We start from the raw sequence: 115,343 nt of genomic DNA, 5'->3' as shown, positions 1-115,343 counted from the left end.
GCACCCGGCTCGAAGACCTGACCCGGCACCTCCGCGCCCTGGCGGCCGCTGGACACGTCCCGTCCCCGCTAGGACACCCGGATCCGGGCCGTTGAGCGGGGACGTACCCGCTCCACCCCAGCCCCGGCGTACGCCCCGGCGCCACGGTCCGGACTGGACGACGCTGCACGGGTCCGGCGCGCCCACTGGACACGTCCCGTCCCCGCTAGGACACCCGGATCCGGGCCGTTGAGCGGGGACGTACCCGCTCAACCCAGCCCCGGCCTACGCCCCGGCGCCACGGTCCGACTGGACGACGCTGCACGGGTCCGGCGCGCCCACTGGACACGTCCCGTCCCCGCTAGGACACCCGGATCCGGGCCGTTGAGCGGGGACGTACCCGCTCAACCCAGCCCGCGCGTACGCACCGACGGGCCGCCGAGGGAGACCGCCACCCGGGTCGAGCTCAGCCCCGGAGGCCGCGTACGGCGGGAAGGACCTGCTCGCCGAGGTCGGCGAGGAAGCGCTGCTGGTCGTGGCCCGGGCCGTGGAAGACGAGGTGGTCGAAGCCGGCCTCGACGTAGGGGCGGACGGCGTCGACGACCTCGTCGGGGGTCGTGGCGACGATCCAGCGCGAGGCGACCTGGTCGAGGGGCAGCCGGTCGGCGGCGGCGGCCATCTCGACCGGGTCGTGGAGGCGGTGCTTGTCCTCCGCGCTCAGCGACAGCGGAGCCCAGAAGCGGGTGTTGTCGAGCGCCTCCTCGCGGGTGGCCGCGTAGGACAGCTTGATCTCGATGAGCCGGGCGAGGTCGCCCGGCGAGCGCCCGGACGCGGCGAGGCCCTCGTCGACGGCCGGGAGCAGCTTGTCGGTGTAGAGGTCCATGCCCTTGCCGCTGGTGCAGATGAAGCCGTCGCCGACGCGGCCGGCGTACTTGGCCATCTGCGGCCCGCCGGCCGCGACGTAGATCGGGACGCCGCCCTCGGGGCGGTCGTAGACGGTGGCGTCGACGGTGCGGTAGTGATCGCCCTCGAAGGTGACCCGCTCACCGGCCCACAGCGCGCGCATGAGTCGTACGGCCTCGCGCAGCCGGGCCCAGCGCTCGCGGAAGTCGGGCCAGTCCTGCAGCCCGACGGAGATCTCGTTGAGCGCCTCGCCCGTGCCCACCCCGAGCACCACGCGCCCCGGGCTCAGCAGCGCGAGGGTGGCGAGCTGCTGGGCGAGCACGGCGGGGTTGTAGCGGAACGTCGGGGTCAGCACGCTCGTGCCCAGCACCACGCGCTCCGTACGCTCGCCCATGGCCGCGAGAGCGACGAGTGCGTTCGGCGCGTGGCCGCCGTCGTGGCGCCACGGCTGGAAGTGGTCGCTGACCCAGACGCTGTCGAGGCCGACCTCCTCGGCCCGCACGCCGAGCTCGACGAGCTCGCGCGGGCCGAACTGCTCAGCGGATGCCTTGTAGCCGACGGAGAGGGGGGTCACCGCGCCATGGTGGCACGGTGACCCCGATCCCGGAGTGACTCGCGGGAGGTCAGGCTGCCGGTGAGTAGTCGACCAGGCCGGCGCGCAGGTCGGCCAGGATCCGCGTGAGCACGCGGGAGACCTGGGCCTGGGTCAGGCCGACGGCGTCGGCGATCTCCTGCTGGGTCTGCTCCTGGAAGTAGCGCAGGCGCACGATCCGGCGATCGCGTGCGGTGAGCACGCCCATGAGCGGCTCCAGCATGAGCCGGGCCTCGGCACGCGCGATCGCACGGTCCTCCGCACCCAGCAGGTCGCCGAGCGTCGAGGACCCGTCGGACACCGGTGCGTCCAGCGAGGTGGGGGTGAAGCAGCCGTCGGCCGCCAGCGCCTCCACGACGCTGTCCGGGTGCTCGCCGAGGTGCTCGGCGATCTCGCTGGGGCGAGGCGAGCGGCCGTGCATGGACTCCAGCTCCTCCTTCGCGCCCGCGATGCGGGTCTGCAGGTCCTGGACCCGGCGCGGGGGCCGGACCATCCACCCGGAGTCGCGGAAGTGGCGGCGGAGCTCGCCCCGGATCGTCGGCACCGCGAACGACAGGAAGTCGTGCCCGGCGCCGGGATCGAAGCGCTGCGCGGCCTTGGTCAGCCCCAGCAGGGCGACCTGCTCGAGGTCGTCGAGGTCGATGCCGCGGTTGCGGTAGCGGGAGGCCATGCTGCGGGCGACCGCGGCGTTGGTCTCGATGAGCTGACGGATCAGCTCGTGGGCGTCCGCGTCGCCGAGGGCGCCTCGGAGGTCGTTGACGATGGCGTCGGTGCGGCGTGCGCGGGCCTTGCCCTCGAGGGGCTGGACGGGACGGGACTCGACGAGGGCGGGTCCAGCGGGGCGTTCAGTAGCGATCGACATGATGACCACGTGCTCGCTTTCGTGCGTGGATGGTGCTTGCCGTGGTCTCCAGCAAGGACGATCACCTCCACGGTCGCATGGTCTGGACCAGCGCGACAGCCGGAAAGCGAACTCACCCGTCAGGACGAGTGGCGCAGCAAGGTCTGTCCAGGGTTCTCGCCGAACACCTGGCGGTACTCCGCGGCGAAGCGGCCGGGGTTGAAGAAGCCGAAGCGGGCCGCGGCGTCGCCGACGTTGGACACCGATCCGTCGCGCAGCGCCTGGTGGACCAGGTCGAGGCGGACCCGGCGCAGGTAGGCGTGCGGGGTGCAGTCGAGGTGGCGACGGAACGCGTACTGCAGCGACCGCGGCGTCACCGAGCAGGCGCGCGCGATGTCGGAGAGGGTGAGGTCGCCGCCGGCGCGCTCGTCGATGAGGCGCTGCGCGCGGCGCACCGTGGCCTGCGTGGCGTCGCCGACGTCACGGGCTGCCATCGCGTCGGTCACCAGGTTGTTGTCGAACGTGTGCAGCAGGCTGTTGGCCAGCAGCCGGGACGACTCGACCCGGGCCAGCGAGTCGACCGGCGCGGACAGCGGGGCACTGAGCCGGTCGACGACGGCGCGCCACTGGGCCGCCGCGGCGGGCGAGCGGGGCACGTAGCGGGCGAAGGTGAGGTCGGCCGCCGTCTTGTCGAGGTCGATGTCGGCGATCGCGGAGTCGAGCGCCTCGGCCGACACGCTGATGTTGCGCACGTCGTAGCCGTTGCCCCTGCCGCTGAAGGGCATGTCCCAGCCGGCCGCCAGCACGGTGTCGCCCTCCCGGCCCTGGTCGGTGACCGAGTCGCGGGTGTACTCGAGCTCCCCGGCGAACACGTCGACCACGACCAGCGTCGGCATGGCCTCGGCGTCGAAGCGGACGGGGGCGTCGATCTGGAGCCGGTCGAACGACACCGAGCCCCGGGTGCGCCGCTGGTGGTGCACGGTGCCCATCTGGCCGCCCAGCCCCAGCGAGGCGCCGTAGGCCGTGTCGAGCCACTCGCGCGCCTGCTCGCCGTCACCCTCGAAGTCGAAGGACTCGGCGACTCCTCGTCGGATGCCTTGACCCGGCACGGGCACCTCCAGCGTAGGACGTGCGGACGACCCGTGGCTTGAGTCCACCGTGAGAATAGCCCACGATCCCCTCGCCTGCCCAGCGAGGGCACGAACCCACCGGTCTGTAGAGTGGCCTCGCTCGAACCGTCGAGCTCCGCCCTGTGTCCGCGGACCTACGTCATGTGAAGGTGACGATGTCTGGGACACCCCTACCCGAGGGCGGGTCGACGCCTCCCGCCGACCCCCTGCGCGACGAGGTCGCGCAGCTGCACGAGGCCGTGAAGTCGCAGCGCGACATCGGCATGGCCATCGGCCTGCTGTCGGCGCGGTACGCCTGCAGCACCGAGCAGGCGTGGCGCACGATCGTGCGCGTCTCGCAGGACAGCAACACCAAGGTGCGCGCGGTGGCGCGGGTCCTGGTGTCCACCCACGACGGCACCGCATCCGAGGCGGACCGCGAGACGCTGGCGCGGTTCGTGGCGCACCTGCCCGCGTCGGGGTGGCCGGAGGGGCAGCCGGCCGGGGAATAATCCGGTCCATGAACATCGACGACGCCGCGCTGGCAGACAGCCTGCGGCGACTCTCCCAGCCGCGCGAGGACGACGGGAGCATCGTCTCGGCGCTGCAGGTCGTCGTCGCGGCGTGCGTGGACCTCTTCGGCGTGGACGGCGCCGGGATCCTGATCGCCGACGAGCAGGACATCCTCGTCTACGCCGCCGCCAGCGACGGTCCCGGCCGGATGCTCGAGCAGACCGAGGCCGAGGCCGGCGAGGGGCCGTGCACGGAGGCGTTCGTGCAGGGGACCGTGGTGGGCAGCCGCGACGTGACCGGCGAGGTCGAGCGGTGGCCCGTGCTGGCCCGGGCGATGGCCGCCCAGCCGGTGCGCGCGGTGCTCGGCACGCCGGTGCTGATCGGCGGGGTGCCGGTCGGCACGCTCGACGTCTACCGCAGCCGCCCCCACGACTGGGACGACAGCGAGGCGGCTGCGCTGGGGCGCTACGCCGAGATCGTCTCGACCACCCTCGCTGCCGCCCTCCAGGCCCACACCGCCGGCGAGCTCGCCCGGCAGCTGCAGTACGCCCTCGACTACCGCGTGCTGATCGAGCGGGCCGTGGGCTACCTGATGGCCAAGCTGTCGCTCGATGCCGTCGGCGCCTTCAACGCCCTGCGCCACGCCGCCCGCAGCAGCCGCACCAAGATCGGCGTCGTGTCGCAGCACGTCCTGGACACCGGCTCGCTCCCCGACTGAGACCCCGGGCCGGACGGCCCGGGCCCCTGGCCCCTCCCTGGGGATGGACCCGGGCCAGATCGCACCGGCGATCGTGCATGACCCCTCCGCGCGCGGGTACGGCTCCGCGTGACCACCTCCGACCTGACGACGGACGCGCCCGCGCCCGCCGCCGCACCCGTGCCGCGTCCCCGCACCGGGCGCCTCGTCGTCGCCTCGGTGCCCGCCAACCACGTCTACGTCCGCCACCTCGCGCCGGAGGACGGCTCGGGGCCGGTGCGCCTGCCCGACCCGCGTCCCGCCGGTGCGGCGGCGACGCAGCAGTGGTGGCCGCCGGTCATGCTCGACCCCGCATGGGTCGCGGACCACGACTTCGACGTCTTCCACCTCCACTTCGGCTTCGACGCCCGCAGCCCTGCCGACCTCGAGGAGCTCGTCGCCGCGCTGCGCAGACGCGGCAAGCCTCTGGTGTTCACCGTCCACGACCTGCGCAACCCCCACCACCTCGACCGCGAGGCCCACGACCGCCACCTCGACGTCCTGGTGCCCGCCGCCGACGCCCTCGTCACCCTGACCGCCGGAGCGGCCGCCGAGATCCGCGAGCGCTGGGGCCGCGACGCGGTCGTGGTGCCGCACCCGCACGTCGTTCCGTTCGAGACGATGCGGCGCGCCGCCGCGATGCGCGAGGTACGCCGCCGCGGACCCCGCACCCGAGAGTTCCGCGTCGGTATGCACATCAAGAGCCTGCGCGCCGGGATGAACCCCCACGCGCTGCTGCCCGTGCTCGTCGAGACCGTCCGCGACCTCCCCGGCGGGGTGCTGCAGGTCAACGGCCACCGCGACGTGCTGCTCCCCGGCGGGGCGCGGTACGACGCCGCGCTGGCGGAGGCGCTGCACGACCACGCCGCGCGGGGCGAGGTCGACCTGCGGGTCCACGACTTCCTCGACGACGACGCGCTCTGGGCCTACCTGGCCTCGCTCGACGTCTCGGTGCTGCCCTACCGGTTCGGCACCCACAGCGGGTGGCTCGAGGCGTGCCGCGACCTCGGCACCGCCGTCGTGGCGCCCTCGTGCGGCTACTTCGCCGACCAGGGCCCGGTGCTGACCTACGGCCACGACGATGCGCACTTCGACGCCGCCAGCCTCACCGCCGCGCTGCGGGACGCCCACGCCGGGCGCGCCCACGCCCCGGTCGAGGTGGACGAGCGCCGTCGCCAGCGCGCGGCGATCGCCGTCGCGCACGCGGCGGTCTACGACGAGGTGGTGGGTCAGCGGTGAGGATCTGCCTCATCGCCTCGAGCCGCTACCCCATCCGCGAGCCCTTCGCCGGGGGTCTGGAGTCGATGACCTGGACGACCGCACGGGGCCTGGCCGAGCGCGGCCACGAGGTCACGCTCTTCGCCGGCCCCGGCTCCGACACCTCCCTGCCGGTGCGCCTCCTGCCGCTGGCGTCGGTCGAGGTGAGCGCGGCCGCGATGGCCGACAAGTTCGCCCCCGGGCACGGCTGGCTGGCCGAGCACCACGCCTACCTCGCCCTGATGCTGACCCTCGCGCGCACCGGCGCCGAGGACTACGACGTGGTGCACAACAACAGCCTCCACCACCTGCCCATCGCGATGGCGCCGGCCGTCGACGTGCCGATGCTCACCACGCTCCACACGCCGCCGCTTCCGATGATCGAGTCGGCCCTTGCGCTGTGCACCCGCCCGCCGCGCTTCGTCTCGGTGAGCGAGTGGACCGCCACCTCCTGGCGGCACGCGGTCGACAGCGACGTCGTGCTCAACGGGCTCGACCTGCGCGACTGGCCGGCCGGCCCGGGCGGTGGCCCGGCCGTGTGGTCGGGTCGCATCGTGCCCGAGAAGGCGCCGCACCTGGCGATCGCGGCCTGCCGGCTGGCCGGCGTCCCCCTGGTGGTGGCCGGGCCCGTGCAGGACCGGGCCTACTTCGATCGCGCCGTCGCCCCCCTGCTCGGCGACGACGCCCGCTACGCCGGGCACCTCGCGCAGCGCGAGCTCTCCGAGCTGCTGCGGCAGGCATCGGTGGCGCTGGTGACGCCCATGTGGGACGAGCCCTACGGGCTGGTCGCCGCGGAGGCGATGGCCAGCGGCACGCCGGTCGCGACCTTCGCCCGCGGCGGGCTCAGCCAGGTCGTGTCGCCGCAGGGCGGCGTCCTGGCCGCCCCCGGCGATGTCACCGCCCTCGCCGAGGCCGTCGTCGCGGCGACGAGGCTCGACCGGCGCGCGGTCCGTGCCCACGCCGAGTCGACGTGCAGCGCGGACGCGATGGTGGAGGGTTACCTCGACCTCTACGCCGAGCTCGCCCGGCGGGACGACGCGGCGTGAGCGCCCCCACGCCCATGCCCATGCCCGCGCCCGCGCCCGGGGGAACGATCGGCTACTACGTCCACCACGTCGGCAGCGGGCACCGCCACCGCGCGCAGGTCCTCGCTGCGCGGCTGCGCCGTGAGGGCGTCGCGGTCACCGGCCTGTCCTCGCTCGAGCGCCCGGCCTCGTGGGTCGGCGACTGGGTCCGCCTGCCGCACGACGACGACGCCAACCCCCGCGACGTCACGGCCAACGGCCACCTCCACTGGGCGCCGCTGCTGCACGACGGCACCCGCTCGCGCGCCGCCGCCGTCTCCGCCTGGCTCGAGGAGGCGCGTCCCGACCTGCTGGTCGTCGACGTCTCCGTCGAGGTGCTGCTGCTCGCCCGGCTGCACGGGATCCCTGCCGTCGGCGTGGTGCTGCCCGGGCGCCGCGACGACCCGGCCCACCTGCTCGGTCTCGGCGTCGCCGAGGTGCTCGTGGGCTTCTGGCCGCGGGCCGCCCGCGACATGACCCCCGGCCTGCCCGACGACCTGCGCGAGCGGCTGGTGCCCGTCGGCGCGCTGTCGCGCCACCCGGTGCGCCCGGCGCTGCCCAACCTGCCGCACTCCGGCGAGCGCACCGTCGCGCTGATGCTGGGCTCGGGCGGCCACGACGTGAGCCCCGACGACGTACGCTCCGCCCGGCGCGCCACACCCCGCTGGCGCTGGCACGTGCTGGGCGCCGACCGCGACACGTGGGTCGACGACCCCTCGGCCGCGCTGGCGGGCGCCGACGTCGTGGTCACCCACGCGGGCCAGAACGCGCTCGCCGAGACGGCGGCGGCCCGCCGTCCGGCCGTCGTGCTGCCGCAGCAGCGTCCCCACGACGAGCAGCGCACCACCGGCGCCGTGCTCACCCAGGGCTGGCCGGTCGTGGTGCGCACGGCCTGGCCGCAGGCCGAGGACTGGACGGCCGTCCTCGACCGCGCGGCCGCACTCGACCCGCGGCGCTGGACGCAGTGGGTCGACGGCTGGGCGGCCGACCGGTTCGCCGACGTCGTGCTCGCCACCCGCGACGACGTCCGCGCGAGGACCTCGTCGTGACCCGCGTCGCCGTCGTCACCATCGCCCACCACCGGCACGAGCACCTCGCGGCGCAGCACCGCTCCCTCGCCCGCGGCAGCGTGCGACCCGACACCTACCTCGTCGTCGCCATGGCCGACCACGGGATCGTCGACGAGCGGGTGGACGGCCTGGCCCGCGACGTCGTCCGGATCGACCGGGGGCCCGGTGGCCGCCTGCCGTTGGCCGCCGCGCGCAACCTCGGGGTCCGCACCGCGATCGACGACGGCACCGACGTCGTGGTGCTGCTCGACGTCGACTGCCTCGCCGGGCCCGGCCTCGTGGCGTCGTACGCCGACGTGGTGACGACTCGGCCGGGCTCGATCTGGTCCGGGCCGGTGACCTACCTCCCTCCCCCGCCGCCCGGCGGCTACCCCGCCGACCCGGCCGGCCTCGCGGCCTGGGACGACCCGCACCCGGCCCGGCCCCGCCCGGCGCCGGGAGAGCTGGTCGAGCAGCTCGAGCCCGACCTGTTCTGGTCGCTGTCGTTCGCCGTGGCCGCGCCGACGTGGGAGCGGCTCGGCGGGTTCTGCGAGGACTACACCGGCTACGGCGGCGAGGACACCGACCTGGCCCGCTCGGCGCGCGCCCGCGGCATCGGCCTCGGCTGCGTCGGCGGTGCCCGCGCCTACCACCAGCACCACCCGGTGAGCAGCCCGCCGGTCGAGCACCTCGACGACATCCTGCGCAACGGCCGGCTCTTCCACGAGCGGTGGGGCGAGTGGCCGATGACGGGGTGGTTGGAGGAGTTCGAGCGGCGGGGACTGGTGCGCCGCGAGGATGGGCACTGGACCCGGCACACCCCCGATCAGACCCCCGATCAGACCCCCGAGCAGCACGCAGCGAAGGAGACCGCATGAGCACGACGACCCGGACCGTGGCCGCGACCCCCGAGCAGGTGTGGGAGGTGCTGTGCGACGGCTGGCTCTACCCCCTCTTCGTCGTCGGCGCCTCACGGATGCGCGACGTCGACGAGACGTGGCCCGCGGTGGGCTCCCGGCTGCACCACAGCGTCGGCACCTGGCCGCTGCTCATCGACGACACCACCGAGGTGCTCGAGGTCGAGGAGGCCGAGCGGCTGCTGCTGGTGGCCCGCGGCTGGCCTGCGGGACAGGCGCAGGTCGAGTTCGTGCTGCGCCCCGACGGCGACTCGACGGTCGTCACCATCAACGAGGACGCCACGGCCGGACCCGCCCTCCTGATGCCCAAGCCGCTGCGCGACGTCCAGCTGCACTGGCGCAACGTCGAGACCCTGCGGCGACTCGCGTTCGTGGTGGAGGGCCGGACGCAGTGAGCCCCGGCTCGTCCGGCACCTGGGACGCCGTCGTCGTCGGCGCCGGGCCCAACGGGCTCGTCGCGGCCAACCTGCTCGTGGACGCCGGCTGGCGGGTGCTGGTGCTCGAGGCCCAGCCCACCCCGGGCGGCGCGGTGCGCAGCGACCGCGAGGTCCACCCCGACTTCGTCCACGACACGTTCAGCGCCTTCTACCCGCTGGCCGTGGCGTCGCGCGCGATCGCCGACCTGCGGCTCGAGGAGCACGGCCTGGCGTGGGAGCACGCTCCCGCCGTGCTGGGCCACCCCTTCGGCGAGGAGAGCTGGGCGGTCCTGCACCGCGACCGCCACCTCACCGCGGCCGGGCTCGACGAGCTCCGCGCCGGGGACGGCGACGCATGGCTGGACCTCTGCGGCACGTGGGACCGCATCGGCCCCGCGCTGGTCGACGGACTCACCTCGCCGTTCCCGCCGGTGCGCGCCGGGGCCCGGCTCCTCCCCGCCATCGCCCGCGCCGGCGGCCTCGACACCGTGCGCCGCCTGGCCACCCCGGTCTCCTCGCTGGGGCGCGAGCTCTTCGCCGGCCCCGCTGCGGCGCTGCTCCTCGCGGGCAACGCCGGGCACGCCGACTTCCCGCTCGCCTCGCCCGGGTCGGGGGTCTTCGGGGTGCTGATGACGATGCTGGGTCAGACCGTCGGCTTCCCCGTCCCGCGCGGCGGCGCGCAACAGCTCACCGACGCGCTCGTCGCCCGCTGCACCAGCCGCGGCGCCGAGCTGGTCACCGCCGCCGAGGTGACCGCCGTCGACGTCCGCGGCGGCCGCGTGGCCGGCGTACGCGCCCGCGACGGCCAGTCCTACGCGACCCCCGTCGTGCTCGCCGACGTCTCCGCCACCCGCCTCTTCGGCGGGCTCGTCGCCGAGGAGCACCTGCCCGACCGGCTGGTGCGCGGCATGCGTGACTTCGAGCTCGACCCCGGCACCGTGAAGGTCGACTGGGCGCTCTCCGGGCCGGTGCCGTGGCGCAACCCGCCGGCGCACGCACCGGGGACGGTCCACGTCGCCGACTCGGTGGAGGAGATGACGCAGACGCTCGCCCAGGTCTCCTCGGGGGTCGTGCCCGACCGCCCGTTCCTGCTCACCGGCCAGATGACCACCAGCGACCCCACCCGCTCCCCCGCCGGCACCGAGTCGTTCTGGGCCTACGCCCACGTCCCCCAGCCCGACCGGACCCGCAGCGACGCGGGCGGCGAGGTCGCCGGCACCTGGGACCACGACGACACGCAGCGCTTCGCCGACCGCATGCAGGCGCGCATCGAGGCGGTCGCGCCCGGCTTCGGCGACGTCGTGCTCGAGCGCCGCGTGCTCGGCCCGCACGAGCTGGAGGCGCGCGACGCCAACCTCGTCGGCGGCGCCGTCAACGGCGGCACCTCGCAGCTGCACCAGGAGCTCGTCTTCCGCCCCGTGCCGGCCATGCGAGGGCGCGCCACCACCGGCCTCCCCGGGCTCTACCTCGCGTCGGCGTCGGCGCACCCCGGCGGCGGCGTGCACGGTGCCGCCGGCGCCAACGCCGCGCGCGCCGCGCTATGGCACCGGCGCACCCGTCGGCTGCCGGGGCGCTCGTCGTCCCCCTCCCCGTCTCCGTCAGAATCGTCGTCGACCTCCCCCTCGTCCGTCTCGACCTCACCCAAGGGCCCGCGTTGACCGACCACATGACCTTCGGGTCGCTGACCATCGCCTTCGACGACCGCGTGCTGCGCCCGCGGGAGTGGACGGCCGCGCAGTCCGACTGGGCGGCCGAGCTCGCGGCCGCCGCCCCCGGTGGCACCGTGCTCGAGCTCTGCGCGGGCGCGGGGCACATCGGCCTGCTGGCGGTGGCGTCGTCCGGACGTCGCCTGCTGTGCGTCGACGCCAACCCGGTCGCGTGCGACTACGCCCGCGCCAACGCCCTCGCGGCCGGCATGGCCGACCGGGTGGAGGTGCGCGAGGGACGCCTGGAGGAGGCCCTGGAGCCCGGGGAGACCTTCCCCCTGATCATCGCCGACCCGCCGTGGGTGCCGCGCGAGCAGACCAGCCGCTACCCCGAGGACCCGCTCACCGCGATCGACGGGGGCGACGACGGCCTCGACGTGGCGCGCGCCTGCCTGACGGTCGTCGACGAGCACCTGGCTCCCGGCGGCTCGGCGGTGCTGCAGGTCGGCACCCGGGCCCAGACCGACGTGCTGCGGCAGGAGCCGTGCTTCACCGAGGGTCGGCTCGCGATGGTCGAGGTGCGACAGCAGGTGCGTGGCGTGCTGGCCCGGGTCGACCGCGCCTGAGCCGAGGATCGGTGCTCAGGGGCGCGGGATGACCTTGTGGGTCCCGTCGCACCACGGCAGCCGGCTCGACTTCTCGCACCGGCACAGCGCCACCACGGGCCGGTCGACGGCGTGGACGGTGCCGTCGAGGTCCTGCACCGACTCCGCGCCGCGCAGCAGCATCGGCCCGTGCGGCACCAGCACCACGTCGGGGTGGTCGAAGTCGCGCGCGGTCACCTGTCCACGCCCCAGGCGGTCAGCATCGCGGTGGCGAAGCGGGCCTCGACGTCGAGGCAGGTGAACGCGCCGAAGAGGATCTCGGTGAGCTGGTCGGGCTCGTCCTCGGCGAGGGTCCCGCAGATGTCGCGGGCCGCGAGGTGCTCGTGGATCGCGTCGGCCTCGACGTGCTCGTCGTAGTAGGCCGACATCGGCCCGTCGAGCTCGAGCCGCTCGAGGCCCTGCACCATCTTGCGCGAGGGCAGCGAGCTGGTCATCTCGAACGCCGCGAGGTGACCCATCGCGGCGCCGCGCAGACGGCGGTGCAGCCCGAAGAGCGAGCCGGCGTTGTTCATCTCGAGGTTCTCGGTGATCGCGTCGTCGACGTAGGCGCCGTACTCCGCACGCAGGCCGACGGCCTCGAGACCGCGGGCGAAGAGGTGGGAGTGCAGCCGGTTGGGGTCGCCGTCGCCGTACTCGTCGAACTGCAGCGCCATCAGCGCCGCCTTCGCCCGCACGGGCAGCCGGGGCACGACGAAGGCCGACGGGTCGGACTCCTTGAGGTGGTAGACCGAGCGCTGCCGCAGCAGCTCGAGCACCTGCTCGCGGTCGGCGTGCCGGCGGACGTGGTCGGCCAGCGACGGCCCGTCGTCCGCCGCGACGAGGTCCTCGAGCGCGGTCGGCACGTCGTCCGGAGCGGGCTCAGAGGAGGCGGAGGCCTCGGCCCACCGCGCCCGCAGCCGGTCCTCGAGAGCGGTCTCGAGGTCGCGGCGCACGGCGAGCAGCTCGGGGTCCCACTCGGCGCGGTCGTCGGCGTCCTCGAAGCCGCGGAACGACAGCTCGTGCAGCGTCCACAGCGAGATCGCCTCGTCGTCGCGGGAGTCGGCCTCGGGGGCCGGGCGCCCGAGGCCCGGCTCGGCGAGCCGGGCGACGAGCCACTCGCTCAGCACGCCTCGCGGCTTGGGCAGCCTCACGGTCGGAACACCACCTTGACCATGCCGTCCTCCTTGTCACGGAACTGCCGGTAGGCCTCGGGTGCGGCGTCGAGGTCGAGGTGGTGGGTGGCGAACGACTCGACGCCGAGGACGTCGTCCTCCTGCTGCAGCAGCGCGAGGATGTCGTCGCTCCAGCGGCGCACGTTGGCCTGACCCATCCGCACCTGGACCTGCTTGTCGAAGAGCTGGAACATCGGCAGCGGATCGGTGGGGGCGCCGTAGACGCCCGAGATGCTGATCGTGCCGCCGCGGCGCACGCTGTCGATGCAGCTCATCAGCGCGGCGAGGCGGTCGACGCCGAAGTTGAGCATGACCTTCTCCTGCACCTTCCTGGGCAGCAGGCCGAGCGCCTTCTGGGCGGTCTCGGCGACCGGCGAGCCGTGCGCCTCCATGCCGACCGCGTCGATGACACCGTCGGCGCCGCGGCCGTCGGTCAGCCCGCGCACCGCGTCGCCCACGCCGTCCACCTCGGTGAAGTCGATGGTCTCGGCGCCGCGACCGTGGACGCGGGCCAGCCGCTCGCGCACGGAGTCGACGACGATGACGCGCAGGCCGCGGTGCAGGCCGATGCGGGCCGCCATGTCACCGATCGGGCCGGCGCCGACGACGAGCAGCGTGCCGCCGGGCTCCACCTCGGCGTACTCCACGGCCTGCCAGGCGGTGGGCAGCACGTCGGAGAGGAAGAGGAAGCGGTCGTCGGGCGGGCCGTGCGGCACCTTGATCGGCAGCGTGTCGCCGAACGGCACCCGCAGGAGCTCGGCCTGGCCGCCGGGGACCTGGCCGTAGAGCTTGCTGTAGCCGAAGAGGCTGGCACCGGTGCCGGTGTCGGTGTTCTGGGTGGTCTCGCACTGGCTCTGGAGGCCGCGGTTGCACATCCAGCACGTGCCGCAGCTGATGTTGAACGGCACCACGACGCGGTCGCCCGGGGTCAGGCTGGTCACGGCCGACCCGACGTCGCGCACGATGCCCATGGGCTCGTGGCCGACGACGTCGCCCGGCGCCATGAAGGGCGAGAGCGGGTCGTAGAGGTGCAGGTCGGATCCGCACAGCGCGGTCGAGGTGATCTCGACGACGACGTCGGTGCGCTCCTCGATCGCTGCGTCGGGGACCTCCTTGACCTGCATGTCCTGCTTGCCCTGCCAGGTGACTGCCTTCATCGAGCAAAGACCTCCTCGGTCGGTCGTGGCCTCGTGCGCGGTCGTCGCGCACCCGGTCGTCCACCCCAGTGCCCCGGATGGCGCCGTCCATGCGTGGCGCTGCTCACCCGCGCATGGGCCCGCGGGCGCCGGGGAATCAGTGGAGCCGACCGCGCAGACCGACCGAACGAGAGGTGACCCGTGCCCGGCGACCGTGAGCCGACCGACCAGCCGACCGACGAGCCGACCGACGCGGACCGCGCCCAGCGGATCGCCGACCTCGCGACCTCCCGGGGGTTGCGGGTCGCCGCCGCGGAGTCGCTCACCGCGGGCCGGATCTCGTCCTTCCTCGGCCGGGGCGAGGCGGCCAGCGAGTGGTACCGCGGCGCGGTCGTCGCCTACGACGAGGAGGTCAAGTTCGAGGTGCTGGGCGTGACCCGCGGGCCCGTCGTGACGGCGCGGTGCGCGCAGGAGATGGCGGCCGGTGCGCGCCGGCTGCTGGGCGCCGACGTCGCGCTGGGCATCACCGGCGTGGGCGGGCCGGGACCGCAGGAGGACCAGCCGGCCGGCACCGTGCACCTCGCGATCGCCACCGGCGAAGGCACCCGCGAGCTCCTCGTCCGGCTCGGCGGCGATCCCTCCGAGGTGGTCGCCGCGGCGACGAGCCTCGCGCTCGACGAGCTCGCCGACGAGCTGTCGCGCGTACCGGCCAGCAGCTCCTGACCCGCCCGTTGGCAGGTGGTGGCGCGGCCGGACTGTCTGTGAACCTCAGGGCATGGACGACACGCCCTCCCCCGAGCACCGACGGCCCGACGGCGTCACCGACGAGACCGTGGAGGCGGTGGGCAAGCTCTCCGCCGCCCTCGACCACGTCGAGGACGCCCGCGGGCACCTCTACGCCTTCCACCGCCTCATGGGCAGCGCCGAGACCACGATGGAGGAGGCCACGGCGCTGGTACGCGAGGCCGGCCACGACGAGCTGGCCGACGCCCTCGACCGCGACGTCCTCGGCCAGAACCCGCTCCCCGGCATGTGGTCGTTCCAGATGGTCGAGGCCTTCGACGACGGCTTCTACGCCCGCACCAAGGGCCTGCACCAGCGCATCCTCGACGAGCTCATGGACGGCCGGCGCCACGTCTTCGAGGCGGAGACGAAGGAGCAGCTCCGCACCCGCGGCAGGGAGGGCCACGAGGCGCGCCCCGCCGACGTCGAGGGGCACCCGGAGTTCGACGACTGAGCGGCCGGGCGGGCGTACGCGCGTGGCGGGCGTACGCCCGACTTGGTGGGGAAGTCTGACACCTGGAGGGGGTTGCAACCCCCTCCAGGTGACGGAGTCCCCGCTCGAGCGGGGACTCCGACGACGCCGACGACGCCGACGACGCCGACGACACCGACGACGCCGACACCGGGAACGCCGACGAAGCGGAGAAGCGAGCCCCGGGCTCAGGCCTGGTCGCGCAGCTGGGGGAGGACGTCGGAGCCGTAGGCGGCGAGCATGTCGGCGTAGTGGGGGCCCATGTTGGCGACGTAGACCTCGGTGAACCCGGCGTCGACGAAGGGGGCGTAGGCCGCCACGTGGTCGGCGACGTCGGGGCCGAAGGCGCCCTGCTCGGCGAACGCCTCGCGGGTGACGAGCTCGCTGGCCTGCTCGAAGTGCTGCGGGCTGGGCAGCACCTGGCTGAGCTCACCGGGGACGCCGGAGTTGGGCCACAGCTCGTAGGCCGCGTCGATCGCGGCGTCGCGGGAGGGGCCCCAGGCCACCTTGAAGCCGGCCTGCGTCGGGGCGTCGGCGCCCTTGGCCGCGCGGAACGCCTCCACCGACTCACCGTCGGGCTGGGTGGTGATGAACCCGTCGGCGATGCGGCACGCGACGTCGAGCGCCTTCGGACCGAAGGCGCTCATGTAGATCGGCGGCGGCTGGTCGGGGAGCGTGTAGATGCGGGCGGTGTCGACCGTGTAGTGCCGGCCCTCGCGGGAGACCACCTCGCCGGTCCACAGCTCGCGGATCACCTCGACCGCCTCCTCGAGCATCCCCAGGCGCTGCTCGGCGTGGGGCCAGCGGTCGCCGAGCACGTGCTCGTTGAGCGCCTCGCCCGTGCCGACGCCGAGGGTGAACCGCCCCTCGCCGAGCAGCACCGCCGACGTCGCCGCCGCCTGGGCGACGATCGCCGGATGCGTCCGCACGGTGGGGCAGGTGACGGCGGTGGTGACCGGCAGGTCGCAGACCTGGGCGATCGCGCCGATCATCGACCAGACGAACGGCGACTGCCCCTGGGCGTTGGTCCACGGGTGGAAGTGGTCGCTGATCCACAGGCTGTCGAAGCCGGCGCGCTCCGCCAGCCGCGCCTGCTCGAGCAGCTCGTCGGGGGCGTACTCCTCACACGAGAGGAAGTAGCCGAAGCGCGTCATCGCGCAGCGTGGGCCGCGAGGCGGGGCCGGGGGCCCTCGGGCTCGGGCGACATCAGCAGCCCGTGCTGGATCGCCCACAGGACGGCCTGCGAGCGTGACGTGACCTCGATCTTGGAGTAGGCGCCGCGGATGTAGGACTTCACCGAGTTGATGCTGAGGTTGGTCTCCTCGGCGATCTCGCGGTTGGCCTTGCCGGCCGCGATCATCGAGAGCACCTCGGTCTCGCGCTGGGTGAGCGGCCACTTCTCGGCCGCCGCCTTCTCGGCCTCGGCCTGGCCGGTCCACGCGTCGACCACGACCCGGCCGTCGGCGATCTGGAGCAGGTTCCACACGAGGCGCCGCGCCGGCAGCCACTTGCTGACGAAGCCCGCGGCACCGCGCGACATCTCGGTGGACACCGCCTCGGGGCTGCAGTCCCAGCCGAACGCGACCATCCGCGTCGGGAAGCGCTGGGGGGCGGGGCGGACGCCGGCGGTGCGGCGGTGGGGTTCGTAGAGGGTCAGGTCGCACAGCGGTGCGGGGCCGTCGACCCGGTGGGACACCACGGTGACCAGTGCGGAGTGGGGCTCGAGCATGGCGCGCAGGCCGTGCACGACGAGCTCGCTCTCCTCCATGATCGCCACCTTGACGTGGCGCGTGACGGGGGCATTGGGTCGTTGCATGAGGGGGTAGTACCCCGAAGGGCGTGGCGCATGCACGGGGCCTTGTGAACGGTCGCGGTCAGGTCAGCAGTGCGCGGGCGACGCTGGCCGCCTCGGTCTCGGTGACGCCGGCATCGGCAGCCGCGGCGACCAGCATCCGCGCCGCCGCGTCGGTGGTCACCGCCATCCGCGCCGCGACCAGCCCGACGGCCACGTCGACCAGCCGCTGCTCGCGCAGCCGCTCGGGGGCCAGCTCGGCCCGACGCAGGCTGTCGAAGCCCAGGTCGGCGTTGGTCACCGCGCCGGCCTGCCACACCCCGAGGGCCTCCACGAGCCCGTCGATGCGGTCGCGGAACGCGTAGGTGGTGGAGGCGTAGAGGTCGATGGTGAGCACGGCCCTGCCGTGCTCGACCACCGGCAGCGACACCGTGCTGGCGATGCCGTCGAACGCGCGCTCGCGGGCCATGTCGGCCCAGTCGAGCTCGTCGAGCGGATGGGACGGTCCCGGCGTCGCAGGCCCGGCGCCGGCACGCTCGCCGTCCCCGTGGTGGGCACCCTCGGTCGCGGCGCGGTCGACGAGGGTGAAGGTGAGGTCCTCGTCGAGCAGGGTGACGCTCAGCGCGACGCAGTCGGGCACGGATCGCACGGCCCAGCCCTCGATGAGCCGCAGCAGGCCCTCCATGTCGTCCACCGTCAAGGTGACATACTCGTCCAACGCCTCCCGGCTTTGCGGCAGCAACTCCACGGCGATCCCCTCGACATCGGTGTTGGCTGAACTTCGATGCTCCCCGTCCGCCCATGGCCTCGCCACACCCGCTCGGGCGATGATGCATGCCCTCTCCCCGACCGGGGTACGACGCGCCTGTGAGCCCTGAGACCCAGCACCCCGTCGTCGTCCTCGACCTGGACGGCACCCTGGTCGACTCGGTCTACCAGCACGTCGTCGCGTGGCACGCGGCGTTCCGCGACGTCGGCCTGCACGTCAGCGCGGTCCGCGTCCATGAGGCCATCGGCATGGGCGGCGACCGGCTCGTCGGACACGTCGCCGGGGATGCCGCCGAGGCCGCCGTCGGCGACGACGTGCGCAAGTTGCACGACGACTACTTCGCGTCCGCCCTCCGCACCGTGCGCGCCCTCGACGGCGCCGCCGACCTCGTCGAGTCGCTCGCCGGCCACGGCCACCGGCTGGTGCTGGCCAGCTCGTCGGAGGCCCCGCTCGTCGACGAGATGCTCGACATCGTCGGCGTCCGCCGCCACCTCGCGGCGATCGTGACCGGGTCGGACGGGGCGGCGACCAAGCCGGCGCCCGACATGGTCGCGCTCTCGGTCGAGCGGGCGGGTGGGGGCACCTCGGCGGTCGTCGTGGGCGACGCCGTGTGGGACGTGCTGTCCGCCGAGGCCGCCGGGCACGCGTCCATCGGGATGCGCAGCGGCGGCATCAGCGGCGAGCGGCTGACGTCCGCCGGCGCGTCGTGGGTCTACGACGGCCCGCGCGACCTGCTGACCCGCCTCGAGGGCGGCCCGCTCCGGTTGCCCTGACGCCCCGCCCGGGGCGTCCGCGGCGAGAGGAACGTACGAAGCCCGCCGGAGTCACCTCGCACGGCGTACGGGAGGTGGAGACCGGCGGGCCTCGCGCCTGACCGCCGCGATCGCGACGACCGTGGCGTGCAGTCGATGTACCCCCTGGGGTAGGAGCTCATGCACCCCCGGCACGGATTCGTCCGCCGGTGCCCGCTCGGATCGGCGCCGGGGGGACTAGCCACCTGCCGGCGGGGTACCGGGACCGCGTGCCCGACCCCACCCCAGGAGGCCAGATGAGTCCGTCCGACGACCGGTCGCACGAGCCGTGGACCGACCCGCAGACCCACCTCGACACCGACCCGGTCAACGCCGAGCCCACCCGCCAGTCCAGCGACGAGCCCGCCCACCCCGCCGAGCCCGACGCCTCCGGGCCGGACTCCCCGCAGCGGGGTGCCGACGAGCCGGTGGAGGACGAGTCGTGACGTCGCTGTGGCTCGACCGCGCGACGCCCGTGGCCGACGACCCGCTGCCCCCGCCGGGCGCCACCCTCGACGCGCTGGTGGTGGGTGCCGGCCTCACCGGCCTCACGACCGCCCTGCTGCTGGCCCGCGCCGGACTGCGGGTGGCGTGCGTCGAGGCCCGCGAGGTCGGTGCCGTCACGACGGGCCGCACCACCGGCAAGGTGTCGCTGCTCCAGGGCACCCATCTCTCCCGCATCCGCCGGCACCGCTCCGACGAGGTGGCGGCGGCCTACGTCGACGCCAACCGCGAGGGCATGGAGTGGCTGCTCCGCTTCTGCGACGACCACGGCGTGGCCTACCAGCGGCGCACCGCGGTGACCTACGCCGCCGACGAGCAGGAGCGCTCGTCGGTGGAGCAGGAGCACCGCGCGGCCGCCGACCTCGGGATCGCCGTCGAGTGGCGCGACTCCCTGGACGTGCCCTTCCCCCACGTCGCCGCGACGGCGCTGCGCGAGCAGGCGCAGCTCGACGCGATGGACGTCCTCGGCGCGCTCGTCGAGCAGTTGCGCGCGCACGGGGGCACGCTGCACCAGGGGCACCGGGTGCGCTCGGTGTCGAAGGGCGGGCGGCCCACCGTCCGCCTGGAGAGCGGCAGGGCCCTGACCGCCGACCACCTCGTGCTCGCCACCGGCACGCCCATCCTCGACCGCGGGCTGCACTTCGCCCGGCTCGAGCCGCAGCGCTCCTACGTGCTCGCGCTCTCCGGGGCCGAGCCGCTGGAGGGCATGTACCTGTCGGCGGGCTCCGACGCCCGGTCGGTGCGCGACGCCCCGGGCGGCACGCTCGTCGTGGGCGGCGCGGGGCACGTCGTCGGGCGTACGGACTCCCACCTGGCCCACCTCGAGGCCCTCCGGTCATGGTCGGCGACGTGGTACCCCGGCACCACCGAGACCCACCACTGGTCGGCGCAGGACTACAGCAGCCCCGACGGCGTGCCCTACGTCGGCCCGCTGCGCCGGGGCGGCGACCTGATCCACGTCGCGACCGGCTACGAGAAGTGGGGCATGACCAACGCCGTGGTCGCCGCCCGCACGATCTCCTCCGACGTCCTGGGCGACCTGCCGCCGTGGGCGCAGGTGCTCGGCGCGAGGTCGTCCTCGGGCAGCAGCGCCGCCGAGGTGGCCCGGATCAACCTCGGGGTCGGCGCGGCCGTGGTCAGCGGGGCCGTGCGCACCGCCCGCGAGCGGATCCCCGGCACCGCCGGTCCGGCGCAGGCCCGCGCGTGCGGCGTCGTCGGCGTCTGCACCCACCTCGGCGGACTGCTGAAGTGGAACGACGCCGAGGACACCTGGGACTGCCCCCTGCACGGCTCGCGCTTCACCCCGGACGGGGAGGTCCTCGAGGGGCCCGCCACCCGGCCGCTGCTCAAGCGCACCGACACCACACCCGACGAGGGAGACCGGGTGGAGTGATGACCGTGACCAGCCGCCTGCCCGGCGGCGGCGCACCGGTCAGTAGTGGGTGAGGCTCGACTCCCGGGGCCGGCGCGTGGTGAGCACCCGCGCGGCGACGAAGCCGCCGACGGCGCCGAAGAGGTGGCCCTGCCACGAGACGCCGGGCTGGCCGGGGAGCACGCCGAGCAGGGCGCCGCTGTAGAGCAGGAAGACGGCGACGCCGATCATGATCTCGGTGGTGCGCCGGTTGAGGAGGCCCCGCACGATCAGGTAGACGATCCAGCCGAAGATCAGCACGGAGGCCCCGGCGTGCACGCTGCCGGGCTGCGCGAAGAGCCACACGCCGAGGCCCCCGATCACCCAGATGATCGCGGTGGCCGCGATGCCGCGGGCCACGCCGGTGGCGAGGGTGAGGAAGCCGAGCACGAGCACCGGGATCGTGTTGCTGACGAGGTGGTCGAAGCCGAAGTGCAGCGTCGGGGCGAGCAGGATGCCGACGAGGCCGTCCTCGCTGCGCGGCTGGACGCCGTAGGAGTCGAGGGGGTGGCCGGTCGCGGTGTCGAGGACCTCCAGCAGCCAGAGCAGCACGACGAACCCGCCGGTCAGCAGCGCGGCGCCCTTCCAGGCGGGCTCACGGGATGGCGGGCGGGCGGGCTGCATGCCCCTCATCGTGACATCCCGGCCGAAACCGGGCCGGATGCGACCGGGTCCCGGATCTGCCGGCCTCGATCAGCGTTCTCGCGACCTGCTGTCCGGCAGCATCTCCGGGCACCGTCCGCCGGGCGTGGTGAGCAGCTCGTAGTGCCAGATCTCGTTGGCGAAGGCCTGGCAGAGCCCGTACGCCGACCCGTGGTCGGCCATCCAGACCGCGCCGTCGGTCGGGCCGATGTCGACCGCGTCCCCTGTGACGTGAGCAGAGAAGTCGGGCGAGGCGACCCAGCGGCGGGCCTCCTCGAGAGAGCCGTACCTGTCCACGGCCTCTTCGAGGAGCAACTCCTGGTGGGCTCTGCTGCGCCACCCGCTGGTGACGTGCAGGTCGACCCCTGTCGTCCGGGCGTCCTCCGCGGCCGCCATCACCGCCTCGAGCAGTGCCGGGTCGAGCCGGCCGAGGGCGGCGTCGTCGTGCAGTCCTTCCCCCAGCTCGCGCGCCGCGGCCTCCGGGGGCGTCGCCCGCGCGGCGGGCCGGAGGATGCCGTTGCCCCCACCCGGTGAGTCACAGGCGAAGACGGCGACGCCGACGGCGGCGAGGGCCAGGGCGAGGAGGAGACGGGTCCCGGTGTCGATCACGCGACGACGCTAGGAAGTCCACCGTCGCCGGGGCCTCCACCCCAGGTGCCGCCCCGGGAGCGGCAGGTCCCGACCGGCTCAGACCCAGGTGTGGGACGCCGGCGCACCGGACGCGGGGCTCAGCAGCAGCGTCCGCCCGCCTGGTGCTCGCGCTCGTGGTCGCGGCGCCGCTCGAACTCGCGCCGCGACATCGGCGGCTCGCCGAAGGCCGCGCACTCCGCGACGTAGTCGTCCCACCGGGCCTCCCCGGTGAGCTCGCGGACGTAGCGCCGCAGCGTGCGCGCCGCCTCCGCCACCCGGGTCACCGGTGGCTCCCCGCCTCGGCGCCGCGGCCGGTGGCCTCCCACTCGCGCACCGCCTCCTTCTCCTCGGCGGTGGCGATGAAGTCGGAGGGCTGGACCAGGTGGGACTCGTGCCACGGCACCTCCGTGGTGGGCAGGCCGCCGGAGCGCACCGCCTTGGCCCAGATGACGAAGGCGTTGAGGACCACCACGATCACCAGGAGCGCGAAGAGCGCCTGCAGCGTGCCGTTGACCGTGGAGTTGAAGACCACCTGCTCCATCTGGTCGACGTCGGTCGCGGGGGCGAGCAGCTCGCCGGCGTCGAGGGCGTCCGCGTAGCGCTCGCGCTGGGTGAAGTAGCCGATGGCCGGGTTGTCGGAGAACACCTTCTGGTAGCTGGCGGTCATCGTCGTGACCAGGTCCCACGCCAGACCGATCCCCGGCACCCAGGCCCACTTCACCTTGCCGTGCTTGATCAGCAACGTCACGCACAGCGTCAGCGCGATGGCCGCCAGCAGCTGGTTGGCGATGCCGAAGAGCGGGAACAGCTGGTTGATGCCGCCGAGCGGGTCGGTCACCCCGACGTAGAGCATGTAGCCCCACAGCCCGACCACCACCGCGCTCGCCGACCACGCGGCGGGCTTCCAGGAGAGGTCGGCGTAGCGCGGCCACAGGTTGCCGACGGTGTCCTGGAGCATGAAGCGCCCGACCCGCGTGCCGGCGTCGACCGCGGTCAGGATGAAGAGCGCCTCGAACATGATCGCGAAGTGGTACCAGAAGGCGGCGAGCCCGCCGCCGAACGCCTCGGTGAAGATCTGCGAGATGCCGAGCGCGAGCGTCGGTGCGCCGCCGGTGCGGGAGATGAGCGTCTGCTCCTCCACCGCCGCGGCAGCCGCGGTGAGCTGGTCGGGGGTGATGCTGAAGCCGAGACCCGAGACGAACTCCGCGGCGGTGGCCGGGTCGGCCCCGGTGGCGCCGGCCGGGCTGTTCATCGCGAAGTAGAGACCGGGGTCGATCACGCAGGCGGCGATGAGGGCGCTGATCGCGACGAACGACTCCATCAGCATCCCGCCGTAGCCGATCATCCGGACCTGGCTCTCCTTGGCCACCATCTTGGGCGTGGTGCCCGACGAGATGAGGGCATGGAAGCCCGACAGGGCGCCGCACGCGATGGTGATGAACACGAACGGGAACAGCTTGCCCGCGAACACCGGCCCGTCGCCGTCGACGGCGAAGTCGGTCACCGCCTCCTGCTGCAGCACCGGCGCGGCGAGCACCAGGCCGATGGCGAGCAGCACGATCACGCCGATCTTCATGAAGGTCGACAGGTAGTCGCGAGGCGTGAGCAGCATCCAGACCGGGAGGATCGAGGCGACGAAGCCGTAGACCACCAGGCCGATCGTCAGCTGCTCCTTCGACAGCGTCAGCGCCTCCTCGAGGCCCATCTGCTCGACGTAGCCGCCGCCGATGATCGCGAGGAGCAGCAGGGCGACCCCGATCGCCGTGACCTCCGAGACCCGTCCCGGGCGCAGCACGCGCAGGTAGTAGCCCATGAACAGCGCGATCGGGATCGTCAGCCCGATCGAGAACACGCCCCACGGCGACTCGGCCAGCGCGTTGACGACCACCAGCGCGAGCACCGCCAGGATGATGATCATGATCGCGAAGACCGCGATCAGCGCGGCGATGCCGCCGACCAGGCCGATCTCCTCGCGCACCATCTGGCCCAGGCTCTTGCCGTCGCGGCGCATCGAGAAGAAGAGGACGACCATGTCCTGCACCGCCCCGGCGAAGATGACCCCGACGATGATCCAGATCGTGCCGGGCAGGTAGCCCATCTGGGCGGCGAGGACCGGGCCGACCAGCGGGCCGGCCCCGGCGATGGCGGCGAAGTGGTGGCCGAACAGCACGTGCCGGTCGGTGACGTCGAAGTCGCGGCCGTTGTCGTGCCGCTCGGCCGGGGTGGCCCGGGTGTCGTCGACGCCCAGCACCCGGTAGGCGATGAAGCGGGAGTAGAAGCGGTAGGCGATCGCGTAGGAGGACAGGGCTGCGAAGAGGATCCAGAGGGCCGAGACCTCCTCGCCGCGGGAGAGCGCCAGGACGCTCCAGCAGACGGCGCCGACGACGGCGACCGCGCCCCACACCACGATGGCCTTCGCGCTCATCCGGGACCGACCGCTCGGCGGTGACGGCGATCGGGGCGTGCTGGTCGACTGCGTGGCCATGCGCGACTCCTCCGTGCTCAGGCGCGCCCCGGCGGGCCGCGAGCCTTCCCCCGAATGACTACCCCGCCGGCCGACCCCACCGCAAGGTGTCCGCCACGGCGAACCCACCCCGCCGATCGGACCACCTCACGACGGATCGGTGCCACGATGGGCGCCATGGAGGTCGAGCTCGCCGAGGTCCGCGACTTCCTCGCGGGCCACGCGCCCTTCGACGGGCTGCCCCCGGGCGACCTGGCCGGTCTCCCCCGCCGGTGCACCGCGCGCTACGCCAGGCGCGGCACCGTCGTCCTCGACGTCGGCGAGCCGGGCGAGGGCCTCTACGTCGTGCGCTCGGGCGCCGTGGAGGTGTGCGACGAGGCCGGCGGGCTGGTCGACCGGATCGGCACCGGCGAGGCGTTCGGGATGAGCTCGCTGCTCGAGCACCGGCCCACGCGCCACCGCTGCACCGCCGTCGAGGACACGCTGCTGCTGGTCCTGGAGCCGGCGGCGTTCGACGAGCTGTGCCGCGCGCACCCCGACGTCGCCGCCTTCTACGCCGCCACCCACCACACGCGGCTCACGCGGGCGATCCGCAACCTCCGGCGGGCGACGTCGGGCAGCACCGCGCTGGGCACCCGCGTCGGCGACCTTGTCACCCGGCCCGCGGTGACCACGGCTCCCGGCACGCAGGTGCGCGACGCCGCGGTCACCATGTCGCGCGCCGGGGTCTCCAGCGTCCTGGTCGTCGAGGACGACGAGCTGCTCGGCATCGTGACCGACCGCGACCTGCGCAACCGCGTGCTCGCCGCCGACGTGCCGCCGCACACGCCGGTGCGCGCGGTGATGACCCCCGACCCGGCCACGCTGTCCCCCGACGCGCCGGCGTTCGAGGCGCTGCTGGAGATGGTCGCCCGCGACATCCACCACCTCCCGCTCACCGACGACGCCGGACGGCCGATCGGCCTGGTGACCACCACCGACCTGGTCCGGCTCGAGAACGCCGACCCCGTCCACCTGGCCGCGGCGATCGGCGGGCAGACGACGCTCGCCGGCGTCGTCGCCGAGGCGCCCGGCATCCGCGCCGTGCTCGGCCGGCTCGTGGAGCGCGACGTCACCGCCGCGGACGTCGGCCGCGTCGCGACCGCCCTCGGCGACGCCGTCCGACGCCGGGTGCTCGCGCTGGTCGAGGACGAGCTGGGGCCGCCGCCGGTGCCCTACAGCTGGGTCGTGCTCGGCTCGGCCGCCCGCGACGAGGAGGGGTTCACCGCCGACCAGGACCACGCGATCGTGCTCGCCCACGAGCCGGACGACGCCGGCGCCGCCTGGTTCGCCGAGCTCGCCGCGCGGGTCACCGCTGCGCTCGAGGAGTGCGGCTGGCCGCGCTGCCCGGGCGAGGTGATGGCCACCAACCCCCAGTGGCGGCTGAGCGTCGCGCAGTGGCAGGACCAGTTCACCCGGTGGTCGCGCGAGCCGCACCCCGACGCCGTGCTGCGCGCGGCGATCTTCCACGACATGCGCCACCTCGCGGGCGAGCGGCGGCTCGCCGAGCAGGTGCACCGCGCGTCGGTGCGGACCGCCTCCCCACGCCTGCTCGGCCACCTGTCGCGGCAGGCGCTGTCGATGCGCCCACCGCTCGGCTTCTTCCGCGGACTCGTGCTGGAGCGCCACGGCGAGCACCGCGACACCCTCGACATCAAGCGCCCCATCGCCGCGGTCGTGCAGCTGGCCCGCATCCATGCCCTCCGCGCGGGGTCGCCCGCCCTCACGACGCGACGCCGGCTCGAGGCCGCGGTCGCGGGGGGCGTCCTCGACCGGGACGCCGCGACCGAGCTCGCCGACGCGCTCGAGCTGATGAGCCACCTGCGCCTGCACCATCAGGCGGCGCAGGTGGCGGCCGGCGAGACGCCCGACAACAACGTGCGCCCCGCCGACCTGACGCAGTGGCAGCGCCGCCACCTGCGCGACGCCTTCGAGATCGTCCGGTCCGCGCAGCAGACCCTGTCCAGCCGCCTGCCGCCGGGGTTCGAGTGAGGGCGCTCCGTCCCCTCCTGACCCGCCGCCCGCGCGGGCCGGATCGCTATCCGCCGGGCCCGGTGCGCGAGCTCGCGGCGGCGCCCGCCCCACCTGCCGCGACGCCGGTGTCGCGGCTCGAGCTCCTCGCGCTGGACGTCGAGACGACCGGCCTCGACCCGCGCACCGACCACCTGCTCTCGCTCGGGTGGGTGCCCCTGGCGGGCGGACGCGTACGGCTCGCCGACGCGCGCGAGCACCGCGTACGTCCTCCCGACGGCGTGGGCGTGGGTGCCTCGGCCACGTGGCACCGCCTGACCGACGACGGGCTCGCCGACGCCCCCGCGGTGGCTGACGTCCTGCCGCAGCTGCTCGCCGACCTGCACGGCCGGGTGCTGCTCGCCCACCACGCGCCGATCGAGGTGGGGTTCGTCGCCGCGGCCACGCTGGCGGCGTACGGCGCCCGGGCACCGCTGACCGTGGTGGACACCCTCGCCCTCGAGCACCGGCTGCGTGCCGACGTGCACGGGGAGGTGCAGGGCTCGTTGCGGCTCGACGCGGCCCGCCGCACCTACGGGCTCCCCCGCTACGCCGCCCACGACGCCCTGACCGACGCGATCGCCGCGGCCGAGCTGCTCCTCGCGCAGGTCGCCGAGCTCGAGCAGCGGCTGGGCCGCGAGGTGCTGCTGCGCGACCTGCAGCCGAAGCGGTCCGGGTAGCGGTCCCGGGCCTCAGCCGGCGACCGACGGCTCCGCGACCGGCACCAGCTCGTCCGCGATCCCGCGCGCTCAGGCGGAGGCGCCGGGCGCGAAGCGCCACTCGAGCGTCGCGCGGTAGGTCTCCCCCGGCCGCAGCACGGCAGACGGCCACTCGGGCCGGTTGGGCGAGTCGGGGAACAGCTGCGGCTCGAGCGCGACGCCGTCGCCCTGGCGGTAGCGGCCGCCGCGGGTCGAGCGGCGGGTGCCGTCGAGGACGTTGCCGGTGTAGACCTGCACGCCGGGCTGGTCGGTCCACACCTCGACGCTCGTGCCGGTCGCCGGGGAGGTGAGCACCGCGGCCCGGCGCAGCCCGGTGCCGCGCACGACGTAGTTGTGGTCGAGGCCGCGGGTCGCGACCATCTGGGGGTGCTCGGCCCGCAGCACCGGCCCGAGCACCGCCGGGCGGCGCAGGTCGAACGGGGTGCCGGCCACCGGGGCGTGGTCGCCGAGCGGGATCCCGCTGTCGTCCACCGGCGTGTAGGCGTCGGCCTCCACCGTCAGCTCGTGGCCGTCGATCGTCCCCGCCCCCTCGCCGTCGAGGTTGACGTAGGCGTGGTTGGTCAGGTTGACGACGGTGGGGGCGTCGGTCGTCGCGTGCATCGCCACCCGCACCGCGTCGCCCTCGACGCGGTAGCGCACCCGCACCGACACCTCCCCGGGGAAGCCCTGGTCGCCGTCGGGGCTCACCAGCGTGAGCACCGCCTCGTGGGTGTCGTGCGACTCGACGTCCCACAGGCGTACGTCGAACCCGTCGGGGCCGCCGTGCAGGCTGTTGCCGCGGTCGTGCGTGCGCACCTCGACCTCGCGGCCGTCGAGCACGAACCTGCCCGCGGCGATCCGGTTGGCGTAGCGACCGATGGTGCCCCCCACGTAGTCGCTGCTCGCGAGCCGCTCCTCGACGTCGGGATGGCCGAGCACGACGTTGCGCCGCTCGCCGTCGCCGCACCCGACCACCAGCCGGTGGACCGTGGCACCCAGGGTGAGCACCTCCACCACGGGCCCCGGCGCGGCCCCGATCGTCAACAGGCGCACCTCGCGCCCGTCGGGCATCCGGCCGAACACCCGGTCGTGCGTGTCGTCGCTCACGCCCCCATCCTCGGGCATCGCGCCCCGGCTCCAGGGGCGCGCCCCGCCGGTCCCGCAGTCCGGAAGTCCCCCCCTGGGGGTGGATTGTGGGCAAAGCCCGGCGGCACGCGCCGTCGCGACGTACGGTCGTGCCCGCATGGGGGGCTGGATCCGGGACCCCGCCGGGCCGGGGGGCTGGCGGGAACCGGGCACGGCAGACCGCGCGCCGCGCCGGAGGATCGCGACAGTTTGCCGGTTCGCCGGACAGCGCGGCGCGCGGCCCCTATGCTCCCCTGCACCGGCCGCCCACCGCGGCGTCCGGCGCGGACCCTGGCCGTCGGTGCCCACCAGCCGACCGAACGGCGAGTCCACCCCCGCTACGACTCGAGGTCGACCAGCCTGCGGGTGCGGGTGATGCCGGCCGCCGGGTCGACGACCTTCTGGTCGGCGGCGACGTCGAGCCGCTCCATCAGGACCCCCAGGGCCTGCCCGATGACGAGCCGGTCGTGCATCCCGAGGCCGAGCTGGTCGATCTGGCGCTCGGCCTCGGTCACCAGCGCCAGGTGGGCGGCGATCGCCTGGCCGACCGCGACGTCGTCGGAGTAGACGGACAGCGACATCATCGACGCCACCTCGAGCTCGGCGTGCACCCGCGAGGCCCACTGCGGCCAGCCCTGGTGCGTCGGAGGGAGCCGGCGCACCGATCAGGACAGCCGGAAGACATGCACGACGTGGGGGGTGTCGACCAGCGTGTGCGGGGCGAACGCGTGGTAGGCCCACAGGTGGACCCACGCGTTGCCGGTGCGCACCGTGAGGTAGGTCTTGAACATCCCGGGCGCCAGGTAGGTGAGCACCACGAAGACCAGGGAGAGCAGGGCGGACCGCGGCGAGTCCAGGACCGCCCAGGCGTCCCACACGTGCAGCGCCGCATAGGTGAGGCCGCCGCACAGCACCGTCGCGGTCACCGACCCGGTGAGGCGGAGGAAACGCGGGACCAGGATCGCGTAGAGGAACACCATCGCCGGCAGCCCGGTGCCGAGCAGGTAGAGCACGAACGTCAGGGCGGCTCCCCGCACCAGGACGCCCGCCGGGAGGTCGAGGCTGTCCGGCCGGAGCACGAGGACCTGGGAGCAGGTCTCGAGGGCGAGGACGACGGCCACCACGAGCAGGTCGTTGCGACGGTCCGACGACCTCAGGCCGAGCGAGGTGGCGCTGTAGCGCCGGCCGAACCAGGCGAGCGGGATGATCGCGTAGACCACGAGGTTGTAGGCCGCCCACGCCAGCGCCTCGAGCGGCTCCACGTGCGCGTGCGTGCCGAACAGGGTCCCCGCGAGGTGCAGCCCGAACGGGCTCCACCCCATCGCGCTCGCCAGGAGGTGGCCCCCCGCCAGCCCGCACGCGCCGTAGCCGAGCAGGCCGAGGGTCTCCCGCCACGCCTGCCTGCGCTCCGGCGCGCGCGCGGCGACCCCGGGGTCGGTGCGACGGCGGGTCAGCCACCTCACCACGAGCATCAGCACCAGCACCTGGAGCAGGCCCACGTTGGTCTCGAGGAGGACGTCGCCGGTGCTCAGCCCGGCGCGCGCGGGCCAGTCGAACGGCAGCGACCCCGGCGCGGCGAGCCAGACGTACGCGTTGGCCGCGAGCCACAGGGCGACCACCGTCGCCAGTGCCCGACGCCCCCGCGGCGCGGCCGTCCTGGTGTCAGGTCTCGTGTCGAGACTCATCGCCGACCCCCGTTCTATTACGACTGTGATAGAACGCACGCTAGCACAGGTGTGATACACAGAGCCGTGCCCCGAGCCGTCGATCGTGAGGAGCGCCGCCGCCAGCTCGCCGCGGCGGTGTGGCGGGTCGTCCGCGACGAGGGGGTGGAGCAGGCCTCGGTCCGCAACGTGGCGCGCGAGGCCGGGCTGTCGACCGGGTCACTGCGCCACTACTTCGCCAGCCAGTCCGACCTCCTGCGGTTCGCGATGCACCTGGTCATCGAGCGGCTGGAGGCCCGCGTCGCCGCGCTCGCCCTGCCCGACGACCGCCTCGCGGCCGCGAAGACCGCGCTGGCCCAGCTGTTGCCGCTCGATCCGGAGCGGGCGGTCGAGAACGAGGTGTGGCTGGCGTTCTCGGTCAGGGCGATGGTCGACGACGACCTGCGGGCGCTGCGCGACGACGCCTTCGACCGGCTGCGGGCGGCGTGCCACCGGTGGGCGGGCGCACTGCTGTCGGACGCCTCGCCGGAGGTCGTCGACCTCGAGGCCGAGAGGCTCTTCGCGCTCGTCGACGGGCTCGCGGTGCACGCCGCGCTGCGACCCGACGCCGCCTCCGTGTCGGGGATGCAGGCGGTGCTGGACCTGCACCTCGAGGCGCTCGCCCAGCGGGCGGTCAGTCCCCCGGGTTGACCCCGCACGCCTCGTCGAGGTGTCCGAAGGCCACGGTGACCCACGCGGGGGCGCCGTCCTCGTTGCCGTGCTCCGCGACGTGGTCGGCGGCGTCGGCAGCGTCGCCGAAGACCCGCTCGACCTCCGCGTCGCCGCGCTCGGCGACGTCGCGGAGCACGCTGGCGGCCCGCCCCACGTCACCCGCGGTCATCGCGTCCTCCACGGGCTCGCGCACCTCCGCGCACGCCTCGGTCATCGACAGCTCGTCGGCGCCGCACCCGGCCACCGCGAGCACGGTGACCAGTGCCAGTCCGAGCCGCACCATCAGCGTCCCCTCACCATCGTCGAGCCGCGTCGCGACCTCGCCACCTCGAACGTACTGGAGATCGGCGTCCGCGGGGATGCCGCGCCTCATCGGCGGACGCGGAACGTCCAGGTCGCGGCCTGCCGGTTGCCGGCGGCGTCCACGACGACGAGTCGCGCGGTGTGCCGGCCGAGGGCGAGCGGGCGGCGCGGCGTCCACCGCACCTGCCCGCGCCGGGCGACGTGGCGCACCGGCGCGACCCGGGCGCCGTCGACCTGCAGCACGACGCGTCGTACGGACGAGTGGGCGTCGCGGACCCTGGCCCGCAGCGTGGGGGTGCGGTCGGTGGTCACCGACGGCCGCACGGCGCGGACGACCGGGGCGGTGCGGTCGACGGCCCACTCGTGCGAGGCCGGGGTGGCGTCGGCGTTGCCGGCCGCGTCGCTCGCCCGCACCAGCAGCCGGTGCCGGCCCTGGTCGAGGCCGGCGAAGCGCGCCGTCGCGGGGCAGGCCTGCCACGCGGCGCCGTCGAGGCTGCACGTGAAGGTGCTGCCGGCCTCGGTGCTGGTCAGCGTGAAGGTCGCCCGCCGGGCACGGACCACGCCCTCGGGCCCGCCGCTCACGGCGGTGTCGGGGGCCGCGGTGTCGACCGGGGTCGGCCCGGGGGGCGCGGCCACGGCCACGGCCACGGTCGCGATGTCGGTGTTGCCGTGACCGTCGGCGACCGTCAGCTTCGCGGTGTGGGTGCCGCTGGCGGCGTAGACGTGGTGCGGGTCGGTGCCGCGGCCGGTGCTGCCGTCGCCGAAGTCCCAGGCGTAGGTGAGTCCGGCGACGCTGGGCGCCAGGTCGACGCAGCCGATGCGGAGCGCGGGGTTGTCGGGGTCGTGGATGACGACCGAGACCGCCTGCTCGTCGGCTCGCTGGGGCTGGACGACCTCGACCAGCCCGCTGCGTCCGTGGGCGTCGGAGGTGAAGGGAAGCCAGATCTCGTTGGCCTCCTCGAACGGCAGCGCCTCGTCGAACCGGAAGTGTGCGCCGGCGTTGTTGGACGAGCAGGCCTCCTCGTGCACGTGCACCATGTGCATGGCGCGGGCCTTGAGTCCGCTCACGTCGAGGGAGGCGTGGGTGGCACCGCGCCGGCGCACCATCGTGGCGGTGCCGGTGAGCTCGGGGTAGGCCGTGAGCCCGTGGGCGAATGCCCGGAACGGCCCGCTGGTGCTCACCTCGGCGGAGAACGCCACCGCGAGAGGCGCCGTCCCCGAGGCCGGCGTCGCCGTCGCGGAGACGTGCGGCAGCTCGTGGTGGGCGTGGGCGTCGGTCACGGTGATGTCGACGGTGTCGGTCCCGGTGACTCCGTCGGCGTCGGTGGCGGCGAGCGTCGCGGTGTAGCGCCCGGGCGAGGCGTAGGAGTGCTGGTGCTCGGCCCCGGCGCCGGTCACGCCGTCCCCGAAGTCCCACACGTAGGTCAGCTCGCCGTCGCCGGCGTGCTGGGCCGAGCCGCTGAAGGCGACGTCGAGCGGCGCCGGCCCGGTCGTCGGGGTCGCGCTCGCGTCGACCGTCGGCGCCTCGCCCCCGGGCTCCCCGGACTCGGTCACCACGACCGTGCCGGTCATCATCGTGCCGTGGATGGAGCAGGTGTAGGAGTAGGTGCCGGGCGCGGTGAACGTGTGCCGGACCGGGCCGTCCGGGTCGTCGGGCGTGCGGTACTCCTGCACCGGGGGCACCCAGGTGCCGGCGGGCGTGTCCACCGACGTGAGGTCGTGCTCCTGGCGGGCCGTCGGCCACTCGAAGCGCCACTCGACCGTGTCGCCGACCGCGATCGTGACCCGCGACGTGCCGGTGTCGCGTGAGCGCCAGCTGTTGCCGTCGGCGTCGTCGACCGCGTCCACGACCCAGGTGCGCGCCGCCTGGCCGGCAGCCGGCGCGGGCGAGCCCGGGAGCGCGCCGGCCGCCACGAGGCCGGAGAGCACGAGAACGGCGGTCACGGCAGTCGTCACAGCGGCCCGCAGGGCCCGACGTGAGGTGAGCATCACACGACGCTAGGGCGACGCGTGGCACACGGTCAAGAACCTCGTCCTACCATGTGAACGGATCCTTGAGTGGGTCCACACTTGTGGACGCCCGGTGACGGAACGGCCCCCGCGGAGTCCCGCGGGGGCCGTTCGCGTCTCGCACCGGGTGCGGCTCAGGTCAGCGGACCCAGAACCACTCCCGGACCTGGCTCCCCGAGGTGCTCGCGTTGCCCCGGTAGGTGACCGACACCCAGTGCCTGCCGACCTTGAGGTTGCGCTCGACCTTGAGGACGTAGCGACCCTTCTTGTCGAGCCTGGCCACCGTGACCAGGCGTCCGTCGATGCGGATCTGCACCTTGCCCCTCGCCGGCACGCCCCGCAGCGACGCGACCTTGGCGACCACCCTGAAGTCGCGCTTCCAGGTGAGCACCTCGGGCTTGATCGTCACGACGGTCCGCGACCTCGCCTTGCGGGTCGGCCCGGGGTCGACGACGACGGTGACGTCCGCGGACGACGCACGGTGGCTGGCGTTGCCGGCGTAGCGCAGCGTCAGCACGTGCTGGCCGACCGGCAGGGACCGCGGCGGCAGCACCACGGTGCCACGACCACCCGCGACCGCAGCGGTCGCGACCAGGGCTCCGTCCTTGCGCAGCTCGACCGTCCCGGACGCGGTCTCCGGAGAGACCGTGACCGACACCGAGCCGCTTGCGCCGTAGGTCACCGGCAGCGCCGCACCCGCGACCGCCGTGGTGGCCGGACCGTCACCGGGCTGGCCCGGTCCGCCGCCCGCCGCCTTCTTCACCGTGATGGTCACCGTCGTCGCCGCCGAGGTGGCGGTGCCGTCGCTGGCCCGGTAGGTGAAGAGGTCGGTGCCGGAGTACGCGGCCCGCGGGGTGTAGGTGAACGACCCGTCGGCACCCAGCACCACCGTGCCGTTGGCCGGCTGGGTGAGACCCGTCGCGCTCAGGCTGTCGCCGTCGGCGTCGGTGTCGTTGCCCAGCACGCCGGGCGCCGGGAGCACCAGCGGTGCGCCCTCGACCGCGTTGAACGCGTCGGGTTGCCCGACCGGAGCCCTGTTGACCGGCGGCACCTCGGCCTTCCGCACCGTGATGGTCACCGTCGTCGCCGCCGACGACGACGCGATCCGGTCACTGACCCGATAGGTGAAGGTGTCGGTGCCCGAGAACCCGGCCCGCGGGGTGTAGGTGAACGACCCGTCGGCGCCCAGCACCACCGTGCCGTCGGTCGGCTGGGTGAGACCCGTCGCGATGAGGCTGTCCTCGTCCGCGTCGGTGTCGTTGCCCAGCACGCCGGGCGCGGCGACGGTGAGGGGGGTGCCCTCGTCGGTGCCGTAGGCGTCCGCGCCACCGACCGGCGCCCGGTTGGGCGGCGGGCAGGTGGCGACCTCGGCGACCTGGTCGGCGTCGAGCTCGTAGCCGTAGATCCGGAAGTCGTCGACCAGCTCGGTCGGCTTCGGGTCGGGATAGCTGGTGTTGCCGATGAAGTTGGCGGTCGTGCCATCCTCCCCGACGTCACCCATGTCCACCGGGATGGTGTTCTGCGCCATCAGCTCGCCGTCGAAGTAGATCCGTCCGACCGTGCCGGGTCCGTCCGCGGAGGGCCCGAGGGTGACCACCACGTGCGTCCACTCGTTGAGGGGAAGATCCCCCTCACCGGGCAGCTGGATGCGGTGGTCGGTCCCGTTGTCGACGCGCAGCGTGGCCGCGAACCCGCGGTCGCCACCGAAGGTCGAGGACTGGATCAGCAGGTACTCCTGGGTGCTCTTGCCGATCTGGACGTGGGTGGTCCAGTCGGGCAGGTCGGTGGGTCGGATCCACGTGGACAACGAGAACTCCGCATCCATGCCGGCCGTGATGTTGTTGGGCAGGTTGACGTGACCGGTGCCGTTGAGCGACACCGCACCGGCGCACTGCCCGGTCCCCCAGCCAGCACCCTGCACGAGCGTCGCCGCTCCGACGGACGCGTCGATCCCGGAGTTGTGCACGGACGTGCCCTGTCCCTCGTCGAACCTGTAGTGGACGGGGATCCCCGCGGACGGCGGCGGCCGGGACACGATGTGGGTGGTGGAGGCCTGCGAGTCGCGCCAGCCCTCCCCGGCCACGAAGCGCACCTCGATCTCGTGCTGTCCCTGCCCCAGCGTGAGGGGCAAGAACGCCACCGCACCGTCGACGACGTCGACCGGCACGCCGATCCGGCCACCGTCGACCCAGAGCTCGGCCTCGCCCTCGGGGTCGCCCGGGACCTCGTCGGTCACCGTCGCGGAGACCGTGAGCGGCTCGTTGAACGGGGAGGGCGACTCGGGCGTGACCGTGAGCGTGGTCGTGGTCTCGAGGGCGGTGCCCTCCTCGTGGAGCGACGTGACGTCGGCCTGGGTCAGCGTGGACTCGTAGAGCCGCACGTCGTCCATCAGCCCGTCGAACGACGGGTCGTCGACGTAGCCGTTGCGCCCCAGCCAGTTGTTGGCCGTGGGCCCGACGTCGCCCATGTCGATGGTGAGGTCGTCCTCCGCGGCGATGACCTCGCCGTTGAGGTAGAGCGTGCCCGTCGCGCCCTTGCGGGTGAAGACGACGTGGTTCCACTGTCCCTGCACCACGTCGACCTCGTCGGGCGCCTGGACGCGCTCCTGGAGGTTCGAGCCCTTGGCCTTGAAGGTGGCCGCCAGGCCACGGTCGCCGCCGCTGGTGCGCATCTGGATCTGGAAGAAGCTGCCGGCGTCGCCGAGCCCGTCACCGATGTGGAACAGGTTGATCCAGTCGCCCATCGTGTCGGGGCGCACCCAGAACGAGGTGGTGAAGTCGTCCGCACCTCGCAGCAGGTTGTCGGGCAGGTCGGCGGTGTTGGCGTTGGGACCGCCCGGCAGGTCGAGGGCGCCACCGATGACGCCGTCGGCCGCCCACCCGGTCTCGCCGGTCAGCTCGGCCGACCCGACGGACCTGTCGGTGCCGGTGTTGGCCGCCGTGCGACCCTCCTGCTCCTCGAACTCGTAGTGGACCGCGACGTCACCGGTGCCGGGGTCGACCGCGGTGATGACGAGGTTGTCGATCATCATCCCGGCGTCGCCGTCACCCGCCTCGAGGCGGAGCGTCTCGTTGCGCCTGCTCGCGGTGAAGCTGCTCACCCAGGTGCCGTAGACGACCTCCTGCCCGTTGCCCTGCGAGGGCAGGTCGGTGCCGGCCGTCAGCGTGTGGTCGAGCGAGCCGATGGCCACCCGCGCGTTGGCGGGACCGGCCGGTGCGGCAGACCTGCTGTCGCGGGCGTAGCGCAGGTGGATGCGGTAGTCGCGGCCCGGGTCGAGACCCGGGACGACCCGCGACAGCGCGCCCGACTGGCCGAGGGCCAGGCTGTAGCCCACCTTGCCGAGCGCGCCCTGGCTGGCGTGCTGGGCGGGAACCAGCTGGACCTGGCTGTCGACGTTCCACGGAGCCATCCGGCCGCTGTCGGGGGCGATGTCGGCGATCGCGCCGGCGTTGCCCGGGAAGCGGGGGTACTCGAACATCTCGACGACCTGCGGGGTGCGCTGGTCCATCGTGACCGTGGGGTCGATGTCGAGGATCGAGGCGACCGACGGGGTGCCGTCCTCGTCGAAGACGAACAGCATGTAGGCGCCCGGAGGGGCGTAGGTGGCGTCCACGGGCGAGGTGACGGTGATCCCGTCGGGGCCCTGGACGAAGTCGAGGTCCTGGAAGTTCTGGTCGTTGTTGAAGCTGTGGGTCACCGACCCGTTGCGGACCAGGGTCACCCGCGAGACCGGCGTGGACGCCTCGATCTGGAACGTGCCGTCGTAGCCGATCTCCTGGGGGGCCTCGGTGATCTCCGGGCGCTCGGCGAGCTCGTCGCCGTCGAACAGGTAGGCCGGGGAGTAGTACTCCACGTCCGTGTAGTTGCGCGGACCCGGGGCGCCACCGCCACCGATCATGACGCGGCCGTCAGGAAGGAGCAGCGCCGCGGAGTGGTAGAGCCGCGCGTGCTCGTAGGGCACCTCGATCGTGGTCCACTTCCCGGTGTCGGGGTTCCAGATCTCGGCGTTGGTGACGTAGCCGCCGTTCTCGGCGTTCTGGCGGCTGCCGCCGGTGACCAGGACGTCGCCGTCGGGCAGGATCGTCGAGTTGGCCCAGTGCCGCTGGTACTTCATCGGCTCGGTCGGCTCGATGACCGGGCTGGCGGTGCCGCCGGGAGTGGTCAGGTCGACGGTGAAGCCGGCACGGGCCCCGTCGGGGCCGCCGCCGTTGGCCCACCAGCCGCCACCGACCTGCAGGATCTTGCCGGGTCGGTACATCGCGGCCGTCGACGTGGCGCCGACGGGGTTGCCCTGGGCGCCCTGGTTGGCGATGTTCGCCGGGAGCTCGCTGATCAGCGTCAGCTCGCCGGTGCCGTCATTGCCGTCGGGGTCGAGCTCGTACATCTGGGTGCCGGTGATGTTGAACAGCGTGCCCTTGCCGGGGGTCACGAAGGCCCGGGGGTACCACCAGCGGTTCTGGTGCCTGCCGTAGGCCGCCTCGCTCTTGGCGCCGGTCAGCAGCCTCCAGCTGGCGCCCTCGTCGGGGGTGTAGACCTCGGGGGTCAGGACACCCGGACCGCCGGGGCCGCCGCTCAGGCTGCCGCCCTGGACGACGACGGAGCCGTCGGGCATGGTCGTGCCGGTGGGGTACCACCGGGCGTAGTGCATCGGGGCCTCGTTCTGCAGGCCGTTGTTGGTGTCGTAGCTGGTGACGCCCATCGACGCGTCGTTGGGCGCGTTCTCGCCGAGGCCGTCGTCGCCCCCGACGGTCAGCACCTTCTTGGTGTGAGGGCTCTGCACCTGCATGGAGCAGAACAGGTCGGTGTAGGTGGCGTTCTCGATGATCCCGGCGCGCAGCTCGGCGCGGGTCATGTCCATGCTCCTCGGCTCGGCCGGGTCCCAGATGTCGATCTCGACCTGGCCCCCCTGGTAGATCGACTCGTCGCCGGTCCAGTCGAACGCGCCCGGGCCGCCCTGGCCGCCCTTGCTGCCGAAGGACTGCACCTTGCCGTCCGTGGTCAGCGCCATGTTGATGGGCATCAGGGGCCACGGCACGACGCCGCTCCACGAGCCCTCCTCGTCCTTGACCGGCGGCGAGCAGTCGGCCTCGAGCAGGCCCGCGGCGTAGGCGAGGCCGTGCTTCATCTGCGTGCGGATGTAGGGCTCGGCGTAGGACGTCTCGGTGTGGCCGAGCCCGGAGTACCACGAGCGGCCGTCGTCGATCTCCTGGCACCAGGTGATCGGGTGGGTGGTGCCCTGGCGACCCATGCCGTAGGAGAACTCGTCGGCCTCGACCAGGGTGCGCACGTGCGGCGCCGGGTTGACCGTCCAGTCGTACCACTCGTCCTGGCGGTTGACCCTGCTCGGCAGGCCCTCGGTGAGCGGGTGCTCCTCGTCCTCGACGACGACGTCACCCGGCCGCACGCCGGGGTCCTCCGGGTGTCCCTCGGACATGGCGCCCACCAGGCGGAGGTAGAACGGGTTGACGTCGTGCTCGCTCTGACCCACCGACCAGCCGGTGTAGTGCATGCCGGTGAAGCCACCGCCGCCGCGGATGTACTCCTCCAGCGCGGCACGCTGCTCCAGGTTGAACAGCACGCCGCCGGTCTGCATGAACGAGACGGTGTCGACGGTGGCGAGGTTGGCGGTGTTGAACGCCGCGGGGTCCTCCGTCGCCTGGATCTGCACCTCCTGGTCGTACTCCTCGCCCAGGTCGGCCGCGAGGTCGCGGATGGCCTGGACGCCCTCGTCCCATGAGGCGTGGTAGCCGGTCTTGTAGAAGAGCAGCACCCGGAGGACGCCGTCGTCCGCGGGCGCGGCGGCAGCGACCGGCGCGGCGGAGACGGGCGGCGCCACGCCGCCGGCGACCGCCAGGGCGGCCGCGAGCGCCACCGCGGGAGCGAACGACGTGGGCATGGACTTCACGCGTGAGGCTCGCGCGCGAAGAGAAGGGCGAAGCTTCATCTCGGGATCCCTCGGCTTGGCTCGGATGACTCGAGGGCGTGGCTGTCGCCGGCACTCGTGGGCCGAACGTATGACCGTCATCACACAGAGTCAAGAAACTGGTCCACGATTCTGGACGATCTGGACCACTTGTCCACGTACGTGGACGACCGCGCCTCGTGGGGCTCGGGCGGGCGTCGGGCGGGCGGGCGGCGCCCGCCCCTCGGAACGACGGTTGTGCCCCCCGTTCCGAGTTCCATATGCTGACATCTGTTCACATTCCCGACCCGCCTGTCCGTCGTCCTGCCCTCGCAGGCGTCCCGATCGAAGGAACCCTCATGCCCAACATCACCGTCGAGCTGCTGCGCGGCCGCACCGTCGAGCAGCGCCGCGCCTTCGCCGAGGCCGTCGCCGACAGCGCGGTGGAGATCCTCGGCGCACGCCGCCAGGACGTCCGCATGGTCTTCAGCGAGATCACCCCCGACACCGTCGCCAACGGCGGCGTGCTGGCGAGCGAGGACCAGTCGCGAGCCGGGGTGGTGGCCGCCCTCGACGACAGGGGCTGAGCCGCACCCGGCCTCCCGCTCGAGGACGCCCACGACGCGACGAGGGGCCCCGCCGGATCACTCCGGCGGGGCCCCTCGCTGCGCGCGGTGTCGGCGCGGGTCAGCGCACGACCCGGATCCGCTGCCGGTCCCTGCTCCACTCGGTGGCGGCGTCACCGCTGTAGGTGACCGCCACCATGTGCCGCCCGACGTTGAGGTTGCGCCGGATCCTCACGACGTAGCGCCCCTCGTCGTCGAGCCGGCCCACCGCCACCCGGCGACCGTCGATGCGCACCTTCACGGTGCCGGTCGGCGGCCCGGCCTCGCCCAGCACCGAGCCGACCTGCACGACGACGCGGAAGTCCTGCTTCCACCTCAGCCGCGTGGGCCGCACCTTCACGAGCGTCCGCGACGCCACCGTGGTGGTCGGCGCCGCCTCCACCAGCACGGTGACCTCTCCCGTGGACGCACGGTGCTTCGCGTCGCCGCCGTAGTGCAGCGTCAGGGCGTGCTGCCCCACCGGGAGGGAGCGCTGCGGCAGCAGCACCATGGCCTGCCCACCCGTGACGGCGCCCGTCGCGAGCACGTGGCCGCCGCGCCGCACCTCGACCAGGCCGGTGGCCGACTGCGGGGAGAGGGTGAGCGACACCGCACCGCTCGCGCCGTAGGTCACCGGCAGCGCCGCCCCCGCGAGGGCCGTGGTGGTCAGCCCGTCGTCGGGCAGGCCCGGTTCGCCGCCGGTCGCAGGCGACACCGTGACGACCACCGTGGCAGGCGCCGACAGGTCCTCGCCGTCGCTGGCCCGGTAGGTGAAGAGGTCGGTGCCGGAGAACCCGGCTCGGGGGGTGTAGACGAGCGAGCCGTCCTCGGCGAGCTCGAGTGTGCCGTGGGCGGGCGGCGTCGCGTCGACGGCCGTCAGCTCCTGCCCGTCCGCGTCGGAGTCGTTGCCCAGCACGCCCGGTGCCGCCAGCACCAACGGCGCACCCTCCACCGCGTCGAACGCGTCGGGCTCCGCGACCGGGGCCGCGTTGACCCTGATGGTCACCGTCGTCGGCTCCGAGCCGGCGACGCCGTCGCTGGCCCGGTAGGTGAAGGTGTCGGTGCCGGCGAACCCGTCGCTCGGGGTGTAGGCGAACGAGCCGTCCCCGGCCAGGTCGACCGTTCCGTGGGCCGGCTGGGTGAGCCCGGTCGCGGTGACGTCGTTCCAGTCGGGATCGGTGTCGTTGCCCAGGACGCCGGGCGCGTCCACGGTGAGGACCTGGTCGGCCCCGGTGGAGTAGGAGTCCGCCACCGCGACCGGCGCCGCGTTGGGCGGCTCGGCGGCGTGGAGGGTGGCGACCTCCTCGGCGCTCAGCTCGTACCCGTAGAGGCGGAAGTCGTCGACCGTCCCGCCCGGACGGGGGTCGTTCCAGCTGGTGTTGCCGATGAAGTTGGCCGTCGTCCCGCCCTCGCCCACGTCACCGATGTCGACGGGGATGTTGTGGCGGGTGGCCGCGTCGACGAGCACGCCGTCGAGGTAGATCCGGCCAGTGGTGCCTCCGCCCGTGGGCGACGGGCCGAGGGTCACCACGACGTGGGTCCACTCGCCGAGCGGCAGGTCGGAGTCGCCGGGCAGCATGATGCGGTACTGCTCGCCGTCGTCGACGCGCAGCGTGGCCGCGAAGCCCCGGTCACCGTTGATGACCGACGACTGCAGGAGGAAGAACTCCTGGGTGCTCTTGCCGAGCTGGACGTGCGTGGTCCAGCTGGGCAGGGTGGTCGGCTTGATCCACGTCGAGACGGTGATCTCCTCGTCCATGCCCGCGGTGATGTCGTCGGGGAGCTCGACGTGGCTCGAGCCGGTCACCGGTCCGGCGGGGCCGCCGGGCAGGGAGACGCCGTCGTCGTACCTGCCCTCGGCCCACGTGGTCGCTCCGACCAGCGTCGCCGGGCCCACGGTGGTGTCGGTGCCGTAGTTGGCCGCCGTCGACCCGCTGCCCTCGTTGAAGGTGTAGTGGATCGGGGCGTCGGGGTCGTCGACCGGCCGCCGCACGACGTGCGTCGTCGTGGCACGGGAGTCGCGCCAGCCCGCGTCGCCGGCGAACCGGACCTGCACCTGGTGGGAGCCGCGGGCCAGGGCCAGCGCGGGGAACGCCACCGCACCCTCCGACACCTCGACGGGGTCGCCGACGAGCGCTCCGTCGACCCACAGCGAGGCCTGCCCCTCGGCCGCGTCGTCGTTCTCGTCGCTCACCGTCGCCGAGACCGTGACCGGCTCGTCGACGACGGAGGGCGAGGCGGGGTCGACCGTCAGGGCGACCTCGGTGCGCAGGGCGGTGCCCTCGGCGTGGATCGCGCTCACCTCGTCGGCGCTCAGCGCCGCCTCGTAGAGCCGCACGTCGTCCATCAGCCCGTCGAACGACGGGTCGTCGACGTAGCCGTTGCGCCCCAGCCAGTTGTTGGCCGTGGGCCCGACGTCGCCCATGTCGATCGTCAGGTCGTTGCTGCTCGCGACCACCTCGCCGTCGAGGTAGAGCGTCCCGCTCGCGCCGGAGCGGGTGAAGACGACGTGGTTCCACCGGCCCGCCACGACGTCGACCTCGTCGGGCGCCTGGACGCGCTCCTGCAGGTTCGAGCCCTTCGCCTTGAAGGTCGCTGCGATGCCGCGGTCGCCGTTCTCGGTGCGCATCTGGATCTGGAAGAAGCTGCCGGCGTTGCCGAGCCCGTCACCGATGTGGAACAGGTTGATCCAGTTGCCCATGGTGTCGGGGCGCACCCAGAACGAGGTGGTGAAGTCGCTGGCCCCCTGCAGGAGGTTGTCGGGCAGGTCGGCGGTGTTGGCGTTGGGACCGCCCGGCAGGTCGAGCGCCCCGCCGTGCACGCCGTCGGGCGCCCACCCGGTGGCGCCGACCAGCGTGGCCGCCCCCACGGACGCATCGGTGCCGGTGTTGGCCGCGGTGCCGCCTGCCTGCTCCTCGAACTCGTAGTGCACCGGCACCTCGGACGTGCTGGCGTCGGGCGCCACGCCGTCCTTGATCTCGATGCCACGGAAGTCGACCGCGTGGGACGCGCCCCGGTTCTCCAGCCCGATGAACCCGTTGGTGGCCAGGGGCTGCGCGCTGGCGTAGGTGTTGACCAGGGTGCCGTTGAGGAAGACGCGGACCTGCGAGCCGGTGAGCTGCACGAGGTAGGAGTTCCACTCGCCAGCCGGACGCTCCGCGGCTGCGACGGCGTCCTGGTCCGGGGTCTGCGCCGTGCCGCCCGTCGGCACGATCGCACCGGTGTCGGTGCCGATGGGGATCCTGACGCCGCCGACCGGGTCGGCGCCGGTCCGGCTCGTGGAGGCGAGGTAGACGCTCGACTCGTCGTCCGCGCCGTCGCGTCGCCAGTCGAGCCTGAGCGTGTAGGGCGCGGACTGCTGGGTGGTGAACCACTCCGCGCCACGACCGCGGATGGTGCGGATCGTGCAGTCGGTCTGGCGCCCGAAGCCGCCGGAGCCGGCCTTGCGCCAGCCGTCGAACGACGCGAAGGTGCCATCGAAGAGCGCGCGGTAGCCGGGACGGACGGGGGTCCCCGCGCAGGGGTCAGGAGTGGTGCCGCCGACCTGGATGGCGTCGAAGTTGAGCCGGCAGAAGTCCACCGACCGGTCGCACTCCAGCGCCAGCGTGTTGGCACCCGCGTCGAGGGTCACCTCGGTCGACACGAAGTCCCAGGCCTCCCAGTCCTGGAGGCTGGTCATCGGGAACGCGAGCTGCTGACGGGTGCCGTTGGTGCGCAGCCCCATCGAGCGCGTGACGTTCTCGGCGGCGCTGAGCGGCCCGGCGGCGTAGCGCACGTGGACGGGGTAGACGCCCGCCTCGGGCACGGTCACCGTCATCGCGGAGGCCATCCCGCTCTCGCGGAACGTGTAGGACCCCTCGCCCGAGAAGTTGCCGTGGTCGCCGGAGTTGTAGGCGGGGCCGCCGCTGATCACGCCGTCCTCGACCTCTACCCAGGCGGCGACGTCGTCACCGGGCGCGGCAGCCGCCGCGGCGGGCGAGGCGGTGACGCTGCCGAGGCCGGCCACCAGGCCCAGCGCGGCGAGGGCGGCGGTCGCCGGGCGGCGGATGGCCCGGAGCGGGCCGGGGTGGGCAGACCTGCGGAGAAGCTTCATCACGGATCCCTCGGGTTGGGCTCGGCGCGAGGGCAGGCGTGCCAGGGAGGCAGGGGGTGCCGGCGCTCGACGTGTGGGCTGACCGTATGACCGTGGTCACACAGAGTCAAGAAGTCGATCCAGACTGGTGAACCAGAAGGACTCTCTGTCCACGTATGTGCACCGCCGTCTAGACCGAGGGTGCGCGGCCGGCCGCCCGGGGGCCGAGCTCGAGCAGCGACCTCACGACGCGGGCCTCGCGGGACCGGTCGAGGCGAGCGAGCGGCACGGCCACGCTGACCGCGTGGACCGGGGCGCCGGCCGGCACCAGCGCCCCGACCGCCACGGCGAAGCACCGGATGCCCGGACACACCTCCTGGCTCTCCACCGCGTAGCCGCGGACGGACGCCTGCTCGATCGCGGCCAGCACGGCCGCGCGGTCGGTGCGGGTGTGCTGGGTCATCCTGGTGATCGCCCCCGGCACCAGTGCCTCGCGCACCGCCACGGGCCGGGTGGCCAGGACCGCCCGGCCGAGCGACGTGGACCAGGCCGGCATCCGCCGCCCGACGGCCGAGGCCATCGGCACCGGGCGGGCCGACTCGCGCTTGTCGAGGAAGACCACGTGGGAGCCGTGCAGCCGGCCGAGGTGCACCGTCTCCCCGGTCGCGGCCGCCAGCCGGTCGAGGATCGGCGCGGCGCGGGCGATCACGGGGTCGTCCTCGACGTGGGCCGCGCTCACCGCCATCGAGCCGAACCCGAGGCGATAGGCGCCCCGGGCGTGGTCGAGCTCGAGCCAGCCGCGCTCGGTCATCGTCCTCAGCACCGCGTGCATGCTGCTCTTGGGGATGCCCATCCGCAGCGACAGCTCCGCCCGGGTGGCCGGGCCGTGCGCCGCGATGTCCTCGAGCAGGTCGAGGACGCGGGCGGCGGACTTGACGGGGACACCGCCCGTCACGCCGGGCCGGTCGTCGTTGCTGGTCATCGCGGCACCGATCACCCGTCGCCGACGCTGAAGGCGAACGTCTGCACGGGGTTGTCGAACTCGCTCACCCGCAACGACATCTGCACCCGCCAGGTGCCCGGCGCCGGCAGCACCACGTCGCCGGCGTACTCCCCCGGTGCGATCGACTCGAGGGCGATCTCACCGAGGTCGATGTCGTCGGACTCGACGCGGATCCTTGGTGCGTCGAAGCCCTCGAAGGGCTCGCCTGCGGCGTCGCGCGTCGACACCGACACGGTGTTGGCCCCTGTGGCGAGCGGGTCGAGGGTGACCTCGACCGCGTGCTCGCCGAGCATGCCGGTCTGCACGCCCGGCTCCGCGGCCCCGGCGGAGTCGGCGCCTCGATCGGCCTCCGGGTTGCGGTCGACCAGCATCCCGGTCACCAGCAGCAGCACGACGAGGAGGACGGCCTCGGTCGCGGCGGCCCGGACCACGAGGCGGGCGCCGGAGCCCAGGTCGTCCGACGGACCCGCGGCGCGCACCCGCGGCAGCACGGCGTACCTGTTCCACCCGGCGATGGCGACCACGAGCAGGGCCACGCCGATCTTGATCGCCAGCAGTCGGCCGTAGCCGGTGTCGAACAGCGCGGTGAGCGACCCCATGATCCGCCAGGCCAGCACCGTGCCGGAGACGACGAGGACGGCCAGCACGCCTGCGGCGACCGTCGAGAACCTGGCGAGCACGTCGGCCGCGACCGGGCCACGCCCGGCGAGCACGGGCAGCACCAGCACCAGGGCGACCAGCCCGCCGAGCCACACGCTGCCGGCGAGCAGGTGCAGCATGTCGACGCCCACCACGAGCGCCTCGGGCGAGGCCGCCCGGGTGTGCCCGGTCAGTGCCGGCGCGCAGGCGGCCACGACGGCGGCCGCCAGCGCGACCCGCCCGCGCGTGCGACCGGGCCCGGCGGTGCCTACCATCAGGGTCGCGAGCAGCACGCCCAGCGCCACGCAGGCCGCGACCACGTACTCGGTGCTCGCCATCGTCGACCACGCCGCGGACTGCATCAGCGAGTCGGCGCCGCCGCCGGACTGGTAGAGGGCGGTGAGCGGGAGCCCGACCAGCCACGCCACCGCCGTGAGCGGCGCGGCGACGCGCAGCACCCGGACCAGTCGTCGGCGTGCCCGCGTGTCGTCGTCGGCGGCAGGCAGCACCGCCGCGACGAACCACGCCAGCCCGACGCACAACAGCAGGCCGACGTAGCCGAGCCACCGCGCGGCCGTGAGGGTCCACGGCACGTCGTCGGTGGGGGTGGCGGCGGCCGGTGGCACCTGCACCGTCTCGCTCGCCGCGCCGATCGAGAAGCTCAGCGACCCGCTGACGGGGTGGCCGTCCTCGGAGATGACCCGCCAGACCACCACGTAGGTGCCGTCGCCGACCTCCTGGTCGAGGCCGACCGTGAGCACCTTGCCCTTGACGGCCGAGGACGAGGGCACCACGCCGCCGACGGCGTCGAAGACCTGGACCCCGTCGGCGACCCCGGCGACCGCCTCGGTGAACGTGAACGCCATCTGCTCGGGGGCGGCGTCGAGCACGGCCCCCTCGGCGGGGTCGGTGCTCACCAGGTCGGCGTGGGCGCTCGCGGGAGCGCCCGTGCCGACCGTGAGGGCGACGACGAGCCCGGTGAGGAGCACGGCGACGAGCCGCACGAGCCGCCGCGCCACCGGCGCGCGATCGCGGCTCACGTCCGACCGCGGTGGAGCAGGAGGCTGGCCGCGCACCGGTGCGTGCGGGTCAGGTGGTGTCTCATCGCCTCACATCCTCGGGGATCGGCTGTCAGCGGGTCCGGCGTTTGCACCACTCAGCGGCGCACGCGGGCGCTGCCACCGCCGGCGAGTGCCCGGACCTCCTCGCGGGTGGCCATGGAGGTGTCACCCGGAGTCGTCATCGCCAGGGCGCCGTGCGCGGCGCCGAGCTCGAGGCACGTCTGGAGGTCCTCGCCCTCGAGGAGCCCGTAGACGAGGCCGGAGGCGAACCCGTCACCGCCTCCCACGCGGTCGAAGATCGCGAGGTGGTCGCGTGCCGTCGACTGCAGGACGCCCGTCTCGGGGGACCAGGCGATGGCCTGCCAGTCGTTGTCGCTGGCGCTGTGGACCCCGCGCATGGTCGTCGCGATGACCTTCAACCACGGCATCTTCTCCGCGACGGTCGCGACCATCGCGGCGAAGCTGTCCATCGGCAGCTCACGCAGGTGCTCGTCGACGTGCTCGACCTCGAAGCCGAGGGCGGCGGTGAAGTCCTCCTCGTTGCCGATCATCACGTCGACGTGGGAGGCGAGCCGGGTGTTGACGTCGCGGGCGAGGTCGGGGCCGCCGATCCCCGCCCACAGGCTGGGCCGGTAGTTGAGGTCGAACGACACGACGGTGCCGTGGCGCTGGGCGGCGGCCATCGCCTCCTCGGCGACCGCTGCCGCGTTCTCCGACAGGGCCGCGAAGATGCCGCCGGTGTGCAGCCAGCGCACGCCGCGGCGCCCGAAGAGGTCGTCCCAGTCGATGGTGCCCGGCGCCATCTGCGCGATCGCCGTGTGCGCCCGGTCGGAGACGCCCACCGCGCCGCGCACGCCGAAGCCGCGCTCGGTGAAGTTGAGCCCGTTGCGCACCGTGCGCCCGATGCCGTCGTAGGGCTCCCACCGGATGAGCGAGGTGTCGACCCCGCCCTGCATGACGAGGTTCTCCACGAGGTGCCCGATCTCGTTGTCGGCCAGGGCGGTGACCACCCCGGCGCGCAGGCCGAAGACCTTGCGCATGCCGCGAGCCACGTTGTACTCGCCGCCGCCCTCCCAGACCTCGAACCGGCGGGCGGTGCGGATGCGGCCCTCGCCGGGGTCGAGGCGCAACATCACCTCGCCGAGCGCGACGATGTCGAGCTCGCACTCGGCTTCCGGACGGGTCTCGATCATGCGTGCGCTCCCTGGGAGTCGTGGTGGGACAGGCGGGACGTGGCGGCGCAGCGCGCCGCGACCTCCGCCCATTGGCCGGAGGCCAGCAGGTCGGGGGCCACCATCCAGCTGCCTCCGACTGCGGCGACCGCGCCGTGGGCCAGGTAGGCCGGCGCGCTCGCCTCGGTGATGCCGCCGGTGGGCACGAAGCGCACCTGCGGGAAGGCGGCCGCGAGCGCCTTGACGGCGGGGAGCCCGCCGTTGGCCTCGGCGGGGAAGAACTTCACGGTGTCGAGACCGAGGTCGAGCGCGTGCATGATCTCGGACGCGGTGCTCACCCCCGGGACGACGGGCAGGCCGAGCTCCTGGCACCGGCGCACGACGCCGTCGCTGAGGCCGGGCGAGACGACGAAGCCCGCGCCGGCCTCGTGGGCGAGGTCGACCTGGGCGGGGGTGAGCACCGTGCCGGCACCCACCACGAGGTCGTCGCGCGCCGCCAGGCGGCGCAGCACCGCGGCCGCGCCGGGCGTGCGGAACGTCGCCTCGGCGACGGGCAGGCCCCCGCTCACCAGCGCGTCACCGAGGGCGTCGGCCCGGTCGGGATCGTCGAGGACCACGACGGGCACGACGCGGTGCCCCCGCAGGACCTCCATGAGGTCCCGCGGGGTGTCGCCAGCGGTCATCGGAGCTCGGCGATGACGGTCTTGAGCTCGGTGTAGTCGTCGAGCCCGAACGACCCGAGCTCGCGGCCCCAGCCCGACTGCTTGTAGCCACCGCGGGGCAGCGTCACGTCGTCGGCGTGCCAGGTGTTGAGCCACACGGTGCCGGCGCGCAGCCGGCCGCCGACGCGGTGGGCGGTGCCGAGGTCACGCGACCAGACGCCCGCGGCCAGGCCGTAGACGGTGTTGTTGGCGGCGGCCACGACCTCGTCCTCGGTGTCGAACGGGATGGCGGTGATGACCGGGCCGAAGATCTCGTCGGTCTGCACGGCCATCTGCTCGGTCACGTCGGTGATGAGCGTCGGGGAGAAGAAGTAGCCGCGCTCCCTCGCCGGGTCGGGGCTGCCGGCGGTGAGGGTGGCGCCGTCCTCGACGGCGCCACGGACGTAGCCCATGACCTTCTCGTGCTGCTCCTGCGAGACCAGCGGGCCCATCGTGGTCGCCGGGTCGAACGCGTCACCGACGGTGATGGCGCGGGCGGCCGCCGCGACGCCCGCGACGACCTCGTCGAAGACGTCGCGCTGGACGTAGAGGCGCGAGCCGTTGACGCAGCACTGGCCCTCGTTGAAGTAGCCGGCGAGCGCGGCACCCGCGACGGCGGCGTCGAGGTCGGCGTCGTTGAAGATGATGTTGGGGGCCTTGCCGCCGAGCTCGAGGGAGACCTTCTTGAGGTTGCCCGAGGCGGACGCCGCGATCTTCTTGCCGACCTCGGTGCTGCCGGTGAAGGCGACCTTGTCGACGCCGGCGTGCGCCACCAGGGCCGCGCCCGCGTCGCCGAAGCCGGGCAGGATGTTGACGACACCGGCGGGCAGGCCGGCCTCGAGCAGCAGCTCGCCGAGGCGCAGGGCGGTCAGCGGGGTCTGCTCGGCGGGCTTGAGGACCACGGTGTTGCCGGCGGTGATCGAGGGGATGATCTTGAAGGCGGCCATCGTCAGCGGGAAGTTCCACGGCACGATGCCCGCGACGACGCCGATCGGCTCGCGGCGCGTGTAGGCGTGGAAGTCACGGCCGGGCACCGACATCGGGATCGTGGTGCCCTCCATCTTCGTGGCCCACCCGGCGAAGTAGCGGAACAGCTCGGCCGCGACCCCGACGTCGCCGCGCGCGGAGGCGAGGCTCTTGCCGTTGTCGAGCGACTCGAGCTGCGCGAACTCCTCGGCGTGCTCGTCGATCAGGTCGCCGATGCGCCACAGCAGGTGCGAGCGGTCGCGGGGGGAGAACCGCGACCAGGGGGAGCCGTGCTCGAAGGCGGTGCGGGCCGCGACGACCGCGCGGTCGGCGTCCACCGCGGAGGCCTGCGCGACCTTGACGAGGACGTCCTCGGTGGCGGGGTTGACGGTGTCGAAGGTCTGCCCGTCCTTGGCGTCGACGAGCTCGCCGTCGATCAGGAGCTTCTTCGGGGAGGAGAGGAACGACTGGACGGCGGGGAGGAGCGAGGTGGTGTCGGACATGGTGGCCTTCCGAGGGTCGGAGCGGAGGTGGGACGTACGTCGGGGAGTCGGGGTCGGGACTACTTGATGATCAGCACCTTCGAGCGGTCGAGGGTCAGGGCGACGGCGGCGACGATGATCGCGCCGTAGAGGATCTGCTCCCACGCGGACGGGACGCCCACGATGGGCAGCCCGACGCGGAGCAGCGTGATGACGAGGGCGCCGACGAGCGAGCGCCACAGGCTGCCGTGACCACCCGTGATGGCGGTGCCCCCCACGACGATCGCGGCGACGGCCGGCAGCAGCAGGTTGTCGGCCATGGTCGGGCTGCCGCTGAAGTTGCGCGACACGAGCATCACGGCGGCCAGGCCCGCGCACGCGCCCGAGACGATGAACGCGCCGACCTTGACGAGGTCGACCGGCGTGCCGGCCAGGCGGGCCGCCGACTCGGAGTAGCCGGTCGCCGTCACCCAGCTCTGCAGGGGCGTCAGCCTGAGGACCAGGGCGATGGCGGCCACCACGACGACGGCCACGAAGAACGACATCGGCACGATCCCGGCGACGTACATCGTGATCCACTTCGTCGCCTCGCGGTCGACGATCCGGATCGGCCCGGCGTCGGAGATCACGAGGGCGACCGCCGAGAAGATGCTCAGCCCGCCCAGGGTGACGATGAACGACGGGATGCGCAGCACGACGTGGGCGATGCCCTGCACCGCCCCCAGGGCGCCGGCCGCCGCGATGACCGCCGGCACGGTGAGACCGCCGAGGTCGGGCAGCCACATCGCGAAGAACACCGTCGACAGCGAGCACAGGGCCGCGATCGACAGGTCGATGCCCCCGCAGAGGACCACCAGGGTGGCGCCCGCGGCGAGGACGACGAGCGGGGCCGACGTGCGGACGACCGCGATCAGGCTCCGCTGGGTGAAGAAGTCGGGGTCGGCGATGGTGAGCGCAGCCAGCAGTGCCAGGAGCGCGATGAGCGGCATGAACGACGTCAGCCGCTGGCCGACGGTGGGCCCGCCGTGGACCACGGGCTGCTCGGCCGCCGGGGTGGCGAGCACGGGGGTCGTCACTCAGACCATCTCCTTGACCAGGTCGAGGGGGGTCGGCTTGGCGCCCGAGGGACAGGCGACCTCCTTGGTGGCGCGACCGTCGTTCATCACGATGATCCGGTCGGACATGCCGATCGCCTCCTCGAGGCTGTCGGCGAGCAGGACGGTGGCGACGCCACTGTTGGCGAGCTCGCGCATCAGCCGGTAGACCTCCGAGCGGGCCCCGATGTCGAGGCCGCGGGTCGGGTGGTCGAGGAGGAGCAGGCGGATGTCGCCGGCGACGAGCCAGCGGGCCAGCACCACCTTCTGCTGGTTGCCGCCGGAGAGCCGCTGGATCGCGGTGCCGCGGTGGGGCGTGCGGATGGAGAGCCGCTCGATCCAGCTGTCGACGAGGGAGGCCTGCTTGCGGGGTGCCACGAGGGGACCGGTGCAGCGGGCCTTCTGCTTGGTGAGGGTCATGTTGTCGGCGACCGACATCGGGCCGACCATGCCCTCGATCTTGCGCTCCGCCGGCACGTAGCCGATGCCGGCGGCGCAGGCCGCCCGCGTGCCGGTGAGCTCCAGCTTCACGCCGTCGAGGGTGACCTCGCCCGAGGTGGTCGGCTCGGCGCCGAAGAGCGCGCGGCAGACGTCCTCGCGCCCCGAGCCGTGCACGCCGACGATCCCGACGATCTCGCCGGCGTGGACGTCGAGGTCGACGTCACGGAACGTGGCGCCCGAGAGGTGGCGCACGCTGAGCCGCGGGCGGGGCGCCTCGTCGGCGCGGCGGGCGGCGGTGTCGTGGTAGTGGTCCTCGGAGCCGGTCGACCCGATCATCATCCGGTGCAGGTCACCGGGGGCGGCGCCCTCGGTGGGCACCTCCCCCACCGACTGGCCGCCGCGCAGCACGGCCACCCGGTCGCACACGTCGAGCACCTCGTCGAGGCGGTGGGAGACGAAGACGACGGACGCGAACTCGCGCAGCCGGCGCACCTGGGCGAAGAGGGTCTCGATCTCCTTCGACTCCAGCACCGAGGTGGGCTCGTCGAGGATGATCACCGGCGCGTGCTGGGAGCGCTCCTCGATGCGCAGCACCTTGGCGATCTCCACCATCTGGCGCTCGGCGAAGGTGAGGGTGTCGGTGCGGGCCAGGGGGTCGATGTGGGAGCCGATCTTGTCGAGCTGCTCCTGCGCGAGGCGGCGCATCGTGTCCCAGCGGTAGAGGCCACGGCGCACGCCGGGCCCCTCGCTGCCGAGCACGATGTTCTCCGCCGCGGTGAGGTTGGGCACCAGCGACTGCTCCTGGAACACCATCCCGATGCCGTGGTCGGCGGCCTCCACGACGCTGCGCAGGCGCACCTTCTCGCCGCGGACCCAGATCTCGCCGGCGTCCGGGCGGACGAGACCGACGAGTGCCTTGAGCAAGGTCGACTTGCCGGCGCCGTTCTCGCCGGCCAGGCCGAGCACCTCGTGCTCGCGCACGACCAGGTCGACGCCGTCGAGCGCCTTCACGCCGGGATAGTGCTTGACCAGCCCGCGCACCTCGAGCGCGTGGACGGGGGCTGCTGCCGGCACCTCGGGCGCCTGCTGGACATCGGTGGTCACTTCGTCACCTGGTTCCTTCGACGTTGGGGGAGGACGGCCGCGGCGACCGCGGCGACGACGATGAGGCCCTGCACACCGCCCTGCCAGTAGGGGCTGACGCCCACCTGGACCAGGCCGTTGGTGAGCACGGTGACGAGCAGGACGCCGACGGTGGAGTGGAGGATCCCGCCACGTCCACCGGTGAGCAGGGTGCCGCCGACGACCGCCGCGGTGATCGCCGCGAAGTCGTAGCCGCGTCCGGCCTGGACGAGCCCGGCGCCGAGCTGGCTGGTGACCATCACCCCGGCGAGCCCGTAGAACGAGCCGGCGAGGGTGAACGCGGCCACCTTGTAGGGAGCGACCTTCACCCCCGAGAGGGCGAGCACCTCCTCGGCGCCACCGATCGCGAACGCGTAGCGTCCGAGCCGGGAGTAGCGCTGGACGAGGTAGCCGAGCAGCACGCAGCCGGCCGCGATCCAGGTGAGGTAGGAGAATCCGAGCAGGCGGTCGACCGCCCAGGACTCCAGCATCGTGTCGGAGATGTTGGGCTGCACGCCGGCGAACATCAGCGTGGCGATGCCCAGCCCGACGGCGGAGACGCCCAGCGTCGTCATGAACGACGGCACCTTGAGCAGCACCAGCGCCAGCCCGCTCACGCAGCCCAGTGCGGCGCCGACCAGCACGGCCACCAGCACCCCGAGCAGGCCGAGGTCGTTGTCGTTGCGGTTGTTGGCGACGAGCAGGGCGACGGCGATCGCCGAGGCACCCATGACGCCGGGAGCGGAGAGGTCGATCGACCCCATCATCAGCACGAACGTGATCCCGCAGGCCACGACGGCCAGCACGGCCGCCGTGTCCATGATGTTCTGGACGTTGCCCAGTGTGCGGAAGTCGGAGCTGAGGGCTGCGAAGACACCGAAGATCACGAGGAGCGCGATCGGGGGACCGGCGTCCCGCAACGACACCCCCCGCCGAGGCTGGGGGCGCGTCGCGACGACCTCGACGTCCTCGGCGGGGGATGTCATGGTCACGAGATGGCGCCCTGCGAGCGGCTGAAGAGGTTGTCGCAGGCGTACTCGGACTCGTCGACCTCGGGGGAGATGAAGTCGGCGACGTTGTCCTCCTGGATCAGGAACTGCTCGGCGAACCAGGCGCGCTCCTCGATGTCGTCGACCGAGAGCTCGCCGGTCGCGACGCAGTAGCCGATGGCCAGGCCGATGCCGCCCTGCCACGGGCCGTCGCTGGAGACGGTGGCGGTCATCGAGCCGTCCTCGATCGCGGTGAGCGCGTCGGGGACCGCGTCGATGCCGACGACGGCGACGTCGTCGCGACCGGCCGCCTTCAGCGCCTCGAGCGCGCCGAGGGCCATGTCGTCGTTGGCCGCCCAGATGCCCTTGAGGTCCTTGCCGTGCTTGGTGAGGAGCGTCTTGGTGACGTCGAGCGCCTCGGCGCGGGAGAAGTTGGCCGTCTGGTCGTCGAGCAGCTCGACGTCCGGGTTGGCCGCCAGCGACTCCTCGAGCCCGGCGAAGCGGTCCTTGGCCGCGCCGGTGTCCAGGATGCCCTGGAGGGCGATGATGCCGCCCGAGCCGCCGATGGCCTCGGCCAGCGCGTCGCCGATCTGCTTGCCCGACTCGACGCCGTTGTAGGTGATGTGGCTCAGCCACTGGTCGTGGTCGGTGACGTTCATGTCGGCCGGCTTGTTCCACTGGGTGACGAGGTAGGCCCCGGCCTCCTGCGCGCCCTCGACGATCGGCGGGGTGTCGGAGTCGCCGTTCGGGAGGATGTTCATGACCAGGCACTCGGTGTCGCCCGCGAGCAGCTGGCTGATCTGCTCCTGCTGCTTGGTGGAGTCGCCGTCGTAGGTCATCCGCTCCTGGCTGAGGTCGACCGACTCGGCGAACGCGTCGCCGCCGTCGAGCCAGGCAGCCTCGTACGGGTTGGACTCGTTGCGGACCTGGCCGACGAGCTTGATGTCGGACGGGCTGCAGCCGCCGGCCTCGGCACCGCCGCCGGACGAGCCGCCACCTGCCTCCTCGCTGCAGCCGGTGAGGGCGGCGGCTGCCAGCGTCAGGCCGAGGACGGCCGCGGCTGGACGAGATGTGAACTTCATCATCGATCCTTCTTTCTTGGTGCCAGAGCTGGCAGGGGTTGAGGTCCGAGAGGGGGGTCGTGGTGCCGCGGGGGCGGCTCCGGGGGGTGGACGTCCGGGTCGGGGACGGGTCGGTCAGCGGGCCATCCAGCCACCGTCGACGACCAGCACGTGGCCGTTGACGTAGTCGGCGGCGGAGGAGCTGAGGAACACGGCGGCGCCTGCGATGTCGGCGGCGGTGCCCCACCGTCCGGCGGGGATCCGCTCGAGGATGGACCGCGAGCGGTCCGGGTCCTCGCGCAGCGCGGTCGTGTTGTCGGTGGCCATGTAGCCCGGCGCGATGGCGTTGACCTGCACGCCCGCCGGGCCCCACTCGTTGGCGAGCGCCTTGGTGATCCCGGCGACGCCGTGCTTGCTCGCTGCGTACGACACCACCCGGATGCCGCCCTGGAAGGCGAGCAGGCTGGCGACGTTGACGATCTTGCCGCGGCCGCGCTCCACCATGGAGGCACCGATGTGCTGGGACAGGAAGAACAGTCCGCTGAGGTTGGTGTCGACGACGCGCTGCCAGGACTCCGGGGTCAGGTCGACGGTGTCCTCGCGCTCGATGATGCCGGCGTTGTTGACCAGGATGTCGACCTGGCGCGCGGCGGCGACCTCCGCGCCCACCCGGGCCACGGCGTCGTGGTCGGAGACGTCGAGGTCGAGGACCGCGGCCTCGCGACCGTGCGCCTCGACGGCCTCGCGCGTGGCGTCCTGGCTGCCGGGGCGTCCGAGCAGCACCAGGTCGGCGCCCGCCTCGGCGAGGCCGACGGCCACCGCCTGGCCCAGGCCACGACCGGCGCCGGTGACGACGGCCGTCCTGCCCTGCAGGTCGAACGGGGAACGACGCGAGGTCGCGGTCAGGGTGGTCACAGGTCGGCCACGTCGACGGGGGTCAGGTCGGTGTAGGTGTTGTTCTCGCCGGCCATGGCCCAGATGAAGACGTAGGACCCGGTGCCGGCGCCGGAGTGGATGGACCACGGCGGCGAGATGACGGCCTGGCGGTTGCGCACCACCAGGTGGCGGGTGGCGCCGGGCTCGCCCATGAAGTGGAAGACGCGGTCGTCCTCGTCGAGGTCGACGTAGAGGTAGACCTCGGTGCGACGCTCGTGCAGGTGCGGGGGGAAGGTGTTCCAGACCGAGCCGTCGGAGATCACGGTGAGGCCGAACTGGAGGACCGAGGTCTGGAGCTCCTGGCCCCAGGCGTAGCGGTAGAGGTTGCGCTCGTTGGCGCTGTCGGCGCTGCCCAGGGAGAGCGGCTCGACGTCCTGGTGGCTCAGGAACGTCGTGGGGTGGGTGGCGTGCGCGGGCGCCGAGACGAAGTAGAACGCCGCGTCGGTGCCGGTGAAGGAGACGTCGCTGCCGCGGCCCACGAAGATGCCGTCGAGGTGGCCGAGCTCGAACTTCTCCCCGTCCACCAGCACGTGCCCGTCGCCGCCGACGTTGACGACGCCCAGCTCGCGGCGCTCGAGGTGCGAGGTGGCGCCGAGCACGTCCCACGCGGGCAGGTCGAGCTGCCCCCCGGCCGGGACCGCGCCGCCGATGACCATCCGGTCGTCGTGCGTGTAGACACCGTGCACCTCACCGTCGCGGAACAGGTCCTCGCAGAGGTAGTTGTCGCGCAGGTCGGCGCTGGTCGCCGTCTCGGCTCCCGACGGTGACGTGGAATAGCGAACCTGGATCACTTGTGGACACTCCTCGCGTCTCTGAACTTCGTTCCCGTGGCTGAACTGGGAAGGACGCTAGCGTGAGCACCATCACAGGTCAACACCAAGAAATCAATCCATGTACGTGAACCGTCCATGTATGTAAACTCTTGTCAACAGGGGTGCACGCACCCCCGACGGTGGCGGCAGTGGCTGCTCCCGAACCCATCACAGAAGAGGCGACCCGCCATGAACCCATCTGCCGCGCCGACGCCCTCGGGCAGCGCCCCGGTCAAGTCCGCGGCACGCGCGTTGGACGTGCTCGACGACCTCGCCACCAACGGGCCCGGCACGCAGCTGCAGCTCGCCACTCGACTCGGCATCCCCAAGAGCAGCCTGCACGCGCTGCTCCGCACCATGACGGCGCGCGGATGGGTGCAGACCGACCCGACCGGCAGCGTCTACCAGGTCGGCATCCACGCGCTGATCGTCAGCTCGGCCTACCTCGACGGCGACCCCGTGCTGGCGCGCGCGAGCTCGTGCATGGACGAGATCAGCGCGGCGACGGAGGAGGCCGTCCACCTCGGCCGCCTCGACGGCGCCGACGTGGTCTACACCGCCAAGCGCGAGTCGATCCACCCGCTCCGCATGCACTCGGCAGTGGGCCGGCGGCTGCCGGCGTACTCCACGGCGCTCGGCCGCGCCATCCTCGCCGAGCAGCCCGTGGCCGTGCGCGAGGAGCTCATCCCCGAGGAGATCAGCGCACTCACGCCGCACACGACGACCGACAAGCAGCGCCTGCTCGAGATCGTCGAGACCGCGGCGGTCGCCGGCTACGCCGTGGAGCGCGAGGAGTCGTGCATCGGCGTGCGGTGCTTCGCCGTCGCCCTCCCCTTCGACCGCAACAGCGTCGACGCCCTGAGCGTGTCCGTCCCGATCAGCCGCCTCACCAACGGCCGCGAGGACTTCATCATCGAGACGCTGCTCAGCGTGAAGGCGCGGCTCACGCTCCTCCACAGCAACAGCATGGTGCGCTCCCCCGCCTGAGCCGTGCGGCTGGGCTACGCGGTGCCGCCGTCACCCGCCCGCGCGGGGAGGTCGGGCAGCACGAGGTTGAAGCGGCGTCGCTGGGCGCTGATCACCACGTCCTCGGACTCGGCGGCACCGGTGCGCGGGTCGAGCGCGGTGAGGACGTAGCGACCCAGCGGCGGCATCCCGATCTCGTAGTGGCCCTCCTCGTCGGTCCGGGTGGCGCCGGCGGCCTCGCCGGAGGAGTCGGTGAGCACGACGAGCGCGTCGCTGAGGGGCCACCCGCCACGTGAGATCACCCCCGCGACCGTGAGCCGCTGGTCGAGGTGCAGCACGGGCACGGCGTCGGGCGCGAGCTGGCGCAGCTCCGAGCGCGCCGCCCAGCCCTCGGCGGAGCAGATGACGAGGTACTCGCCGGCGCCCGGCAGCACGACCGACCAGCGGCCGTCGTTGTCGGTGCGGGCCCAGTCGGCCTGGCGCCCGCTGTGGTCGAGCATCGAGACCACCGCCAGTCGCGCCGGCCTGCCGTCCGGGCGCTGCACCCGACCTCGTACGACGACCTCGGCGCCGATGTCCGCGCGGCGCACGGCGTCGCCGCGCACCCCGGCCGCCGGCGCGCCGGGCACCTCCGGGGCACCGGCGAGGACGGGAGCGATGCGGGCCGGGATCATGAACCCGACCCCGGCAGCGGCGAACGCGACCACCGCGGCGAGCCAGCTCATCGAGTGCAGGGCGGCCTCGGACGGATAGGCGTCACCGGCCACGACTCCCGCGGCCAGGATCGCGGCCACCGTCGCCGAGCAGGTGGACGTGCCGATGGCGCGGACGACGGTGTTGAGGCCGTTGGCGGCAGCCGTCTCGCCGATCGGCACCGACTGCATGATGAGCACCGGCATCGCCGCGAAGCTCACCGCGATACCGACCGAGACGATGCACACCCCGATCACGAGCTGGGCGAGGCTGGCGTCGAGCAGGACGCGGACGACGTAGCCGAAGCCCGTGATGCACAGACCCGCCACGAGCGTGATCCGGGCGCCGAACCGGCGGGTGATCGAGGCCGAGACCGGCGCCATCAGCACCATCAGCACGCCGCCGGGCAGCATCGCCAGGCCCGCCTCGGTGACGTCGAGGCCGAACCCGACGCCGGTGGAGGCGGGGATCTGCAGCTGCTGGGTGGCGACCAGGAGGTTGGTGAACATCGCGAAACCGGCGAGCAGGGAGGCGATGTTGGTGAGCAGCACCGGGCGCCGCGTCGAGGTGCGCAGGTCGACCAGCGGCTCGCCCGTGCGCAGCTCCCACGGCGCCCACAGCGCGAAGAAGAGGACCGCGACGGTGAAGGACAGGAGGGTCCACTGCGACGTCCAGCCCCAGGAGCCACCCTTGGAGATGCCGAGCAGCAGGGACGTCAACGCGACGGACATCAGCACCGCGCCGGTCCAGTCGAACCGGGCGGGCGTCCTGACCCCCGACTCCGGCACCACCAGCATGACCAGCGCCAGCATCACCGTGGACATCGCCACGCTGCCCCAGAACACCGCCTGCCAGTCGAACAGCTCGTAGATCACGCCCGACAGCGGCAGCCCCACCGCACCCCCGATGCCCAGCGTCGCGCTCATCAGGGCGACGGCACCACCGATCCGCTCCGGCGGCAGCTCGTCGCGCATCATCGAGATGCCGATCGGGATCAGCGCAGGCGCGAAACCCTGCATGGCACGAGCCACGATGAGCACGGCCAGTGAGTCGCTCACCGCACCGAGCAACGAGCCGGCCAGCAGCACGAGGAGGGAGACCACGACCATGCGGCGCTTGCCGTGCATGTCGGCCAGGCGCGACAGGATGGGCGTGGCCACCGCACTCGTCAGCAGCGTGACCGTGACCAGCCACGAGGCGTTGTCGGCGGTGGTGCCCAGCAGCCTCGGGAAGTCGGGCAGCAGCGGCACGACCAGGGTCTGCATCAACGACACGGAGGTGCCGCACAGGGCGAGCACGAGCACGATGAGGCCCGAGCGGCTCGACCCCTCGGACCCCACCTGCGCGGTCGTCGCGGTCGCGGTCATCGGCATCCCCGCACGTCCGCTCGCATGGGGGCGACCCTAGTCGCGTCCGCGGACGATGCCTGTTCGGCCCCGATCCGTCCTGACGACGTGGCCGAGGTCGGCGGGCGGTCTCAGGTGTGGCGGCGGCTCGGGGGTCGGGTCGGGGATCGGGTGTCAGGTCACCGCGCACTGCGCGTGGACGGGGAGGCTGCAGCGACCTCCTTCGCCGACAGCGGCCGCCAGGGGGACGGAGTGTCGACGGTCGAGGGTGCTTGCGGGCTGACCCCCTGGGTCCACCACTGTGCGACGTAGGCCGTGCCACCCGACTGCACCCGGTCGCCCGCCTCGTAGACCTGCCGGGCGTTCCACTTCGGATAGGTCCCGGCGGGAACGCTGGCAGTGGGCTCGGGGGTCTCGCCCGGCAACACGGGGCCGACCAGTCGCCACGGCGTCGCAGATGCCGCGACGGTCGGGTCGTCCGGCACATCGCCGCTGGTCCACCACTTGGCCACGTAGACGTTGCGCTTCCAGACGACCCGCTGGCTCTCCACGTAGACCGTGTCGGCATCCCAGATCGGGTAGGGGCTCGTGGCGGGATCATCCGTCATCAGGGGGCTGGGGGGGACTGCGGTGGGCTCGGGGACCGGGGCGCCATCGAGCCTGCGGGACAGCACCCGCACGTACTCGCCCGGGCTCTGCGTCACCCCGCTGCACGAGTCGGAGACCTGGGTGACGTCGGGCCAGTTGCTGCTGCACTCGCGGTCACGGTTGAGCGACCACAGCGAGAGGCGTCCGAGGCGCTTGCTCGCGGCGAACGCGTTGAGGTGTTGGGCGTCGTCAAGGGTGAACACCTCGCCCTCCACGTCGCTCTGTCCCGCCATCGGAGTGGCGCCGAGCGCTCGCCACAGCTGCGCTTCGGTGAGGCGCTGCTCAGCGTCGTCGTAGAGCTGGGCGAGCTGGTCGTGGGTGCTGTTCAAGGCCGCCACTGCAGCCTCCCCGGTGGTCTGGCGCTGCCCGCGACTGTCCCCGAAGTTCATGGTCATGACGTTGACTCCTGCGAGGTCGACCTCGGCGCGGAGCATGCTTCGTACGACCTCGAGTCCGTCCTGGGTGAGGCCGTCGGGTGCGACGGGGAGCGTGAGCCACACCTTGACCCCGGTCTCGTCCTGCAGGCGCGCGATGGCCGCGCCACGACGCTCGTTGGCGGCCGTGTCGGACAGCGCCTCGCCCTCGATGTCGAGATCGATGACCTGCAGGTCATATCGCCGGACCACCGCGTGGTAGGCGTCGTACAGGTCGCCCACCTCGGAGCACGACGTCGCCAGCTCAGCGTTGGCCTGTCCGCCGAAGGACACCATCGGGGTCCCACCGAGCTGGTGCAGTCGCGCGATCCGCCGGTCCAGGTCGAGCTGCTCGTCGGCCTCCGCCAGTGAGTAATAGGTGCCCCACGAGGGGGTGCAGGCGTCGCTGGCTGCCGCGACGACGAAGGACAGCACCGCGTTGACGCCCGCACCGTCCTGCGGCTCCTCGAACGTCAGGGACGGCGTCGCGGTCACGTCGACGTAGCCGGCGAACCACGAGTCCTGGGTCACTTCCACGCGAGCATCCTGGAACCAGCCCCAACCCCGCATGGAGCCGAACGCCAACGCGGCAGCAACCACCAGCACGATGGTCACACGGCTCCACGACAAACGTCGTCCCTGGACCAGCTGCAACTCTCTACTCCCCCGCGCGCGCTGTGGATCCGGCCTTTTCAGCGCGCCCTCGCTCGCCTGTGATTACCCTACGAGGCGCGCCGGGGGGCCGGCACGACAATCCACTTTCTTGTGCGGGGAGCGTTTTCGAGATGTCAGCCACCACCACCCCGGCGCGCGATGCCACCGACACCCACGACGTGCCTCGACGCCGGCGGCAGTGGGGCTCGGAGCGCCGCTCCGAGCCGCTGCCGATCGTCCACCCCCGGCCGAGCACTGCGAAGCTGACCTGGGGTCGGATCGCGATCACCGCGACGTGCCTGTTCTGGCTGGCGTACGTCGTCTCGTCGGTCGTGCGGCACTTCCTCAACGACGTCGGTGGATTCCGCTTCACCATGGAGGCGCTCTCCTACGTCACCGTGGTGACCGCCCTGACGTTCTCGGCCCTGATGTATCTCGTCGCTCGTCAAGGGGCGCTCACGAGGTTCCGGACCCATGAGCGCGTGCCGCGCGGTCTCCTGGACGGCCACTTCGACGACAGCCACGACTCCCTCACTGTCCTCATCCCGTCCTACGCCGAGGAACCGGACATCGTGCGACTCACCCTGTGGAGCGCGGCGCTGCAGGAGTATCCCGACCTCCGCGTGGTGCTCCTGATCGACGACCCGCCCTCTCCCAGTGACCCCGTCGACCGTGAGCGGCTGAACGCCACACGGGGGCTGATCGGCGACATCGAGGAGGCGATGGCCGTGCCCCACGCCCGGGCGGCTGCCGCGTACGGGGCGGCGCACCGGGAGCTGGGGGACGCGCCGTTCGCCAGCTCGAGCCAGCTGGCCGCGCTCGCGGCGGAGTACCGCGCCGCTGCCGAGTGGCTGGACCACATGGCCGACGAGGAAGTGGTGGCCGACCACGTCGCGGAGTTCTTCGTCGACCAGGTCCTCGTGGGACTGGCCAGCGAGCTCCGCCTGTCGCTGCTGGCCATCGAGGCGGCCCTCGACCAGGGAGGGCAGATGTCGGCGACTCGGCTCCGTGAGCTGCACCGTCGGCTGACCTGGATCTTCGGAGCGAAGCTGGACAGCTTCGAGCGCAAGAGCTATGCGTCGCTGTCCCAAGAGGCCAACAAGGCGATGAACATCAATGCCTACCTCGGGCTGATGGGCCGTTCCTGGCGGCCCACCCCGTCGGCGGAGGGGACGATCCTCGTCGAGGTGTCCGCGAGCGATGCGCAGGCCGGCGACATCACCGTTCCGGGCAGTGAGTACGTGCTGACCCTCGACGCCGACTCCCAGCTCCTGCGCGACTACTGCCTGCGGCTGGTCTACTTCCTGGAGCAGCCCGAGAACCATGACGTCGCGATCGCCCAGACCCCCTACTCCTCCTACCGGGGAGCGCCCACCCGTATCGAACGCATCGCCGGAGCCACGACCGACATCCAGCACATCCTGCACCAGGGCATGACCCACCACAACGCCACCTTCTGGGTCGGCGCCAACGCCGTGATCCGCCGGCGCGCGCTCGACGACATCGTCCAGATCGAGACGGTGGCCGGCTTCGAGATCCGCACCTACATCCAGGACCGCACCGTCATCGAGGACACCGAGTCGAGCATCGACCTCGCCGCCGCTGGCTGGCGCTTGATGAACTACCCCGAACGGCTGAGCTACAGCGCGACCCCGCCGGACTACGGCTCCCTCGTGGTGCAGCGTCGGCGCTGGGCCAACGGAGGCCTGCTGATCTTTCCCAAGTTCTGGGCGCAACGCAGGTCCCGCGCCGCCGCGGGCATTCCCATCGGTTGGGGCGAGTTCACCCTTCGGTTCAACTACATGGCCTCGATCGCATGGGCATCGTTCGCGCTCCTCCTGCTGCTGTTCTACCCCTACGACGGCCGACTGCTCTCACCCCTCGTGGTCGGCGCCGCCCTGCCCTACTTCCTCTGCATGGCCAGCGACCTGCACCTGAGCGGGCACCGTCGGCTCGACGTGCTGCGGATCTACGGCTTCAACCTCGTCCTCCTCCCGGTCAACCTGGCCGGCGTGCTCAAGTCCATGCAGCAGGCATTCACAGGCGAGAAGATCCCGTTTGCACGCACTCCCAAGGTCCGCAACAGGACCGCGGCCCCCGGGCTGCACGTCCTCGTGCCCTACCTGGTGGTGATCTACGCGTTGATCACGGCCTGGCGGGGCTACACCCACGAGAACTGGGGGAACGTGGCGTTCGCGCTGTTCAACGCGGTCCTGGCTGCCGGTGCGATCCGCGCCTACATCGGCGTGCGCAACTCCCTCGCGGACATGACGATGGGGGTCGTCAACTGGCTCTTCGTGCCCGTGGCGTCACCGAGTCCGGTGACCCACAAGCCAGACACGCCTGGCCCCGTCGACTGGGAAGGCATCCTCTACCACGGCGACCGAAGGCTGAACCGGGACCTGCGCCGCAAGAAGGACCGACGCAGACGAGCCGCCAGCACCACCATGACGCCGCCTGCGCGGCGTTCCTCCCACGCGCGTCGGGAGGGCGGCGTGGGACTCACCAGCGGCCGTGGACCCGCTCACTGAGGCGCCGGTCGTAGAGGTCGCGCACGCCGTCGACGAACGCGGCAGGCAGCTCCCCGACCTGCTCGGCGGCGGCGTTGGCCCGCGCCTGGTCCACGTTGCGCGCGCCCGGGATGACCGACGAGACGCCCGGCGGCCCGGGCCGCCGGGGAGGTCGGGCAGCACGAGGTTGAAGCGGCGTCGCTTGCCCCAGAACACCGCCTGCCAGTCGAACAGCTCGTAGATCACGCCCGACAGCGGTCGTGCCCAGCAGCCTCGGGAAGTCGGGGAGCAGCGGCACGACCAGGGTCTGCATCAACGACACGGAGGTGCCGCACAGGGCGAGCACGAGCACGATGAGGCCCGAGCGGCTCGACCTCGGACCCCACCTGCGCGGTCGTCGCGGTCGCGGTCATCGGCATCCCCGCGCTTCGACTCCCATGGGGCCGCCCCTAGCGTCGCCGAGCGGCCCCGGATCAGTCGGTGACCGGAAGGTGGAGCACCACCCGCCGCAGGAGCTCGGCGAGCTCGTTCTGCTCGTCCTCGTCGAGCGGGCGGAGGATGTCGCGCTCGCGGCGCTCCTCCCCCTCCAGCAGCGCATCGACCAGCGTGTGACCTGCGCTGGTCAGCTCGACGGTGACGCGGCGGCGGTCGTGCGTGTCGTGGGCGCGCCGGACGAGGCCCTTGTCCTCGAGGACCCCGAGGCGGGTGGAGGCGACGGCGCGAGAGACACCGAGCACCCGGGCGAGGGCCGATGGGCTCAGCTGGTAGGGCTCGCCCTGCTTGCGCAGCATCAGGAGCGTCTTGTACTCCCCGGGCGCCGCCCCGCCGGCGGCGACGCCGCGGGCACGGCCCTCGCTGACCTCGCGCACGATGCGGGCCATGCGCGCCAGGATCTCCTCCTTGATCGGGTCCAGCCCCGGGAGCTCGCGCGCCCACGTCTCGACGTGCTCGTCGACGACATCCCTCATGAGTCGAGAATGGCACAGCACGGACCCGTCGCGCAGCGATGGTTCATCCGGGTGAACCATTAGCTGGCGGTCACTTCCGGTGGCTCACTACCGTCCCCGAGATGACGACGCCCACCTCGTGTCCTGCCCTCGTGCGCGGCGTCCGCGCCCTCCTGCGGGCCGGGCGGCTCGACGACGCGCGTGCGCTCGCTGCCGTCTCCGACGAGACGGACCCGAGCCTGTGCCTCGTCCTCGTCGAGCTCGACATCGCCGAGGCCTACCTCACCGGCGAGTCGCCCGATCCCGGCTCCGTCGAGCGCCGGCGACCGGTCATCGAGGCCCACGGGACCCAGGCCGATCGCTGGGACCTCGAGCTGCTGTCCGCCCGTCTCGAGTTCATCGCCCAGATCTTCCTGCCCGGCACCTCCCTCGCCTCCATGGAGGGTCGGGACCGACGTCGGGTCGACGACCTGCGGGCCCGCGTCGAGTCACTCCAGCGCACCAGCCCCGACCGGCGCCGCGAGGGCTGGGCGGACTTCTACCTGGGCGTCGTCCTCGACAACCTCTACGGCGAACGGCATCGGGCGCCTGTCCACTACGACCGGTGCCTGGCCGCCGCCGAGGACACGGCCGACGACGTGCTCCGCTACGAGGCGCTGCGGCACCTGGGCGACCACCGCAACGAGGACCGCCACGCCTCGGCCGCCCGGGAGATGTGGGAGGACTCCGCGGCCAGCGCGGCCCGGGCGGGCGCCGTGTCCAGCACGTTGTCCCAGCTGATCCTGCTGGCCGAGCTGGCCCGGGACCGCGGCGAGGTCGACGGCGCCAGGCTGCTGGCGGCCGAGGTCGCGCGGTGGAGCGGCAGCATCGGCGCCACCCGCCTGCGCGACCAGGCACTGGCCCTGGCCGGCCCTGCGCACGGCTGAGGCCGGCGAGGGCCCTCCGACCGCGGCGGTTCCAGCGCACGATCCGGTGTCGGAGCGTCGACCCGACAACGCGGGGCGGGACTCACCAGCGGCCGTGGGCCTGCTCCCTGAGGCGCCGGTCGTAGAGGTCGCGCACGCCGTCGACGAACGCGGCAGGAAGCTCCCCGACCTGCCCGGCGGCGGCGTTGGCCCGCGCCTGGTCCACGTTGCGCGCACCCGGGATGACCGACGAGACGCCCGGCTGCTGCCAGACCCACGCGATCGCGGCCTGGGCCGGCGTGACGTCGAGCCCCGAGGAGGACACGAGAGCGGAGAACTCCTGCGCCGCCTCGACACCCGTGGCGTAGTCGACGCCGGAGAAGGTCTCGCCGACGTCGAACGCGCTGCCGTCGCGGTTGTAGGTGCGGTGGTCGTCCTCGGCGAACGTGGTGTCGAGGTCGTACTTCCCGGTCAGCAGCCCCGAGGCCAGCGGCACCCGGGCGACGATCCCGACGCCGGCGGCCCGGGCCGCGGGGAGCACCTCGTCGAGCGGCTTCATCCGGAAGGCGTTGAGGATGATCTGCACGCTGGCGACGCCGGGCCGGACGATCGCGCTGAGCGCCTGCGCGCACGTCTCGACGCTGACCCCGTAGGCCGTGATGACGCCCTCGTCGACGAGGCGGTCCAGGACGTCGTACGTCGCGTCGTCGTCGATGACCTCGCTCGGCGGGCAGTGCAGCTGCACGAGGTCGATCGTGTCCACGCCGAGGTTGGTGCGGGACCGGTCGAGCCAGGAGCGGAGGTGGGGCTCGACGTAGTTGGCCGGCACCTGGTCCATCCGCCGGCCGATCTTGGTCGCGACCGTGAAGCCGGCGTCGGGGTGCGCGTGGACGAAGCGGCCGACCAGCTGCTCGCTGCGGCCGTCGCCGTAGACGTCGGCGGTGTCGTAGAACGTGACGCCGGCCTCGGCCGAGGCCTCCAGCACGGCCATCGCGTCTGGCTCGCTGACCTCACCCCAGTCGGCGCCGAGCTGCCAGGTGCCGAGGCCGACGACCGAGGCGGAGAAGGGCGTGCGCGGGAGGGGACGTGAGTCCATCGTTGCTCCAGTCATCAGGAAGGGCTCGAGAGGGTGCGGTCGGGATTGCCGTAGTAGGCGTCCGGACCGTGCTTGCGGGTGAAGTGTCGCGCGAAGAGGTGGTCGGGTGACGAGGCCGCCGGGTTGAGCGTCAAGGTGCGCATCGCCATCTCGGCCACGGCCTCGAGGATCACCGAGTGCTCCACCGCCTCGGCGGCCGTCGCACCCCAGGTGAACGGGCCGTGGCCGGCGACGAGCGCGCCCGGCACGCCGAGCGCATCCGCCCCCATCGCCTCGACCAGGACGCGGCCGGTGTTGAGCTCGTAGTCGCGCCCACACTCCTCGGCCGTGAGGGTCCGGGTGATCGGCACGGGCCCGTTGAAGGTGTCGGCGTGGGTGGTGCCGAGCATCGGGACCGGCAGGCCCGCCTGGGCGAAGGACACGGCGTACATCGAGTGCGTGTGCGCGACGCCGCCGAGACCGGCGTGCTCGAGGTAGAGCAGCCGGTGCGTCTCGCTGTCGGTCGACGGCTTGAGGTCGCCGGCGAGCACGCGCCCCGTCTCGACCTCGACGGGCACCAGGTGCTCGAGGGCGAGCTCGTCGTAGGGCACCCCCGACGGCTTGATGACGTAGACGCCGCGGTCGCGGTCGACGCCGCTGACGTTGCCCCAGGTCAGGGTGGCCAGGCCCTCTCGCGGGATCACCAGGTTGGCCGCCAGCACCTCGTGCAGGAGGTCGTCCGAGACCGGGCCCGACATCAGAGTCCCTCAGCGAGCCGGTGGTAGGCCGCGTTCCACCGCAGCTCGCGCTTGAAGCTGCGCGGGGTCGTCTCGTCGTCGATGACCACCAGCTCGACGCCGGTCATCTCGGCGAGGTCCTCGAACGCCTCGACCCCGACCGCCTTCGACAGCACCGTGTGGTGCGGGGCGCCCGCCATCAGCCACGCCTCGGCGGACGTCGACAGGGACGGCCGGGGCTCCCACACCGCGCACGCCACCGGGAGCAGCGGCAGGTCGGCGTCGGGCTCGACCACGTCGATGTCGTTGACCGTCAGGCGGAACCGGTCGCCCAGGTCGGACAGGCCGGCGACGACGCCGCGGCCCGGGTCGGCGGTGAAGCGCAGGCGGACCGGGTCGTCGCGGCCACCGATGGAGAGGGGGTGCACCTCGAGCGACGGCTTCCCGGTGGTGATGGTGGGACAGACCTCGAGCATGTGCGCGCCGAGGATCTTCTCCTGCCCCGGCACCAGGTGGTAGGTGTAGTCCTCCATGAACGACGTGCCGCCGGGCAGCCCCGCGGCCATGGTCTTGGTGGCGCGCAGCAGCACCGAGGTCTTCCAGTCGCCCTCGCCGCCGAAGCCGTAGCCGTCGGCCATCAGCCGCTGGACCGCGAGGCCCGGGAGCTGGCGCAGCCCGCCGAGGTCCTCGAAGTTGGTGGTGAACGCGCCGAAGCCTCCGGCGGTGAGGAACTGGCGCAGGCCGAGCTCGATCCGGGCGCCGTAGCGCAGCGAGTCGGCGCGCTCGGCGCCCGGCCGCAGCTCGGGCGCGACGGCGTAGGTGTCGACGTACTCGTCCACCAGCTTGTCGATGTCGGAGTCCGCGACCTCGTCGACGACGGCCACCAGGTCGTTGACGCCGTAGGTGTTGACCGAGACGCCGAAGCGCCGCTGCGCCTCGACCTTGTCGCCCTCGGTGACCGCGACGTCGCGCATGTTGTCGCCGAAGCGGGCCAGCTTGAGGTGTGACAGCTCGTGGCGACCCAGCGCCGCGCGCGCCCAGACCGCGACCCGCCGCGCGACGCCCGGCGAGTCGACGTGCCCGGCGACGGTCTTGCGGGCGACGCCGAGGCGGGACTGGATGTAGCCGAACTCCCGGTCGCCGTGGGCGGCCTGGTTGAGGTTCATGAAGTCCATGTCGATGGTGGACCACGGGAGCTCCATGCCGGCCTGGGTGTGCAGGTGGAGCAACGGCTTGCGCAGGGCGTCGAGACCGGCGATCCACATCTTCGCCGGCGAGAACGTGTGCATCCACGCGATGACACCGACGCACCCGGGGTCGGAGTTGGCGTCGAGCATCTGCCGGTGGATCGACGCCGCGTCGAGCAGCACCGGCTTCCACACCACCGTGACCGGCAGGTCGTCGCTCGCGCCGAGGCGATCGGCGATGGCCCGCGACTGGGACGCCACCTGGTCCAGGGTCTCCGGGCCGTAGAGGCCCTGGCTCCCGGTCAGGAACCAGACCTCGGGGGTGGGGACGGACGTCATGCTCATGCGGGGTTTCCTCCGTGGGTGGTCGCAGCGGCGCGTCGGGCGACGGCGTCGCGCCGGATCGCCTTGAGCCGCCGCATCGTGGTGGTCGCGCGGCCGAAGTGGTCGTGCAGCGCGACGTACTGCTCGAACAGCGGGTCGTACGCCGCCGCGCGCGCCTCGTCGGGCACGTAGACGTGGCGCCGCACCTTGCCCATCTGCTTGGCGGCGCTCGGCACGTCGTCGTACGCCCCCGCAGCGACCGCGGCGTGGATCGCCGAGCCGAGCGCCGGGCCCTGCGCGGAGTCGATGATCGACAGCGGCAGCCGGGTGACGTCCGCGTAGACCTGCATGAGCAGGGCGTTCTGGGCGAGTCCGCCCGCGACGATGAACTCCTCGACCGGGACGCCGCTGTCGCGGAAGGTCTCGACGATCATGCGCGTGCCGAAGGCGGTCGCCTCGAGCAGCGCCCGGTAGACGTCCTCGGCCCGGGTGGCGAGCGTCTGGCCGACGACCAGCCCGGACAGCTCGTGGTCGACGAGCACCGACCGGTTGCCGGAGTGCCAGTCGAGCGCGACGAGCCCGTGCTCACCAATCTCCTGCCCGGCGGCGAGCCGGGTCAGGTGCTCGTGCACCGACTCACCGGCCGCCGCGGCGGCCGCGGTGTAGGAGGCGGGCACGCCGTGCTCGGCGAACCAGCCGAAGATGTCGCCCACCCCGCTCTGGCCGGCCTCGTAGCCCCAGAGCCCGTCGACGATGCCGCCGTCGACGACGCCGCACATGCCGGGCACCTCGCGCAGCACCTCGGCGTTCATCACGTGGCAGGTCGAGGTGCCCATGATCGCGACCATCTGGCCGGCGCCGACGGCCTGGGCGGCGGGCGCGGTGACGTGGGCGTCGACGTTGCCGACGGCCACGGCGATGCCCTCGGGCAGGCCGGTCCACGCCGCGGCCTCCGCGGTCAGCGCGCCGGCGCGCTCGCCCAGCGCGCCGATGCGGTGCTCGAGCTTGTCGGTGACGAAGTCGCCGAAGCCGGGCGCGAGCGCGGTGAGGAAGTCGGGCGAGGGGTAGGCGCCGTCGTGGCCCTCGAACGTCTGGAGCTGTCCCTTGTAGCCGGCGGTGCAGGCGTTGCGGACGTAGGCGCCGCACAGCTGCCACACGATCCAGTCCGCGGCCTCGACCCAGTGCTCCATCCGGTCGTAGAGGTCGGCGTCCTCCTCGAACAGCTGCAGCCCCTTGGCGAACTCCCACTCCGAGGAGATCAGCCCGCCGTAGCGCGGCAGCCAGCGCTCGTCGCGCTCGCGGGCGAGGTCGTTGATCCGGTCGGCCTGGCCCTGGGCGGCGTGGTGCTTCCACAGCTTGACGTAGGCGTGCGGCCGGTCGGCCAGGCCGTCGACCTCGTTGAGCGGGGTGCCGTCGGCGAGGGTCGGCACCATCGTGCAGGCGGTGAAGTCGGTGGCGATCCCGATCACCCGGGCGGGGTCGATGCCGGCGGCCCCGACGGCGGCCGGGACGGCGACGCGCAGCACCTCGCGGTAGTCCTCGGGCACCTGCAGGGCCCACTCCGGTGCCAGGGGGCGCTCCGTGCCGGCGAGATGGGCGGGCAGCGACCGCTCGAGCACCGCGTGCGGGTAGGGGTGGACGCTGGTGCCGAGCTCCGCGCCGTCGGAGACGCGGACGACGACGGCGCGCCCCGAGAGGGTGCCGTAGTCGACGCCGACGACGTACTGCTCGGTGCGGTCGGTCATGGGGAGGGTGTCCTCTCGACGGGTGCGGCGCTGCTGGCTCGCACCACGAGCTCGGGCCTGATGAGTCGGTCGGGGGCGGGCTCGTCGGCGATGGCGGCGCGCAGGATCTCGATGGCCCGACGACCGACGGCCTCGAAGTCCTGTCGGACGGTCGTCAGCGGCGGGATGAGGTAGGGCGCCTCGGGGATGTCGTCGAAGCCGACGACGCTCACGCCGCGCTCCCCGTCGGGCACGGTGCGGCCTGCCTCGCTCAGCGCCCGCAGGAGACCCAGGGCCATCTGGTCGTTGGCGCAGAAGACGGCGGTGACCTCCTCGTCGGTCGCGATCTCGCGCCCCACCTCGAAGCCGCTGGCGGCCGACCAGTCGCCGGTGACGTGCTGGGACGGACGGAGCCCGGCGGCGTACATCGCGTTCTGCCACCCCTGGAGGCGGGCGCGGGCCTCGGTCCAGTCCTGCGGGCCGGCGAGGTGGACGATGTCGGTGTGGCCCAGCTCGACGAGGTGGCGCGTGCCGAGCTCGGCGCCGGCCACCTGGTCGACGCCGACGGTCCAGCGGGCCTTCTGCGGGTCGCCCTCGACGACGACCACCGGCACGCCCCACTGCTCCTGCGCCCGGGCGACGCCGACCGCGTCGTCGGTGGCCGAGATCAGCACGATGCCCTCGACGCCCTGGTTGCGCAGGTGGTCGATCGCGTCGACGAGCTCCTCCCGGGTCAGGCTCTGGAGGTTGGCCGAGCTGACGAAGTAGCCCGCGGCGCGGCCGGCGGCCTGGATGGTGCGGTGCACGGTCGAGGGACCCCAGTAGCCGCTCTTGGAGCCGATGACGCCGATGGTCGCGGACCTGCGGGTGACCAGTGCGCGAGCGGCCGTGTTGGGGCGGTAGCCGAGCTGGCGGATCGCGTCCTCGACCTTCTCCCGCGTCGCCGGGCGCAGGTTGCTCTGCCCGTTGATGACCCGCGAGACCGTCTGGTGGGAGACCCCGGCCAGCCTGGCCACGTCGGCCATGACCGGCGTACGTCGCTGGTGCGCCGGCACTGCGTCCGGCGTGGGTGAGGACTCGGTCATGCCCGACGCCTGGTGGCGAAGCGCTGCACGACCACGAACGCCAGGAGCAGCACGCCGGTGATGATGCGGATCCAGTAGGAGCTCAGGGTGCCGTCGAAGGCGATGAGGGTCTTGATGATGCCGAGCACCAGCACGCCGAGGAGCGAGCCGAGGACGTAGCCACGGCCGCCGGTCAGCAGCGTGCCGCCGATGACGACCGCGGCGATCGCGTCGAGCTCCATGCCGATGGCGTGCAGGCTGTTGCCCGACAGGATGTAGAGGGAGAAGAGCAGGCCGGCCAGCGCGGCGCAGAAGCCGCTGATCACGTAGACGCCGACCTTGGTGGCCGCGACCCGCAGGCCCATCAGCATCGCCGAGCTCTCGTTGCCGCCGATCGCGTAGACGGTGCGGCCGAAGCGGGTGCGCGCCAGGACGTAGGCAGCGACGGCGACCACGACGAGCGCGATGATGGCGGTCCACCGGATGTAGTAGTCGCCGATCCACACGGTCCTGAACGCCAGCTCGGTGAAGGTGGGGTCCTTGATGGAGATCGACTCGACGCTGATCAGGTAGGTGAGCCCGCGGGCCAGGAACAGCCCCGCGAGCGTGGCGATGAACGGCTGGATGTCGAAGTAGTGGATGAGCAGGCCCATCAGCAGCCCGAGGAGGGTGCCCGTCGCGAGCACGGTGACCATCGACAGGTAGGGCGACCAGCCCAGGTCCAGCGTCTTGGCGGCGATCATCGTCGACAGCGCCACGACGGAGCCGACCGAGAGGTCGATGCCGCCGGTGAGGATCACGAAGGTCATCCCGACGGCGAGGACGATCAGGAAGGCGTTGTCGATCAGCAGGCTGATGAGCACCTGGGGGTCGGTGAGTCCGTCGTAGCGCAGCCCACCGAGGCCGTAGAGGCCGAGGAACAGCGCCGCGGTGGCGATGATCGGCAGGTAGCGCTGGGGCGGGCGGTAGGTCCGGACCCGGTCCCAGATCGATGCGGGCGGAACGGTGACGGCGCTCATCGGGCGGAACCTGTCTTCGCGAGGACGGGGGTGGGCGCTCCCGGCCGACGCACGCGCAGGAGGGCGCGCGCCTTCGGCGACTGGAGGAGGCACACCGCGATGACGACGATCGCCTTGAAGAGGTAGTTGACCTCCGAGGGGATGCCGATGTTGGGGATCGTGCGGGTCAGGGTCGCGATGAAGAGCGCGCCGATGAGGGTGCCCGCCAGCGAGAAGCGCCCGCCCATCAGCGACGTACCGCCGATGACGACCGCGAGGATCGCGTCGAGCTCGATCCACAGGCCGAGGCTGTTGGCGTTGACGGAGTTGGTGTTGGCCGCGATCACGAGGCCGGCGAGGCCTGCGCACAGGCCGGAGAACGCGTAGACGGTCCAGATGATGGTGCGGGCGCGCACGCCGGCGAGCCTGCTGGCCTCCGGGTTGATGCCGACCGCCTCGATCAGCATGCCGAGCGCCGTGCGCCGGGTGAGGACCGCGGCGAGGAGCACCATGCCGACCGCGACCAGGAAGGCCAGCGGCAGCGTCAGCACGAAGCCCGAGGCCAGGTCGCTGAACCAGGGGTTGTTGACGGTGGTGATCTGGCCGTCGGTGATCGCCATCGAGATGCCGCGCCCGGCGACCATGAGGATCAGCGTCGCGATGATCGGCTGGATCCCGAGGACGGAGACGAGGAAGCCGTTCCAGGCGCCCAGCGCGATGCACACGACGATGGCGTAGGTCATCGCCGCGACGGCCGTGCCGAGCGCGGCCTCGTCGCCGGCGCCGATGATCCGCGTGCAGGCGACCGCTCCCGCGATGGCCGCGATGGCGCCGACCGACAGGTCGATCCCCCGGGTCGCGATGACCAGCGTCATGCCGAGGGCCACGAGCATCACCGGCGCGCTGTTGCGCGCGATGTCGACGAGGTTGCCGTAGAGGTGGCCGTCCTGCATCCGCACGTCGAGGAACGCCGGCTTGGCGATCACGTTGACCAGCAGCAGCACCAGCAGCGCGAGCACCGGCCACACGAGCGGGTGGCGCAGCACCCGTTGCGCGCGGGTCGGGGACTCAGGCACGGATCGGCCCCTCCTCGCGGGCCTCGCCCGCGATGATCTCGAGGACGTCGCGGACGCTGACGTCGTCGTTGGTCTGCTCGTGGATCTTGCGACGCTCGCGCATCACGACCAGCCGGTCGCTGAGGCGCAGCACCTCCTCGAGCTCGGCGGAGATGAAGACGACCGCGAGCCCCTGCGCGGCGAGCTCGGCGACCTTGGCCTGGATCTGTGCCTTGGCGCCGATGTCGATGCCGCGGGTCGGCTCGTCGAGGATGAGGATCTCCGGCTGGGTGATCAGCCACCGGGCCAGCAGCACCTTCTGCTGGTTGCCTCCCGACAGGTTGCGCATCAGGGCGGTGGGGTCGGCCGGTCGGATGTCGAGGGCCTCGATGTAGTCCTTGACCAGGCGGGCCCGCGTGGCCTGCGGGATCGGGCGGAGCCAGCCGCGGGAGGCCTGCAGGGCGAGCAGCATGTTGTCGGCGACGGTCAGGTCGCCGACCACGCCCTCGGCCTTGCGGTCCTCGCTGGAGAACGCGATGTTGCGGTCGATGGCGTGGCGCGGGCTGCGGAGCCTGCGCCGGGTGGAGCGCACCGACAGCTCGCCGCTGTCGGCGGTGTCGGCGCCGAAGAGCAGCCGCGCCAGCTCGGTGCGGCCCGAGCCCAGGAGGCCGGCGATGCCGACGACCTCGCCCTCGAAGAGCTCGAGGTCGGTGGCCTCGAGCGTGTTCTTGCGTCCGATGCCCACCGCCTTCAGCAGGGAGGTGCCGGACTCGGCGTCCGTGTGCGGGGCGGCGCGGTCGAGCCGGTCGAGCACCTCGAGCTCGCGACCGATCATCAGGCGTACGAGCTCGAGCTGGCTGGTCTCGGCGACCATCCGCTCCTCGACCAGCGTGCCGTTGCGCAGGATGGTCATCCGGTCGGCGATCTCGTAGACCTGGTCGAGGAAGTGGGAGACGAAGACGATGGCCACGCCCTCGTCGCGCAGCCGGCGCATGACGGTGAAGAGCTTCTCCACCTCCTCGGCGTCCAGGCTGGAGGTGGGCTCGTCGAGGATGAGCACCTTGGCCTCGACGTCCACGGCGCGGGCGATCGCCACGAGCTGCTGCACCGCGATCGGGTGCTCGTCGAGGGCCGTGCGCGGGTCGATGTCGATGCCGAGGTGAAGGAGCGTACGGCGGGCGCGGCGGTTCATCTCGCGCACGTGGACCGCGCCGAGGCGGCGCGGCTCCCGGCCGAGCAGCATGTTCTCCGCGACCGTCAGGTTGGGCACCAGGTTGACCTCCTGGTAGACGGTGCTGATCCCCGCGGCCTGCGAGGCGGCCGGCGAGGAGAACTCGTGCTCCTCCCCGTCGACGAGCACCGTGCCGGAGTCGATCGTGTAGACGCCGGTGAGCGCCTTGATGAGGGTCGACTTGCCCGCGCCGTTCTCGCCCATCAGCGCGTGCACCTCGCCGGGGAACAGCCGCACCGAGACCCCGTCGAGGGCGCGGACGGCGCCGAAGGTGATGGAGATGTCGCGCATCTCGATCACGGGCTGCCGGTCCGTCCCGGGCCGAGCGCCGTGCTCCGGCTGCGTCCTCATCTGGGTCATCTCGTTCCTCTCGGGCCTCCCGGGCCTCTCCGGCCTCTGGGGCTGATGCCGTGCTGCTCCCCGGGGGCGGGGGGCGGGGGGCGGCGCGGCCCGCGGGTGGCGCGGGCCGCGCTGCGGATCAGTACTGCCGGTCGGGCAGTGCCTCCTTGGCCTGCTCCTGGGTGAAGGTGGTCTCCTCGGTCACGACGCGCTCGGGGACCTCCTCACCGTCGAGGACCTTGGCGGCCAGGTCCATCAGCTGGGGCCCGAGCAGCGGGTTGCACTCGACGATGAAGTTGATCTTGCCGTCGGCGAGGGCCTGCATGCCGTCCTTGACCGCGTCGATCGTGATGATCTGGATGTCCTTGCCGGGCTCGAGGCCGGCGGCCTCGATCGCCTCGATCGCCCCGAGGCCCATGTCGTCGTTGTGCGAGAAGACGACGTCGATCGAGTCGTCGGACTGCAGGAACGACTCCATGACCTGCTTGCCGCCGTCACGGGTGAAGTCGCCGGTCTGCGACGCGGTGACCTTGATCGTGTCGTCGGCGCCGATCTTGGACGCGAAGCCCTCGGCCCGGTCGATCGCCGGAGCGGCGCCGGTGGTGCCCTCGAGCTGGACGACGTTGATGGTGCCGTCACCGTCCACGTCGGCGTCCTTGGCGTTCTCGACCAACCACTCGCCGGCCTTCTCGCCCTCCAGCACGAAGTCGGAGCCCAGGAACGTCACGTAGAGCGACGTGTCCTCCACGTCGACCGCGCGGTCGGTCAGGATGACCGGGATGTTGGCGGCCTTCGCCTCCTGGAGGACGGCGTCGAAGCCGGTCTCGACGACCGGGCTGAAGGCGATGACGTCGACCTTCTGCTGGATGTAGGACCGGATCGCCTGGATCTGGTTTTCCTGCTTGCCCTGGGCGTCGGTGAACTTGAGGTCGACGCCCTCGGCCTCGGCCGACTCCTGGATGGACTTCGTGTTGGCCGTGCGCCAGCCGCTCTCGGCGCCCACCTGGGCGAATCCCATCGTGATCTTGCCGTCGTCGCTGCCGCTGTCGGACCCCGAGGCCGCGTCGGTGTCGCTTCCGCAACTGCTCAGAGCGAAGGTGCTCAAAGAGATCGCCGCCGCGGCGACCAAGGTCTTCTTCACCACTGTCGTTCCTCCACATCAAAGGGGCTGCTCGCCCGTGTGACTGGTGTCACATGCTGCGAGTGTGAGCGCTAACATTCGGTAGGTCAAGGGGTCCGGATGCCGCGATTGCGCGGAATGTGAACGTTCACTCAAGGCGAGCGAACCGGCAAAGCGCCGCGCGGCCGGCGTGCCGTGTCGAGGGCGCACGCGTGAACGCCTCGACCGGCGCTGCGTGGTGGCGCCCGACGCGTTGCCGGCGGCCTACCGCGCCGCGACGGGCGCTGCGCATGGGCGTGGATCGCCGCCGCGTCAAGCTGTGCGCGTTCGGCCGGAGTGCTGGCTCCGTCCCCACCCCAGACCGCGTCGGCTTAGAAGGACTCACTCTCACAGTCACGCTATAGCCGTCGCGGCGCCAGGCCGCGATCCTCAGGACGGGTCCGACGTACACATGCCCCTGGACTCAACTCTGGACATACGGCCCATTCGCGGCGCACTGGTCAAGGACTACAACAAAATCCTTCGTCGGGAGAACAAGGCGACAAGGTCCGCATTGGTGTTTCTGATCATCCCGGCAATCGCCGGCGTCGGCATTGACGCGACTACCGGGGGCGGCGTCACAGGAGCGTTGGCCGGAATCGGCTCATCGGTCTTCTTCGACCGGGTCAAGGCTCGATTCCCGACCTTGAGCAGCGGCGCTGCACGCGCCAGCCACCATCCGGGCAGTGCACTTGCTGGAATGCTCGCTATCGCGGGCCATGTCGACCCCGTCGCCCTACACGCATGACCGACTCGGGCGGCAATGAGCCGCGCCAGCGGGTCCGACCGAATTGAGCCGGCCCACCATGCCCCCGGACCCGCTGCGGTCGATCGCCGGTAGCGGCTCAGGAGTGGGGGACGTCGCTTGGACCGATGGGGACCACAGGGGCGGGTGCGCCGCCGGGTGCGCCGCCGGGTCCACCGCCGGGTCCACCGCCGGGTCCACCGCCGGGTCCACCGCCGGGTCCACCACCGGGTCCACCACCGGGTCCACCACCGGGTCCACCACCGGGTCCACCACCGGGTCCACCACCGGGTCCACCACCGGGTCCACCACCGGGTCCACCGGGTCCACCACCGGGTCCACCACCGGGTCCACCACCGGGTCCACCACCGGGTCCACCACCGGGTCCACCACCGGGTCCACCACCGGGTCCACCACCGGGTCCACCACCGGGTCCACCACCGGGTCCACCACCGGGTCCACCACCGGGTCCACCACCGGGTCCACCACCGGGTCCACCACCGGGTCCACCACCGGGTCCACCACCGGGTCCACCACCGGGTCCACCACCGGGTCCACCACCGGGTCCACCACCGGGTCCACCACCGGGTCCACCACCGGGTCCACCACCGGGTCCACCACCGGGTCCACCACCGGGTCCACCACCGGGTCCACCACCGGGGTCTGGGGTCGGGCTGGGGGCCGATCCGGGCGGCACGAAGGCGGATCCATCCCAAACCCAACTGAGCGCGTCCGCAAACACGCTAGAGACCATCGTCTCCCACGAGTAGAGCAGGGCAAGCTCATCACCCAGGTTGGACGCACCGGAGACGAGTCCGGTCGCATTCGTGAAGCGAGCCCATCGATGGTCGGTCTCGGAGCTCGGTTGTGGGGGAGGTTCGTCGGGATAAAAGCCGGCGTTCGCGAGCACGGGCGCTAGATACAGGATCCGGGCACCGGTCACGGGCACCGGTTGGCAGGAGTCAGGGGTGCACACAAGGGCCTCTATGTCTGTCGCCGGAGCATTTCCAGTCCCGCCGAGACCACTGGCGACGCGGTACGGTTCGGACGTGCTACTGGCACGCGCCAGCACGAGGACGTCGTGTGCCGGGTCGCCCATCGCGTAGTCCGCAGCAAGCGTGAGCGTACGACCGAGATAGGGCAGCGCGTCCGACGGCGTGGGCGCCCCGAGGCTGCGCCGGGGCAGGCTCGGAGGAGCCGCGAGGAATGGGACAGCTCCGCCGGCGGAGCGGACCGTCGAGAGTGCCACCACCAGCGCCGCAACGAAGTCGCTGCGCACCGTGAAGGAGACGGGCAGCGTGCGTTGCGGCTGGCCGGTCGGCCGGTCGTTGGGCAAGGGCACGAGACTCAGTACCGGAGCCGCGTTGACGAGGCCTTGCAGCGTGCTGGGTCCCGCGATCCCCAGGATGCCGGCAAGAGTCTGGAGCTCCATGTCGCTCTGCCCGAGTGACTCCAGCAGGTTGAGATAGCCGCCGATCTCGGTGATGTTGCGGGGCGCCGGCACTCGTGATGGGACGATGTCGCCCTCGAGGGCGATCCTGCGCATGATGATCTGTTGGGCTTCGATGGCCTCCGGCGACGAGGCATCGGTGACGAGGTCGAGCAGGCTGGCGGCCAATTGGCCACTGATCTGGTCGTCCTCGTCCCCCGTCTCGCCGGGCTCTGGCACCGGCACCGGCACCGGGGCCGGGGCCGGGTCACCGCCGGGATCGGGGGTTCCGCCGGGATCGGGGGTTCCGCCGGGATCGGGCTCCGGATCGCCCGTGGGCCCCTCACCGGGTCCCGTGCCAGGGGATGGGCTGGTCGGCGGGTTGCCCAAGTCGGGTCCAACGGGTTCCACCAGTGGCGCGGGCGGATCCTCGATGGGCGCGGCCGCTCCCGTTCTCGGGTTCGATGGCATGACCTATCCTCCCTCGCTCGCGTCGTCGAGACCCCTCGGAGACTGTGGCGGTGCGCCGGACGGTCCACCCGGGGGGCCGCCCGAAGGAGCGCCCGTGCCGCCACCGGTCGGGGTGCCCGCGCCACCGCCGGTCGGGGTGCCGGCGCCACCCCCACCCGTCGGAGTGCCGGTCGGACCACCGGTCGGTGCCCCGGACGGACCGCTGGTCGGACCACCTGTCTTGCCGCCTCCAGCGGCCGGTGCGGGTGCGGGAGTCTGGGTCTGACCGCTCGGCGTCCCACTGGGACTGGCGGTGGCTCCCGAGCCGCTCCGGTTGACTGACGCCGCGGCCTTGGACCCCGCCTCCGGGTTTCCGCCGTAGATGCCGCCTAGGATATTGCCGACCGTCGCCATCGCCTGGGCGCGATACTCCGAGTTCGCGCGGAGCGAGTCGGCACGGGCGGAGTTGGCCAGGTTCTGGCTGTTTGTGAGGAGGCCAGCCAGCTGGGTCGCCCCTGTCAATCCGGAGTCGAAGTCCTTCTGAGCCGCCGCGGCTGCCGCCAGTGCGCTGAGCAGGGAGTTGTCCGGTGACGGAGCAGTGAGGACATTGTTGATCAGCGACGGCAGGTTGGTAAGGCTGTTCGGCGCCTCCAGGCCGGCGGCAATCGACTCGCTGTCCGTGGGCAAGGTGACGGGTGAGATCTCCGGTGCGCTGTCGGCCGGCGAGTCCTGCCAGTTCCAGAAGCGACGCAGGTCGATCTTCTCCGCCGAGGAGCAGTGCCCGAGGACCGCCTCGGCCAGAACGCCACGCGTGGGGAGCGCGATCGTTGAGTGCGGTGGGGTGAACGTAGCCGTCTGGTAGGCGAGCAGCGAGTCGTGGAGGCGCACAGGGTCGATCGGCTGCCCTCCGACCCGCTCCTGGTCGGTCAGTGCTTGCGGGATGATGAATGGCATGATCATGGAGTTGCCGAAGTAGCCGAGCACCTTGTTCTCGACGCAGTTGAGCAGCGGCACCATCTGAGTGGCGTCCTGCACCCCGCCCGGCGGGACGCCGATGGTGTAGGCCTCCAGCAGGATCGCTCGCTCCATGTCGGACATCGAGGACCAGATGGCTCGCGAGTAGGTCAGCGTGCCGCGCACCACGTGCGTCGCCATCGCCTCGATCTCAAGGACCTCGCTGTAGCGGAGCACGGGGGCGAGCTGCTGGGCCGGGAGCGGATATGCCTGCTGGGGCAGTTCCACGCTGCCCAGGCTGTGGTTGGCGTACTGCTCCCCGGGAACGCCGTTGCCGGCGGCGTCCACCTCGGTGATGGTCGCCGAGAACGTGGTCAATCTCGGCCCGCCCGCGTGGCGCTCGAGGTCACCCGGGCTCAGCACCACCGTGGTCCGGCGTGCCCTCTTGTCGAGGCCGGTCAGCTTGCTGAGGACGTCGGCCGCGGCGCCGAACTCCTTCTGCCAAAGCTTGAGTTGCGCGAATTCAGGCGTGATCAGGGTGTAGGACAGCGACCGGAACGCGCGGCTGATCTCGAAGCCGACCACGCTCGACCGGTTCATCGACTGTGGCAGGGCAAGCGCACCCGTGAAGTTGATGCTGCCTCCCTCGCGCTGCTGGGTGAGCCACTCGACGAGCTGCTCGCGGCTCTCGAAGGTGTCCGCTGGCGGCGGGCCGGCGGAACTGGCCAGCTTTACCGGTCCCAGCCGAGTTCCTCGGTCGGTGACCGCGGTGACGTAGACGTCCTCGCACGCCAGGAACGTCCCGTCCACCGAGAAAGTGATGATGTCCTGGGCCGCGCCGCCGGCTGGGTCCACGACGGCGGTGGGGTCGGCGGCGAACTGCGTGAGCATAGTCAGTCCATGGCGGTATCGGTGCGGCAGCGCCTGCCTGAGGACGTCACTGTGCTTGATGATCTCGCTATACCGGTTCAGAACCTCGGCCCGGCTGTCCACCAGCGTGGGGTCCGACAGGATGGCGGGCTGGCCCGGCCCCATGAAGCGCACGACCTGGAGCGGCACCAGCACGGTGAGGGTGAGCCCGTCGATGGCGGTCGTCACGTCGTAGAGCCGCTGCACCTCCCAGTACTGCATCGTCATCGCGTGCATGTGGTTGTGATTGGTGATCACCCGCGTGGTGAGGTGCTCCGACTCACTGGCCGTGGCCACCCGCATCCCTGTGCGAGACGCCGACCGCCGTGCACTGGCTTGGTTCTCCGCCGAGGAGTGGGTGTTCTGGGCGGCGGTCTGGGTGGTGTTGCGCTGCCCCTGGAGGGACTGGGCGGACGAGCCGCTGGACGACGAGCTGCCGCCGCCACCGCTGACGATGATGAAGTTCCCACCCCAGCCCGAGCTGTCCGACTCTGTTTGGAAAGAGCTGGTGCCGCGGATGCTCTCGCTGAAAGCCGACTGGAACGTGGCCTGCGTCGAGGTGTCCGCTAGGGCCCGTTGCTGCTGTGCCTGCGCCTCGGAGAAGAACTCGCTCTCGGAGACCCGCGCAGTGTCCACCCGCTCGAAGATGGCGATCCGCTGCTGCTCGCCCGGCGCGAGGGGCAACGAGTAGACGAGGTCACCGAGCGCCAGCCCCTGGAAGGTCCACCGCTGCGACATGTGCAATACGTAGCCGATGCCCAGGGTGCCGGCCATCGGTCGAGTCTCGTCGCCGGTGAAAGTGCCGTCCTCCAGGAGGCCCATGAGCTGGTCGCGGAACCCGTCGACGCTGATCGGCTGCTCGACGGGCACCCGGTCGACGTACTCGATCACGCCGTCCTCCGGGAGGGCGGGGGGCGACTCGGGAAGCGCGGGGGAGGCCCTGTCGGCCAAACCTGTGGAGGGGCTGCGGCCGGGCTCGTCCTGTATCGCGAAGGCCATCGAGGTGTACGCCGGAAGGTAGGTGAAGGAGCCGGGCTTGATGGTGATTGGCTGGACCTCGGAGACGATGCTGGCCCGCGGCTCGACGAGCCGGCAGAAGACCCCGAACGGGAACCGATCCACCGAACTGTTCGCGCCGTACTGTAGTAAGCAACCGGAGTCGTCGCCCAACGACACCACTGGCAGTTGCGGCTGGTTGGTCGGCGGCGGGTCGGGCGTCACCGAATCCGGTGGCGGTGCCAGCGCCTGCAACGACGCCAGGATGCTCACCGGTAGCGGTGCGACGAAGGTCGGGAGCATCAGCGCGCCGACCAGGCCGTTGCTGGCCACCTGGATGGCCGGGATATCCACGTCGACGCTATTCCCACCCCCGCCGTGGACCGTCAGCCGGAGCGTCGACCCGGCCGGCAGCGACATGCCCTTCGGTAGCGGGAGGCGGAAGGCCCCGGCCTCGTCGTTGACGACCGTGACGACCGGGCTCGGGTCATTGAGCTGAGCCGGCGCGAACTGGATCTGGACCGGTCCCGCCGGGGAGCTGTCGGGCTGCACGAGTACACCGATGAGATTCGGCGGCGCCATCGGGTCCTTGAGCACGGTGATGACCTGGAGCAGGTCAGTGTTGACCTGCGCCATGCCGGTGAACAGGTGCCGGACGGCCGCTCCACGAGCCAGCGCGAGACTATTGGAGATCGACGCATTGGCAAGCGGGTCAGTGGTGAGCGGGGTCCGCAGCCGCGGTACGTCGATGCTCTCGCCGCCCCGGCGCCGAGGCTGGCGGGACGAGGCCAGGGGCGCGATCGACCCGGGACCTGCGGGGGGTGCTGGGGACGGCGATCCCTCCGATGACACCATGAGTGCTGCTCCTCTCCGCTCCGAGCTAACCGGGCGATTTCTGGCGGGACCTCAGCAGTTGCCGCCGCCGGTGCCGCCGTAGAAGAAGTAGACCCCCCAAGGAGCGGCAGCCGCGGAGAGGCTCAGCGTGTAGCAGGCGGGCGAGGGCTGCTGCGCCGACAGCGCGGTCCACTGCGCTCCGCCGCCCGGCGGGTAGTAGTAGATGTTGCGGTGGTACGCCGCCTGCTGCCAGCCGGCCGAGGCGAACTCGCCGCTGCCCATGCCCGGCCACGACACCGCCCGGGTCACGGTCTCGCCGCCGAAGAGGATCTCTTGCGCACCGCTAGCCAACTGCCCGCCGGCGTACAACGTCGTCGGGTAATAGCCCAGCGCGTTGGCCGGTGCAGTGCCGCCCAGATAGATCCACCAGTTGTTCTGGAAAAGGTACGTGGTGACCTCGAGCTCCATCTGGACGCCGCCCTTCACGCTAACCGGGCTCAGGGCGCCACCGATGGTCCACGCGCTGTTCGTCTGGACGAAGCCGGGCTTGTCGAGGTTGTAGGCGCCGGTCGTCTTGTAGTTGTCGGCGGTCCAATAGATGAAGAGGACGGGGTGGGCGTGACCGTACTTCTCGGGATAGACCTGCCAGCCAACCTCTAGCGTCTGGTGCGCGTCCCCGCTCCCGGCGGCATACCAGTGCTGCGACAGCGAGAAGATCTGGTCTGTGTTGATGGCCGGCGAGTAAAGTGCCATCGAGTTGTGGGCACCGACGCAGTTGACCGTTTGAATCGTGTAGGCGTAGCGGTGGTTGTTGGCCGTGTTCGCGTCAGGCGTGCCGGGTGGGGTGGCGAGTGGGCCGGGCTCCTTGCGGACGAAGTCGTCCAGCGAATTGAACCGCGTGAGATCGGCGAGGGTGACGCGGTGCACAGGAATGGTGCCGGCCGGCACCCGGACCCGGTTGCCGTGCCGGTCGCGTCGGGAGAAGTCAGCTGGCGAGAGCGGCAACTCTTCGCCGACCTGCGGGCTGCGGCCCTGGAGCACCGGGCGAAGGTCCGGTGGTGTCGCCACACTCGCGCCGGTGCCCTTCAAGGAGGGCTGCTCCTCGATCGGGATGCAGTCGACCACCCGGCCTGCGGGGTCCTCGAAGCTGACCTCGGCCTCGGTGTCGGCATACAAGTCCACCAAATGTGCGCGCATCTCGTCGAAGCGGGTCCGGTTGCTCACCCGGACGCGCGGGTCCGCCTTAAATTGGCTGAGCGTCGTGGACTCGATCACGTTCTTGAACGAGTCGAACGGCAGGATGCCTCGCGGATCTGCCATGGTTGTCTCCTCCCGCCGCGCCGGGCGCGTGATGTCTGGCCGCGTGCCAGTGAGCGCAGCATGTCCGGTGCTGCGTGATCGTGGCGCGACAGCCGCGCCACCCCGGCGGCATCGACCACCTGTGGGTCCGCCCAAAGCGTGGTTGCGGACACCGAACGCGCTGTTCCAGGCCCAGTGGCGCACAGAGGTCTGCCGATTGGGGCACAGGGATGGAAACGGGATCCAGCGACGCAGGCGCGACCGTGGGTGCAGGAGGCGGTGATGACGCCGCGATCATGGTAGTGAAGGTGTGGCGAGATCCTGGATTCCGGGCCCGAATCACGATCGCCCGGCCGGGGTCAGATGCCCCAGAGCAGACGACGATCGCCACCCAGACCGCCCTGATCGACTACGTACGGGGTTGGCTCGAGGAGACCGACTGAACCTGACCGGGCGGCATCGCGAGCGGGCGGGATCGGCGTCCAGTCCCCCTTGCCTGTGCGAGCCGTCGGGTGCAGGGTGGAACAAGGCTCCTTGCGGCCCGCGGTCGATTCTCGAACAGACCGGGAGGTGACGATGACGCAGCCGCACGCTCTCCCTCAGCCATGCCAGGTCCGGCTCGTCGATGGCTGGCAGCTGCGACGCGGTGACGAGCGGGTCACGACCCCCATGCGTTCCCAGCGCCTCATCGCCTTCCTGGCTTTGCAAGGCGAGCAGTCGCGCTCGGTCGTTGCCGGCTCCCTGTGGCCGACCAGCGCCGAGGCCCAGGCTCGATCGAGCCTGCGCGCCGCGGTGGTGCAGCTCCGTCGGGACGTCCCCGGTGCGCTCGCCGTGCGGAACGGGTCCCTCAGCCTCGACGTGTCGGTCAGTGTCGACCTGCACGGCCTGCGCACCATTCTCACTAACGTGCTCGCCGCGCCAACCACAGTCCTCGTCGCGTCGATCGCCAACTGGGGCGACCTGTTGCCCGGTTGGTACGAGGACTGGGTGCTGTTCGAGCGCGAGCGCTGGAGGCACCGACGCGTCATGGCTCTCGACCTGATGGCCCGCCGGGCCCTCGAGACCGGAGACGCCGACGTGGCACAGATCGCGGCCGAGGCCTGCGTCGAGCTCGAGCCGCTGCGGGAGGCCTCCCACCGCCTCCTGACCCAGGCCCACCTCTCGCTGGGCAACCGCATCGAGGCGCTACGGGTCTATGAGGACTTCCGACAACGCAGCCTCACCGAGTTCGGGCTGGCTCCCGACCAGCGCTTCGAGGCTCTTATTGGCCCGCTCCTACTCGAGCGGCAGCGAGGTCGTCACTCCTCACTGCCGAGGCACTGAGGCGTCCGGTGCCGGTCGGGAAGCTCTCGGTCACCACAGCGGCGTGGCCGATGCCGTTGATGGCCTCGATGCTGTCGCGCACCCCGACCGAATGAATACCCCGCCACCCGCCGGCCGCCCAGACCCGAGCGTTGATCTGCAAATGGAGGTGACGATGAGGGTCCCCGGCACGGGATGTGAAGTGCCGGATCACCGCGGCCTCGATCTTCTCGACCGGGACCTGCACCTGACGGCCACGCGGCCCGACGCGGGTCGTCACGTGCTGGGCGAACCAGCCGACGATCTCGGTCGCGGCCTGGTCCTGGGCCTGGTCCAACGCGGCCGAGATGTCGGGGTTCAGGGCTGCTGCCAGCGACCAGGTCTTGGGCCCGTTGACTACGACCTCGACGAACCGCAGCGCGGTCGCGTCGTCACGGACCCGGCCCTTCTTGCGCCCGTGTCGATGTCGATCCCGGCGACCCACTGCTCGTAGGCGTCGCCGTCCACCGATTCCGCGCGCTCGACACAGTCCGGGGTCGCGGTCAGCTGGACGGCGACCCCGGTGCCCTCGGCGAGGTAGTAGTCATCCGCGCGGGACCGGTCGCGGTCGCGCTCCACATAGACGCGGGCGGCACGAGCCGCACCGTGGTAGAACTTCACCCCGCCGTGCACCCCGACCACCCCGCGATCATTGGCTCCACGACGTCCGTCGACAACCAACGGACCCCTAGAAATGCCGCGTGGGCCGCCCGATCACGGGCGGCCCATCTACGAACCGTCGTAGCATGCGTGCCGCTGAGTTGGGGAGGCTGAAAGGGCGTCGAGGACAGGGTTTGTGGAGAAGATTCTGGGGACCGTCAAGTGTCGATGGTGCCCGGTGATGTAGGGGAGTCTGGGCGGGCGGGAGTGCGTGGAGGGCGAGTCCGAGCGGGGTCGTGTGTTGAGTTCGAGTTTTGGTTCTGAGAAGACTGGGAGGTGTCATGACGCTTCCCGAGACGGATCTGCACCGCATCCGCGTCTGGTCGCGTGAGCGCGTGCCCGAGCACCTGTGGGACGAGCTCAAGGTCGAGGCCGACGTTTCTGACCGTTACGTCGACATCGTCGAGGTTCGGCCGCCGTGGGACGGTGTCGGCGAGCACACCCGGTTCCCGATCGCGCGGCTGCGCTACACCAAGGCGACGGGCCTCTGGGCGATCTACTGGCGTGATCGCAACCTGAAGTTCCACGAGTACAAGCGCAAGCGCCCGTCCAAGGACGTCCAGGGGCTCCTCGACCACATCGAGACCAGCGGCGACCCGATCTTCTGGGGTTAGTCCGGCGACCGTTGACTGTCAATATAACGGAGGATAACCTCAGTTATATGAGAACTGAGGCGCCGCTCCTCGCTCCGATCTTCCGGTCGGACGGTCAGGCGCGCCTGCTCTCCACGTTGTTGCTGACCGGCGACGAGCTGAGCGTGACCGATCTGGCCAGGCAGGCCGGCCTGGCTTACCCGACCGCGCACCGCGAGGTCGCGCGCCTGGTGGATGCCGGCATCCTGAGCGAGCGACAGGTGGGCCGCACGAGGCTGATCCGCGCCAACGACGAGAGCCCGCTGGTGGGCCCCCTGCGCGAGATCCTCGCGGTGGCGACCGGCCCGGTGGTGATCCTGGCCGAGGAGCTCGGCCGCATCGACGGGATCGAGTCGGCGTTCCTCTACGGCTCCTTCGCCGCACGGATGCTCGGCGATGCCGGTCCGGCACCGCACGACATCGACGTGATGGTGCTCGGTGAACCCGACGTGGACACGGTCTACGAGGCGTGCACCCGAGTCGAGGCCGCGGTGCACCGTCCGGTGAACCCGACGATCCTCACCTCAGCGGAGTTCGCCGCACGCTCAGGCTTCCTGGACAACGTGCGCAACGGCCCGGTGGTCGCCGTGATCGGAGACCTGCCGTGGCACTGACTCCGCTCACTCGCGTCCAGCACGCGACGGTCCTCGCGCTGGTCGAGGCGCGACGTCTCGACGTCGTGCCCGCGGACCTCGCGCGTGCGACCTCATTCCTGCGTCAGGCCGAGGAGCGCCTGGAACAACTGCCGCTGCTCACCAGCGTCGTCGTCAGGTACGGCATTGCCTACGACGTCTGCCACGACACCGGCGAGGCGCTGCTGGCGGCGTACGGCTTCCGGACGACAAACGGGCCGGGCCAGCACGAGGCGCTCGGCCGCTATCTGCGTGCCGTCCTCGACAGGCCGCCAGCGGACCGGGCGGCGCGGGAGTTCGACCGCCTGCGTCGCGCTCGTAACCAGGACCGCTACGAGGCGAAGCCGGTGGGTGCCGCGGCGACCGAGAAGGCCGAGCAGGTCGCTCGGACGCTGTTCGACGCGGCCCTCGCTCGAGACCTCTCGCCGTGACCCAGCGGTCCGCAAACAGCCCGCAAGAAGTCCGGCTGAGGCCGATCCCGGCCAACGACGCTCAACGCCCCGCCGACGCGTTTCCGCAAGTCAGACCGTGTTTTTCGGTTCTGGCCAATGATGACCAAGGGCACCCAAAATCCCCATTTCGTTCCGCTTCAACGTCTGAATCGGCGTAAAAGCGCAGGTCAGAGGGGGTGTAGACCCCTGCGGGCCGCACTGAGTCCGCAAGAATTTCAGCGTGACGTGCTTGCGGGACCCGTTCTGAGGGCGCGCGTGGGCTCTTGATCTGTCGGTGGCTTGGCTTCACCTCGGGCTTTGGCGGCGGAACGGGCGCCACTCGGTGGACCCGTGGTCTGCCCACTCGGCCGGGGACCACGGCTCGCATGCCCTCGGAAGCCACCCGCCGCGAGTCTGTGCGGCGCAGAGGCTCCGCCGGAAATAGAAGACTCCCCCAGGGTCTCGGGTCCCCGGGGGAGTCAGAGCCGCCTGTCGGAATCGAACCGACGACCTAGTCATTACGAGTGACTCGCTCTACCGACTGAGCTAAGGCGGCGCGGCCCGCCGAGCGTGCTCGGTGGACCGCGGGCGAGTATACGGAAGCGGCCGGTCCGCACCGAATCACGGGTGGGGCGCACCGGCTAGGTTCGAGGGACTGTCCCATCCCCCCACTTCTCGGAGGCACGATGCCCACTCGCACCGCACGCACGGCATGGAACGGCGGACTCCAGGACGGCTCCGGCCAGGTCGAGCTCACCAGCTCCGGCGTCGGCACCTACGACGTCAGCTTCCCCAAGCGCGCCGCGGAGGACGCAGGCGGGACGACGAGCCCCGAGGAGCTCATCGCGGCCGCGCACTCCTCCTGCTACGCCATGCAGCTCTCCGCGCTGATCGCCGAGGCCGGCGGCACCCCGCAGTCCCTCGAGGTCACCGCCGACGTCTCGCTCGGCGAGGACAAGGACGCCGGTGGGTTCAAGCTCACCGGCATCAAGCTCACCGTCCGCGGCGAGGTCGACGGGCTCGACGAGGCCGGGTTCGTCGACGCGGCCGAGAAGGCCAAGGCCGGCTGCCCGGTCAGCAAGGCGCTCGCCGCCGTCGACATCACCCTCGACGCCGCCCTCGAGGGCTGAGGCCCGGCGGCCGGCCCGACCGGCCGCCTCAGCGGGCTGCGGCGCGTGCCTCGCGCCGCAGCTCGGCGAGCCGCACGCGCAGCGCCGGGTCGCGCATCACCTCGGCGACGGTCGGGCAGTCCTGCGGCCCGGTGGTCCCGGGGACGCACAGCGAGCAGGTGTCGCCCGGGCGCAGGGGGCAGCGGGCCTCGACGGTCGCCATCCCCCCCACGCTAGGCAGGGCCGGGTCCCGGACGTAGGGCCGAAGGTCCTCGGGCGACCGCCTCAGCAGGTCGTGCCGTCGGCGGGCACGACACCGTCGATGAGGTAGTCCTCGACGATCGTGTCGATGCACTCGTTGCCGGCGTTGTAGGCGGTGTGGCCGTCGCCGTCGCGCTCGACGAGCACGGCGGAGTCGAGCTGGGCGGAGAGGGCCTCGGCCCACTCGAACGGGGTGGCGGGGTCGCGGGTCGTGCCGAGCACCAGGATCGGGGCGGCGCCCTCCCCGCGGATGTCCAGCGGCTCCTCGCTGGACGCCACCTCGACGCCGCTGCAGGTCGCCATCCCCCACGCGAAGACCCGGCCGAAGGTCGGCGAGGCCTCCTCGAACTCCTCGTACAGCGAGGGCACCTGCGCGAACGGCACGGACGTCGGGTCGTCGAGGCAGTTGATGGAGTAGTTGGCCTCCACCGAGTTGTCGGCGAAGCTGCCGTCGGGGTTGCGCGAGGCGTAGGCGTCGGCGAGCGTCATCAGCGCCGAGCCCTTGCCGTCCAGCGCCGACGCGAGCGCCGTGCTCAGCAGGAACCAGTAGTCGCGGTTGTAGAGCGGCGTGATGATGCCGTAGAACGCGTTGCCCACCGTCAGCTCGCGCTCACCCGCCGGCAGCGGCTCCTCCTCGATGCGGTCGAGGAGTTCGCGGATCGTCGCGAGGCCCTCCTCGACGGTGTCGCCGAGGAAGCAGTTGTCGGTGGTGTCGAGGCAGTTCTGCACGTAGGCCCGCAGCGCGGTCTCGAAGCCGGCGGCCTGCTCCAGCGCCAGCGACTTGGCGTCGAGGGAGACGTCGACCGCGCCGTCGAGGACGAAGCGGCCCACCCGCTCGGGGAAGAGCTCGGCGTAGGTCGCGCCGAGCTTGGTGCCATAGGAGGCGCCGAAGTAGTCGAGCTGCTCCTCCCCCAGCGCCGAGCGCAGCACGTCCATGTCGCGGGCGGCCTCGGTCGTGGTCACGTGGGCGACCACCGGGCCGGAGCTCGCCACGCACTGCTCGCCGAACGCCAGCACCGAGGCGCGGTAGTCGGTGCGCTCGGCGGCGGTGTCGGGCGTCGGGTCGGCGCTCAGGTAGGCGTCGAGGTCGGCGTCGCTGAGGCAGTCGACCGGCGCCGACTCGCCCACCCCGCGCGGGTCGAAGCCGACGATGTCGAACGCGTCGAGCAGCGCCTCGCGGAAGACCTGCCCGCCGGCCGCGGCGTAGGTCGTGCCGCGGGCCCCGGGCCCGCCGGGGTTGACGACCAGCGAGCCCACCCGCGCGCCGCGGGCCGGGACGCGCAGCAGCGCGAGGTCGATCGTCTCGGCCTGCGGGTCGGCGTAGTCGACCGGGACGGTGAGCCGGCCGCACTCGTGGTCGTCGTTGCTCGCGCAGGGCTGCCAGTCGATGCGCTGGGAGTAGAAGTCGGCGAGGTCGGGCGCGGGCGGCTCGGTGACGCTCGCCGGCGGCGGGGTCGTCGGCGACGGCGTGGGCCGGGCGGCGGGCGCCTCGGACGAGTCGGGGGTGCCCTGGACCGCCAGGCCGACCGCGACGAACGCGGTCAGCGCCAGCGCCATGACGGCGACGATGGCGAGCGCCTTGCGCATCAGCGCCCCCCGGGCAGGCGCAGGGCGACGGTCATGGACTCGAGCGCCAGCTGAGGGGGCACGTTGAACTCCAGCATCTGTTCGCGGGCGGTGAAGATGGCGTCGATCATGCGCAGCAGCTCCTCGGGCGACGCGGCCCGGGCGAGGACGGCGACGTCGTCGCGCAGCTCCTCGTTGACCAGCAGGCCGGGCGCCCCGACGGAGAGTGCGATCGCGTCGCGGTAGACCGACACGAGGTCCATCAGGGCCCGGTCGATCACGTCCAGCACGCGGCGCTTGGCCTTCTGCTTCTGCAGCTTCTCCAGGCCCCCGAGCGCGGCCCGGTAGGAGCGGCTGGTCGTGTCCTTGCGCTCGCTGCCGAAGATGGCCTGCAGCTCCTCGAGCTCGCGGCGCTCGGCGTCGGCGGTGATCGCCTCGGTCTCGGCCTTGGCGAGCTCGGCGAGGCTGGTCGCCGCGGTCATGCACGATCCCAGCGACGTCAGCCGCGCCGGGATGCTGGTCACCTCGCGCCGCCGGGCGCGGGTCTGCTCGTCGAGGGCCAGGGCGCGCGCCCGGCCGATGTGGCCCTGGCTGGCGCGCGCGGCGAAGCCGGCCATGGTCTCGGAGATGCCCTCGTCGCGGGTCAGGAACGCCGCGACGTCGCGGGTGCCGGGCGTCGCGAGGGTCAGCGTGCGGCAGCGCGAGCGGATCGTGGGCAGCACGTCGCGCACCGTCGGCGCGCAGAGCAGCCAGACCGTCTTGGGCGTCGGCTCCTCGATGGCCTTGAGGAGCGCGTTGCCGGTGCGCGGATTCTCCGGGGTGCCGAGCCGGTCGGCGTCCTCGATCACGACGATCTGCCAGCGGCCGATGGCGGGGAACTTGGCGGCCGACTGCACCAGGTCGCGCATGTCGTCGACGTAGAGCACGGAGGTCTCCGACTTGACCCAGGTGATGTCGGGGTGGGAGCCCCGCAGGCCGAGGCGGCAGGCCTCGCACTCGCCGCAGCCGGTGCGCTGCTCGCACTGCAGCGCCGCCGCGAACGCCCGCGCGACGTTGGAGCGACCCGATCCGGGCGGGCCGGTGAACAGCCAGGCGTGGGTCATGCCGTGCCCGGCGGCCGCGCGCTGGAGCACCTCGATCGTCGGCCGCTGGCCGACGAGGTCGGACCACACGGTGCCCGTCGCGGTGCTCACGGGCGTCCCAAGAGGGGCGTGACCCGCTGCTGGACGCGCGCGGCGATCTCGTCGACCGGCGCGCGGGCGTCGAGCACGACGTAGTGGTCGGGGTCGGCGGCCGCGAGGTCGAGGAAGCCCTGGCGCACCCGCTGGTGGAACTCCAGCGACTGGGCCTCGATCCGGTCGCGCTCGGTGAACCGGTCGAAGCCGGCCTCCGGCTCGAGGTCGAGGACGACGGTGAGGTGGGGGCGCAGGTCGCCCGTGGCCCACCGGGCGACGGCCTCGACCTCGGCGACCTCGAGCGTGCGACCGGCGCCCTGGTAGGCCAGCGTGGAGTCGACGTAGCGGTCGGTGATGACGACCTCGCCGCGCGCCAGCGCGGGCAGCACGACGTGGTCGACGTGCTCGGCCTTGTCGGCGGCGTAGAGCAGGGCCTCGGTGCGGTCGGACAGCTCGCCGGTGGCCGGGTCGAGCACGATGCGCCGCAGCTCCTTGCCGACGGGGGTGTCGCCGGGCTCGTACGTCAGCAGGACCGTCTCGCCGCGGGCCATCAGCCAGTCGCGCAGCAGCCGCGACTGGGTCGACTTGCCGGCTCCCTCGCCGCCCTCGAAGCACACGAAGAGCCCGGTCTCCGGATAGACGCCTGCGCTCACGCAGCACACCCTACGGGCGGGGTGGGACAGCTCCGGGGTCAGCCTCGGCGCACCTTGATCGTGCGCGAGGCCTGCACCTTCCTCGATCCGGGCGCGGTCAGCTCGACGCGCACCATGACGACGAGCCCGGCTCGCAGCGAGCGCATCCCCTTGCGGGACAGCCTCACCGCCACGGTCTTCGTGCGCCCCGCCTCGATCCGGTACGCCTTCCTCGGGGCGATCGCCGTGCCGCCCTTGGCCAGCTCGAGACCGACCCTGCCGGCGCACCCGCCCGCTGCCCGCGCGGGGCAGGCCACGCGCACCGCGACCTTGCCGCGCCTGACCTTGGTGACGCCCTTGGCCTTGGGCAGCCTACCCACCGGGCGGGCCGCGGTGGGCGAGGTCGGCGGGATCATCGTCACCCCGTCGCCGAGGTCGACGTCGGTGGTCTGCAGCTCGTCGGTGGTGACCCGCACGATCGCGTTGCTCGTCTCGTCGGTGAACCAGATCGCGCCGTCGGGCCCGAAGGTCAGCGAGGTCGGCTGGTAGTTGCCGACCGAGCTGATCGCACCGACACCGGTGGCCGAGATGTGGCCGATGCCGGGTGCCGCGCCGCGATTGGTGAACCACATCTGGTCGTCGGGACCGCGGACGATGTCGTGCGGTGCGGACCGCGACCCCGTCCGCCAGATCTGCGTGGCGCCGCTGGCCTGGTCGATGTATCCGACCGATCCGTCGGCGGGGTTGGCGAGCCCGGGCGTGGTGCTGCGGGTGAACCAGATCGAGCCGACGGGCCCGCCCGCGAGACCCATGGGGTAGGTCGTGTCCGAGGGAAGCGGGTAGGTCACCCCGCTGTTGGCGTCGGGCCCGACCTTGACCAACGTGTTGAGCCCGGCTCCCTGACACCACATGGCGCCGTCCGTGGCCTCGCCCAGCAGGTCCTTGCACTCAGGCGCGTTGGCCGCCCAGGTGACCGGCTGGCCGGGAACGGCGCGGACGATCCCGGACTCGTCGTAGTTCATGGTGATCCAGGCCGCGTTGTCGGGCCCCACGCGCACGGCGCCGCCGTACGGCTCGCCGCCCAGGTCGTAGACGTCGAGGCCCCCGGTCGCGGGGTCGAGCCGAGTGGCCTTCCACCCCTGGTCGTGGACCACCCAGACGCTGCCGTCGGGCGAGACGTCGAGGTCCATGACACGCGCGCCGGCGACCGTCGTCGGCCCGAGGGGGAACTCGGTGATCGCTCCGCCCGGGGTGATGCGTCCCACCTTGTTGGCGTCGCGCATCACGAACCACATGGTGCCGTCCGGCGCCGTGGTGATCCGGCCCAGGCCGGCGTTGCTGGTCGGCACCGGGAACACGCTGGCGGCCGCACTGGCCGGCGCGGGCGCCTGGACCAAGAGGAGGGGGCCCAGGAGCAGGGTGAGCGCGGCGAGCAGGGAGGTGCGGGAGGTGCGGGATGTGCGAGATGTGGTGGCCATGGCGTCACTTCCGTCCACGGTGGCGCGATCCCCCCATGGTCACGCGTCCCACCGTGGCCCCACCCAACCAGCAGCGCCGGGCCGCGCACCAGAGACCGAGGAATGACGTGCGCGCTGTCAGCGGTGGCGGCCGGGCTTGATCGCCGCGGTGACGGCGCCGGCGTACGCCTCATAGCCGGCGAGCGTCGGGTGGAAGGCGCCCGGGTCGGCCGGCCCCAGGATCCACGGGTCGGGCGCGTTGACCCCGTGGCCGACGAAGTGCGACCTCACGTCCACGACGTCGAAGCCGTGACGGCGCGCGGCGGCGGCGATGACCGAGTGGAGCAGGTCGGCGCCCTCGTTGAGCGCCTCCTGCTCGGCGGGGCTCGCGCCGAGGTAGGCACCGTGCTCCGGGGAGAACAGCCGGGGGTAGCCGGTCACGATCACCCGGGCACCGGGCGCGGCGGCCTCGATCCGGTCGTAGAGGCTGTCGAGGAGGGCGGGCAGCTGGGTGACCACGCGCCCACGGACCACCGCGAGCGCACCCGCGCACCCCGCGTCCGAGCCGCCCAGGCAGGCCACGACCGCCGACGACCACCCGATGTCGTTGCCACCGATGCTCAGCAGCACGAGGTCGCTGTCGGCGTCGAGGGCGTCGAGCTGCCCGCCCGCGACCAGCGAGGTGGTGGTCGTGCCGGCGCACGCGACGAAGTCGTCGAGGTCGAGCCGCGCGCGACCGTCGACCAGCACGCCGTAGGCCGACTGCGAGCGGCCGCACGCACCGTAGGGCGGCACCCCGTAGCCGGACCCGTAGGAGTCGCCGAGCACGTCGTACGTCGTGCGCGACGGCGGGGCCGACCCCGCAGGCGCCGTCGCCGTCGCGAGGGGGACCACCAGCGCGACCAGCAGGGCGAGCAGGGTCGTGAGGGCCGTGGCGAGGCCGCGCTGGCGGGAGGCCATCTCGAGACGGTACGTCCGTGAGCGCGCGCGGTCACCCCCCGTGCGGGGGCCTCAGGACGTCTCGGCGGCCTTCTTCGTCGTCTTCTTGGCGGTCGACTTCTTGGCCGCCGTCTTCTTGGCGGTGGTCTTCTTCGCGGCGGTCTTCTTGGCGGGTGCCTTCTTGGCGCCCTTCTTGGCCGCCTTCTTGGCCGGACCGCGCTCGCGACGCTCGGCGAGCAGCTCGGCCGCCCGCTCGAGGGTGATCGACTCGACGGTGTCGTCCTTGCGGAGCGTGGCGTTGTACTCACCGTCGGTGACGTACTCGCCGAAGCGGCCCGCCTTCACCACGACGGGCTGGCCGGAGACGGGGTCGTTGCCGAGCTCCTTGAGCGGCGGGGTGGCCGCACCGCGGCCGCGCTGCTTGGGCTGGGCGTAGATCGCCTTGGCCTGGTCGAGGGTGATGTCGAAGATCTGGTCCTCGCTGGTGAGCGAGCGCGAGTCGGCGCCCTTCTTGAGGTAGGGACCGTAGCGACCGTTCTGCGCGGTGATCTCGGTGCCGTCGTCGTCGACGCCGACGATGCGGGGCAGGTCGAGCAGCTTGACCGCCTGCTCGAGGGTGACCGTGTCGAGCGTCATCGACGTGAAGAGCGAGCCGGTGCGCGGCTTGGCCGACTTGGGCGCGTCGTCGGGCAGCACCTCGGTGACGTAGGGACCGAAGCGGCCGTTCTTCGCCACGATCTGGAGGCCGGTGTCGGGGTGGTTGCCGACCACCTGCTCCTCGCCGGCCGGGTTGGCCAGCAGCTCCTTGGCCTTGGCCACGGTCAGCTCGTCGGGCGGCAGGTCGTCGGGGACGTTGGCCCGCACCGGCGCGCCGTCGCCGTCCTCGGGCGCCGGGCCCTCGACGTAGGGCCCGTAGCGGCCGACGCGGAGGTCGATCCCGTCGCCGATGGGGAAGGTCGCCATCTCCTTGGCGTCGATGTCGCCGAGCTCGGTGACCAGCGTCTTGAGGCCCGTCACGTCGCCGGAGCCGTAGTAGAACTCCGCGAGCTCGCTGGCCCGGTCACGCCGGCCGCTGGCGATGTCGTCGAGGACGTCCTCCATGTCGGCGGTGAACTCGTAGGACACCTGGCGCGGGAAGTGCTCCTCCAGCAGCCGGACCACCGAGAACGCCAGCCAGGCCGGCACCAGCGCGGTGCCCTTCTTGTAGACGTAGCCGCGGTTGAGGATCGTGCCGATGATCGAGGCGTAGGTCGACGGGCGGCCGATCTCGCGGTCCTCGAGCTCCTTGATGAGCGTCGCCTCGGTGTAGCGCGACGGTGGCTTGGTCTCGTGGCCCTCGGGGGTCAGCGTGGCCGCCGAGACCCCGGCGCCCTCGGTGAGGTTGGGCAGTCGCGTCTCTGCGTCGTCGCGGCGCTTGGAGGCGTCGTCGATGTCCTCGACGTAGGCCTTGAGGAACCCGTGGAAGGTGATCGTGCGACCGCTCGAGCTGAAGACGACGTCACGGCCGTCGGCGGCGGCGCCGCCGATGCGGATGGTGACGGAGTTGCCGACGGCGTCCTTCATCTGCGAGGCGACGGTGCGCATCCAGATCAGCTCGTAGAGGCGGAACTGCTCGCCGGAGAGACCGGTCTGCGCGGGCGTGCGGAACGTGTCGCCGGCCGGCCGGATCGCCTCGTGCGCCTCCTGGGCGTTCTTGACCTTGGAGGCGTAGGTGCGCGGCGAGTCGGGGAGGTACTCGGCACCGTAGAGCTCGCGCACCTGGTCGCGCGCGGCACCCACCGCGGCGCCCGAGAGCGTGGTCGAGTCGGTGCGCATGTAGGTGATGAAGCCGTTCTCGTAGAGCCGCTGCGCGACCGACATCGTCACGCTGGCGCTCATCCCGAGCTTGCGGCTGGCCTCCTGCTGCAGCGTGGTCGTGCGGAAGGGGGCGTACGGCGAGCGGCGGTAGGGCTTGGACTCGACCGAGCGCACGGCGTACGACGCCTCGCCCAGGCCGGCGGCCAGCGCCTCGGCGTCGGCGCGGCTGAGGTGGACGCGCTCCGACGTGCCCTTCAGCTCACCGGTGTTGTCGAAGTCGGCGCCGCGGGCCACGCGCACGCCGTCGACGCTGTGGAGCTTGGCGGGGAACATCCGGGGGTCGTGACCGGTGCCGGCGTCGAACGTGGCGTCGAGGTCCCAGTAGGACGCGACGCGGAACTTCATCCGCTCCCGCTCGCGGTCGACGACCAGGCGGGTCGCCACCGACTGCACGCGGCCCGCGGACAGGCCCGACATGACCTTCTTCCACAGCACCGGGGAGACCTCGTAGCCGTAGAGGCGGTCGAGGATGCGGCGCGCCTCCTGGGCCTCGACGAGGTCGTCGTTGATCTCGCGGGGGTTCTCGACCGCGGCGAGGATCGCGGGCTTGGTGATCTCGTGGAAGACCATCCGGTGGACCGGCAGGCCCTTCGGCGGCTTGAGCTCGTCGAGCAGGTGCCACGCGATGGCCTCGCCCTCGCGGTCCTCATCGGTGGCGAGGTAGAGGGCGTCGGCGTCCTTGACCAGCTTCTTCAGCTTGGCGATGTGGCTCTTCTTGTCGCGGGGCACGACGTAGTAGGGCTCGAAGCCGTTGTCGACGTCGACGGCCAGCCGGCCCCAGGGCTTGTCCTTGATCTTGGCCGGGGTGTCGGCGGCGTTGTTGGGCAGGTCACGGATGTGACCGATCGAGGACTCGACGACGTAGTCCGGGCCGAGGTACCCGCCGATGGTGCGGGCCTTCGCCGGGGACTCGACGATGACGAGCTTTGCCACGTGTGTTCGCTCCCTCACGATGTGCGCTGCTGCAATGTTGCTCAGCGCCGCAACGGTAGCGCCACATTCCGAGATCGCCACTCCCCGGCGCTCGCGGGGCGGCCCCGTGGGGCCCGGGGGGCGGCTCGGGCACGGCACGGGCCCCACGTCGGCGGGACGTGGGGCCCGAGCGCGTCAGGATGGCTGTCGGGTCAGAACTGCAGGCCCTCCAGGTAGCGGAACCCCGTGTTGGCGGTCGCCGCCGGGTGGAAGTCCGGGGTGTCGTTCTCGACGATGTACTCCTCGACCTGGTGCTTCTTGAAGATGGCCGGGAAGTCGATCACGCCGAGGCCGAGATCGGCCATGTCGCCGGGCTCCTCCTCGTAGAGCGCGGCGGCGTCGGCGCCGTGGCGGTCCTTGACGTGGTACTGGCGGACCTCCTGCGGCGCCGAGCGGATGACGTCGATGGCGAACCGCAGCGGGTCGCCCGCCCCGGTGTTCACGCCACCGGTGTAGGCCCAGTAGAGGTCGACCTCGAGGTGGACCAGCCGACGGTCGAGCTCGCTGGTGAGGATGTCCCACGGCGTCAGGCCGCCGCCGAGGTCGATCGTGAACTCGTGGGCGTGGTTGTGGTAGCCGTAGCGCAGCCCGCGCCGCCTGGCCGCCGCTGCCTCGGTGTTCATCTGCTCGGCCCACCGCTGCCAGTCGGCCTTGCTGGTGGAGTTGAGGTAGGGCACGACGATGTACTTCTGGCGGAACGTGTTGGCGTCGTCGAGCTTCTTGTTGAGCTTGGCCGGGTCGAGCCGGGTGGCGTCGCCGTCGACCGTGCTGATCCCGTCGTGGCTCGAGGAGGCCCAGATGCCGCGGGCGTCGAACTCCGCCTTGAGCTTGGCCGCCGTGTCGAGGCCGGTCTCCTTCGGGTAGAGACCCGCCCGCTCGACGCGCTCGTAGCCGAACTTCGCGAGCTGGTCGAGCTGACGCAGGATGGCCGCCCGATCCGTCATCGCGGCGCGCAGCGTGTAGAGCTGGATGCTGATCAGGTCGGTCGGCACCTCCCTCTGCCGCCCGTGGTCGTGGCCGTGGCCCTTGCCCGGGTGACGCCCGGGCTTCCCGGCGAACGCCGGGCTCCCGGCGAGCACCGTGGCGCCGGCCGCGCCCGCCGCGGCGCCGCGGATCAGGCCGCGCCGACTGGCGCCCTTCCTCTCGAGCGACTCGCGCAGGGCGGCGTCGCCGTCATATCCGAAACACATCTGAGCCTTCTTCCTGGTTTGTCGGGGGACTCTCGGGGCTCTGCGTCAGCCGGCCGGGTCGAGCACGACCTCGGCGTAGCCGCTGAGGCCGGGCTGCGAGCCGGTGTCGGTGTATTCGGCGACGAACACGGCGGCGAGGTCGTCGGTGGCCGGGTCGTGGCCGCCGGGCACCGTGGTGACCAGCGATCCGGAGCAGCCCGTGGCCGTGGACTGCGGGTGGCCGTGGGTGTCGTGGCCGAGCACGTAGGTCACGGTGACCCGGCTGCAGTCGACGGGCTCGTCGTCGGTGACCTTGAGCTCGTAGGACACCGTGTCGCCGAAGCGGAACGCCTGGTCCTCGACCGGGGTGACGAACTCGACCTCCGGCGCCTGGTTGCCCACGGTGACGTCGACGTCGGCCGAGGCCCAGCGGCCGCCCTTGTCGGTGACCCTCAGTGAGGCGCGGTAGCTGCCGTCCTGGGTGTAGGTGAAGGTGCCGTTGCGCTTGCGGCTGTCGACCGTGCCGTCGCTGTCGAAGTCCCACGCGTAGCGCAGCTTCTTATCCCCATCGGGGTCCTTGGTGCCCCTGCTGCTGAACGCCACCGTCAGCGGCGCACGGCCGGCCGTGGGCTCCGCCGTGATCTTCGGGATCGGGCTGCGGTTGCCGCCCTTGCCGACGAAGTCGATGCGGGCGAGCTGCGCGTCGGGGTTCTCGGCGAAGTAGCCGTCGCCGTACTCGAGCACGTAGAGCGCGCCGTCGGGGCCGAACTCCATGTCCATCGGGTTGTCCACGACGAAGCCGCGGAGCACGTCCTCGATGCCGACCTTGGTGCCGTCGACGTGGATGCCCTTGATGTAGTCGCGGGTCCACTCGTAGAACAGCGGGGTGCCGTCGTAGCGCTCGGGCCACGCGACGGGGTTCTTGCCGCGGGTGAGCTTGCGGTCGAACTGGTAGGCGGGGCCGGCCATCGGGGCGATGCCGCCCTTGCCGAGCTGGGGGAACTGCTTGGACTTGCCGTAGGAGTACCAGACCTCCGGCTGCTCCACCGGCGGCAGCCGGCGCTTGCCGGTGTTGTGCACCGAGGTGTTGACCGGGGCCGCGCAGTCGAACTTCTTGCCGCTCTTCTTCTTCGCGAAGTCGTAGTCGTTGTAGGGCATCCTGGCGGTGGCGCAGTAGGGCCATCCGTAGTTGCCGGGCCCGTCGACGACCGCCCACTTGCCGTGGCCGGCGGGACCGCGGCTGGCCTTCGACTTCTTCGCGTCGGGCGAGTAGTCGGCCACCCACAGGTTGTCGGTCTCGGGGTCGATCTCGATGCGGAACGGATTGCGCCAGCCCATCGAGTAGATCTCCGGGCGCGTCTTCGGGGTGCCGGGGCGGAACAGGTTGCCCTTGGGAATGGTGTAGCCGCCCTTGGCCTTGGGGGTGATCCGCAGGATCTTGCCGCGCAGGTCGTTGGTGTTGGCCGCGGTGCGCTGGGCGTCGAAGGCGGGGTTGCGGTCGGCGCGCTCGTCGAGCGGCACGTAGCCGTCGGACTGGAACGGGTTGGAGTCGTCGCCGGTCGACAGGATCAGGTTGCCCGCCGAGTCGAAGACGATGTCGCCGCCGACGTGGCAGCACATCCCGCGGTCGACGGGGACGTCGAGCACCTTGCGCTCGGTGCCGAGCTGGACCTGGCCGTCGACGAAGCGGAACTTCGAGACCCGCAGGAATCCGTCGTAGCGCTCGAAGTCGGCCTTGGTGCCCGTCTCCGGCGCGTCGCCCTCGTTGATGGAGGCGGTGCTCTCGTCGTCGGCGGGGGTGTCGAGCGGCGGGGAGTAGTACATGTAGACCCAGGTGTTCTTCTTCCCGTCGTAGCCCGGGTCGAGGGCGATGCTCTGCAGCCCCTCCTCGTCGTGGAGGTAGACCGGGATGCGGCCGGCGACGCGGTTGGTGCCGGTCTGGGCGTCGTGGTGCCAGATCACGCCGGCGCGGGTGGTGTGCAGCACGTCGCCGTCGGGCAGCACGGCGAGGTCGAGCGGCTCCCCCGGCCGGTCGTTGAGGGTGACCTTCTGGAACTGCTTGGACGGCGGTGGCGCGGTCGAGTCGCTGTGGCCCTCGTGCGCCGTGGCGACGGTGGTCACGGTCAGCAGGGGCAGGCAGAGGGCGGCGCCGGCGGCGACCGTGAGCCCTGCGCGGAGGTGGTGCTTCATCAGATGGTTCTCCTGTATCCCGAGGTGGCGAGGAGCCGATCTGCAACGTAGGCATGTGAGCGGGGTCACGTCAACGAGCGATCGTCTTTTGGTCACCTCCCGGCACAAGGGCACCGACCACCCCACCCGGTCGGGTGGCCCGACCCGGCGCGACGGCTCAGCCGAGCGCCAGGAAGCCCTCGCCCACCAGCTCGCGCACCACCGAGAGGTAGCCGGACCGGAGGTCGGCCTCGTCCCGCCCGACCAGGGTCGCCAGGGCGCCGAGCAGCTGGCCGAGCGTGAGGTCGCCGTCACTCGCGCCAACGAGCGCGGCCTCGACCGTGTCGGCGGTCCGGGCGCGCCGGAAGCCGCGGTGCTGGCGCAGCACGATCGCCTCCGGGTCCTCGGCGCCGGGGCGCCCGACCGTCTCCTGCTGCACGTCCTCGCGGGCCCGCAGCCGGGTCGCGAGCAGCGCCTCGTCGGAGAGGTCGCGCAGGTCGGCGACCGACTCGCCCCACGCGTGGATCGCCGGGCCGATGGGCTGCTCCACGTCGTAGGGCCACTCCAGCAGGTCGTGGCGCGAGCCCACCTGACCGGTGCCGCCGAGGCGCACGTTGATCCAGCCGAACCCGACCCCCTCGATGCCGACCTCCTCCAGCCACGACAGCCAGGTGTCGTAGCGCTCGGCGTAGCCCGGGCGACCGTGGTGGCCGCTGTCCTTGAGCCACAGCTCGACGTAGGCGGCGGGGTCCAGGGTCTCGCGCTGCACGACGAGCGCGTCGCAGTCGTCGCGCAGCCAGGTGCCGAGCCGCTCGTCCCACGGCCGGCCCGCCACGATCGCCCAGTTGGCCAGCACCTGCAGCCAGCCGCCCTCGGTGAGGTGGTCGGGCCCGGTGCGGACGATGTGCTCGACGACGCGGTCGCCGGGCAGGCCGGAGTCGCGGTAGACCAGCCGCTCCCCCGTCGCCGGGGAGATCACGAACGGCGGGTTGGTGCTGATCAGGTCGAAGCGCTCGCCGGCCACCGGCTCGAAGAACGAGCCGCCGCGGACGTCGACCTCCACCTCGTTGAGCGCCGCGTTGAGGCGCGTCATCCAGAGCGCGCGCTGGTTGACGTCGGTGGCCACGACGGTGCCGGCGTGGGCCGCGAGGTGCAGCGCCTGCACCCCGCACCCGGTGCCCAAGTCGAGCGCGCTGTCGACCGGCTCGCGCATGGTCAGCTGCGCCAGGCTCGTCGACGCGCTCGAGATGCCCAGCACGTGGTCGGGCCCGACGGCGACCGGTGCACCGTCGAGACCGGGCGTCAGGTCGGAGACCACCCACAGGTCGCGCTCGTCGGTGGCGTAGGGCCGGCAGTCGGTGCGGGCGGCCACCTCGGCCACGCTCTGCTCGAGCAGGCCTGCGTTGCAGAGCCGGTCGACCAGGCCCGGCAACGCCCGCTCGGCCGCGTCGCGCGCGACCGGCGCCTGCAGCAGGAACAGGCGCACGAGGGTGTCGAGCGCCGAGCCCGACGTCGTACGCCGCAGCGCGGGCAGGGTCTCGTTGCGCCCGAGCGCGCGGTGGGCCTCCTCCCCGATGGCCTCGGCGACCCGGTCGTAGGTGAAGTCGGCGGCGAGCAGGGCCTCGCGCAGCGGGGCGGCGAGGTCGAGGTCGGACGGCATGGCCCCAGCCTTCCAGACGACCGTGCCACGATGCCGGGGTGCTCGAACGCCCCCCGGACGTGACCGATGACGATGTGCTGGCGCTCGTCCGTCGGCACTGGGAGCCGCGCGCCGATGCCGTCGAGCACCTGCCGGTCGGGTGGGGGGCGCACCACTGGCGGGTGGACGTGGCCGGGGAGCCGATCCTGTTCCTGACCCTCGACCCCGACCTCCCCCGCCACACGCGGGCGACCCTCGAGGCGGCGTACGCCGCAGCGGCCGCCCTCGACCTACCCTTCGTGTGGCCGTCCGTCCCGAGCGCCGACGACGCCTTCACCGTGCCGCTCGGCGCGCGCACGGCGAGCGTGACCGGTTGGCTGCAGGGGCGACGCCCGGAGGCGTCCGTCCCCGAGCTGCCCGGCATGCTCGCCGACCTGCACGCCGCGCCGGCACCGGCCACGGCACGCGCCTGGGGGACCGAGATTCCGTCCGACCTGTCGATCCTGCTGCGCGACCTGCTCCAGCGCGACTGGGTCGGGCCGCTCGGCCCGGCCGCCCGCGGGCTCCTGCTGGAGCACCTCGCCGCTGTGGGCGGGTGGGCACGCGAGCACGGGCGCCTGGTCCAGCTCGCCGACCCCGCGACGTACGTCGTCACCCACGGTGAGCCACACGTGCGCAACCAGTGGCTGGCCCGGGGCCGCACCTGGCTCGTCGACTGGGAGTCGTTGCTCCTGGCGCCGCGCGAGCGCGACCTCGCCACGCTGGTGCACGAGGGCCGCGACGTCGACCACGACCCGCAGATGGTGCGGCTGTTCGACCTCGAGTGGCGCCTCTCCGAGGTCTGGTCGTTCGCCCAGTGGCTGCAGGGGCCGCACACCGGCGACACCGACGACCACACCGCGCTCGGCGGGCTGGCCGAGGAGCTGACCCGACCGCACTTCGGCGAGCGCTGACGGCGTCCGGGCCATCAGCCGACGTCCGCCCCCGGCGGCCGCGGCCGTGACTAGAGTCACCGCGTGCTGGAGCGGATGGGCCGGTGGGTGCACCGCCGGCGGACGGTGGTGCTGGCCCTGTGGGCGGTGCTGGTCGTGGCAGGTGCCGTGCTGGGCGGATCGGTCTTCGACCACGCCGAGGACGTCGGTCCGCGCGCCGGGGCCGAGTCGAGCGTCGTCGACGAGCGGCTCGACGCCCTCGACACCGAGGGCGAACGGGTGGTGGCGCTGCTCTCGGGCGCCGACCCGGTCGCCCCCGCCACGAGCGAGGCGGCCGGGGAGGTGCTGTTCGCGATCCGCGAGCTGCCCGGCGTGGTCGACGTGCGGGACCCGTGGACGACCGGTGCCTACGAGCTCGTGGCCGAGGACCGCAGCAGCGCGGTGGTGGAGGTCGAGCTCGACCACGCGCTCGGCGACGACGAGGCCCTGGCCCTGGCGGACCGCATCGCCGACGCGCTGCGCGAGACCCCCTTCCCCGACGTCGCCGTCGGCGGCGACCTGCTGGCCGAGCGGACCTTCACCGACCAGGCCGTCCAGGACGCCGCGCGCGGCGAGGGCGCGGCCCTCGTGGTGCTCCTCGTGCTGCTCGCCGTGGCCCTGGGCGGACTCGTCGCCGGCGTGCTGCCGGTCGTCACGGCGCTCGCAGCGGTCTCCGTCTCGCTGCTGGCGCTCGCGGGTCTGGCAGGCGTCGCCTCCGTCAGCGACTTCGCGGTCAACGTCGTCACCGTGCTGGGCCTGGGCCTCTGCGTCGACTACAGCCTGCTCGTGCTGGCCCGCTTCCGCGAGGAGCGCGCGGCCGCGGGTCGTCGTGCGGACCTCGAGGCGGTGCTCGGCAGGACGCTGGCCACCGCCGGGCGCACGGTGCTGGTCTCCGGCGTCACGGTCGGCTCGGCCGTGGCGGCCCTGCTGCTGCTCGGCGACCCGCTGCTCACCGGCATGGCGGTCGGCGGGCTGGTCGCGGTCGCCGTCGTCACCACCGCCGGCCTCACCCTCACGCCCGCGCTGCTGTCCGTCGCCCACCGGCGGGTGCCCGCCGCCGACCGCGGCGCCTGGGGACGACCCGCGAGGCCGCCCGAGCGCTCGGTGCTCGCCCGCCTCGCCCGGCTGGCGCAGGCGCGGCCGTGGCCCGTGCTGGTCACCACGACCGGGCTCCTCCTCGTGCTGGCCGCTCCCCTGCTCGGCCTCGAGCTGGGCGCCTCCGACGCGCGGTCGCTGCCCCCGGGCAGCGAGGCCCGCACCGTCGTCGAGGTGATCGAGCGCGACTACCCCGACGTCGCGACCGCACCGATCGACGTGCTCGTCGACGCGCCGCCCGACGACCCGCGGCTCACCGCGCTCGCCGAGGGGATGGCTGCGCTCGACGACGTCGAGGACGTCTTCCTGCGCGACGGCCTGCCCGACGGCTGGAGCCGCTACACCGTGATGCCCCAGGGCACCACCAGCGGACCGGCGGCGCAGCGGGTGGTCGCCGACGTCCGCGCGCTCGGCGACGACGTACGCGTGCAGGTCGGCGGGCCCGCCGCCGAGCTGGTCGACGCGCGCGCCGCGCTGGCCGAGCGTGCGCCGCTGGCCGTCGCGGCGGTCGTGCTCGTGGCCGGCCTGCTCCTGCTGCGGCTCACCGGGGCGCCGGTGGTCGCCGCCAAGACCCTGCTGCTCAACCTGCTCTCGCTGGCGGCCATGCTCGGGGTCGTCACGCTGGTCTTCCAGCACGGCTGGGGCGGCCCGCTGCTCGGCGGGACCGCGACCGGCAGCCTCGACCTGACCACGCCCCTGCTGCTGTTCATGTTCGCCTTCGGGCTCTCGATGGACTACCACGTGTTCCTCGTCGCCCGCATCAAGGAGGAGTGGGACCTCCCGCCGGTGGCGCGCCGCAACCGGCCGGTCCCCGCGCCCGGCAGCCGGGCCGCCAACGACCGCGCGGTGCTCGCGGGCATCACCGCGTCCGGGCCCGTCGTCACGCTGGCCGCGCTGGCCATCTCGGTGGTGTTCATCGGGTTCGCCGCCGGCGAGCTGGTGGCGGTCAAGGAGGTCGGCGTCGGGATGACCGTGGCGATCCTGCTCGACGTCACGGTGGTCCGCGGGCTGCTGCTGCCTGCGGCGATGACGCTGCTGGGCGAGCGCAACTGGTGGCGTCCGGGAGGCTGACGCCTCGGTCGCGCCCTGCGTACGACCGCCGGCTCGCGAGTCCCGCCCCGTCCTACCCCGGAACGCCGACGGCGGCCGGTCGCAGGAGCGACCGGCCGCCGGGGCGGGTGGAGCGACCCGGCCCCCTCGCGGGGCCCGGGGTGGAGCGGGTCAGGCGTGGTGCGGTGCCAGCGAGCTGGACCCGGAGTTGTCGCCGTCGTCGGCGATCGCGACCTCGCGCCGCTTGGAGATGACGACCGCCACCGTGATGATCGCGACCGCGGCCAGCGCGATCACGATGCGCAGGACGTCGTTCTGGTCGTCGCCGACGCTCAGGGAGACGACCGCGCTCGCGATGAGCAGGGAGACCAGGTTCATCACCTTGATGAGCGGGTTGATGGCCGGTCCGGCGGTGTCCTTGAACGGGTCGCCGACGGTGTCCCCGATGATCGTGGCCTCGTGGGCGGCCGAGCCCTTGCCGCCGTGGTGGCCGTCCTCGACCAGCTTCTTGGCGTTGTCCCACGCCCCACCCGCGTTGGCCAGGAAGACGGCCATCAGCGTGCCGGTGCCGATCGCTCCGGCGAGGAAGCCGGCCAGGGCGGTCGCGCCGAGGCCGAAGCCCACCGCGATCGGGGCCAGCACCGCGAGGATGCCGGGCGTCACGAGCTCGCGCAGCGAGTCCTTGGTGACGATGTCGACGACCTTGCCGTACTCCGGTCGACCGGTGCCCTCCATGATCCCGGGGATCTCGCGGAACTGGCGGCGGACCTCCATCACGACCGCACCGGCAGCGCGGGCGACCGCGTTGATGGCGAGGCCGGAGAAGAGGAACACCACGGCCGCACCGAGCAGCACGCCGACGATGACCGCCGGGTTGAAGACGCTGAAGTCCAGTAGGTAGGCCTCGTCGATGCCGACGTTGGCCTCGGCGAGCGACTCGAACACCGACGTGGCGTACGAGCCGAACAGCGCCGTCGCGGCCAGCACCGCGGTGGCGATCGCGATCCCCTTGGTGATCGCCTTGGTCGTGTTGCCGACCGCGTCGAGCTCGGTGAGGATCTGCGCGCCCTCCTCGCTCACGTCGCCGGACATCTCAGCGATGCCCTGCGCGTTGTCGGAGACGGGACCGAAGGTGTCCATCGCGACGATGACTCCGACGGTCGTCAGCAGGCCGCAACCCGCCAGGGCGACGGCGAAGAGGGACACCGTGAGGGCCGCGCCGCCGAGGAGGTAGGCGCCGAAGACCGCGGCGCCGATGACGAGCGTGGTGTAGACGGCCGACTCGAAGCCGACGGAGAGGCCGGACAGGATGACCGTGGCCGGGCCGGTCAGGGAGGTCTTGCCGACGTCCTTGACAGGGCGGTACTCCGTGCCGGTGTAGTAGCCGGTGAGGGCCAGGATGCCTGCGGACATCACGATGCCGATGACCACTGCGGAGGCGGCGATGAAGCGGGGGTCACCCTCGGCGCCGGCGAGGTCGACGGCGATGTTGGTGAACTCCGCGAAGCTGCTCGGCAGGTAGAGGTAGGACAGCACGACGCTCGCCACGGCGGCGATGCCCGACGAGATGTAGAACGACTTGTTGATCGTCGTCAGGCCGTTCTCGTCCGCCTTGGGCTTGGTCAGGTAGACGCCCGCGACCGCGGTGAGAGCACCGATGGCCGGGATCAGCAGGGGGAAGACGAGGCCCTTGTCACCGAAGGCCTGCGAACCGAGGATCAGCGCGGCGACCAGCGTGACGGCATAGGACTCGAAGAGGTCGGCGGCCATGCCGGCGCAGTCGCCGACGTTGTCGCCGACGTTGTCCGCGATCGTGGCGGCGTTGCGCGGGTCGTCCTCGGGGATGCCCTGCTCGACCTTGCCGACCAGGTCGGCGCCGACGTCGGCAGCCTTGGTGAAGATGCCGCCGCCGACCCGCATGAACATGGCGAGCAGCGCGGCACCGAAGCCGAAGCCCTCGAGCACGTCGGGCGCCTCGTCCTGGAAGAACAGGACGACGAGGCTGGCACCGAGCAGGCCGAGGCCGACGGTCAGCATTCCGACCATGGCGCCGGTGCGAAGGCCGATGGTCATGGCGGGCTCGCGGCCGGTGGTCTCTGCGGCGGCAGCGACGCGCAGGTTGGCGCGCACGGCGAGGTTCATGCCGAGATAGCCCACCGCCGCCGAGAAGCCTGCGCCGATGATGAAGAACACCGAGCGGAAGATGCGCACGGTGGTGTCGTCGGCCGGCAGCACGAGCAGCGCGAAGAACGCGATCGCGGCGAAGATGGCCAGGGTCCGGAACTGCCGCTGCAGGTAGGCGTTGGCGCCCTCCTGCACGGCCTGGGCGATCGTCTTCATGTTGTCGGTGCCCTCGCCCGCGGCGAGCACCTGCGACCTGAACATCGCGGCCAACCCGAGCGCGGCGAGCGCGATCAGGGCGACGACGACCACCAGGACGAGGTTGCCGCCTTCGAGCTCGGGCTTGGCAACGACCGCGGGCAAGATCCCCGTCATGCGTGTCCTCCTCGGACTTGAGCTGCTGCTGGAAAAGATCCGTGAACGCGCCGGAGTCTACGCAGACGTGACCCAGATCACGGGGCGGCGTGACCCAGACCACACCGCGGCGTCGGGTCCGGGAACGACGAAACCCCTCCGGGCACGTCCGGAGGGGTGGTGGCGCGCGGCGCAGGGCCGGGCTGCGGGACAGCCGGTGGGTCAGGCGCCGGGGGCCATGCTGATCGAGTCGTGGATCACGAAGACCTTGGCCAGGCCGGTGATCCGGAAGATCTTGAGCAGCCGCTCCTGGGTGCAGACCAGGTCGAGGGAGCCGTCGTGGGCGCGGACCTTCTTCAGGCCGCCGACGAGCACGCCGAGACCGGTGGAGTCGAGGAACTCGACCGCCTCGAGGTCGATGACGATGTCGTAGGTGCCGGCTCCGACGAGCTCGGTGATGCAGTCGCGCAGCTTGGGCGCGGTGTAGACGTCGATCTCGCCGCCCACCGCGACGACGGCACGGCCATCCACCTCGCGTGTCGCAAGGGTGAGATCCACGACTGCTCCCCGGTCCCCGAATTCGTTCGGACAGTGCGCCTTCAGGCACGCACGTGCCCCTGGTTCTTTCGGGTCGTATCAAACCACGAGTCCCACGTGTTGCGCAGGAGTCCTCTCCACATGGTGTCGCGTTGGTGGCGGACGCCACCTCCGGCGGGCGTCACCGCCCTTTGCCAGACTGCGTGGGTGAACCCCTCCCGCCCCGGCGTCCTGCCACCCGTCGACGCGCTGGTCCGCCGGCTCGCCGGCGTGCCCGGGCGCGAGGACCGGCTGCGGCACCTCGAGGTGCTCCCGGCCCGCGAGGCGGTGCACGAGGACTGGCCCGACTGGGTGCCCGACGACGTGCGTGGCGCGTACGCCGCCCAGGGCGTGGCGCGGCCCTGGCGGCACCAGGTCGTCGCCGCCGACGCCGCCCACGCGGGCGACCACGTGATCCTCGCGACCGGCACCGCGTCGGGGAAGTCGCTGGCCTACCAGCTCCCGGCGCTCTCGGCGATCCGGGCGGCCCGGGGTCCGCGCGGCGAGCGGGGCGCCTCGGTGCTCTACCTCGCGCCCACCAAGGCGCTGGCCCACGACCAGCTCGCCGGGCTGTCGTCGCTGGGCCTCGACGTACGACTGGCCGCCCACGACGGCGACAGCTCGCGCGAGGAGCGCGACTGGACCCGCGACTTCGGCGAGTACGTCCTGACCAACCCCGACATGCTCCACCGCTCACTGCTGCCCGCGCACCACCGGTGGTCGCGACTGCTCGGGTCGGTGCAGTACGTCGTGGTCGACGAGTGCCACCACTACCGCGGCGTCTTCGGCGCGCACGTGTCGCACGTGCTGCGCCGGCTCCGGCGGGTGTGCGCGATCTACGGCGCGCACCCGACGTTCGTGCTCGCCTCGGCGACGGTCGCCGAGCCGGAGGTCACCGCGTCACGGCTGACCGGGCTCGACGTGGTCGCGCTGACCCGCGACGACTCGCCGCGCGGCCGGGTCTCGCTCCTGCTGTGGGAGCCGCCGTTCACCTCGCACGCCGGCGAGAACGGCGCCCCGGTGCGCCGGGCCGCGGCGTCGGAGGTCGCCGACCTGCTGGCCGACCTCGTCGCCGAGGACGTCCGCACCCTGGCGTTCATCCGGTCGCGGCGCGGCGCCGAGCAGGTCGCACTGTCGGCCTCCGAGCTGCTGGCCGAGGTCGACCCGTCGCTGCCCGGGCGGGTCGCGGCCTACCGCGGCGGCTACCTCCCCGAGGAGCGGCGCGCGCTCGAGGCCGCGCTGCGTCGCGGCGACCTGGTCGGGCTGGCGGCGACCAACGCGCTCGAGCTCGGCATCGACATCAGCGGCCTGGACGCCGTGCTCATCGCCGGCTTCCCGGGCACCCGGGCGGCGTTCTGGCAGCAGGTCGGGCGGGCCGGGCGCGGCGCACAGGACGCGCTCGGGGTGCTGGTCGCCAAGGACGACCCGCTCGACACCTACCTGGTGACCCACCCCGACAAGCTGATCGGCGCCCCGGTCGAGGCGTCGGTCTTCGACCCGGCCAACCCCCACGTCATGGGTCCGCACCTCTGCGCGGCCGCCCAGGAGCAGCCGCTGACCGAGACCGACCTGCCCCTGTTCGGCCCCAGCGCCCGGGAGGTCGTCGACGACCTGACGACCCTGGGGCTGCTGCGCCGCCGTCCCCGGGGATGGTTCTGGACCGACCGCAGCCGGGCCGCCGACCTGGCCGACATCCGGTCGGCGGGCGGGTCGCCGGTGCAGCTGGTCGAGGCCGGCACCGGCCGGGTGGTCGGCACGGTCGACGCCGGTGGCGCGCACAACCAGGCGCACGCCGGTGCGGTCTACGTCCACCAGGGCGAGACCTGGCTGGTCGAGGACCTCGACCTCGAGCACCACGTCGCCACCATGCGCCGCGCCGAGCCCACCTACACGACCACGGCCCGCGAGGTGACCGACATCGGCATCGTCGCCACCCGCGAGCGCCGCTCGTGGGGCGGCTGCGAGCTCGCGCTGGGCGAGGTGGACGTCTCCCACCAGGTGGTCTCCTTCCTCAAGCGCCGCCAACCCTCCGGCGAGGTGGTCGCGGAGGAGCCGCTCGACCTGCCCGAGCGCACCCTGCGCACGACGGCCGTGTGGTGGACGGTGCCGGACGACGTCGTGGCCGAGGCCGGCCTCGCCGCCGTGGACGTGCCGGGCGCGGCCCACGCGGCCGAGCACTGCTCGATCGGGCTGCTCCCACTGTTCGCGACCTGCGACCGCTGGGACATCGGTGGCGTCTCCACGGCGCGCCACGCCGACACCGGCCTGCTGACGGTGTTCGTCTACGACGGCCACCCGGGTGGGGCCGGCTTCGCCGAGCGCGGCTTCCGCACCGCGGTCGCGTGGCTCGACGCCACCCGGGAGGCGATCGCGAGCTGCGAGTGCGCGACCGGCTGCCCGTCGTGCATCCAGTCGCCCAAGTGCGGCAACCAGAACAACCCCCTCGACAAGGACGGCGCGATCCTCCTGCTCGATGCCCTCCTCTCGGGGGCACCGCGGACCGCCGGACAGGACTAGATTCGCCCCATGGTGATCCTCGGCCTCGGCCTCCTCATCCTCGGCGGCATCGCCGTGCTCTCCGCGATCTTCGTCAGCGAGCCGGGCAGCGGGGGCGAGCTCCTCGGCTTCGACGTCACGACGCTCGAGTCGTTCCTCGTCGGGGTGGCCGCCGGGGCCGCGATCCTGTGGGGCTTCACGATCCTCAAGTGGGGCACCCGACGCAGCATCGCCCACCGCCGCGAGCGCAAGGAGCTCAACAAGCTCAACGAGAAGCTCGAGCGGGTCGAGTCCGAGCGCCGCGTCGACGATCCCGAGCGCCGCGACACTCCCTGACCCCTGCCCCGGCCGGCCGGTCTGTCCACCGCTGACTGGTCACGGTCTGAGTGCCGCGCCGGCCCCGGTCGGGCGCGCAGCGAACCACCACCCGCCCTGCTCACCCCCGTGCTCACCCCGGCCCCGTGCTCACCCCGGCCCCGCCCGCGCGTCGGCGGTGACCCGCACCTCCTGCCAGGGGACGTCGGGTCCGGCGACCGCCACCGTGACGGTGACCGTCGGGCCGGCGAGCCCGCAGCGCTCCAGGGCGGCCCCGTGGGCGCCGGCGACCCGAGCGGCGGCGGCGCACGGATCGGCCGCGCTGCTGCCGGCGAGCGTCGCCGCGGCGCCGAGCGCGGCCAGGTCGGCGGCGCCCTGCGCGCGCCGCTGCGCGGTGACGAGCCCGCCGGCGGCGGCCAGCCCGGCCGTCACGAACAGCAGCACGCCGGCCATCGCGACCACCAGCACGGTCGCACCGCCCGTATCCTCGGCTCGCGCGGGCCGGGGCGTCACGACGCCTCGGCCAGCGCAAGGGCGTCGGCCGAGACCGTCACCCCGGGCAGCGACCCCAGCAGGCCGCCCGGCCCCCTGACACGCGCCGTGGTGGTGACCACGACCTCGTCGTCGCCGACCTGGACCCGCACCCGGGCGCCCTCGGGCGCGATGCGCTGCGCCAGGGACGTCGCCGCGGCGACGTCGTCACCGCGGGCGACCGCGCGCGCCGCCTCCCGCGAGGCGTCGACGACCCGCACCTGCGCCGCACCGAGCGCCAGCATCCAGACCAGTCCGGCGGTCAGGGCGACGAGCAGCGGGACGCCGATCGCGAGCTCGGCGGTGGCCGAGCCCGTGTCGTCCCTGGCGAGCGGACGCATCAGCCGATGCCGAGCAGGCTCATGACGTGCTTGAAGAGCCGCTCGAGCAGCTGGTCGCCGAACGCGCCGGTCAGGAGGGTGTAGAGCAGGCCGGCGAACCCCGCCCCGGCCGCGGTGCCCACGGCGTACTCAGCGGTGGTGATGCCGGACTCGTCGTGACGCTGGACCAACATGTGCTCCCCTGTCGTCGGGGGCTCCCGATGAGCCCCGCCGACACCACGGTCGGGGGTGGAGCGGCGCCGCGCACCCGCCCGACCGGCTGCCTGTGGAGGCCGCCCGGGACGGCCGGGCTGTGGACGGAAACCGGCCCGGTCGCCTCACGGGGCCACCGAGCCGAACAGCGACGCGACCGTCGGGACGACGCCCAGGAGCATGAAGGCGGGCAGCAGGCAGGCCCCGAGCGGGACCGCGGCCGACACCCCGACCCGGCGGGCCGCGTCCTCCGCGCGGGCCAGCGACTCGCGCTGCAGCTCGTCGGCCAGCCGCTCCACGCTCTGCACCACCGACGCCCCGGTGGCGTGCGAGCGGACCATCGCCCGGGCGAGCGGCGCGAGCTCGCGATCGTCGGCCACGGCCGACCAGGCGTCGGCAGCGCTCGCCCCCCATCGCGAGCGCTCCACCACCGGGACCAGCCGGTCGGCGGCGGGCCCGGGCAGCGCTGCGCACACCTGCGCGAGCCCGGGCACCGGCGCCGACCCGGCGCGCAGCGTGGCGGCGAAGAGGTCGACCAGGTGTGGCAGCGAGCGCTCCACCTCCTCGCGCTCGCGCCGCGCGGACGGTGCCTCCGCGGCGGCCAGCACCTGGCGCGCCGCCACGCCCGCCGCGACCGCGGCCAGCGCCCCGACGAGCCCGCCGACGAGCAGCCAGGCGCCGAGCGCGACACCCACGACCGCGAGCGGCCGCAGCCGGGGCGTCGCCGGGCCGCTCACCCGGCCCACCCGCGGCGGCGACGGCACGAGCACGGCCACCGCCAGCGCGGCGCACACCACGCCCACCCACGTCACGGTGCGGCCGCCCGGTCGGCGAGCCGCTCGATCCACCACAGGCCGAGCGCGACGAGGGCGAGCCCGAGGATGCCGCACACCAGGCCGACCGGCGTCGTGAGGAGGAACGCCCACGGGTCGGAGCCGGCACCCGAGCCCATCAGCAGCACGGCGACGGGAAGGCAGGCGACGAGCCGGGCGGTCGCGCGCGCCGAGGCGAGCTCGGAGTCGACGAGGCGGCGGGTGCGACGCCGCGCCCGCAGGCCCGCCGCCGTGCGCTCGAGCGCCGCGGCGAGGCCGTGGCCGGAGTGCTGCGCGACCTGCCAGGCACCCGCCACCCAGCGGAGGTCGCCGGCGCCCCGCCGCTGCGCCGCCAGCCGGCGCATCGCGTCGGGGACGTCGGCGCCCAGCCGCATGGCCTCGACCACGGGGCCGAGCGGCGGCCAGCGCTCAGCCCCCGCGGCGAGCGCGGCCTCGGGCGGTCGCCCGGCGGCGAGGTCGGCGGCCAGCAGGTCGCACACCTCCAGCACCGCGGCCTGGTCGGCCGCGACCGCGCGCCGGCCGGACGGCATCCGTGCGGCCACGACCCGGGCCGGGCCCCGCCGGCCGCTCCGGCCCGGTCGACGGGGCGGCGCGGGACCCGCCGGCGGCACCGCGAGGGCCACGGCTGCGGCCAGGAGGAGCGCCACCAGCCACGCGCTCACCACGCCACCGATCGCAGCCGCGCCGCCAGGGCTCCCGCGGCTGGTCCGCGCACGACGCGGTCGGCCTCGAAGGTGGCCGCCGTGCGGAGGGCGACGAGCCCCGAGGCGTCGCGCTCGGGCACCCCGAGCTCGAGGACCCGTCGGCGCCCGTCGCGGCCGCGGCCCAGGTGGATGACGACGTCGAGCGCCGAGGCGAGCTGGCTGTGCGCGGCCGAGCGGGGCAGGCCCGCGGCGAGCGACAGCGCCTCCACGCGGGCCGGGACGTCGGCGGCGGAGTTGGCGTGGAGGGTGCCACAACCGCCGCCGTGACCGGTGTTGAGCGCGGCCAGCAGGTCGACGACCTCGGCGCCACGCACCTCCCCCACGACGAGCCGGTCGGGTCGCATCCGCAGCGCCTGGCGCACCAGCACCTGCAGCGAGATCTCCCCGGCGCCCTCGATGTTGGCCGGGCGCCCCTCGAGCCCGACCACGTGCGGGTGGTCGGGGCGCAGCTCGCTGGCGTCCTCGACCAGGACGATGCGCTCGCCGGGATCGACGAGCGACAGCAGCGCGGAGAGCACCGACGTCTTGCCGGTGCCGGTGCCGCCGGTGACGAGGAAGGCGCACCGCGAGTCGACGATCTCCTCCAGGAGGAACGCGCCGTCGGGCGGCACCGCTCCGGCCGTGACCAGCTCGGGCAGGGTCCACACCCGACCCCGGGGGACGCGCAGGGACAGCACCGTGCCCGAGCGCGCGACCGGCGACAGCACCGCGTGGAAGCGGGTGCCGTCGGCGAGGCGTACGTCGGCGTGCGGGGTCGCGTCGTCGAGGCGGCGCCCGGCCGAGGCCGCCAACCGCTGCGCCAGGCGGCGCACCGCGGCGTCGTCGGGGAACGACACCGACGCACGCTCGAGCCCGCCGCCGCGGTCGATCCAGACCTCGTCGGGGCCGTTGACCAGCACGTCGGTCACGTCGGGGAGGCGGAGCAGGTCCTCCAGCGGACCCGCCCCGAGCACGTCGCGGCGCAGCAGGTCGTGCACGGCGAGGACCGTCGCGTCGCCCACCGGCGCCCCGGACGCGCGCAGCGCCTCCGCGACCCGGTGCGGGGTGAGCTCGCCGGCCGAGCCCGCCAGCCGGCGCCGCACGTCGTCGAGGACCACCGCCGGCACCGTCGGCACCGCGGTCGGCCCGGCGGCCTGCCCGGTCGTGGTCCCGGTCGTCGTGCCGGTCGTCGTCAACGGAGCCACCCTCGGATGGCTCATGCCGCGGCCGCCAGCAGGTCGCGGGCGGCACGCGCCAGCGGGCCGCGCCCGGTCAGCGGCCCCAGGCCGCGGTCGAGCGATGCGGCCAGCCCCCGCTGGTCGGGGACGACGGCGGCGATGGGGAGCCCGGTCACCCGCTCGGCGTCGGCGTCACCGAGCCCGCCCGGACGCAGGACGAGCGCCGCCCGCCCGGCGCCGCCGAGGTCGGCGACGAGACGGGCGGCGGCCGCCACGCCGGGAACGGTGGCCGGCGTCACCACCAGCAGGTCGTCGCAGCGATCGACCAGCTCGGCGCGCGCCGCGCCGCCGTGACGGGGCAGGTCGAGGACGACGAGGTCGTGGCCGCGCACCGCGGCCGGCAGGACCCGGCGGGCGGTGGTCGCGTCGAGTGCACGGCGCAGCCCCGACCAGGTGAGGACGCCGAGGTGCTCGCGACGCGGCACCCCCTCGCGCAGGGCACGCGCGCCGAGACGCCCCGCGGTC

General features: G+C 72.7%; 100 protein-coding genes and 1 tRNA gene (2 of these 101 running past the window's edge). 32 read left to right on the top strand and 69 right to left on the bottom strand.

Annotated features, from left to right (window positions below; genetic code table 11):
• Positions 1-21 carry the 3' end of a CU044_5270 family protein gene (locus tag JX575_RS02155; protein ID WP_186340053.1) on the top strand. Its footprint begins 960 nt before the window's first position, so only the last 21 of its 981 coding nucleotides appear in the window; its start codon lies beyond the left edge, outside the window; the stop codon is at positions 19-21.
• A gap of 424 nt (positions 22-445) precedes the next feature.
• On the opposite strand, the gene fgd is transcribed toward JX575_RS02155, so the two are convergent.
• From fgd to JX575_RS02140, 3 genes are all read right to left on the bottom strand, one after another.
• A complete protein-coding gene (gene fgd / locus JX575_RS02150) occupies positions 446-1,456 on the bottom strand; it encodes a glucose-6-phosphate dehydrogenase (coenzyme-F420) (protein ID WP_186340052.1) in 1,011 nt (336 codons plus the stop codon).
• Positions 1,457-1,505: 49 nt separating this feature from the next.
• Positions 1,506-2,336 (bottom strand): sigma-70 family RNA polymerase sigma factor, encoded by an 831-nt coding sequence (locus JX575_RS02145; protein ID WP_186340051.1) that lies wholly within the window; start codon positions 2,334-2,336, stop codon positions 1,506-1,508.
• A 119-nt stretch (positions 2,337-2,455) separates the two neighbouring features.
• On the bottom strand, positions 2,456-3,424 hold the full coding sequence (locus JX575_RS02140) for a helix-turn-helix transcriptional regulator (protein ID WP_186340050.1): 969 nt from the start codon (positions 3,422-3,424) through the stop codon (positions 2,456-2,458).
• Between the two features lie 176 nt (positions 3,425-3,600).
• On the opposite strand from JX575_RS02140, the gene JX575_RS02135 reads away from it, so the two are divergent.
• From JX575_RS02135 to JX575_RS02095, 9 genes are all read left to right on the top strand, one after another.
• On the top strand, positions 3,601-3,936 hold the full coding sequence (locus tag JX575_RS02135) for an ANTAR domain-containing protein (protein WP_186340049.1): 336 nt from the start codon (positions 3,601-3,603) through the stop codon (positions 3,934-3,936).
• A gap of 8 nt (positions 3,937-3,944) precedes the next feature.
• A complete protein-coding gene (locus tag JX575_RS02130) occupies positions 3,945-4,655 on the top strand; it encodes a GAF and ANTAR domain-containing protein (protein ID WP_186340048.1) in 711 nt (236 codons plus the stop codon).
• Between the two features lie 108 nt (positions 4,656-4,763).
• The gene (locus JX575_RS02125; RefSeq protein ID WP_241005300.1) at positions 4,764-5,912 is read left to right on the top strand and encodes a glycosyltransferase; all 1,149 of its coding nucleotides are present in this window, start codon (positions 4,764-4,766) and stop codon (positions 5,910-5,912) included.
• Entirely contained in the window at positions 5,909-6,976 is a 1,068-nt protein-coding gene (locus JX575_RS02120) for a glycosyltransferase family 4 protein (RefSeq protein WP_206054488.1), read from the top strand. Before JX575_RS02125 ends, JX575_RS02120 begins: the two co-directional genes overlap by 4 nt.
• On the top strand, positions 6,973-8,043 hold the full coding sequence (locus tag JX575_RS02115) for a glycosyltransferase (protein WP_186340047.1): 1,071 nt from the start codon (positions 6,973-6,975) through the stop codon (positions 8,041-8,043). Before JX575_RS02120 ends, JX575_RS02115 begins: the two co-directional genes overlap by 4 nt.
• The gene (locus tag JX575_RS02110; protein WP_186340046.1) at positions 8,040-8,921 is read left to right on the top strand and encodes a galactosyltransferase-related protein; all 882 of its coding nucleotides are present in this window, start codon (positions 8,040-8,042) and stop codon (positions 8,919-8,921) included. Before JX575_RS02115 ends, JX575_RS02110 begins: the two co-directional genes overlap by 4 nt.
• Positions 8,918-9,355 carry an SRPBCC family protein gene (locus tag JX575_RS02105; RefSeq protein ID WP_206054487.1) on the top strand — a complete coding sequence of 146 codons (438 nt, stop codon included), beginning with the start codon at positions 8,918-8,920 and terminating at the stop codon, positions 9,353-9,355. The genes JX575_RS02110 and JX575_RS02105 overlap by 4 nt, the downstream gene beginning before the upstream one ends.
• A complete protein-coding gene (locus JX575_RS02100; RefSeq protein ID WP_206054486.1) occupies positions 9,352-11,034 on the top strand; it encodes an NAD(P)/FAD-dependent oxidoreductase in 1,683 nt (560 codons plus the stop codon). The genes JX575_RS02105 and JX575_RS02100 overlap by 4 nt, the downstream gene beginning before the upstream one ends.
• Positions 11,031-11,648 (top strand): class I SAM-dependent methyltransferase, encoded by a 618-nt coding sequence (locus tag JX575_RS02095; RefSeq protein WP_241005299.1) that lies wholly within the window; start codon positions 11,031-11,033, stop codon positions 11,646-11,648. Before JX575_RS02100 ends, JX575_RS02095 begins: the two co-directional genes overlap by 4 nt.
• A gap of 15 nt (positions 11,649-11,663) precedes the next feature.
• Here JX575_RS02095 and JX575_RS02090 read toward each other — a convergent pair whose 3' ends face one another.
• The 3 genes from JX575_RS02090 to JX575_RS02080 are packed head-to-tail and all read right to left on the bottom strand — an operon-like array spanning position 11,664 to position 13,995.
• Entirely contained in the window at positions 11,664-11,864 is a 201-nt protein-coding gene (locus JX575_RS02090) for a CDGSH iron-sulfur domain-containing protein (protein ID WP_241005298.1), read from the bottom strand.
• Positions 11,861-12,817, bottom strand: a complete 957-nt coding sequence (locus JX575_RS02085) for an iron-containing redox enzyme family protein (RefSeq protein ID WP_186340044.1) — start codon at positions 12,815-12,817, stop codon at positions 11,861-11,863. The genes JX575_RS02090 and JX575_RS02085 overlap by 4 nt, the downstream gene beginning before the upstream one ends.
• The gene (locus tag JX575_RS02080; RefSeq protein ID WP_186340043.1) at positions 12,814-13,995 is read right to left on the bottom strand and encodes an alcohol dehydrogenase catalytic domain-containing protein; all 1,182 of its coding nucleotides are present in this window, start codon (positions 13,993-13,995) and stop codon (positions 12,814-12,816) included. The genes JX575_RS02085 and JX575_RS02080 overlap by 4 nt, the downstream gene beginning before the upstream one ends.
• 180 nt (positions 13,996-14,175) lie before the next feature.
• Between JX575_RS02080 and JX575_RS02075 the strand changes: the two genes are divergently transcribed.
• Both JX575_RS02075 and JX575_RS02070 read left to right on the top strand, forming a co-directional pair.
• Positions 14,176-14,697 (top strand): CinA family protein, encoded by a 522-nt coding sequence (locus JX575_RS02075; protein ID WP_186340042.1) that lies wholly within the window; start codon positions 14,176-14,178, stop codon positions 14,695-14,697.
• Positions 14,698-14,749: 52 nt separating this feature from the next.
• On the top strand, positions 14,750-15,211 hold the full coding sequence (locus tag JX575_RS02070; RefSeq protein WP_186340041.1) for a hypothetical protein: 462 nt from the start codon (positions 14,750-14,752) through the stop codon (positions 15,209-15,211).
• Positions 15,212-15,417: 206 nt separating this feature from the next.
• Here the strand turns inward: JX575_RS02070 and JX575_RS02065 are convergent, their stop codons facing one another.
• Genes JX575_RS02065 through JX575_RS02055 form a run of 3 tightly spaced genes read right to left on the bottom strand, consistent with a single transcriptional unit; the run spans position 15,418 to position 17,721 of the window.
• The gene (locus JX575_RS02065; RefSeq protein WP_186340040.1) at positions 15,418-16,383 is read right to left on the bottom strand and encodes a TIGR03557 family F420-dependent LLM class oxidoreductase; all 966 of its coding nucleotides are present in this window, start codon (positions 16,381-16,383) and stop codon (positions 15,418-15,420) included.
• Positions 16,380-17,045, bottom strand: coding sequence for a response regulator transcription factor (locus JX575_RS02060; protein WP_186340039.1), 666 nt, complete (start codon positions 17,043-17,045; stop codon positions 16,380-16,382). The genes JX575_RS02065 and JX575_RS02060 overlap by 4 nt, the downstream gene beginning before the upstream one ends.
• Before the next feature lie 58 nt (positions 17,046-17,103).
• Positions 17,104-17,721: a hypothetical protein gene (locus JX575_RS02055; RefSeq protein ID WP_186340038.1), complete on the bottom strand. Its 618-nt coding sequence runs from the start codon at positions 17,719-17,721 to the stop codon at positions 17,104-17,106.
• Between the two features lie 167 nt (positions 17,722-17,888).
• On the opposite strand from JX575_RS02055, the gene JX575_RS02050 reads away from it, so the two are divergent.
• From JX575_RS02050 to JX575_RS02040, 3 genes are all read left to right on the top strand, one after another.
• Entirely contained in the window at positions 17,889-18,563 is a 675-nt protein-coding gene (locus tag JX575_RS02050; RefSeq protein WP_186340037.1) for an HAD family hydrolase, read from the top strand.
• Positions 18,564-18,838: 275 nt separating this feature from the next.
• Positions 18,839-19,027, top strand: a complete 189-nt coding sequence (locus tag JX575_RS02045) for a hypothetical protein (protein ID WP_186340036.1) — start codon at positions 18,839-18,841, stop codon at positions 19,025-19,027.
• Entirely contained in the window at positions 19,024-20,478 is a 1,455-nt protein-coding gene (locus JX575_RS02040; protein ID WP_186340035.1) for an FAD-dependent oxidoreductase, read from the top strand. Before JX575_RS02045 ends, JX575_RS02040 begins: the two co-directional genes overlap by 4 nt.
• A gap of 39 nt (positions 20,479-20,517) precedes the next feature.
• On the opposite strand, the gene JX575_RS02035 is transcribed toward JX575_RS02040, so the two are convergent.
• The 4 genes from JX575_RS02035 to JX575_RS02020 all read right to left on the bottom strand — a co-directional run bounded on the left by JX575_RS02035 (position 20,518) and on the right by JX575_RS02020 (position 24,253).
• Positions 20,518-21,120, bottom strand: a complete 603-nt coding sequence (locus JX575_RS02035; protein WP_206054485.1) for a rhomboid family intramembrane serine protease — start codon at positions 21,118-21,120, stop codon at positions 20,518-20,520.
• A 69-nt stretch (positions 21,121-21,189) separates the two neighbouring features.
• Positions 21,190-21,747, bottom strand: coding sequence for a M15 family metallopeptidase (locus tag JX575_RS02030; protein WP_186340033.1), 558 nt, complete (start codon positions 21,745-21,747; stop codon positions 21,190-21,192).
• 119 nt (positions 21,748-21,866) lie between these two features.
• Positions 21,867-22,052 carry a YbdD/YjiX family protein gene (locus JX575_RS02025; RefSeq protein ID WP_186340032.1) on the bottom strand — a complete coding sequence of 62 codons (186 nt, stop codon included), beginning with the start codon at positions 22,050-22,052 and terminating at the stop codon, positions 21,867-21,869.
• Positions 22,049-24,253 (bottom strand): carbon starvation CstA family protein, encoded by a 2,205-nt coding sequence (locus tag JX575_RS02020; protein ID WP_277395311.1) that lies wholly within the window; start codon positions 24,251-24,253, stop codon positions 22,049-22,051. Before JX575_RS02020 ends, JX575_RS02025 begins: the two co-directional genes overlap by 4 nt.
• Before the next feature lie 156 nt (positions 24,254-24,409).
• Between JX575_RS02020 and JX575_RS02015 the strand changes: the two genes are divergently transcribed.
• Entirely contained in the window at positions 24,410-26,263 is a 1,854-nt protein-coding gene (locus JX575_RS02015) for a DUF294 nucleotidyltransferase-like domain-containing protein (RefSeq protein ID WP_186340031.1), read from the top strand.
• 62 nt (positions 26,264-26,325) lie between these two features.
• Positions 26,326-26,961 (top strand): exonuclease domain-containing protein, encoded by a 636-nt coding sequence (locus JX575_RS02010; RefSeq protein WP_206054484.1) that lies wholly within the window; start codon positions 26,326-26,328, stop codon positions 26,959-26,961.
• A 69-nt stretch (positions 26,962-27,030) separates the two neighbouring features.
• Here JX575_RS02010 and JX575_RS02005 read toward each other — a convergent pair whose 3' ends face one another.
• The 3 genes from JX575_RS02005 to JX575_RS01995 form a co-directional block, all read right to left on the bottom strand.
• Entirely contained in the window at positions 27,031-28,086 is a 1,056-nt protein-coding gene (locus tag JX575_RS02005; protein ID WP_206054483.1) for an aldose epimerase family protein, read from the bottom strand.
• Between the two features lie 356 nt (positions 28,087-28,442).
• Positions 28,443-28,766 (bottom strand): hypothetical protein, encoded by a 324-nt coding sequence (locus JX575_RS02000; RefSeq protein ID WP_186340028.1) that lies wholly within the window; start codon positions 28,764-28,766, stop codon positions 28,443-28,445.
• 3 nt (positions 28,767-28,769) lie between these two features.
• Complete coding sequence (locus tag JX575_RS01995) at positions 28,770-29,789, bottom strand: hypothetical protein (RefSeq protein ID WP_186340027.1); 1,020 nt, start codon at positions 29,787-29,789, stop codon at positions 28,770-28,772.
• A gap of 66 nt (positions 29,790-29,855) precedes the next feature.
• Here JX575_RS01995 and JX575_RS01990 point away from each other — a divergent pair, with 66 nt between their 5' ends.
• Complete coding sequence (locus JX575_RS01990) at positions 29,856-30,458, top strand: TetR family transcriptional regulator C-terminal domain-containing protein (protein WP_186340026.1); 603 nt, start codon at positions 29,856-29,858, stop codon at positions 30,456-30,458.
• Here the strand turns inward: JX575_RS01990 and JX575_RS01985 are convergent.
• The 3 genes from JX575_RS01985 to JX575_RS01975 form a co-directional block, all read right to left on the bottom strand.
• Positions 30,442-30,852, bottom strand: a complete 411-nt coding sequence (locus JX575_RS01985) for a hypothetical protein (RefSeq protein WP_186340025.1) — start codon at positions 30,850-30,852, stop codon at positions 30,442-30,444. The genes JX575_RS01990 and JX575_RS01985 overlap by 17 nt on opposite strands.
• Entirely contained in the window at positions 30,849-32,771 is a 1,923-nt protein-coding gene (locus JX575_RS19760) for a PKD domain-containing protein (protein ID WP_186340024.1), read from the bottom strand. Before JX575_RS19760 ends, JX575_RS01985 begins: the two co-directional genes overlap by 4 nt.
• Positions 32,772-32,931: 160 nt before the next feature.
• Positions 32,932-38,688 (bottom strand): ThuA domain-containing protein, encoded by a 5,757-nt coding sequence (locus JX575_RS01975; protein ID WP_241005410.1) that lies wholly within the window; start codon positions 38,686-38,688, stop codon positions 32,932-32,934.
• A 365-nt stretch (positions 38,689-39,053) separates the two neighbouring features.
• Here JX575_RS01975 and JX575_RS01970 point away from each other — a divergent pair, with 365 nt between their 5' ends.
• Positions 39,054-39,281 (top strand): tautomerase family protein, encoded by a 228-nt coding sequence (locus JX575_RS01970; RefSeq protein ID WP_186340022.1) that lies wholly within the window; start codon positions 39,054-39,056, stop codon positions 39,279-39,281.
• A gap of 100 nt (positions 39,282-39,381) precedes the next feature.
• Here the strand turns inward: JX575_RS01970 and JX575_RS01965 are convergent, their stop codons facing one another.
• The 12 genes from JX575_RS01965 to kduI form a co-directional block, all read right to left on the bottom strand.
• Entirely contained in the window at positions 39,382-43,392 is a 4,011-nt protein-coding gene (locus JX575_RS01965) for a LamG-like jellyroll fold domain-containing protein (protein ID WP_241005297.1), read from the bottom strand.
• 169 nt (positions 43,393-43,561) lie between these two features.
• Positions 43,562-44,353 carry an IclR family transcriptional regulator gene (locus JX575_RS01960; RefSeq protein ID WP_186340021.1) on the bottom strand — a complete coding sequence of 264 codons (792 nt, stop codon included), beginning with the start codon at positions 44,351-44,353 and terminating at the stop codon, positions 43,562-43,564.
• A gap of 11 nt (positions 44,354-44,364) precedes the next feature.
• Positions 44,365-46,053, bottom strand: a complete 1,689-nt coding sequence (locus tag JX575_RS01955) for a copper resistance protein CopC (protein ID WP_241005296.1) — start codon at positions 46,051-46,053, stop codon at positions 44,365-44,367.
• Between the two features lie 116 nt (positions 46,054-46,169).
• Positions 46,170-47,267 carry a sugar kinase gene (locus JX575_RS01950; RefSeq protein ID WP_186340020.1) on the bottom strand — a complete coding sequence of 366 codons (1,098 nt, stop codon included), beginning with the start codon at positions 47,265-47,267 and terminating at the stop codon, positions 46,170-46,172.
• A complete protein-coding gene (gene eda / locus JX575_RS01945) occupies positions 47,264-47,929 on the bottom strand; it encodes a bifunctional 4-hydroxy-2-oxoglutarate aldolase/2-dehydro-3-deoxy-phosphogluconate aldolase (protein ID WP_206054482.1) in 666 nt (221 codons plus the stop codon). Before eda ends, JX575_RS01950 begins: the two co-directional genes overlap by 4 nt.
• Positions 47,926-49,416, bottom strand: a complete 1,491-nt coding sequence (locus JX575_RS01940; RefSeq protein WP_186340019.1) for an aldehyde dehydrogenase family protein — start codon at positions 49,414-49,416, stop codon at positions 47,926-47,928. The genes eda and JX575_RS01940 overlap by 4 nt, the downstream gene beginning before the upstream one ends.
• Before the next feature lie 59 nt (positions 49,417-49,475).
• Positions 49,476-50,471, bottom strand: a complete 996-nt coding sequence (locus tag JX575_RS01935; RefSeq protein WP_186340018.1) for an ABC transporter permease — start codon at positions 50,469-50,471, stop codon at positions 49,476-49,478.
• On the bottom strand, positions 50,472-52,034 hold the full coding sequence (locus JX575_RS01930; protein ID WP_186340017.1) for a sugar ABC transporter ATP-binding protein: 1,563 nt from the start codon (positions 52,032-52,034) through the stop codon (positions 50,472-50,474).
• Positions 52,031-53,038, bottom strand: coding sequence for an ABC transporter permease (locus JX575_RS01925; protein ID WP_222129465.1), 1,008 nt, complete (start codon positions 53,036-53,038; stop codon positions 52,031-52,033). The genes JX575_RS01930 and JX575_RS01925 overlap by 4 nt, the downstream gene beginning before the upstream one ends.
• A gap of 2 nt (positions 53,039-53,040) precedes the next feature.
• Positions 53,041-54,123: a sugar ABC transporter substrate-binding protein gene (locus tag JX575_RS01920; protein ID WP_186340016.1), complete on the bottom strand. Its 1,083-nt coding sequence runs from the start codon at positions 54,121-54,123 to the stop codon at positions 53,041-53,043.
• A gap of 114 nt (positions 54,124-54,237) precedes the next feature.
• Positions 54,238-55,017 (bottom strand): 2-dehydro-3-deoxy-D-gluconate 5-dehydrogenase KduD, encoded by a 780-nt coding sequence (kduD, locus tag JX575_RS01915; protein WP_186340015.1) that lies wholly within the window; start codon positions 55,015-55,017, stop codon positions 54,238-54,240.
• A complete protein-coding gene (kduI, locus tag JX575_RS01910) occupies positions 55,014-55,829 on the bottom strand; it encodes a 5-dehydro-4-deoxy-D-glucuronate isomerase (RefSeq protein WP_186340014.1) in 816 nt (271 codons plus the stop codon). Before kduI ends, kduD begins: the two co-directional genes overlap by 4 nt.
• 210 nt (positions 55,830-56,039) lie before the next feature.
• Here kduI and JX575_RS01905 point away from each other — a divergent pair, with 210 nt between their 5' ends.
• Positions 56,040-56,837, top strand: coding sequence for an IclR family transcriptional regulator (locus tag JX575_RS01905; protein WP_186340013.1), 798 nt, complete (start codon positions 56,040-56,042; stop codon positions 56,835-56,837).
• A gap of 14 nt (positions 56,838-56,851) precedes the next feature.
• Here the strand turns inward: JX575_RS01905 and JX575_RS01900 are convergent, their stop codons facing one another.
• Positions 56,852-58,876: an MFS transporter gene (locus JX575_RS01900; protein WP_186340012.1), complete on the bottom strand. Its 2,025-nt coding sequence runs from the start codon at positions 58,874-58,876 to the stop codon at positions 56,852-56,854.
• 158 nt (positions 58,877-59,034) lie between these two features.
• Entirely contained in the window at positions 59,035-60,453 is a 1,419-nt protein-coding gene (locus JX575_RS01895) for a carbohydrate-binding protein (RefSeq protein WP_206054481.1), read from the bottom strand.
• A gap of 248 nt (positions 60,454-60,701) precedes the next feature.
• Between JX575_RS01895 and JX575_RS01890 the strand changes: the two genes are divergently transcribed.
• Positions 60,702-63,101 (top strand): glycosyltransferase family 2 protein, encoded by a 2,400-nt coding sequence (locus JX575_RS01890; RefSeq protein WP_186340010.1) that lies wholly within the window; start codon positions 60,702-60,704, stop codon positions 63,099-63,101.
• Here JX575_RS01890 and JX575_RS19755 read toward each other — a convergent pair.
• Both JX575_RS19755 and JX575_RS01885 read right to left on the bottom strand, forming a co-directional pair.
• A complete protein-coding gene (locus tag JX575_RS19755) occupies positions 63,073-63,195 on the bottom strand; it encodes a hypothetical protein (RefSeq protein ID WP_260988513.1) in 123 nt (40 codons plus the stop codon). The genes JX575_RS01890 and JX575_RS19755 overlap by 29 nt on opposite strands.
• 358 nt (positions 63,196-63,553) lie before the next feature.
• Positions 63,554-64,048: a MarR family transcriptional regulator gene (locus JX575_RS01885; protein ID WP_186340009.1), complete on the bottom strand. Its 495-nt coding sequence runs from the start codon at positions 64,046-64,048 to the stop codon at positions 63,554-63,556.
• 101 nt (positions 64,049-64,149) lie between these two features.
• On the opposite strand from JX575_RS01885, the gene JX575_RS01880 reads away from it, so the two are divergent.
• Positions 64,150-64,953 (top strand): hypothetical protein, encoded by an 804-nt coding sequence (locus tag JX575_RS01880; RefSeq protein WP_186340008.1) that lies wholly within the window; start codon positions 64,150-64,152, stop codon positions 64,951-64,953.
• Between the two features lie 82 nt (positions 64,954-65,035).
• Here JX575_RS01880 and JX575_RS01875 read toward each other — a convergent pair whose 3' ends face one another.
• From JX575_RS01875 to JX575_RS01835, 9 genes are all read right to left on the bottom strand, one after another.
• Positions 65,036-66,028, bottom strand: coding sequence for an aldo/keto reductase (locus tag JX575_RS01875; protein WP_186340007.1), 993 nt, complete (start codon positions 66,026-66,028; stop codon positions 65,036-65,038).
• A 14-nt stretch (positions 66,029-66,042) separates the two neighbouring features.
• A complete protein-coding gene (gene araD / locus JX575_RS01870; RefSeq protein ID WP_186340006.1) occupies positions 66,043-66,765 on the bottom strand; it encodes an L-ribulose-5-phosphate 4-epimerase AraD in 723 nt (240 codons plus the stop codon).
• Positions 66,765-68,270 carry an L-arabinose isomerase gene (gene araA / locus JX575_RS01865; RefSeq protein WP_186340396.1) on the bottom strand — a complete coding sequence of 502 codons (1,506 nt, stop codon included), beginning with the start codon at positions 68,268-68,270 and terminating at the stop codon, positions 66,765-66,767. Before araA ends, araD begins: the two co-directional genes overlap by 1 nt.
• A 2-nt stretch (positions 68,271-68,272) precedes the next feature.
• Positions 68,273-70,000, bottom strand: coding sequence for a ribulokinase (locus JX575_RS01860; protein ID WP_186340005.1), 1,728 nt, complete (start codon positions 69,998-70,000; stop codon positions 68,273-68,275).
• A complete protein-coding gene (locus JX575_RS01855; protein WP_206054480.1) occupies positions 69,997-71,064 on the bottom strand; it encodes a LacI family DNA-binding transcriptional regulator in 1,068 nt (355 codons plus the stop codon). The genes JX575_RS01860 and JX575_RS01855 overlap by 4 nt, the downstream gene beginning before the upstream one ends.
• On the bottom strand, positions 71,061-72,062 hold the full coding sequence (gene yjfF / locus JX575_RS01850; RefSeq protein WP_186340004.1) for a galactofuranose ABC transporter, permease protein YjfF: 1,002 nt from the start codon (positions 72,060-72,062) through the stop codon (positions 71,061-71,063). Before yjfF ends, JX575_RS01855 begins: the two co-directional genes overlap by 4 nt.
• On the bottom strand, positions 72,059-73,117 hold the full coding sequence (locus JX575_RS01845) for an ABC transporter permease (protein WP_206054479.1): 1,059 nt from the start codon (positions 73,115-73,117) through the stop codon (positions 72,059-72,061). The genes yjfF and JX575_RS01845 overlap by 4 nt, the downstream gene beginning before the upstream one ends.
• Positions 73,110-74,687: a sugar ABC transporter ATP-binding protein gene (locus JX575_RS01840; RefSeq protein ID WP_241005295.1), complete on the bottom strand. Its 1,578-nt coding sequence runs from the start codon at positions 74,685-74,687 to the stop codon at positions 73,110-73,112. The genes JX575_RS01845 and JX575_RS01840 overlap by 8 nt, the downstream gene beginning before the upstream one ends.
• A gap of 118 nt (positions 74,688-74,805) precedes the next feature.
• On the bottom strand, positions 74,806-75,807 hold the full coding sequence (locus tag JX575_RS01835; RefSeq protein WP_206054478.1) for an ABC transporter substrate-binding protein: 1,002 nt from the start codon (positions 75,805-75,807) through the stop codon (positions 74,806-74,808).
• 430 nt (positions 75,808-76,237) lie between these two features.
• Between JX575_RS01835 and JX575_RS01830 the strand changes: the two genes are divergently transcribed.
• Complete coding sequence (locus JX575_RS01830) at positions 76,238-76,573, top strand: hypothetical protein (protein WP_186340002.1); 336 nt, start codon at positions 76,238-76,240, stop codon at positions 76,571-76,573.
• Here the strand turns inward: JX575_RS01830 and JX575_RS01825 are convergent.
• The 3 genes from JX575_RS01825 to JX575_RS01815 form a co-directional block, all read right to left on the bottom strand.
• Positions 76,562-77,224, bottom strand: a complete 663-nt coding sequence (locus JX575_RS01825; RefSeq protein WP_206054477.1) for a hypothetical protein — start codon at positions 77,222-77,224, stop codon at positions 76,562-76,564. The genes JX575_RS01830 and JX575_RS01825 overlap by 12 nt on opposite strands.
• Before the next feature lie 1,249 nt (positions 77,225-78,473).
• On the bottom strand, positions 78,474-81,944 hold the full coding sequence (locus JX575_RS01820; protein WP_186340000.1) for a hypothetical protein: 3,471 nt from the start codon (positions 81,942-81,944) through the stop codon (positions 78,474-78,476).
• Positions 81,945-82,214: 270 nt separating this feature from the next.
• Positions 82,215-83,462, bottom strand: a complete 1,248-nt coding sequence (locus JX575_RS01815) for a neprosin family prolyl endopeptidase (RefSeq protein ID WP_206054476.1) — start codon at positions 83,460-83,462, stop codon at positions 82,215-82,217.
• A gap of 555 nt (positions 83,463-84,017) precedes the next feature.
• On the opposite strand from JX575_RS01815, the gene JX575_RS01810 reads away from it, so the two are divergent.
• On the top strand, positions 84,018-84,764 hold the full coding sequence (locus tag JX575_RS01810; protein WP_186339999.1) for a BTAD domain-containing putative transcriptional regulator: 747 nt from the start codon (positions 84,018-84,020) through the stop codon (positions 84,762-84,764).
• On the opposite strand, the gene JX575_RS01805 is transcribed toward JX575_RS01810, so the two are convergent.
• Together JX575_RS01805 and JX575_RS19545 are read right to left on the bottom strand one after the other, a co-directional pair.
• A complete protein-coding gene (locus JX575_RS01805; RefSeq protein ID WP_241005294.1) occupies positions 84,703-85,227 on the bottom strand; it encodes a relaxase domain-containing protein in 525 nt (174 codons plus the stop codon). The genes JX575_RS01810 and JX575_RS01805 overlap by 62 nt on opposite strands.
• Positions 85,140-85,424 carry a hypothetical protein gene (locus tag JX575_RS19545; protein ID WP_241005467.1) on the bottom strand — a complete coding sequence of 95 codons (285 nt, stop codon included), beginning with the start codon at positions 85,422-85,424 and terminating at the stop codon, positions 85,140-85,142. The genes JX575_RS01805 and JX575_RS19545 overlap by 88 nt, the downstream gene beginning before the upstream one ends.
• Positions 85,425-85,723: 299 nt before the next feature.
• Here JX575_RS19545 and JX575_RS01800 point away from each other — a divergent pair, with 299 nt between their 5' ends.
• The 3 genes from JX575_RS01800 to JX575_RS01790 are packed head-to-tail and all read left to right on the top strand — an operon-like array spanning position 85,724 to position 87,137.
• Positions 85,724-86,056: a DUF3024 domain-containing protein gene (locus JX575_RS01800; protein ID WP_186339998.1), complete on the top strand. Its 333-nt coding sequence runs from the start codon at positions 85,724-85,726 to the stop codon at positions 86,054-86,056.
• Positions 86,057-86,067: 11 nt separating this feature from the next.
• Complete coding sequence (locus tag JX575_RS01795) at positions 86,068-86,688, top strand: ArsR family transcriptional regulator (RefSeq protein WP_206054475.1); 621 nt, start codon at positions 86,068-86,070, stop codon at positions 86,686-86,688.
• The gene (locus JX575_RS01790; protein ID WP_186339996.1) at positions 86,679-87,137 is read left to right on the top strand and encodes a hypothetical protein; all 459 of its coding nucleotides are present in this window, start codon (positions 86,679-86,681) and stop codon (positions 87,135-87,137) included. Before JX575_RS01795 ends, JX575_RS01790 begins: the two co-directional genes overlap by 10 nt.
• A gap of 483 nt (positions 87,138-87,620) precedes the next feature.
• Here JX575_RS01790 and JX575_RS01785 read toward each other — a convergent pair.
• Positions 87,621-87,693 (bottom strand) — tRNA-Thr (locus tag JX575_RS01785).
• Between the two features lie 130 nt (positions 87,694-87,823).
• Here JX575_RS01785 and JX575_RS01780 point away from each other — a divergent pair.
• Entirely contained in the window at positions 87,824-88,267 is a 444-nt protein-coding gene (locus JX575_RS01780) for an OsmC family protein (protein ID WP_186339995.1), read from the top strand.
• A 28-nt stretch (positions 88,268-88,295) separates the two neighbouring features.
• Here JX575_RS01780 and JX575_RS01775 read toward each other — a convergent pair whose 3' ends face one another.
• The 10 genes from JX575_RS01775 to JX575_RS01730 all read right to left on the bottom strand — a co-directional run bounded on the left by JX575_RS01775 (position 88,296) and on the right by JX575_RS01730 (position 102,103).
• Positions 88,296-88,469 (bottom strand): DUF6767 domain-containing protein, encoded by a 174-nt coding sequence (locus tag JX575_RS01775; RefSeq protein WP_186339994.1) that lies wholly within the window; start codon positions 88,467-88,469, stop codon positions 88,296-88,298.
• A 62-nt stretch (positions 88,470-88,531) separates the two neighbouring features.
• Positions 88,532-90,094: an alpha/beta hydrolase gene (locus JX575_RS01770; protein WP_186339993.1), complete on the bottom strand. Its 1,563-nt coding sequence runs from the start codon at positions 90,092-90,094 to the stop codon at positions 88,532-88,534.
• Positions 90,094-91,266, bottom strand: a complete 1,173-nt coding sequence (locus JX575_RS01765) for a DNA polymerase III subunit delta' (protein ID WP_186339992.1) — start codon at positions 91,264-91,266, stop codon at positions 90,094-90,096. The genes JX575_RS01770 and JX575_RS01765 overlap by 1 nt, the downstream gene beginning before the upstream one ends.
• Positions 91,263-91,901, bottom strand: a complete 639-nt coding sequence (gene tmk / locus JX575_RS01760; protein WP_206054474.1) for a dTMP kinase — start codon at positions 91,899-91,901, stop codon at positions 91,263-91,265. Before tmk ends, JX575_RS01765 begins: the two co-directional genes overlap by 4 nt.
• Before the next feature lie 38 nt (positions 91,902-91,939).
• A complete protein-coding gene (locus tag JX575_RS01755) occupies positions 91,940-93,358 on the bottom strand; it encodes a hypothetical protein (protein WP_186339990.1) in 1,419 nt (472 codons plus the stop codon).
• 117 nt (positions 93,359-93,475) lie between these two features.
• Positions 93,476-94,297 (bottom strand): SGNH/GDSL hydrolase family protein, encoded by an 822-nt coding sequence (locus tag JX575_RS01750; protein ID WP_186339989.1) that lies wholly within the window; start codon positions 94,295-94,297, stop codon positions 93,476-93,478.
• Between the two features lie 51 nt (positions 94,298-94,348).
• The gene (gene topA / locus JX575_RS01745) at positions 94,349-97,066 is read right to left on the bottom strand and encodes a type I DNA topoisomerase (RefSeq protein ID WP_186339988.1); all 2,718 of its coding nucleotides are present in this window, start codon (positions 97,064-97,066) and stop codon (positions 94,349-94,351) included.
• Between the two features lie 191 nt (positions 97,067-97,257).
• On the bottom strand, positions 97,258-98,295 hold the full coding sequence (locus JX575_RS01740; protein WP_186339987.1) for a sugar phosphate isomerase/epimerase: 1,038 nt from the start codon (positions 98,293-98,295) through the stop codon (positions 97,258-97,260).
• A gap of 45 nt (positions 98,296-98,340) precedes the next feature.
• The gene (locus JX575_RS01735) at positions 98,341-100,464 is read right to left on the bottom strand and encodes a PQQ-dependent sugar dehydrogenase (protein ID WP_186339986.1); all 2,124 of its coding nucleotides are present in this window, start codon (positions 100,462-100,464) and stop codon (positions 98,341-98,343) included.
• Between the two features lie 157 nt (positions 100,465-100,621).
• Positions 100,622-102,103: a methyltransferase gene (locus tag JX575_RS01730; protein WP_186339985.1), complete on the bottom strand. Its 1,482-nt coding sequence runs from the start codon at positions 102,101-102,103 to the stop codon at positions 100,622-100,624.
• Positions 102,104-102,141: 38 nt separating this feature from the next.
• Between JX575_RS01730 and JX575_RS01725 the strand changes: the two genes are divergently transcribed.
• Positions 102,142-103,035: an aminoglycoside phosphotransferase gene (locus JX575_RS01725; protein ID WP_186339984.1), complete on the top strand. Its 894-nt coding sequence runs from the start codon at positions 102,142-102,144 to the stop codon at positions 103,033-103,035.
• A gap of 63 nt (positions 103,036-103,098) precedes the next feature.
• Positions 103,099-105,219: an MMPL family transporter gene (locus JX575_RS01720; protein WP_186339983.1), complete on the top strand. Its 2,121-nt coding sequence runs from the start codon at positions 103,099-103,101 to the stop codon at positions 105,217-105,219.
• 150 nt (positions 105,220-105,369) lie between these two features.
• Here JX575_RS01720 and JX575_RS01715 read toward each other — a convergent pair whose 3' ends face one another.
• Entirely contained in the window at positions 105,370-107,694 is a 2,325-nt protein-coding gene (locus tag JX575_RS01715; protein WP_186339982.1) for a sodium-translocating pyrophosphatase, read from the bottom strand.
• A 201-nt stretch (positions 107,695-107,895) separates the two neighbouring features.
• Entirely contained in the window at positions 107,896-108,231 is a 336-nt protein-coding gene (locus tag JX575_RS01710; protein ID WP_186339981.1) for an anti-sigma factor antagonist, read from the bottom strand.
• Between the two features lie 186 nt (positions 108,232-108,417).
• Here JX575_RS01710 and JX575_RS01705 point away from each other — a divergent pair, with 186 nt between their 5' ends.
• Entirely contained in the window at positions 108,418-110,766 is a 2,349-nt protein-coding gene (locus JX575_RS01705) for a DEAD/DEAH box helicase (protein ID WP_241005293.1), read from the top strand.
• Positions 110,767-110,775: 9 nt separating this feature from the next.
• The gene (locus tag JX575_RS01700; RefSeq protein ID WP_186339979.1) at positions 110,776-111,081 is read left to right on the top strand and encodes a hypothetical protein; all 306 of its coding nucleotides are present in this window, start codon (positions 110,776-110,778) and stop codon (positions 111,079-111,081) included.
• A gap of 129 nt (positions 111,082-111,210) precedes the next feature.
• Here the strand turns inward: JX575_RS01700 and JX575_RS01695 are convergent, their stop codons facing one another.
• From JX575_RS01695 to ssd, 7 genes are all read right to left on the bottom strand, one after another.
• Positions 111,211-111,573: an Rv3654c family TadE-like protein gene (locus JX575_RS01695; protein ID WP_277395310.1), complete on the bottom strand. Its 363-nt coding sequence runs from the start codon at positions 111,571-111,573 to the stop codon at positions 111,211-111,213.
• Positions 111,570-111,932, bottom strand: coding sequence for a TadE family protein (locus JX575_RS01690; RefSeq protein ID WP_186339977.1), 363 nt, complete (start codon positions 111,930-111,932; stop codon positions 111,570-111,572). The genes JX575_RS01695 and JX575_RS01690 overlap by 4 nt, the downstream gene beginning before the upstream one ends.
• Entirely contained in the window at positions 111,932-112,105 is a 174-nt protein-coding gene (locus tag JX575_RS01685) for a DUF4244 domain-containing protein (RefSeq protein WP_186339976.1), read from the bottom strand. The genes JX575_RS01690 and JX575_RS01685 overlap by 1 nt, the downstream gene beginning before the upstream one ends.
• A 144-nt stretch (positions 112,106-112,249) precedes the next feature.
• The gene (locus tag JX575_RS01680) at positions 112,250-112,927 is read right to left on the bottom strand and encodes a type II secretion system F family protein (RefSeq protein WP_241005292.1); all 678 of its coding nucleotides are present in this window, start codon (positions 112,925-112,927) and stop codon (positions 112,250-112,252) included.
• Between the two features lie 5 nt (positions 112,928-112,932).
• A complete protein-coding gene (locus JX575_RS01675; protein WP_186339974.1) occupies positions 112,933-113,619 on the bottom strand; it encodes a type II secretion system F family protein in 687 nt (228 codons plus the stop codon).
• Positions 113,616-114,776 (bottom strand): TadA family conjugal transfer-associated ATPase, encoded by a 1,161-nt coding sequence (locus JX575_RS01670; protein ID WP_241005409.1) that lies wholly within the window; start codon positions 114,774-114,776, stop codon positions 113,616-113,618. Before JX575_RS01670 ends, JX575_RS01675 begins: the two co-directional genes overlap by 4 nt.
• 80 nt (positions 114,777-114,856) lie before the next feature.
• Positions 114,857-115,343, bottom strand: the final stretch of a protein-coding gene (gene ssd, locus JX575_RS01665) for a septum site-determining protein Ssd (protein WP_186339972.1). The gene runs 527 nt beyond the window's last position; only the last 487 of its 1,014 coding nucleotides appear in the window; the start codon falls outside the window, past its right edge; the stop codon is at positions 114,857-114,859.

It is taken from the genome of Nocardioides sp. zg-1228 (genome assembly GCF_017086465.1).
Classification (GTDB): domain Bacteria; phylum Actinomycetota; class Actinomycetes; order Propionibacteriales; family Nocardioidaceae; genus Nocardioides.
Note: the sequence above shows the minus strand (reverse complement) of the source record. Positions and strands in the feature narration are given on the sequence as shown.

Coding starts and splice junctions, on each gene's coding strand:
- JX575_RS02145 (WP_186340051.1), bottom strand. CDS start 2,336: ATGTCGATCGCTACTGAACGCCCCGCTGGACCCGCCCTCGTCGAGTCC.
- JX575_RS02135 (WP_186340049.1), top strand. CDS start 3,601: ATGTCTGGGACACCCCTACCCGAGGGCGGGTCGACGCCTCCCGCCGAC.
- JX575_RS02130 (WP_186340048.1), top strand. CDS start 3,945: ATGAACATCGACGACGCCGCGCTGGCAGACAGCCTGCGGCGACTCTCC.
- JX575_RS02105 (WP_206054487.1), top strand. CDS start 8,918: ATGAGCACGACGACCCGGACCGTGGCCGCGACCCCCGAGCAGGTGTGG.
- JX575_RS02080 (WP_186340043.1), bottom strand. CDS start 13,995: ATGAAGGCAGTCACCTGGCAGGGCAAGCAGGACATGCAGGTCAAGGAG.
- JX575_RS02070 (WP_186340041.1), top strand. CDS start 14,750: ATGGACGACACGCCCTCCCCCGAGCACCGACGGCCCGACGGCGTCACC.
- JX575_RS02065 (WP_186340040.1), bottom strand. CDS start 16,383: ATGACGCGCTTCGGCTACTTCCTCTCGTGTGAGGAGTACGCCCCCGAC.
- JX575_RS02060 (WP_186340039.1), bottom strand. CDS start 17,045: ATGCAACGACCCAATGCCCCCGTCACGCGCCACGTCAAGGTGGCGATC.
- JX575_RS02045 (WP_186340036.1), top strand. CDS start 18,839: ATGAGTCCGTCCGACGACCGGTCGCACGAGCCGTGGACCGACCCGCAG.
- JX575_RS02035 (WP_206054485.1), bottom strand. CDS start 21,120: ATGCAGCCCGCCCGCCCGCCATCCCGTGAGCCCGCCTGGAAGGGCGCC.
- JX575_RS02020 (WP_277395311.1), bottom strand. CDS start 24,253: ATGGCCACGCAGTCGACCAGCACGCCCCGATCGCCGTCACCGCCGAGC.
- JX575_RS02015 (WP_186340031.1), top strand. CDS start 24,410: ATGGAGGTCGAGCTCGCCGAGGTCCGCGACTTCCTCGCGGGCCACGCG.
- JX575_RS01995 (WP_186340027.1), bottom strand. CDS start 29,789: ATGAGTCTCGACACGAGACCTGACACCAGGACGGCCGCGCCGCGGGGG.
- JX575_RS01985 (WP_186340025.1), bottom strand. CDS start 30,852: ATGAGGCGCGGCATCCCCGCGGACGCCGATCTCCAGTACGTTCGAGGT.
- JX575_RS19760 (WP_186340024.1), bottom strand. CDS start 32,771: ATGCTCACCTCACGTCGGGCCCTGCGGGCCGCTGTGACGACTGCCGTG.
- JX575_RS01975 (WP_241005410.1), bottom strand. CDS start 38,688: ATGCCCACGTCGTTCGCTCCCGCGGTGGCGCTCGCGGCCGCCCTGGCG.
- JX575_RS01970 (WP_186340022.1), top strand. CDS start 39,054: ATGCCCAACATCACCGTCGAGCTGCTGCGCGGCCGCACCGTCGAGCAG.
- JX575_RS01965 (WP_241005297.1), bottom strand. CDS start 43,392: ATGAAGCTTCTCCGCAGGTCTGCCCACCCCGGCCCGCTCCGGGCCATC.
- JX575_RS01960 (WP_186340021.1), bottom strand. CDS start 44,353: ATGACCAGCAACGACGACCGGCCCGGCGTGACGGGCGGTGTCCCCGTC.
- JX575_RS01950 (WP_186340020.1), bottom strand. CDS start 47,267: ATGATCGAGACCCGTCCGGAAGCCGAGTGCGAGCTCGACATCGTCGCG.
- eda (WP_206054482.1), bottom strand. CDS start 47,929: ATGACCGCTGGCGACACCCCGCGGGACCTCATGGAGGTCCTGCGGGGG.
- JX575_RS01940 (WP_186340019.1), bottom strand. CDS start 49,416: ATGTCCGACACCACCTCGCTCCTCCCCGCCGTCCAGTCGTTCCTCTCC.
- JX575_RS01925 (WP_222129465.1), bottom strand. CDS start 53,038: ATGACATCCCCCGCCGAGGACGTCGAGGTCGTCGCGACGCGCCCCCAG.
- JX575_RS01920 (WP_186340016.1), bottom strand. CDS start 54,123: ATGAAGTTCACATCTCGTCCAGCCGCGGCCGTCCTCGGCCTGACGCTG.
- JX575_RS01905 (WP_186340013.1), top strand. CDS start 56,040: ATGAACCCATCTGCCGCGCCGACGCCCTCGGGCAGCGCCCCGGTCAAG.
- JX575_RS01900 (WP_186340012.1), bottom strand. CDS start 58,876: ATGACCGCGACCGCGACGACCGCGCAGGTGGGGTCCGAGGGGTCGAGC.
- JX575_RS01890 (WP_186340010.1), top strand. CDS start 60,702: ATGTCAGCCACCACCACCCCGGCGCGCGATGCCACCGACACCCACGAC.
- JX575_RS01885 (WP_186340009.1), bottom strand. CDS start 64,048: ATGAGGGATGTCGTCGACGAGCACGTCGAGACGTGGGCGCGCGAGCTC.
- JX575_RS01880 (WP_186340008.1), top strand. CDS start 64,150: ATGACGACGCCCACCTCGTGTCCTGCCCTCGTGCGCGGCGTCCGCGCC.
- JX575_RS01875 (WP_186340007.1), bottom strand. CDS start 66,028: ATGGACTCACGTCCCCTCCCGCGCACGCCCTTCTCCGCCTCGGTCGTC.
- araD (WP_186340006.1), bottom strand. CDS start 66,765: ATGTCGGGCCCGGTCTCGGACGACCTCCTGCACGAGGTGCTGGCGGCC.
- araA (WP_186340396.1), bottom strand. CDS start 68,270: ATGACGTCCGTCCCCACCCCCGAGGTCTGGTTCCTGACCGGGAGCCAG.
- JX575_RS01860 (WP_186340005.1), bottom strand. CDS start 70,000: ATGACCGACCGCACCGAGCAGTACGTCGTCGGCGTCGACTACGGCACC.
- JX575_RS01855 (WP_206054480.1), bottom strand. CDS start 71,064: ATGACCGAGTCCTCACCCACGCCGGACGCAGTGCCGGCGCACCAGCGA.
- yjfF (WP_186340004.1), bottom strand. CDS start 72,062: ATGAGCGCCGTCACCGTTCCGCCCGCATCGATCTGGGACCGGGTCCGG.
- JX575_RS01840 (WP_241005295.1), bottom strand. CDS start 74,687: ATGACCCAGATGAGGACGCAGCCGGAGCACGGCGCTCGGCCCGGGACG.
- JX575_RS01830 (WP_186340002.1), top strand. CDS start 76,238: ATGCCCCTGGACTCAACTCTGGACATACGGCCCATTCGCGGCGCACTG.
- JX575_RS01820 (WP_186340000.1), bottom strand. CDS start 81,944: ATGGCGCAGGTCAACACTGACCTGCTCCAGGTCATCACCGTGCTCAAG.
- JX575_RS01815 (WP_206054476.1), bottom strand. CDS start 83,462: ATGGCAGATCCGCGAGGCATCCTGCCGTTCGACTCGTTCAAGAACGTG.
- JX575_RS01810 (WP_186339999.1), top strand. CDS start 84,018: ATGACGCAGCCGCACGCTCTCCCTCAGCCATGCCAGGTCCGGCTCGTC.
- JX575_RS01800 (WP_186339998.1), top strand. CDS start 85,724: ATGACGCTTCCCGAGACGGATCTGCACCGCATCCGCGTCTGGTCGCGT.
- JX575_RS01780 (WP_186339995.1), top strand. CDS start 87,824: ATGCCCACTCGCACCGCACGCACGGCATGGAACGGCGGACTCCAGGAC.
- JX575_RS01775 (WP_186339994.1), bottom strand. CDS start 88,469: ATGGCGACCGTCGAGGCCCGCTGCCCCCTGCGCCCGGGCGACACCTGC.
- JX575_RS01770 (WP_186339993.1), bottom strand. CDS start 90,094: ATGCGCAAGGCGCTCGCCATCGTCGCCGTCATGGCGCTGGCGCTGACC.
- JX575_RS01755 (WP_186339990.1), bottom strand. CDS start 93,358: ATGGCCACCACATCTCGCACATCCCGCACCTCCCGCACCTCCCTGCTC.
- JX575_RS01750 (WP_186339989.1), bottom strand. CDS start 94,297: ATGGCCTCCCGCCAGCGCGGCCTCGCCACGGCCCTCACGACCCTGCTC.
- JX575_RS01740 (WP_186339987.1), bottom strand. CDS start 98,295: ATGTGTTTCGGATATGACGGCGACGCCGCCCTGCGCGAGTCGCTCGAG.
- JX575_RS01735 (WP_186339986.1), bottom strand. CDS start 100,464: ATGAAGCACCACCTCCGCGCAGGGCTCACGGTCGCCGCCGGCGCCGCC.
- JX575_RS01730 (WP_186339985.1), bottom strand. CDS start 102,103: ATGCCGTCCGACCTCGACCTCGCCGCCCCGCTGCGCGAGGCCCTGCTC.
- JX575_RS01715 (WP_186339982.1), bottom strand. CDS start 107,694: ATGACGGGGATCTTGCCCGCGGTCGTTGCCAAGCCCGAGCTCGAAGGC.
- JX575_RS01700 (WP_186339979.1), top strand. CDS start 110,776: ATGGTGATCCTCGGCCTCGGCCTCCTCATCCTCGGCGGCATCGCCGTG.
- JX575_RS01690 (WP_186339977.1), bottom strand. CDS start 111,932: ATGCGTCCGCTCGCCAGGGACGACACGGGCTCGGCCACCGCCGAGCTC.
- JX575_RS01685 (WP_186339976.1), bottom strand. CDS start 112,105: ATGTTGGTCCAGCGTCACGACGAGTCCGGCATCACCACCGCTGAGTAC.